This is a genomic window from Microbacterium sp. Cr-K20 (genome assembly GCF_000708325.1).
In the GTDB taxonomy this organism is placed as follows: domain Bacteria; phylum Actinomycetota; class Actinomycetes; order Actinomycetales; family Microbacteriaceae; genus Microbacterium.
This window is the reverse complement of sequence record NZ_JARE01000043.1, coordinates 1-111,002: the sequence shown is the minus strand read 5'-3', so window position 1 is coordinate 111,002 and position 111,002 is coordinate 1. Positions and strand designations below refer to the sequence as shown.

The window sequence follows — 111,002 nt, the reverse complement described above, 5'->3', positions numbered from 1 at the left end:
ATCGCCGCGTAGGTCGGCTCGCCCAGCGTCGCACCGTGATGCCCCGCCCAGTCGCGCAGCAGGTTGTCGTAGCGCCCGGCATCCGCATGCGGCACCTCGAGCGTCACCTGTCGGAGCGCCGCACGCCGCACCAGGGTCGCCAGGTCGAGCGTCTCGGACACCGCCGAGGAGTAAGCGCGCACGAGACCGCCCGCTCCGAGCTTCACACCGCCGAAGTACCGTGTCACCACCGCGACCACGTCGGTCAGCTCCCGGCGCCGCAGCACCTCCAGCATCGGGATGCCCGCGGTGCCCGAGGGCTCTCCGTCATCCGACGATCGCGCCTGATCACCGAGCAGACCGGTGATCATCGCGGTGCAGTTGTGGTTCGCGTCCCAGGCCCGCTTGCGGATGCCGGCGATCACCGCATCGGCCTGCTCGACCGACGAGACCGGCTCGATGCGGGTGAGGAAGCGCGACTTGCGGATGACCGTCTCGTGCTCGACCGTGGCCGCGATGGTCGCGGGGTAGCTGCGGGCGGAGGTCACCCGCCTCACGATACCGAGGCCGTCGGCGTCTCAACGGTCGACGAACGCCATCTGCTGCGGGTTGTAGCGGTCGCCGGCCACACCGATGCGGGCGGCCAGGGTCGACAGGTCGGCGACCTCGTCGGCGGACAGCGCGGTGGCGGTGCTGCCTGCGTTCTCGGCGATGCGCGCGGTGCGCCGGGTGCCGGGGATGGGCACGATCCACGGCTGCTGGGCGAGCAGCCAGGCGAGGGCGATCTGGCCCGGGGTGGCCTCCTTCGTCGCGGCCAGCTCGGCGACGTGCGCCACGAGCGCCTGGTTCGCCGCCCGGTTCTCGGCCGTGAAGCGGGGGATCGTGGCGCGGATGTCGCCGGCCGCGAAGTCCGCAGCGGTGTCGACCGTGCCGGTCAGGAACCCCTTGCCGAGCGGGCTGAAGGGCACGAACCCGATGCCGAGCTCGGCCAGCACCGGAAGGACCTCCGCCTCCGGCTCGCGCGTCCACAGCGAGTATTCGCTCTGCAGCGCGGTCACCGGATGCACGGCATGGGCGCGGCGGATGGTGTCGGCCGAGGCCTCCGAGAGTCCGAAGTGGCGCACCTTGCCCTCGGCGATCAGCTCGCCCACGGTGCCGGCCACGTCTTCGATCGGCACGTCGGGGTCGACACGATGCTGGTAGAAGAGGTCGATCACATCGGTCCGCAGACTCCGCAGCGATGCCTCGGCCACCCGGCGGATCTGCTCGGGGCGGCTGTTCAGCCCGACACTCTTTCCGTCTTCGATGGCCCACCCGAACTTGGTCGCGATGACGACCCTGTCGCGGATCGGCTCGAGCGCCTCACCGACGAGCTCCTCGTTCACGTACGGGCCGTACACCTCGGCCGTGTCGAAGAAGTCCACGCCGTGATCGAGGGCGGATCGCAGCACGGCGATCATGTCTTCGCGGCTGCCGGGGTTCGGGCCGTAGCTCTGCGACATCCCCATGCAGCCGAGTCCGACCGCCGAGACCTGGAGGCCCTGTCCGAGAGTGCGTGTGTGCATGAGTCGTCCTTTCGTCTTCGCCGCGGGTGCGATCCGCGACTGTGGAACCGACGCTACGCCCGGTGGTCGCGACGAGGGAGGGCCTGACGGAACCCCTCTGACCGCGACCCTCCGGCGGCGCGGGCATCCATCGAACGATGGAGACGCGTCTCACCCTCCCGCCCGATCCTCCTCGGCGCCGTCGCGGCTGGACTGGACCCATGCTCCGCACCCTCCGCTCTCTTCCGCTGTGGCTCACCTCTCGACGCGGCGGGTGGATCTCCCTGCTGATCGCGGTCGTGGCTTTCACCGCCCTCCTCGGTGCCCTTGGCCGCGCGTCTCTGCCCGCCGGCAGCGACGTCGCCCCTCCGGACTCGGACTCCGCTCGAGCGGCGGCCCTCGCCGAGCAGTTCCCCGACGCGGACGAGCACACCGTGCTGCTGGTCGCGGCTCGAGACGACGGCGGACAGCTCGGCGACGCAGACCTCGCGGCACTCGGCTCCCTCGCGGCCGACGTCGGAGCAGAGACCGGGCACGATCCGCACGGTCCGATCGTCAGTGACGACGGGGAGGCCGCGGTCGTCCAGGCGACGCTGACGCTGGACGAGAACGAGGACGATGCCGCCGCGGATGCCGTGCACGACCTGCGCGACGCGGTGGCGCAGCATCCGATCGACGGTGTGACGGTGCAGGTCACGGGTGGCCCCGCGTTCGGGGTGGACGTCGCGTCCGCGTTCGACGGCGCCGACTTCACGCTGCTGATGGTGACGCTGGGGATCGTCGCACTGCTGCTCATCGTCACCTACCGCTCGCCCGTGCTGTGGATCATCCCGCTCGTGGTGGTCGCGCTCGCCGACCAGCTGGCGAACAAGGCGACGGCGGCGATCGGAGCCGGACTCGGGTTGCAGTTCGACTCCGGGATCGTGAGCGTCCTCGTCTTCGGCGCCGGGACGAACTATGCCCTGCTCCTCATCTCGCGCTACCGCGAAGAGCTCGCGCTCGACACCGACCACCGGCGCGCACTGGTCGCCGCCTGGCGTGCGACCGTGCCCGCGATCGTCGCCTCGAACGTCACCGTGGTCCTCGCTCTCTCGACGCTCGCCCTCGCGGTGATTCCCGGCACCCGCGGACTCGGGATCGCTTCGGCGGTGGGCCTGCTGATCGCGCTCGCCGCGGTGCTGCTGGTGCTTCCGCCGGCTCTCGCCGTGTGCGGCCGCCGCCTCTTTTGGCCGTTCGCCCCGCGCGTGGGCGGTGGCGCCGCGACCGGTCGAGTGTGGGGCGCCGTCGCCGAACGCGTCTCCCGGCGCCCCTGGGTGCCGCTGGTCGGTGGGCTCGCGCTGCTCGGCGTCCTCGCCGGAGGCCTCGCCGGCGTGTCCGTCGGTCTCACGCAGGTCGAGAAGTTCCGCGTCGAGTCCGAATCGGCGGCAGGGCTCACCGTGCTCGGCGAGCACTTCCCCGCGGGCGAGGCGCAGCCGATGATCGTGATCGGTGACACGGCTGAGACCGAGGCGCTGACCGAGGCCGTCGAAGACGTGCCGGGTGTGCTCCGGGTGTTCGCGACGGGGGAGAGCGCCGACGGAGCCCTCACGCGGCTGCTCGTCGTCGGTGAACCGGCTCCGGGAACCACCGAGAGCCTCGATCTGGTGAGCGCCGTGCGCGAGGCCGCGGTCACGGTGCCGGATGCCGACGCCGTGGTGGGTGGACCGGTCGCGGCGGATCTCGACGCCCGCGAGGGCAATCAACGCGACCTGCTGTTGATCGTCCCGCTCGTGCTCGCGGTCAGTCTGCTCGTGCTCATCGTGCTGTTGCGCTCCCTGGTGGCGCCCGTGCTGCTGCTCGCGGTGAACATCCTCAGCGCGGTCGCGGCGATCGGCGCAGGCACCTGGCTGAGCCGGGTCGTGTTCGGATGGGACGCGCTCGACCTGCAGGTCCCGCTGCTGTCGTTCCTGTTCCTGGTGGCGCTCGGCATCGACTACACGATCTTCCTGGTCCATCGGGCGCGCGTCGAGGCGCAGACGGTCGGCACGCGGCAGGGGATGGTGCGTGCGCTCACGGCGACGGGCGGCGTGATCACCAGCGCCGGCGTCGTGCTCGCGGCGGTGTTCGCCGCGCTCGGGCTGCTGCCCCTGGTCACGCTCGGACAGATCGGACTCATCGTCGGGATCGGGGTGCTCGTCGACACCTTCGTCGTGCGCACCCTGGTGGTCCCCGCGCTGTTCGCGATCGTCGGGGAGCGGATGTGGTGGCCGGGGAAGGTCGGGAGGGGCGGATCCCGCGCCGATCGGGGTGCAGATCGGCCGCACGGGGGAGAATACGAGGATGCCGCAGTCGCCACCTCTCCCGACGCGAGCTGAGCGCACCGCCCGTAACGAGCGGGCGGACGGATTCCGCACCCCGCGCACGTGGGCGAGCCTGGTCGGATCCATCCGCATCGGCCAGGCCGTCATCACGGTCGTGCTGCTCGTGATCGGCGCCTGGCGCGCGGCAGTCGATGGGGTTCCGCTGCCGTGGGTGCTCGCCGTGTCGCTCGTGTTCCTCGGCTGGTACGGCGGCGGCCTGCTGCTCAGCGAGCGCACGTCCGACCGCCGTCTGGCGACCTGGTGGCTGCTCGGGCTGACGCTCATCTGGCTCGGAGCGGTCGTCGTCTCGCCCGAGTTCGTGTGGCTCGCCTTCCCGCTGTGGCTGCTGGCCGGATTCGTGATGCGACTGCGGTGGGCACTGCTGCTGAGCGCGGCGATCCTCGCGGTCGTGGTGACCGCCCCGCTGCTGCACACCGGCACCACGACCTATGCGAACGTGATCGGGCCCCTCGTGGGCGGCGTCTTCGCGCTGGGGATCTCGCGCGGGTACCTCGAGCTCGTCCGTGACGGGAGGGAGCGTCGTCGACTGATCGCCTCGCTCGTCGCGACCCAGGAGGAGATGTCGGCGCTCCAGGACGAGCTCGCCCGCACCCAACGCGAGTCCGGCGCGAGTGAGGAGCGCACCCGGGTGTCGCGCGACATCCACGACACCGTGGCCCAGAGCGTGTCGTCGATCGGGATGCTGGCGCGCTCGGCCCTGGAGGCGGACGATCCCGAGCAGCGCACCCGTGCCCTCGAGCAGATCGGGGCGCTGGCCGCGGAGGGGTTGGCGGATGCGCGACGCATCGTGAACGCGCTGATGCCGGCCGAACTCGAATCCACGGCCCTCGGCGACGCGCTCGCCCGGATGCTGGAGCGCCTGATCGACGAGACCGGGATCGAGGCGACCCTGCACGCCGACGACGACCTGCCGGCGCTCGGCATCGACGTCGAGGTCGCCCTGCTGCGGACGGCGCAGTCGGCCCTCGCGAACGTCCGCTCGCACGCATCCGCGTCGCGCGTCGTGGTGACCCTGGCCGATGCCGGCGACGCGGTGCGGCTCGACATCGTCGACGACGGCATCGGGTTCGACGCGAGGCACTGGGACGCGCAGGGCGGCGTCGGCGGCCAGGGTGGCGGCTACGGACTGCGCTCGATGCGGGCACGGCTGCGGGAACTCGGCGGAGGGCTCGATCTGGAGAGCGCCCCGGGCGACGGCACCGCGCTCTCTGCGCACGTCCCGCTCGGCGGCACGGTGCAGGCGCGACGGAACGGGGGCGAAGGATGACCGCGGTGCGCGTGCTGCTCGTCGACGATCACCCGATCGTCCGGGCCGGGGTGCGATCGCTGTTCGATCACCGCGACGACGTCGAGGTGGTCGGCGAGGCGGCTTCCGGAGAGGAAGCCGTGGTTCTCGCCCGGCACCTGCATCCCGATGTCGTGCTGTGCGACTTGCGGCTCGGCGAGGGCATGGACGGCGTGCAGACGACTGCCGCGCTTCGTGCCCAGCATCCGGCACCCGCCGTGCTGATCCTGACGACGTTCGACCGCGACGCCGAGATCCTCGGTGCGATCGAGGCGGGAGCGGCGGGGTACCTGCTCAAGGATGTCGCTCCGGACGACATCGTGCGGGCGATCCGCCAGGCCGCTTCCGGCGGACTCGTGCTCACCCCCGAGCTCAGCGAGCGGGTCGTGCAGGTCATGCGCGCGCCGCGGGTGCGGCTCACCGACCGCGAGCTCGACGTGCTCCGGCTGCTCGATACCGGCGCATCGAACCGCGAGATCGCGAAGACCCTGTTCGTGACCGAGGCCACCGTGAAGACCCACCTCGTGCACGTGTTCGAGAAGTTCGGCGCCGACAGTCGCGCCCGCGCCATCGCGATCGCCCGCGACACCGGGCTCCTCTGAGCGGGCCCACCCCGCGCCGATCCTGAGGGCGACCGAGGCGGCCGGAGCTCAGTCCGTGTCCGCCTCGACCGAGTCGTCGCGCAGGTGCGCGATGTGCGCGGCGTGCCGGGCGAGATGGTTCGGCGACCTCCGCACGAACAGCCACGCCACGAACAGCAGCACGAACCAGATCGGCGTGACCAACAGCGCGGTCAGCGTGTCGGGCTGCGTGGTCAGCGCCCACAGGACGAACACGAAGAACGCGAGCACCACGTAGACCATGAACACCCCGCCCGGCATCCGGAACGTCGACGCGGCGACCTTGTCCTTGCGGGTGCGCCGGTACACGAGGTAGCTGCACAGGAAGATCGTCCACACGAACATGAAGCACAGCGCCGAGACCGTGGTCACCATGTCGAAGGCCGTGCCGATGTCCTTGCCCGCGTAGAGCAGCACGACGCCGGAGAGCAGCAGGATGCACGAGAGGAACAGGGCGTTCTGCGGCACGCGGCGGCGCGAGAGTCGGCCGAAGATCCGCGGGGCATCCCCGTCCTGTGCGAGGCCGAACACCATGCGCGAGGTCGAGTAGATGCCGGAGTTGGCGCTCGACATCGCCGAGGTCAGCACGACCAGGTTCACGACCGTCGCCGCGATGCCGAGTCCGGCGAGGGCGAACATCGCGATGAACGGACTCTCGCCGGCGACGTACTCGGTCCACGGGGTCACCGCCATCAGCACGATGAGTGCGCCCACGTAGAACAGCAGGATGCGGATCGGGATCGCGTTGATCGCCTTCGGCAGATTGCGCTTCGGGTCCTTGGTCTCGGCGGCCGCGGTGCCGACGAGCTCGACGCCGACGAACGCGAACACGGCGATCTGGAATCCCGCGACGAAGCCCATGAAGCCGTGCGGGAACATGCCGCCGTGATCCCACAGGTTCGAGAAGCTGGCGGTCCCCGCCTCGTGCTGGAAGCCGGTGAAGATCATCACCAGACCGGTGACGATGAGGGCGACGATCGCGACGATCTTGATCAGCGCGAACCAGAACTCCATCTCGCCGAACGCGGCGACGGTCGGCAGGTTCAGGGCGAGCAGGATCACGATCACGAGGACGCCCGGGATCCACAACGGGACGCCGGGGATGAGCGCATCCGTGTAGCCCGCGATCGCGATCACGTCGGCGACGCCGGTGACCACCCAGCAGAACCAGTAGGTCCACCCGGTGAAGAATCCCGCCCACGGCCCGAGCAGATCGCTCGCGAAGTCACTGAACGACTTGTACTTGAGGTTCGACAGCAGCAGTTCGCCCATCGCCCGCATGACGAAGAACAGCATGAAGCCGATGATCATGTAGACGAAGATCACCGATGGTCCTGCCACCGAGATCGTCTTGCCGCTGCCCATGAACAGGCCGGTTCCGATCGCGCCGCCGATCGCGAGCAGCTGGATGTGGCGGTTGCTCAGCGCGCGCCGCAGGTGCTGCTCCTCCCCATCGGCATCGACATCGGGCGTGCTTCCGGTTCCCCCCGGGTGCTGCTTCGTCACTCTCGTCCTCCGGCCTACGTCGACGGTTTGGCTCCGACGGTACCTTTCGCCTCCCCGACCGACAGAATCGAGATCAGGGATACCGCTGCGCCGAATCGATTCGATAGGCTTGTTCGAGCCCCGATCCGTCCCCCAGTTCTGCGAGCCGCTCCTTCATGGCCACCTCCCTCACCACGGGCCGCCCGTGGCGCGTCATCCTCGCCTTCTCCATCCCGCTGCTCCTCGGCAACGTGGTGCAGCAGCTGTACCAGTTCGCCGACGCGATCGTCGTCGGACGGCACCTCGGCGTCACCTCCCTCGCGGCGGTGGGCGCGACCGGCAGCCTGCTGTTCCTGCTGCTCGGCTTCGCCTGGGGTCTGACGAGCGGATTCGCGATCCCCATCGCGCAGGCCTTCGGTGCGCGGGACGATGCGGCCGTACGCCGCTCGGTGGCCACGGGTGTGTTCCTCAGTGCCATCACGAGCGTGATCCTGACGGTCGCAGCCCCCCTCCTCGCCGGCCCGATCCTCACCCTGCTGCAGACGCCTCCGGAGCTGATGGCCGAAGCCACGATCTTCACGCAGATCAGCTTCCTCGGTGCCAGCGCGACGATGTTCTTCAACTACCTCTCCGCGATCATCCGCGCGATCGGCGACTCCAAGACGCCGCTGGTGTTCCTCACCGTCTCGTGCGCGCTGAACGTCGGGCTCGTCGTGCTGATGGTCGGTCCCCTCGAATGGGGCGTGGGCGGTGCCGCTCTCGCGACCGTGGTCGCACAGGCCGTCTCGGTGGCGCTCTGCCTCGAGTTCGTCCGCCGGCGCCTGCCGATGCTGCACCTGCGTCGTGCCGACTGGCGGATCACCGGGGACGACATCGCCGAGCACCTGCGCCTCGGCCTGCCCATGGGCTTCCAGGCGTCGATCATCGCGATCGGCACACTCACGGTGCAGGTCGCGCTGAACACCCTCGGGGCCGACGCCGTCGCCGCCTACACGACCGGTTCCCGGGTCGACAGCCTCGCGGTCGCGCTGCTGTCGTCGCTGGGCCTCGCGGTCTCGATGTACGCCGCGCAGAACCACGGTGGCCGCCGCCCCGACCGCATCCGTCGCGGAGTCGTCGAGGCGACCTGGATGGCGGTCGCCGCCGGTGTGGTGCTCGGTGGCCTGCTGATCGCGTTCGGCGCCCCGATGGTGCGACTGTTCATCGGTGCGGGATCGGACGACGTCGTCGACATGGCCCACCGGATGCTCATCATCAACGGCTGCGGCTACTGGGCGCTGGGCATGCTGTTCGTGCTGCGCGGCGCACTGCAGGGACTCGGCCACACTCTCGTGCCCACCGTGACCGGGGTGATCGAGCTGGTGATGCGCGTGGGGGCGGCCATCGTGCTGGGCGCGTGGATCGGGTTCGACGGCGTCGCGCTGAGCAACCCACTCGCCTGGGTGGGCGCGATCGTGCTGCTGGTCCCGGCCTACGTGCGGGCACACCGCGAGCTCGGACGGCTTCCGGTCGCGCCGGCCGAGGCCACCGAGACCTCGGCGATCGCGATCGTCGGACCGACCGACGGCTCGATGGTCGTGGATGCCGTCGTCACCCAGCCGGTGCGCGTCGTCCGCCCCCGTCGGCTGCGGTGGCCGAGCCGCCGCTGACCCCGCCCCGCTCCGTGTTCCGCGTCGGCAGATCTCCGTCTGCAGGATGATGCGGATGGGACTTGAGACGGATGGCCTTTCCGCGACACACTTCTAGTGTCGAGGTAGCGGAGTTTCCGCTGGACCGGGGGGTCGTCATGACGACAATGAGAGTGGCCAACGATTTGGCCGAAGTGATGGTGCCGATCGGCTACGTGGGTGCGGCCATCGCCGGTGCCTGTGCGATCGTCGCTGCGGTCGCGGTCATCCGGAGCTCTGGAGGGCTCGTCGGGGGTGCGGTCGGCGTATGGATCGTGGGCGCGCTGATGAGCTTCACCGCGTCGTTCGCGCAGCAGTGGCTGCCGTTGATATTGGCGTGCGCCTCGCTCGTGGGCATGCTCGTCATCGGCGGGGTCGTGCGGGCCATCATGAGTGCGGCCGGAGCCGGGCGGACGAACGAGGCGGCGGCCGATGCACTGCCCCGGGCGGTCTCCCCGACCGCGCCGGCAGTCGTGTCGAAGCGGACGCTCGCGACGAAGTCCGCCGCGACGGCGTCGATCCCGGTGGTGTCCTGAGCGCTCAGCGGTAGTCGCGGTCGCGGTGCTGTCCGGTCTCGTCGCCGGATCCGACCCGTGCCGCTTCCCGCGCACGCAGCTCGACGCGGCGGATCTTGCCGGAGATCGTCTTCGGCAGCTCGGGGACGAACTCGATGATCCGCACCCACAGGTGCGACGACAGGCGGTCGTGTGCGTAGGCGAAGATCGCGCGAGCCGCGTCTTCCGCGCCGTCGGTGGCATCCGGGGTCAGGCAGACGTACGCCTTCGGCACGGCCAGACGCGTCGGATCGGGGCTCGGAATCACGGCCGCCTCGATCACCAGGTCGTGCTCGAGCAGCACCGACTCGAGTTCGAACGGGGAGATCTTGTAGTCGGAGGCCTTGAACACGTCGTCCGAGCGACCGATGTACGTGAGGTAGCCGTCGTCGTCGCACACCGCGATGTCGCCGGTGTGGTGGAAGCCGCCCGCCCGGGACTCGGCCGTCTTCGCGGGGTCGTCGTAGTACCCGGCCATGAGTCCGAGCGGCGGTTGGGACAGGTCGAGCGCGATCTCCCCCTCGCTTTCGACGACGTCTCCGGTGACCGGGTCGAGCAGCACGACAGGGTAGCCGGGCAGCGGGCGTCCCATCGACCCGACCTTGACGGGCTGGCCGGGGGAGTTGCCGATGCAGGCCGTCATCTCGGTCTGTCCGAACCCGTCGCGGATCGTGCCGCCCCAGGCCTCGCGCACGCGGTCGATGACCTCGGGGTTCAACGGCTCGCCCGCTCCGACGAGTTCGCGCGGCGGGTGGGTGAGACGCGCGAGGTCGGCCTGGATCAACATCCGCCACACGGTCGGCGGCGCGCAGAACGTCGACACGTGATGGGTGTCCATGACCTGCATGAGGGTGTTCGCGTCGAAGCGGTCGTAGTTGTAGACGAACACGGTCGCCTCGGCCAGGAACGGCGAGTAGAAGCTCGACCAGGCGTGCTTCGCCCAGCCGGGGGACGAGATGTTGAGGTGCACGTCGTCGGGGCGCACGCCGAGCCACCACATGGTCGAAAGGTGCCCGACCGGGTAGGAGACGTGGGTGTGCTGCACGAGCTTCGGCCGGTTCGTGGTGCCCGAGGTGAAGTAGAGCAGTGCGGTGTCGGTCGCGGCGGTCGGCCCATCGGGTTCGAAGGCGTTCGGCGCGTCGGTCGAGTCGGTGAAGCGCGCCCACTCCGCCGGGATGCCGTCGCCGACGCCGATGCGGAGGATGCCGGGGGCGATGTCCGCGAGCCGATCGGCGAGCGGGCCGAGGGTGACGACCGCGCCGGCTCGACCGTGTTCGACGCGGTATGCGAGATCGGAGGCGGAGAGCAGGGTCGAGGTCGGGATCGACACGGCGCCGATCTTCGTGATCGCCAGCATCACCTCCCACAGCTCGATCGTGTTGTTGAGCATCACGATCACGTGGTCGCCGCGTCGGATGCCGAGACCGGTGAGCCAGGCCGCGACCTGATCGGAGCGCGTCGAAAGCTCGCCGTAGGTCCAGGTGCGCAGGCTCAGGTCGGCCTCGACGATCTGCACGGCCGGCCGGTCGGGGTTCTCGCCGGCGATCACGTCGAACCACTCGAGTGCGAAGTTGAACTCGTCGACCTCAGGCCAGGCGAACCCCGCACGGGCCGCGGCGTAGTCGGTGGCGTTCGCGAAGAGGAAGTCCCGCATCTCGCGAATGGTGTGCGTGGCGGCGGTGGCGCTGCGGCTCATGGTGCTCCCTTGCTCCGGTGCGGACGTGCATTCCATCTTCGCGCAGGTCACCCGGATCCCGGGGTCACCGCGGCAGGACGCCCGGACCGTCGCGCAGCTCGAACACGAGCTGGGTCTCGGTGCCGCGCACGACCGGGTGCACCGTGATGTGCTCCAGCACGATGTCGCGGAGGGCGGTCGCGTCCTGCACCGCCACGTGCACCAAGAAGTCGTCGACTCCTGCCACATGGAAGACCTGCAGCACCCGCGGGACGCTCGCGAGTGCGTCGAACAGCGCCGTCACCTTGGCGCCGGTGTGATTGGCGAGGCGCACCTTGATGATCGCCTGCAGGGGGAAGCCGAGGGCCGCCCCGTCGATGCGGATGCGGGTGTCGCGGATCACGCCCCGCTCGCGCAGCGCCCGCACGCGGTGCGCACACGTCGACTCGGCGAGGCCGAGCCGATGCGCCAGGGCCTTGTTGGTCGTCTCGGCATCACGGGTGAGGACCGCCAGCAGTTCGAGGTCGATCTCGTCGAGTTGCGCTTTCGCCAAGGTGCTCGCCTTTCGGATGCCGGATGCTGCACAGAATAGCGTTCAGAGGCAATTTTCTGGCGGCCTCTGTCGAGTTCCTGCGGATTCCTCGTGATTCCGGCAACGTGGAGGCATGACTGCACCGCTGCATCCCGACACCGTCGCCGTCCACAGCGGGCGCTCCGATCTCGAGGGTCTCGGGGTCCACGCGCTGCCGATCGACCTGTCGACCACGAACCCGCTGCCCGACATCGAGCGCGGTGGCGACTCCTACGAGGCGATGGCCACCGGAGGCCGCCCGCCCGCCGACGGCAGCATGGTCTACGCGCGGCTGTGGAACCCGACGGTCGCCCGGTTCGAAGAGGCGCTCGCCGAGCTCGAGCATGCCGAGGCAGCGGTGGCCTTCGCCTCGGGCATGGCCGCGATGACGGCCGTGATCCTCGCGCACACCGGCGCGACAGGTGCGCGCCACGTCGTCGCGGTGCGTCCGCTCTACGGTGGCACCGACCACCTGCTCGGGTCCGGTCTGCTCGGCGTCGAGACGACGTACTGCCACCCCGACGAGGTGGCCGCGTCCATGCGGTCCGACACCGGGCTCGTGGTCGTCGAGACCCCCGCGAACCCCACGCTCGACATCGCCGACATCGCCGACGTGGTGCGCCAGGCGGGTTCCGTGCCGGTGGTGGTCGACAACACGTTCGCGACCCCGATCCTGCAGAACCCGATCGACCTGGGCGCCGCGATGTCACTGCACAGCGCGACCAAATACCTCGGCGGCCACGGCGATGTCATCGCCGGAGTCGTCGCCTGCAGCGAAGAGACCGCGGAGGCGCTGCGCCGCGTGCGGGCGGTGACCGGGGGGCTCCTGCATCCACTCGGGGCGTACCTGCTGCACCGCGGTCTCACGACCCTGCCGGTGCGGGTGCGGCACCAACAGGAGAGCGCGCGGCGGGTGGTGCAGTGGTTGATCGACCGTCCCGAGGTCGCCGAGGTCTTCTATCCGGGGCTCGACGGAGACCCGCGCGGCATCCTCGAGCGACAGATGCGAGGGACGGGCGCGATGATCGCGATGCGGATGCGGGGCGGGTTCGCCGCGGCATCCGCGGTCACGACGGCGACGACGCTGTTCACGCACGCGGTCTCGCTCGGCGGGGTGGACTCGCTGATCCAGCATCCGGCCGCGCTCACGCACCGCCCGGTGCCGCCCGAGGCGCGCCCTGCCGCCGACGTGCTGCGTCTGTCGATCGGCCTCGAAGACGTCGACGACCTGATCGCCGATCTGTCTCAGGCGTTCGCGGCCGTGGCCGCTCAGGACGAGGGAAGTCGGATCGTCCCGGTCGCGATGCGCTCGGTGGGCATCCGGTCGCGGTCGTAGGTGATCTCGCGGTAGCCGTGCGGCGTCGGCACTCCGTCGTCATCGAGGCTGACGAACACGATCTTCTCGATCGTGAGGATGCGCCTGCGCGTGATCATGTTGCGGGCGACCGCGCGCATCGTCAATGACGTCGTGCCGAAATGCGTGGCCTGCAGGCCGATCTCGATCAGGTCGCCCAGCACCGCCGATGCCTCGAAGTTGATCTCCGAGATGTGCTTGGTGACCGCGCGGTAGTTGCCCAGCTGGACGATCGCGTAGATCGCCGCCTCCTCGTCGATCCACTTCAGCAGGCTCCCGCCGAACAGCGAGCCGTTCGCGTTGAGATCTTCGGGGCGCACCCACTTGCGCGTGCGGAAGTTGAGTCCGTCTTCCGACCACGCCGGTGTCTTCTGCTTCGCCATGGGCATGAGAGTAGGCGGGCAGTGAGTCCGCGATGTTACGGCTGGTTTTCCGGGGAGCGACAAGGGCTACCGGGCCACGTTTGTGGACTCACGACAAGAAACTGAGTCCCAGCGACTCTGAGACTTGGTTTCGAACGGCAAATCCGTGGGTCGCGTACCGGCGCGCCCATACAGTCGCCCGTGGCAACGACGCCACTGACCCCCGGGAGTCCTCGATGACGAGTACGAAACCCCACGCGCACGGCAACGGCATGCGCATCGCCGTGATCGTGCTCAGCCTGCTGTTGGCCACGATGGTGATCCTGTTCTTCGTGGTGACGAACAAGATCGCCGCCGGCGCCTCCGAACTCGCCGACGGGACCACGTCGGCGAAGAGCGGTTCGTCCGAGCTCGCGGCGGGTGCCGCCGACCTCTCGGACGGCGCCGATCAGCTCGCGGAAGGCAGCGACGACCTCGCGTCCGGCGCGGCCAGCGCGCAGGACGGCTCGCAGAAGGTGAGCGACGGGGCCACGAAGGCGGCGACCGGCGCGACGACTCTCGCGGAGGGCGCCGGAAGTCTCGCCACAGGCGCGGCCTCGGCCGTGGACGGCGCGGGCAGGGTCAGCGGGGGAGCGCAGACCGCGTTCACCGGAGCCCAGGAGCTCGCGTCGAAGATGGCGAAGGCGGATGCCGGAGCGCAGACCGTCGCGACGGGAGCAGCGAAGCTCGCGGCTGGGGTCGACGGTGCGCATCGATACACGAACGCCGTGCTCGCCGGTGCGGCCACCCTGAGCGACACGTTGACCGCCGGCGTGACCCCCTCGGTGCGCACCCTCGCCCACCCCGACACGAAGACTGCCCTCCAGGGCCTGGCCGCTACCGCCCCCGGCAACTCCCAGCAGCTCCGTGATGCCCTCGCCGCGATGTCGGCGGCGGACCCGGACAACGCGCAGCTGAAGGGGCTCGCTGCTCTCGCCGACGGTGTCGACAGGCAGGTGGATGCGATGGCGGCACCGACGGCGGCGGCCCCCGCGCTCGCGCAGGGACTCGTCGGCGCCGCAGACGGTGCGACGCGCGTCACGGCCGGTGTCGGGGCGATCGTGAACGGTGATCCCACGCAGGGGTGGCCCGGGACCGTCGCCCTCGTCGCCCCCCAGGCGGCCCCCGCCCTCGCCGCCGGGGCGCAGACCCTGAAGTCCGGCACCGCACAGCTCTCGGCGGGTGCCGCCAAGCTGGCATCGGGACTGCAGACGCTCTCTTCCGGAGCCTCCTCGCTGTACGCCGGAACCTCGAACCTCAGCGCCGGTGCGACCCGGCTGAACGACGGCGCGACCACGCTGGCCACCGGTATCGGCACGCTGCAGTCCGGAGCCGGTGATCTCGACGCGGGCATCGGAAAGCTGGCCGTCGGAGCCGATGCCGTGGCGCAGGGGTCGGGAGACCTCGCCGCGGGTGGCGACAAGCTCGAAGCCGGAGCCGCCGACCTCGCCGAGGGCAACGGCCTGATCGCGGAAGGATCCGGGACGCTCGCCACCGCGACGGCCGGAGCCGCGCCGTCGATCCTGCCCTGGATCCTCGGTATCGCGTTGGCCGGACTCGTGGCGATCGGCTTCTGGGTCGGCCACCGCGTCAGCCACCGTCGATCCCTGGCGCTGGCCGCCTGACCCCCACCCCACCCATCCCCTGCCCTGAGCGGGTGCTGCCCCACGGCATCCGCTCAGGGCGCACCCGCACCCGCTGCGATCCACCGCGATTGGCGGGTCGTATCCGGAACGGGCACGATGGAATGCGGGGGAGTTTCCCGACGAGGATGCGATGCGGTCGTGTCCCGGGAAGAGGCCCCTCGCCGTCCGCAATCGGGGAAGGATCTGCTCGTGGCTGGTCATGCTCCGTCGCCCGCAGGATCGGCTCGGCCACGTCGCCGCGTATGGGGGATCATCGGGATCGCGGCGGCTGCCCTCGTCGCCCTCGTCATCGTCACGATGGCCATCCTGGATTCGAAGCTCGGTTTCACCACGAACGTGACGATCTCCCTGAGCTATGTCGCCGATGACGGGCAGAAATACTCCTGCACGTACGACTACAGCACTCCGGACCGGCTGCCGATGCCCGCCGACATCGCCGAGAGCATGAACTCCCGTGACTGGTCGCAGACCGGCCGGGAGATCTACGAATGGGCGAAGAGCCATCCGGCCGAGCACTGGACGACCGAGGATGAGCTGCCCGCAGACGACCCCGGGTCGACACGGGCTGATGCGACCTGGGGCCTCGCGATGGAGAAGTACGTCACGTTCCCCCCGTGGCTGATCGATGCGGGCGACGGGGAAGAATACGCCCTGTGGTGGGAGGCGCGCGCGGGCAGCAACTGCGCGGACGGCTTGCGCTGAGACAGCGTCAGGACGCATCCGCTCAGGGCAGAGCCGCTCACGGCAGAATCCGGCCCGTAGCGCGAAACGGCGACCGATGCTGGGGGCATGAGCGAAGACAACCCCTCCATCCCGCAGTTCGGCCCTGAGGCCCGGCGCGCACTGTTCCACGAGCGCGTGCTCGTGCTCGACGGTGCGCTCGACGATGACAACGGCACACTGCTGATGACGCAGCTGCTCGCCCTGTCGGCCGAGGATCCCGCCGCCGACATCGCCCTCTGGATCCACTCGCCCGGCGGCTCGGTGCCGTCGATGCTCGCGATCCGTGACATCATGCGGCTCATCCCCAACGACGTGGCGACCCTCGCCCTCGGGCTCGCCTGCAGCGCGGGGCAGTTCCTGCTCTCCGCGGGCACCCCGGGCAAGCGGCGGGCCCTGCCGCACGCGCGCATCCTCATGCATCAGGGATCGGCGGGCATCGGCGGCTCCGCGGGCGAGATCGAGACGCAGGCCGACGACCTGCGGCACACGCGCGACACGGTCCTGGGCCTCATCTCGGCCGACACGGGCCAGCCCCTCGAGCGCATCTTCGAGGACTCGCTGCACGACCGCTGGTACACCGCGACCCAGGCGCAGGACTACGGCTTCATCGACGGGATCGTGGCCTCGATCGCCGAGGTGATGCCGCGGCAACGCGCGCGCGTCGGACTGGGGGTGACCGCATGAGCACCTACTCGATCCCCAACGTCATCGCGCAGCATCCGCGGGGGGAGCGCATCATGGACGTCTACTCCCACCTGCTCGCCGAGCGCGTCATCTATCTCGGAACGGGCATCGATGCCGGTGTCGCGAACGCCCTCATCGCGCAGCTGCTGCACCTCGACGCGGACAGTCCGGAGAGCGGCATCCAGTTCTACATCAACAGCGAGGGCGGCGACCCCGGCGCGGCCCTGGCGATCTACGACACCATGCAGCACATCCGTCCGGCGATCGCGACGACCTGCGTCGGACAGGCGATCGGTCCCGCTGCGCTGCTCGTCGCCGCGGGTGCGGAGGGCCAGCGCGCCGCGCTCGCGCACGCCCGCATCGTCCTGCATCAGCCGGCCGGCCAGTCGCGCGGTGCGATCCCCGATCTGATCCTCGCGGCCGACGAGGTGGTGCGGGTGCGGTCCGACATGGAGGAGATCCTCGCGAGGCACAGCGGGCGCACGGTTGCGGAGCTCCGCGCCGACACCGACCGCGACCGGGTGTTCACGGCATCCGCGGCCCTGGACTACGGGCTCATCGACACGGTGCTCGGACCGCGGTCCTGACCCCGCCACCGTCGCGGGACGGATGTCGGGAGGATGCACGGATGTCGGGAGACACGCCGTGGTTCCTCCCGACATTCGCGCATTCTCCCGACAGGTGGCACCTGGCGGACGGACCGACGAGTCAGGCGGCGAGGGCGAACGCGCCGCGCGACACCGAGACGGCAGCGGATGCCGGCACCGCGGCCGAGCGCAGGTCATCGGCCACGGCGCTCGTGAGGTCGATCAGGCTCGTGTCGAGGGCGCCGGCGATGGCGGCGATCATCTCGCTCGACGGCTCCTTCAGCCCCCGTTCGACCTCGGAGAGGTACTGGGGCGATACGCCCGCCTTCTCCGCAGTCTCGGTGAGGGTCTCCTCGCGGTCGTGGCGGCGGCGACGCAGCTGGTCGCCCAGCATCTGACGCCACAGCGGCTCGGGCCCGCTCGACTTCGGGCGGTCGGGGCGAGGGGTGCGCGGGAACGAGATCAGGTCGGCCATGCCTCACGATAAACCGCGGCATCCGGCGGGTTCGAGCGGTTCTGCTCAGAGCAGAACCGTGCGCTCAGGCGTCGGCGCGGCCGGTGGCGCGTTCGGGTGCCGTGTCGACGACGTGCGCGGTTCCGGAGGCCACCGCTTCGGGTGCCGGCGCCTCGGATGCTGCCGCCTCGGTCGCCGCCCAACTGGCGAGCATCCGCAGCTTGTCGGCCGATGCCGTTCCCGGCTCGGCCGTGTAGGTCGACAGGTGCAGCCCGGGGTCTGCCGGCAGCGCGAACGCCTCGTACGTCAACTCGATCTCGCCGACGACGGGATGCGCGATGCGCTTCACGCCCGTCCGGTGGAAACGCACATCATGCGCGGCCCACAGTGTGCGGAACCGCTCGCTTCTCGTGGAGAGCTCGCCGACGAGGTCGGTCAGCTTCCGGTCGAACGGGTTGCGCCCCGCCTCGCCTCGCATCGCTGCGACGAGCTCCCGGGTGTTGCGATCCCACTCCGGATAGAAGTCCTGCGCCGCCGGGTCGAGGAAGGCGAAGCGCGCACTGTTCGGCTGCGGCTGCGCGAACACCGGCGCATAGAGTGCGCGGCCCAGCGCGTTCGCGGCCAGGTAGTCGAAGTAGTTGTTGCGCACGACCGCCGGGGCTTCGGTCATCGCATCGAGAAGACGGAGGATGCTGGGTCGCAGCTCGCCCGGTTTCTTCCGCGGCGTCCGGACGACCGGGGAGGCGTTCGCCGCACGGGCGAGGTCGAACAGGTGCGCGGTCTCGGCCTCGTCCAGTTGCAGTGCCCTGGCGAGGGCGTCGAGCACGCTGTCGGATGCCCCGGACAGGTCGCCGCGTTCGAGCCGCGTGTAGTAGTCGACGCTGACGCCGGCCAGCAGCGAGACCTCTTCGCGGCGCAGGCCGGGCACGCGACGGTTGCCACCGAATGCGGGCAGACCTGCCTGGTCGGGGGTGATGCGTGCGCGTCTCGTCGAGAGGAACTCGCGCACCTCGCTGCGGGTGTCCATGACTTCGACGGTACGCCTTCCGTGTCGGACGAGGGAGGTACTGGCGGTACCGGGAAGAGAGGGGGCATGCCAGGCCCTCCCTCCGATCTCGACGGCGGCGCACACTGGAGGCATGACCATGAATCTCACCCTCAACAACGGCGTCACCATGCCGGCTCTCGGCTTCGGAGTGTTCCAGGCCGCCCCGGACGAGACCGTCGATGCCGTCAGCACAGCCCTCGAGACGGGCTACCGCCTGATCGACACCGCCGCCGCCTATGGCAACGAGCGCGAGGTCGGCGAGGCGATCCGACGCACCGGCATCGCTCGTGACGAGATCTTCATCGAGACGAAGGTCTGGATCAGCGACTACGGATACGACGAGACTCTGCACGCGTTCGAGAAGTCGACGGGCAAGCTCGGCGTCGACCAGCTAGACCTGCTGATCCTGCACCAGGCGCTGCCCACCCGCTTCGACCTCACGCTCGGTGCCTACAAGGCACTCGAGAGCCTGCTCGCCGACGGCCGGGTGCGCGCCATCGGCGTCAGCAACTTCATGGTCGACCACCTCGAGAGGCTGGCAGCCGAGACGAGCGTCGTCCCGGCGATCAACCAGATCGAGGTGCACCCCTACTTCCAGCAGCGCGAGGTGCAGCAGGCAGATGCCGCGGCGGGCACCGTCACCCAGGCGTGGTCGCCGATCGGCGGGATAACGGCGTACCGCCCCAACGGCGCCTCGGTCTTCGACGACGCGACAGTCCAGGCGATCGCCGCCGCGCATGGCAAGTCGCCCGCCCAGGTGATGCTCCGCTGGCACCTGCAGCAGGGGCGATCCGCGCTGCCGAAGTCGGTGCGCCCCGCTCGAATCGCCGAGAACTTCGACGTGTTCGACTTCGAGCTGACGGCCGATCAGCTCGGCGCGATCGATGCGCTCGACACCGGAGTGCGCCGCGGCCCCGAGCCCGAAGCGGTCACCCTCGAGACCTTCGGTCGGGAGATCCCCGAAGCATGACCCGGCTCGTCAGGTCGGTCGCGTGGGCCGCTGGTGCTCTTGTCGCGGGGTTCTCCCTCGCGGCGTGTGGCGCCGAATCCGCTCCGCGCCCGACCGGCGACAGCTCGACGACACCTGAGCCGGCTGAGGTCGACTACCGAGACGGTGAGTACGACGCCACCGGATGGTACGGTTCGCTGCCCTCTCATCAGGACGTCGCACTGACCATCGAGGACGACGTGGTGACCGAGGTCGCGATCACCACGCCCGCCGAGGACCCGACCTCGCTGCAGTACCAGCAGGCGTTCGCGGACGCACTTCCCGGCGAGATCGTCGGGAAGCAGATCGACGACATCACGCTCGATCGCCTGGCAGGTGCCAGCGGATGCTCGGAGGGGTTCATGAACGCTCTGGCCGAGATCAAAACCCAGGCCCGGGCCTGACCCGCGTTCCGAACCGAGGAGAACAGGCTGATCGCCCTAGAGTGCCGCAGTGACGCCCGGGAGCAGCTTGGTGAGGATCGTGCCGAGCTGCTCCCGCTCGTCGTCGGTCAGCGGATCGAAGACCAGCTCGCGGATCTGCGCCACGTGCACGGGGGCTGCTCCTCGGAGCAGTTCGCGACCGGCATCCGTGAGTGCCGCCGTCAGGGTGCGCTTGTCGCTGCTGCACGAGGTGCGGGTCACCCAGCCGCGCTCCTCGAGGGAGTCGATCGCATGGCTGAGGCGCGAGCGGCTGAGGCCGGCGATCTGGGCGAGCTCGGTCATCGGCACCGCTCGGTCGTCCTGGCCCGCGAGCGTGACGAGGATCGCATAGTGCGCGTGCTTGAGGCCCGTCTCGGCCTTCAGCGCGCGGTCCAGCACCTGTGGCAGAAGCTGCACGAAGCGGATGGTGGGCAGCCACGTGTGCATCTCGGCGTCGTCGAGCCGGCGGTCGCTCAACACCTGCGCAGTCATCAGGCGGCCGACAGGTCGAGCGTGTGGGCGGTGTGGTCCCGCTTGGCCTGCAGGTAGCGGGTGTTCGCCTCCGACAGGTGCACCTCGGTGGGCACGCGCTCGGAGACGCGGATGCCGAGGGCTTCGAGCTGCACGGCCTTGTCGGGGTTGTTGCTCAGGAGGCGGATGCCGTCGACGCCGACCGCGTTCAGCATCTGCGCGGCGACGGTGTAGTCGCGCTCGTCTTCGCCGTGGCCCAGGGCGACGTTGGCCTCATACGTGTCGAGTCCGGCGTCTTGCAGCGCGTAGGCGTCGAGCTTGGCGTACAGGCCGATACCTCGACCCTCCTGGCGCAGGTAGAGCAGGAATCCGCCCTCGTCGGCGATGCGGTCCACGGCCTCGCGCAGCTGGGGGCCGCAGTCGCAGCGCTCCGAGCCGAAGACGTCACCGGTCAGGCACTCGCTGTGCGGGCGCACGAGGGGTGCGGCGCCCCCGTCGGCCGCGTGCTCGAGTGCCGCACGCCAGTCGCCGAGGCCGAGCAGCAGGTGCTCGCGGCCGTCGATCAGGCCGTCGAAGGTGACGACATCGGCGGTGGTGGAGAAGCCGTCGCCGAAGCGCAGCGGCACGCGGACGCGGGTGCGCTCCGTGGCGACCGGAGCGACGGTTGAAGTTTCAATCATGTCGGGTGCAACGCGCGGCCCGTCGAACTATTCCCGTCCGCCGTGATCCGAGGGGTGCCATGAGAGAGCCTCCCACCCGTGCCGGAATCGGCGTTGACTGGATTCACACGACAGAAGGAGCAGTAAGAATGCGTGGAGTAGTCATGTACGCCCCCGGCGACGTCCGGGTCGAGGAGCGCGAGAAGCCGACGATCACCCGGCCGACGGATGCCGTCATCCGGCTCGCCGCGACCTGCATCTGCGGGTCCGACCTGTGGCCGTACCGCGGCGACGACGACGTCGATCACACCCCGATGGGGCACGAGTACGTCGGCGTCGTCGAGGAGATCGGCGACGCGGTGCAGACCCTGAAGGTCGGCGACTTCGTGGTCGGCTCGTTCATGGCCTCGGACAACACCTGCGAGATCTGCCAGGCGGGCTACCAGTCCCGCTGCGTGCACGTGGTCCCGATGGGGAAGTACGGCACGCAGGCCGAGTACTCGCTCATCCCGCACGCCGACGGCACGCTCGTCGCCACCCCCGGGCAGCCCGACGCCGACCTGATCCCCTCTTTGCTCGCGGCATCCGACGTCCTCGGCACGGGCTGGTTCGCGGCGGTCGCCGCCGAGGCCGGACCCGGCAAGACCGTCGCCGTCGTCGGTGACGGAGCGGTGGGGTTGCTGGGCATCCTCGCCGCCCGCGAACTCGGGGCCGAACGCATCATCGCGATGAGCCGGCACGCCGACCGGCAGGCACTGGCGCGCGAGTTCGGCGCCACCGACATCGTCGAAGAGCGCGGAGACGAGGGTGTGGCGCGCATCAAGGAGCTCACGAACGGGCTCGGCGCGCACTCGGTGATCGAGGCGGTCGGCACGCAGGAGTCGATGATGCAGGCGATCCGTTCGACCCGCCCCGGCGGCCACGTCGGCTACGTCGGCGTCTCGCACGACGTGGCACTGCCCGGTGAAGAGCTGTTCTTCTCCGGCGTGCACCTGCACGGTGGGCCCGCGCCGGTGCGGCGCTTCCTGCCCCAGCTGATCCAGCTCATCTGGGACCGCAAGATCGACCCCGGCAAGGTGTTCGACCTCACCCTCCCACTCGAGGATGCCGCCGAGGGCTATCGCGCCATGGACGAGCGTCGCGCCACCAAGGTGCTGCTCACGGTCTGACGTCGTCGAGCGGTGGCGGCGAGCCGCCGCTCTCGGCTCGCCGCCGCACGAGCTTCAGCTCGCTCGCGAGGATCCCGAGCACGACGAGCGCTCCGCCGATGAGCGCGGTCGCGGGCAGGCGCTCGCCGGCGATACGCCCGATGACCCCCGCCCACACCGGCTCGCCGGCGTAGATGATGGTCGCGCGGGTGGGGGAGACCGACTTCTGCGCCCAGTTCATGGTCAGCTGGATCAGGCAGCTCGCCGCACCCAGCCCCACCGCGCAGCCGACCCAGATCCATGAGAACTCCGGCACGCCCTCACCCACCACCGGCATCGTGAGCAGCCCCAGCACTCCGGCGGTCAGCAGCTGGATGACGGTGATGCGGCCGAGGTCGATCTTCCCGGCGAACAGGCTGATCAGGATGATCTCGGCCGCGATGGGCAGAGTGCTGATCATGGTCGCGATCTCGCCCATGCCGAGGGTGAGCGCGAAGGCGTCGGGCCCGGCGATCAGCAGCAGCCCCACGAACGCCAGCCCGGCACCCGCGAAGGCCATGGCCGGCGGTCGCTTTCGGAACACGGCCCACTGCGCGAACGGAACCAGCGGCACATACATCGCGGTGATGAAAGCCGAGGTGCTGCTGTCGATGGTCTGCAGCCCGAGCGTCTGCAGTCCGTAGCCGAGGTAGATCATGACGCCGATCGCGACGCCGGCGCCGACATCACGCCAGCGGATGCCGCGCAGCACGCGGCGGAAGATGACGACGCTGATCAGTCCCGCGATCAGGAACCGGATGCCGACGAAGAACCAGGGCCCCGAGTACTCCATCGCCCAGTGCACGAGCAGGAACGTGCCGCCCCACACCGCGGTGATCGCGATGAGCGCGGCCTCCTGCGGGCGGAGCCGCATCCACCGAAGACGAGAGGGCATCGCTGGCCCTTTCTCGACGTTGCCGGATCGAGCATAGTCGCGCGGATCGTGACGGGAGAAGACGGCCCCGACCCGGATGCTGCCGCAGACTCGGTAGCCTCGCAGGATGAGCGACTTCGTGAGTGCATCCGAGCTGAACGACCTGCTGAACGCCGATGCGCCCGTGCGTGTGATCGACGTGCGGTGGCGGCTGGATCGACCCGAGGCCGGGCATGACGATTACCTGACGGGCCACATCCCCGGTGCCGTGTTCGCCGCGCTGGACACGGAGCTCGCCGCTCACGGCGATCCCTCGGAGGGCCGGCATCCGCTGCCGTCGACCGCCACCCTCCAGGACGCGGCCCGTCGCTGGGGCGTCCGGGCGGGCGACACGGTCGTGGCCTACGACGACTTCAAGGGCATCTCGGCGGCACGCGCCTGGTGGCTGCTGCGCCAAGGCGGCGTCGATGTGCGTGTGCTCGACGGCGGCATCCGGGGCTGGCAGGCCGAAGGCTTCGAGGTCGCGACCGATGATGTGGTGCCCGAGCCCGGCGATGTCGTGCTCGATGAGATCGGCGGCGACGCGCTGTCGATCGACGAGACGGCCGCATTCCCGCAGTCGGGCGTGCTGATCGACGCGCGAGCGGCCGACCGGTACCGCGGCGAGTCGGAGCCGTACGACCCGGTCGCCGGACACATCCCCGGCGCGCGCAACCTCCCCGAACCCGTGCACTTCGATTCGGAGGGCCGGATCCTCGACCGCGACACGATCCTCGCGTCCTTCGCCGAGATCGGGGTGACACCCGGCACGCCGGTCGCCACCTACTGCGGGTCCGGCGTCACGGCCGCCCACACCGCACTCGTCCTGCACGAGGTCGGCATCGACGCCCGGGTCTTCCCCGGCTCGTGGAGCCAGTGGTCCAACACTCCGGGCCGGCCGGTCGCCACGGGAGATCAGCCCGGCTGATCCGCCCGTGTGCCGTACCCCCAGTGCAGCCCGAGCGCGCCGGGGCCGAATGCGCGGCGCACCAGGTGCACCGACGTCCCGCGGGTGAGCGGTATGTCCGTCACGGTGACGCCCTCCGGGGTCTCGACCCGCTCCTCGCACCAGTCTGGCACGGCATCCGGGTGGAACCGAGTCCACACCAGCAGCTCTCTGGCCTTCTGCGCCAGGGCGTGACCGGTGTCCCGCATCGGCGGATACTCGGGCGGATACGTCACCGACCACTCGACCATCGCCGTGTCCGGTGCGGTCAGGGGCACGTCGAGTTCGAAGAGCACTCCGTGCACCTCGCCGTCGGGATGCGAGTACCGCGCGGTGATGCGTCCGCCCGAGACGGCGCTCAGGACCGGTGCCGGTGTGCTCACGCCCGGCGTGATCTCGAGGAACGGGATGGCCGTGATCGTCCCGATCGTGGACTGCACGATGCTGCGGGTGATGCTGTACGCGACGTTGCCGTCGGCGTCGACGTCGGTCACGGAGTGCGTCGTCAGCTCGCGCGAGGTGTCGGGGTACGACGCGCCCAGCGCCTCGAAGGCGACCATGACGGCACGTTCCAGTTCCTCCTCGTCGAGGGGGAACTGGTTGGGTCCGAGGGGACCGGTCCGGTTCGTGGGCCCGAGGTGTCGGCGCAGCGCTCCGGCGTCGAGGCAGAGGAGGTCTTCGATGTCGACCAGCGCGGCGAGCGACTGCGCACCTTCCGGGCGTCGCGCGCCCGAGCGCCAATAGCTCAGCGTGGCCATCGACACGCGGTTCCCGCGCATGTTGAGCTGCTGATGCAGCCAGGACAGGGTCACGTGCCGCGCGTTGATCGCGTCGCGCAGGGCCGCCGCGAAGGCATCGGATACGGACCTGCGTTCGTCATACTCGTAACTCATCACAGCCCCCGTCCGGTATGTGAAGACCACCGCCCTAAAGTGAGCATACGACCGCACGCGTGCACCTCAGGGGACCGGGTGGGCATGTGGGGTCACTTGGCCGTCATCGCAGGCAGGGTGCCCGACCCTGCGAAGACCGGCCTGACGCAGTGATGCCCCCCTTGCTGCGTACGTCGTGAAGCCCGGCAATCGATCTGGGGAGATCAGCCGGGCTTCACGAATCCTCCTCCGCACGCCCGCGGGCGCTGCGACTCCGCGCCCCCGCGTAGACTGGGAGGAACACCCCGGAGGACTCTGGACCGTCATGTCTGCCCCTGTTCGCGCATTCACCATGCGCCACGTGCAATTGCTGCGCGCGCTGTTCGCCGCCGTCGCCGCATTGATGATCACGTTCTCATCGGACCACTCCGCTCCTGTCGGCCTCTCGGTCTTCAGCGGCTTCGTCTTCACCACCGCGCTCGTGCAGCTGCTCGCGGCCTGGCTGGTGCTCCCGGCGGGCTCGCGCTGGTCGTACATCCTGCTCGCCGCGCTCGGCGTCGTCGCCGGTGGCGTGAGCGGCATCCCGGCCTGGCGATCCGACGACCTGTTCTTCATCGTCGTGTCCTCCTGGGCGATCGTGAGCGGCGGCATCGAGATCCTCGCCGGCATCCGCTCGCGTCGTACCGCTGATCCGCTCTCGCGCGACGCGATCACCGTCGGCGCGCTGGGCGTGCTGCTGGGCATCCTCCTGCTGCTGATCCCGGCCGGATTCCTGCAGGAGTACACGATCGAGAAGGCCGGAACGTTCGTCCTGTCCGGCATCATCCTCGGTGTCGGCATGTTCGGCGGCTACGCGGCGATCGTCGCGGTCTTCCTCGGCATCGCCGGGCTCACCCCGAAGCGGGTGGATGCCGCCGCCGCGGCCACCGAATCGAACGACAGCACCGCCCCTGCGGAGCACGGAGGAGAGCGATGAGCGACGAGAAGCCCACCCGTCGGGACATCCTGCGCCCGCTGCACCTGCTGCTGATCGCGCTGGGCTGCGGCGTGTTCGCCATGGTTGTCACGCTCGTCTCCACCGGCGCTTTCACCACGCGTGTGAACACGGCGATCGCGAACGGCACCTACGACGGGCTCACGCCGATCGCGCTCGGGCTCGTCGTCGGTGGAGGGGCGTTCATCGTCACTCTGCTGATCCTGGCGATGCTGATCCTCGCGGTCGACCCGGCCGACGTCACCAAGACCATCGACCGTCCGGTGCTGTACGACCCGGAGCCCGAGGGCGAGGCGGAGGGCGACGAGCCCGGCCGCACGTCGTCCTCGTGACGGGCGAGGGGGCCGCGCCTTTCGCGGCACTCGTCGGAATAGTCCCGGCGCCACGGGGCTTGTCCCTGAAGTGACTGCCTCCGTCGACCGCGCCTCCATCGGACTCCGGTCGCCGAGAGGCCCCATCCTCGGCGCGTTGATGCTCGCGACCGGGCTCATCGCGATCGACGCCACGATCCTCGCCACCGCGGTGCCCAGCATCGTCCGCGATCTCGGTAGCTATCAGCAGTTCCCATGGTTGTTCTCGGTGTATCTGCTGGCGCAGGCCGTGAGCGTCCCCATCTACTCCCGGTTCGCCGACACGGTCGGCCGCAAGCCGATCATCCTGCTCGGCATCGCCCTGTTCCTCCTCGGCTCGATCCTCTGCGGCTTCGCGTGGAGCATGCCCGCGCTGATCGTCTTCCGCATCGTCCAGGGGCTCGGCGCGGGGGCGGTCGCGCCGATGGCCATGACGATCGTCGGAGACATCTACACCGTCGCCGAGCGCGCCAAGGTGCAGGGGTACATCGCGAGTGTGTGGGCGATCTCCTCCGTCGTCGGCCCGGCGCTCGGCGGCATCTTCGCTCAGCTCGACGCGTGGCGCTGGATCTTCTGGGTCAACATCCCGCTGTGTCTGATCGCGGCCTGGATGCTGCAGCTCAAGTACAAGGAGCAGAAGCAGACCGAGCGGCACCGGATCGACTACGCGGGAGCCGTGCTGCTCACAGTCGGGTTGACGGGCTTGATCCTCGGGATGCTCGAGGGGGGCAACGCCTGGGCGTGGATCTCCGTCCAGAGCGCGCTGTGTTTCGGGATCGGCATCGTGGCTCTCGCCCTCTTCGCGATGGTCGAACGCCGGGTCGCGGAGCCCATCGTCGACCTCCGCCTTGCGGCCCGACCGCTGATCCTGACCACCACCCTCGTCTCGCTCGGGGTGGGTGCGCTCATGATCGGCGTCACCAGCTTTGCGCCCGCCTACCTCGAGGGCTCGCTGGGCATCGCGCCGCTGCTGTCGGGTCTGGCGGTCGCCGCGTTGACGCTCGGGTGGCCGATCGCCGCGGCGAACGTGGGGCGCCTGTATCTGCGCATCGGATTCCGTCGCACCACGCTGATCGGTATGAGCATCGCCTCGGTCGCGGCGATCGTCCTCGCGTCGGTGTCTTCGTGGCCGAACCCCTGGGTGCTGTCGCTGATCGCGTTCGTCCTCGGGTTCGGGCTCGGGTGGAGCGCCGCGCCGACCCTGATCGCCGCGCAGTCCTCCGTGGGGTGGGGCGAGCGCGGAGCCGTGACGGGCATGAATGCGTTCGCGCGCTCAGCGGGCAGCGCCGTGGGAGTTGCGGTGTTCGGGGCGATCTCGAACGCGGCCATCGCGCAGGGTGCTGGTCCCGACGACCCCGACACGATCATCCACGCATCGGTCTGGGTGTTCGTCGCGGTCGCCGTGACCGCCCTGCTCACGCTGCTCGCCGCCGCTTTCATGCCGAAGGACAAGGTCGAGGACCACTCCGGCGAGCCGGCGTCCTAGCCCGCTGCGCGTCCGTTCCCGCTCCCCCGCGCCCGCTCCCGCCATCCGTCGCCGAGTGCACGGGATCGTGTCGACTGCACGGGAACCCTGCGTGAATCGGCGGTGCACTCGGCAACAAGCCGTGCACTCGGCGATCCTGCGTGGCGGGACCGGGACCGGGACCGGGACCGGGACCGGGTGCGCGTGCTAGCGGGCGAGGCGCTCGGCGATGCCGGTGTACGTGGCCGGAGTCAGCGCGAGGAGGCGCTGCTTCGCGGCATCGCCGATCTCGAGCCCCTGCACGAACTCGGCGAGGTCGGCGGCGCCCACCCGGTGGCCGCGCGTCAGCTCCTTGAGCAGCGCGTACGGGTCGGTGATCGTGGACCGACCGGCGACGACCTCGGCACGGATGACGGTCTGGATGGCCTCGGCGAGCACCTCCCAGTTCACGTCGAGGTCGGCAAGCAGCACGTCGCGCGAGAGCGAGATCGCATTGAGGCCACGGCGCAGGTTGTCGAGGGCGAGCAGCGAGTGCCCGAACGCGACGCCGATGTTGCGCTGCGTGGTGGAGTCGGTGAGGTCGCGCTGCAGGCGGCTGGTGACCAGGGTCTGGCCGAGCGAGGCGAGCAGCGCACCCGAGATCTCGAGGTTCGCCTCGGCGTTCTCGAAGCGGATCGGGTTGATCTTGTGCGGCATCGTCGACGAACCGGTGGCCCCGGCGACCGGGATCTGCGCGAAGTAGCCGAGCGAGATGTAGGTCCAGATGTCGGTGGCGAGGTTGTGCAGGATGCCGCCGGCGTGACGCACGCGGTCGTAGAGCTCGACCTGCCAGTCGTGCGACTCGATCTGGGTGGTGAGGATGTTGAAGCCGAGTCCGAGGCCCTCGATGTACTCGCGGGCGATGGTCGGCCAGTCGGCGTCGGGGTCGGCCGCCAGGTGCGCTGACCAGGTGCCGGTCGCGCCCGAGAACTTGGCAAGGTACTCGGATGCCGCGATCTGGCCGCGCACGCGCTCGAGGCGCCACGCGAAGACCGCGATCTCCTTGCCCATGGTCGATGGGGTCGCGGGCTGGCCGTGCGTGCGGGAGAGCATCGCGGCATCCGCGTGCTCGACCGCGAGCTCGCGGAGCTTCGCGATCACGGTGTCGAGGGCCGGCAGCCAGACCTCCTCCACGGCGCGCTTCACGGTGAGCGCGTAGGAGGCGGAGTTGATGTCCTCGCTGGTGGCGGCGAAGTGCGTGAGCTCGGCGATGGCGTCGAGTCCGAGCGTCGAGAGGCGGTCGCGCACGAGGTACTCGATGGCCTTCACGTCGTGCTGGGTGACGGCTTCCTTCTCGGCGAGCCAGTCGATCTCGGCCTGCCCGAAGTCGCGGTACAGCGCACGCAGGCGTTCCTTGTCGGCATCCGACAGCGGGGTCGTCTCGAACAGCGAGCGGTCGGTGAGGGCGATCAGCCACTCCACCTCGACCTCGACCCGTGCGCGGTTGAGTCCCGCCTCGGAGAGGAAGTCGGCGAGACCGGTGACGGCGCCGCGGTAGCGACCGTCGAGAGGGCTCAGGGGCTGCGGCGGGAGCGAAGGCTGGAAAGTCAGGGGAGTCCTCCTGATGAGGCCCCGAAGGTTCGGGGCGAGCGGGGGAGACGGAGAGCGGGTTCGAGCTGGCGGAACAGGCCCCGAGTCGCCGCCTCAATCATACCGAGCACCGAATCGAACATCGCCGCCCCCGCGTAGTACGGGTCGGGGACGTCATGGGTGGAGGCGTCCGGGTCGAACGCGAGGAGCAGCGTGACCTTGCCCTCCTCGTCCTCGTCGTGCGCCCACTCCCGCAGGATGCGCTCGTGGGTGCGGTCGAGCGCGACCACGAGGTCGTTGTCGGCGAAGGCCGCGGCGGTGAACTGGCGCGCGCGGTGCCGAGAGCCGTCGTAGCCGCGCCGGGCGAGGGAGTCGATCGTGCGGTCGTCGGCGCGCTCGCCCAGATGCCAGTCGCCGGTGCCGGCGCTGCGCGAGACGATACGCGAGCCGAGTCCCTGCCGCTCGGCGAGGTCGCGGAAGACGACCTCGGCCATGGGAGAGCGGCAGATGTTCCCCGTGCAGACGAAGATCACGCGGAAGGGATCCGGGGATGTCACAGATACATTCTGCCCGCCTCCGACGATCCTGCACAGCGCGGGGTGCTCAGGCGGGCCCTCTCTGCACACCGAGATCCGGCTTTCCTCTCTCCACCGACCGCGAGAATCCGGTCGGGCCCGGACCCGTCGAACCCAGAGGCTGAGGGGCATGTACTCCCTCGCGCAGAATCATGCCATCGCCTCCGAGGCCAGCTGGGTCTGGATGCTGACCAGTCGCGAGATCGGTTCGGCGATCTCGCTGATCGAAGACGCGGGAGCCGTGCTGGTGTCGCTCGTCGATGCGTCGGATTGGCAGTCCGAGGGGTTCCGCGCCCTACATGAGCGGCTGGCGCGACTGCGTGAAGACTGCGGCGCCGAGATCGGGCATCTCCACGTGCGTCAGTGGGAGCTGAACGCCGGAGGAGCGGAATGAGCGGCCTGGAGATCGGGCACGGCGGGGTGATCGCCGTCGACACCCAGCAGCTGCGCGATGTCGGTTCCCGGATGCAGACGGTGGCGACGCAGTGCGAGGAGGCTCGGGCCGCGATCGCCCGCGCCGGTGCGCTCCTGGCCTCTGCGCCGGAGGCCGCCCCGCAGGTCGATATCGGTGCGCTGCATCGCAGCGGGGAGCGTGTCGGAGAGCTGCGTGCCGAACTCGAGGATGCCTGCGCGGGCACCCTCCTGATGGCGGACGCGTTCGAGGTGGTGGAGCTTCGGGCGGAGGCCGAAGCTCTCGCCCTGGGGGATCGCGCGGGCGCGAGTGCCCTTCGGGCGCGTATCCATCGACTCCTCGACGGCGACGCGCGCGTCGGAGTGATGGCCGACTGGCTCGTTGCCGACTGGGCGGGGCGACGTCACGGAGGCGTGCCCGAACCGATGGGCGTCTTCGGACTGCTGCCGTCGCTGCTCCTGGCCGGGGCGTTCGCCGGCCTCACGTCCACGCTCGGGAAGGTGCCGTCGGGAGCCCGGCTCACGGGGGCCGCAGATCCCGTGCGGGTGACTCCGACCGCCACGTCGACCCCGGCCGGTGCGCCGAAGGGCGTGGCCGGTGCACTGAAGCGCCTGCCGTCGTCGAGTGCGCAGGTGGCGGTCGAGAAGTACACCATGGCCGACGGCGCGACCCGCTACGTGACCTACGTCAAAGGGACGCAGAACTCCGTGCCCTGGGAGGGTGGCGAAGAGGATCCGTGGGACATGAAGTCGAACCTGGAGCTCTATCAGGGGCAGCGGTCGGCGTCGTATCAGGCGACCGTCGACGCGCTGGCCGCCGCGGGCGCAGAGCCCGGAGACCGGGTGGACATCGTGGGCTACTCGCAGGGCGGGATGATCGCGGCGCACCTCGCGATGGAGAGCGACTACGACGTCGCGATGCAGCTGACGGCGGGAAGCCCGCAGGAGTCGTCGCTCGGTGACGGCCAGACTCTCATCCAGCTCTCGCACTCCGACGACGTCGTCGCGAAGCTCGCTGCGGGGGGATCGGCCACGGGCACCGGTTCTCCCGACAGTTTCACCGCGACACGCGAAGTCGACCCGCAGGACGGCCTGTACGACCTGTCGCTGCAGCCGCACGCGCTCGAGGCCTACATCGAGACTGCACAGATGGTGGACGACTCGTCCGATCCGCGTGCCGAGGCGCTCGACGCGTACTGGCGGGAGCTCGGCGATGCCGTCGAGATCGAACGCACCGATTTCCATGCCGAGCGGGTGAAGCAGTGACCGCGATGAGCCTCGGCGGCCAACGGCCACCCGATCCGCAGCATGATCGACTGCCTGATCGCCGCCGTCGCGATTCGCCGTGACACCCCGCTCCTGCACGGCGACCGCGACTTCGGATTCCTCGCCGAGATCAGTCCGCTTCGCCTCGACGTTCCGGCTTAGTTGCCGGGCTCAGTCGCCGGGCTCAGTCGCGGCGGGCGGCCTTCTTCTGCGGGCGCAGGATGAAGCCGAAGATGCCGTTGATCACCGAGATGATGAGCGCGGCGAGCACGCCCCACCAGAAGTCGCCGACCGTCAGACCCCAGCCGAAGCCGCTCGTGATCCACGCGGTCAGCCACAGCAGGAATCCGTTGATCAGGAAGCCGATCAGGCCGAACGTGATGATGTAGAGCGGGAACGCGACGATCTTCACGACCGTGCCGATGATCGTGTTGACGATGGCGAAGATCGCGGCCACCGCCAGCAACGTCAGCACCACCTGCAGGGTCTCGCCGGGCGGGAACGCCCTGATCGTGACCTGGAGGGCGGGGATCAGCGTGACGACCCAGATGGCGAAGGCGTTGACGACGACGCGGATGATGAAGCGCATAGTCCGACCAGTGTCGCACGGACGCCGGCGAGAGTCAGCCTGCGGTGTCTTCCCGGACGTGCGCCGCGATGACCTGTGCGATCTGCTTCAGGTCCAGACGGCTCTGAGCGACATCGAGGACGAAGTCGAACGCCTCGTCGTTCGTGAAGGTCACGTCGTACCCGTTGAGCCGGATGAAGATGAAGGTCAAGTACAGCGAGATCCGCTTGTTGCCATCGAACAAGGCGTGGTTCTGCGCCACCGAGCTGATCAGCGCCGCGGCCTTCTCCTCGAAGGACGGATACGCGTCGGTGCCGAACATTCCGGCGGAAGGGCGGGCCAGTGCCGAGAACAACAGCCCCTCATCGCGCACATGCAGACCGAGCTTCGCGATCAGTGCGAGGGCCTGCTCGGGCTCGATGTACTCCGTCGCCACGGCGTCAGGCGTCTTCGAGACGCTGGAGAGTGTCGGCGTAGCGCTCCGTCACGTCTGCAGCGATGGAGAGCACGCGATCCGTCTTCGACTCGGTGTTCGCAAATCGCGTCGCCGCCTCGATGATCACCGCGTGCTTCGAGGTATGCCGCGCACGCGCGATCGCCTCGAGCTGTGCATCGAGTTCTTCCGGGAGCCGCACCGTCATCGCCATACCAAAATGGTACCACTGCGCTTCTCCGCCCGACAGGGTGCCTGCCGCGCCATCCTGACCTGTGCCGCTCCCTCGTAGACTCGACGCGTGACCGAGCCGATCCTGCCCCGTATCCGACCCGCCATCGCCGCTCTCGCGCCGTACCGGCAGGGCAAGCAGGCGGGGCCCGACGCGTTCAAGCTCTCCAGCAACGAGAATCCGTTCGACCCGCTCCCGTCGGTGCTCGAGGCGCTGCAGCGCACCACCCCGATCAACCGTTACCCCGACGCGACCGCCGGTCGTCTGCGCGAGCGCCTGGGTGCGCGCTACGGCGTCGACCCCGAGCAGGTGCACGTCGCCTCCGGCAGCGTCTCGATCCTGCACCAGCTGATCCTCGCGACCGCCTCCGTCGGCGACGAGGTCATCTACGCCTGGCGCTCCTTCGAGGCGTACCCGAGCCTGCCGCTCGTCGCCGGTGCGACCGGGGTCCAGGTGCCGCTCACCGCCGACTCCCGTCACGACCTCGAGGCGATGGCGGATGCCGTCACCGAGCGGACCCGCGCGATCATCCTGTGCACCCCGAACAACCCGACCGGACCGATCATCACCTCGGCCGAGTTCGCGGCCTTCGTCGAGCGCGTGCCGAGCGACATCCTGATCATCCTCGACGAGGCGTACGCCGAGTTCGTGACCGCGCCGGATGCCGTCGACGGTCTCGCCGAGCGCGTGTTCGACCAGCACCCGAATGTCGTGGTGCTGCGCACCTTCTCGAAGGCCTACGGTCTCGCCGGCCTCCGCATCGGGTACGCGATCGGCCATGAGAAGGTGCTGGACGCTGCACGCACCACCGGCATCCCGCTCTCGGTCACCTCCGCTGCCGAGAACGCCGCCATCGCGAGCCTCGACGCCGAGGGCGAGCTGCTCGAGCGCGTCGCCGTCATCGTCGAGCGGCGCACCCGTCTCGTGGCAGGACTCCGCGCGCAGGGCTGGGACGTCCCCGACTCCCAGTCCAACTTCGTGTGGCTGCCGGCCGGCGAGCGCACCGACGAGGTGGCTGCCGCGTTCGTCGAGAACGACCTCATCGTGCGTCCCTTCTCGGGCGACGGCATCCGCATCTCCGTCGGCGAGGAAGCCTCCCTCGACCGCGTGCTCGAGGTCGCCGCCGCAGTTCGCTGATCCGCGCTCGCCGCGGCTTTCCGCGGTTTTCTCCGGCTTCCGGGCAGTTACGAGGGCGTCCTAGGTATGCGTGACCGGGCATGCCGACGCGGGTAGCGTGAGAGCGTGACCACCCCCGAGACCCCCCTTGTGAGCGTTCTGGACGAGACCGGACGGTTCGCGCCGTCCGCCGCCGCCGAGCGGTATCTCCCCCTGATCGAGGCGATCAGCGATGCGGAGCTCGAGCAGTTCTACCGTGACATGGTCGTCATCCGCGCGATCGACACCCAGGCGACGAACCTGCAGCGACAGGGCCAGCTCGCCCTGTGGCCGCCGAGCCGCGGACAGGAGGCGGCGCAGGTCGGTTCCGGTCGTGCGGCCCGCGCGCAGGACACGATCTTCCCCTCGTACCGCGAGCACGCCGTCACCCGCATCCGCGGCGTCGACCCCGTCGACATCATCAAGCTGATGCGCGGCGTCTCGCACGGCGGGTGGGACCCGACCGACCCGAAGAACGGCAACACGCGGCTCTACACGCTCGTGCTCGGCTCCCAGGTGCTGCACGCCGCCGGCTACGGGATGGGCCTCGTCTTCGACGGCCGCACGGGCACCGGTGACCTCGACCGCGACGAGGCCGTCATCGTCTACTACGGCGACGGCGCCTCCAGCCAGGGCGACGTGCACGAGGCGATGGTCTTCGCCGCGAGCTACCAGGCGCCGACCGTCTTCTTCCTGCAGAACAACCACTGGGCGATCTCGGTGCCGGTGTCGACGCAGTCGCGTGTGCCGCTCGTGCAGCGCAGCGCCGGCTACGGCATCCCGAGCGTCCGCGTCGACGGCAACGACGTGCTCGCCAGCTACGCCGTCTCGCGGGTGGCACTCGACGAGGCCCGCAGCGGCAAGGGCCCGCAGGCGATCGAGGCCGTCACCTACCGCCTCGGCGCGCACACCACGAGCGACGACCCGACGAAATACCGCGGCAGCGACGAGGAGCAGTACTGGGCCGGTCGTGACCCGATCGTCCGGATGCGCGCGTTCCTCGAGAACCGCGGTGCATCCGCGCAGCTGTTCGCCGATGTCGAGGCCGAGGCGGCGGATGCCGCGGAAGACCTTCGCGCCCGCAGCGTCGAGCTCGGATCCCCCAGCGTCGGCAAGATGTTCGACCACGTGTACAGCGAACCGCATCCGCTGATCGATCAGCAGAAGGCCTGGCACGCGCAGTACGAGGCGTCGTTCGAAGGAGAAGCCCGATGACCCTCGAGACGATGCCGCTCAGCAAGGCCCTGAACGCGGGGATGTGCAAGGCGATGGAGAACGACCCGAAGGTCCTGCTCATGGGCGAGGACATCGGCAAGCTCGGCGGAGTCTTCCGTGTGACCGAGCACCTGCAGCGCGACTTCGGCGACCGTCGGGTGCTCGACACCCCGCTCGCCGAGTCCGGGATCGTCGGCACCGCGATCGGCATGGCGATGGTCGGCTACCGCCCGGTCATCGAGATCCAGTTCGACGGTTTCGTGTTCCCGGCGTTCGACCAGATCACCACGCAGCTCGCGAAGCTCACCAACCGGCACGAGGGCGCGCTCAGCATGCCGATCGTGATCCGCATCCCCTACGGCGGGCACATCGGCGCGGTCGAGCACCACCAGGAGAGTCCGGAGGCGTACTTCGCCCACACTCCCGGCCTGCGCGTGGTGTCGCCGTCGACGCCCAACGACGCGTATTGGATGATCCAGGAGGCGATCGCCTCGAACGACCCCGTGATCTTCATGGAGCCGAAGAGCCGGTACTGGCAGAAGGGCGAGGTCGACCTCGACGCCTCCGCCGTGCCGCTGCACTCCTCGCGCGTCGTCCGCACGGGCAGCGACGTGACCCTCGTCGGCCACGGCGCCATGGTCACCACGCTGTTGCAGGCCGCTGCGCTCGCCGAAGCCGAGGGCACGAGCTGCGAGGTCGTCGACGTGCGCTCGCTGTCGCCGGTCGACTACGAGCCGATCCTGGACTCGATCCGCAAGACCGGGCGCATGGTCTACGCGCAGGAGGCCCAGGGCTTCGCCAGCATCGGCGGCGAGATCGCGGCCACCGTCATGGAGCGCGCCTTCTACGCGCTCGAGGCGCCGGTGCTTCGCGTCTCCGGCTACGACACCCCGTTCCCGCCGGCGAAGCTCGAGGGCGTGTACCTCCCGGATGCCGACCGCATCCTCGAAGCCGTCGACCGCTCCCTGGCCTACTGATATCCCGCTCGGCCGAAAGGACTCGTCATGAGCACGCAGAACTTCAACCTCCCCGACGTCGGGGAGGGCCTGACCGAGGCGGAGATCGTCGCCTGGAAGGTCGCCCCGGGCGACACGGTCGCGATCAACGACGTCATCTGCGAGATCGAGACGGCCAAGTCGCTCGTCGAGCTGCCGTCTCCGCACGCGGGCGTCGTCGGCGAGCTGCTCGTCGCCGAGGGAGCGACGGTCGAGGTCGGTTCACCGATCATCACCTTCATGACGGATGCCCGTGACGACGCCGGCCCCGGGGTCGTCGCGACGGCCGAGGCCCCCGCGCCGGAAGAGGGCGGCGGCTCGGTGCTCGTCGGCTACGGCACGGGCGGCGGTGCGACCTCGCGCCGCAAGCGCCCGGCCGAGCGTCCGGTGCGCTCCTCGGTGGGCGTGATCGCCAAGCCGCCGATCCGCAAGCTCGCGCGCGATCTCGGCGTCGACCTCACCGCGGTCGCCGCGACCGGTGCGGATGGCGAGGTCACTCGCGACGACGTGGTCAAGCACGCCTCGCAGGCGAGTGTCTTCCGCAACATCGAGACGCCCGAGTGGGGCGACGTCCGTGAAGAGACCGTGCCCGCGCCGCAGGCCGCTCCGGCCGGGCTCGCGCGGGGCCTCACCGCGACCCGTCCTTCCGCCGCCGGCGACGACCGCACCGAGTCGATCCCGGTCAAGGGCGTGCGCAAGGCCACCTCGTCGGCCATGGTCCAGAGCGCGTACTCGGCTCCGCACGTGACGGTGTGGAAGGAGGTCGACGCGAGCCGCACGATGGAGCTCGTGAAGCGCCTCAAGGCCTCGCCCGACTACGCCGACATCAAGGTCTCGCCACTGCTCATCGTGGCCAGGGCCGTGATCTGGGCGGCTCGTCGCACGCCGATGGTGAACGCCGCCTGGATCGAGACGGATGCCGGCGCCGAGATCGCCGTGCGCCACTACGTGAACCTCGGCATCGCCGCCGCCACCCCGCGCGGCCTGCTCGTGCCGAACATCAAGGACGCGCAGGACCTGAGCATGAAGGACCTCGCGCGGGCGCTGAACCGCCTGACGCTCACGGCCCGCGAGGGCAAGACGCCGCCGGCCGATCAGCAGGGCGGCACGATCACGATCACCAACATCGGTGTGTTCGGGATGGATGCCGGCACCCCGATCATCAACCCCGGCGAGGCCGGCATCGTGGCGATGGGCACCATCAGCCAGAAGCCGTGGGTCGTCGACGGCGAGGTGCGCCCGCGCTGGGTGACCACGGTCGCCGGATCGTTCGACCACCGCGTGATCGACGGCGACGGCATGAGCCGCTTCATCGCCGACGTCGCCTCCGTGCTCGAGGAGCCCGCGCTGCTGGTCGAGTGAGCCCGCGGCGTCGAGGCCTGGACGCGGCATCCCGCTCAACTTGATAATGGTTCTCATTAGCGTTTAGAGTGAAGGCATGAAGAAGCCCGTCGTCGCCCTCGCCCTCGCATCCGTCGCCGCTCTCGCGCTGGCCGGATGCTCCACCACCCCGGCAGCGGGAGAGGGCGACGGCGGCACCATCACGGTCGTCGCGAGCACCAACGTCTACGGCGACATCGCCGCGCAGATCGGCGGCGACCGCGTCGAGGTCGAGTCGCTCATCACCTCGGCCTCGCAGGACCCGCACTCCTACGAGGCGACCGCGCGCGATCGCCTCACGGTGCAGAAGGCCGACCTGGTGATCGAGAACGGCGGCGGCTACGACGCCTTCGTCGACACCCTGCTGCAGGACGCGAAGGACCCGCACGTCGTCACGGCGGTCGAGTTCTCGCACGACTTCCCCGGCAACGAGGGGCACGACGAGGCCGAGCACGACCACGCCGACGAAGAGTCCCACGACCACGATCACGCCGAGGGCGAAGAGGGTCACGAGGGGCACAACCACATCGAGGGCTTCAACGAGCACGTCTGGTTCGACCCGCACACGATGATCCATGTCGTCGAGGCGATCTCCGACGAGCTGGCCGAGCTCGATCCCGACGGCGCGAAGGAGTTCGCCGCCAACGCCGACGAGATCGTCGCCGACCTGGAGGGCTTCGAGGCCGACCTCGAGACCATCAAGACGGATGCCGCAGGCGCCACGGTCTTCATGACCGAGCCGCTGCCCGGTTACCTCGCTGCCGCGGCCGGCCTCACCGACGTCACGCCCGAAGGGTTCGCCGAGTCGGTCGAGGAGGGCACCGATGTGGCTCCCGCCGTGCTGCTCGAGGCGCTGAAGGTGATCGAAGACGGACAGGCCACGGCGCTGCTGACCAACGCGCAGACCGGTGGCGCGGAGACCGAGCGCGTCGAGGCGGCCGCGAAGGACGCCGGCATCCCCGTCGTCGCCTTCACGGAGCTGCTCGAGGACGGATCGTCGTACTCTGAGTGGATGAGTGACGCGATCAAGAGCCTCGCCGCCGCTGTCCAGCCGTGAGCGGCGGCGCTCCGGTCCTCGAGATCACCGACGCCGCACTCCAGCGTGGCGACCGCGAACTCTGGTCAGGGCTCGACCTGACGGTGCAGCCCGGGGAGTTCATCGCGGTGCTCGGCCCGTCCGGGTCGGGCAAGACCACGCTGCTGCGCAGCATCCTCGGTCTGCAGCCCCTTTCCTCGGGGTCCATCCGTGTCGCGGGGGAGCCCGTGCACCGCGGGAACTCCCGCATCGGCTACATCCCGCAGCAGCGCGACCTCGCCCCCGACACCAGCATGCGAGCCCGCGACCTGGTGGGCCTCGGCGTCAGCGGAAGCCGGTTCGGGTTCCCGATCCCGCATCGCGGCGACCGCGCCAAGGTCGACCGGCTGCTCGACGCGGTCGGTGCCTCGCACTTCGCCGATCGTCGCGTCGGCCTGCTCTCGGGTGGCGAGCAGCAGCGGCTGCGGGTCGGTCAGGCCCTCGCCGACGAGCCGGCGCTGCTGCTGTGCGACGAGCCACTGTCGAACCTCGACCTGGCCAACCAGCTGGCCGTGACCGACATCATCGACCGCCAGCGCCGTGAGCGCGAGGCCGCAGTGCTTTTCGTCACGCACGACATCAACCCGATTCTCGGCCGTGTCGACCGCATCCTCTACATCGCGGGCGGCCGGTTCCTCCTGGGCACTCCCGACGAGGTGCTGCAGACCCGCGTGCTCAGCGACCTCTACGGCACCCCGGTGTTCGTGCTCCGCGCGGGCGACCGGCTGGTCGTCGTCGGTGTTCCGGATGCCGAGCCGCACCACGACCACGGCGACCACGAGCACGGAGGAGCGGCATGAGGCCCCTGGTCGACTGGAGCGACGTCTTCTCGTTCCAGGACTACGGCGAACTCGTCGCCCTGCTCTCGAACTCGATCATCGCGGGCGCCGTCCTCGGCATCGTCGGCGGACTGATCGGCGTCTTCGTCATGCAGCGCGATCTCGCCTTCGCGGTGCACGGTGTGAGTGAGCTGTCGTTCGCGGGTGCCGCCGCCGCTCTGCTGTTCGGCGGCAGCGTGGTGTTCGGGTCGCTCGCGGGCGCCCTGATCGCGGCGATCCTGATCGGCATACTCGGCGCCAAGGCCAGGGACCGCAACTCGATCGTCGGGGTGCTGATGCCGTTCGGCCTGGGCCTCGGCATCCTGTTCCTCTCCCTCTACGACGGCCGCAGCGCCAACCGGTTCAGCCTGCTCACCGGCCAGATCGTGTCGGTGTCGAGCCCCGACCTCGGCTGGCTCATCGGCATCAGCATGGTCGTGCTGCTGGGGCTGCTCGTGATGTGGAACCCGCTGCGCTTCGACTCGCTCGACCCGGAATCGGCTGCTGCGCGCGGAGTGCCGACCCGTGCCGTGAGCCTGCTGTTCATGGTGCTGCTCGGCCTCATCGTCGCGGTGAGCGTGCACATCATCGGTGCGCTGCTGGTGATGGCGCTGCTGGTGACACCCGCCGCTGCGGCGATGCGGGTCACGGCCGGCCCCATCGCGGTGCCGCTGCTGTCCGCCCTGTTCGGATTCGTCTCGGCCGTCGGCGGCATCCTGCTCGCCCTCGCCGGCACGCTGCCCGTGAGCCCGTACATCACGACCCTGTCGTTCACCATCTACGTCGTGTGCTGGATCGTGCAGAAGACACGGGCTCGGGTGAAGCGCGTCCGGGCCTGAGTCATGCGCGGGCGCGTCCACTCCCAGCCCTCGCCAACCCCTGCGGCCTAGACTCGTCTCATGGCTCAGCGGAACACCTGGCAGCGCGAACGCGTGCGCGAAGCACTCGCCGACGCGCGCGGTTTCGTGAGCGCGCAGAATCTCCACGCCTCGCTGCGTGACGACAACACCGGCATCGGCCTCGCCACCGTGTACCGCGCGCTCGCCGGCCTCGCCGCTTCCGGTGACGCCGATTCGCTGCAGAGCCCCGAGGGTGAGGCGCTGTACCGCGCCTGCACGACGCAGGGTCACCACCACCACCTCATCTGCCGGTCCTGCGGCCTGACCGTCGAGATCGAGGCCAAGGACGTCGAGCAGTGGGCGCACCGCACCGCGGCGCTGCACGGATTCACGGATGCCGCGCACGTGGTCGACATCTTCGGGCTGTGCACACCGTGCACGAACAAGCGAGACGCCGAAAGGGCTGCGAACGCGTGAGCCCCTCGGCAGGTACGGCGACCCGTCACGGTCACACGCATCGCCCGGCGCCGTCCGCGCGCTCGGCCTGGATCGGAGTCGGTCTCGGCGTCGTCATCATCGCGGCGCTGTTCCTGATCGACGCCTTCGTGCCCACGCTCTTCCCCGCCGCTCTCCCGACCCGCGCGCAAGACGGCCTCACCTTCGCGCTGAGCGTGCTGATCGAGGCGCTGCCGTTCGTGATCCTCGGCGTGCTGCTGTCGATCGTGGTGCAGGTGTGGCTGCCACCCGATGTCATCCATCGCTGGCTGCCTCGGCGCGCATGGGCCCGTCGTGCCGTGCTGTCGCTGCTCGGCATGCTGATCCCGGTGTGCGAGTGCGGCAACGTGCCCTTCGCCCGCGGGTTGATGATGCGCGGGCTCGCTCCGGCCGAGGCGATGACCTTCCTCATCGCGGCGCCGATCGTGAACCCGATCGTGATCCTCACCACGCACGCGGCGTTCGGCTGGGACGGCGGCATCCTGGTCGCCCGCCTCGTCGGCGGCTACCTGATCGCGAACCTGATCGGCTGGATCTACAGCCGCCACCCCGACCCCGACGGCATGCTCACGCAGCGTTTCGTCGACACCTGCGACCGCGTGACGCACGAACCGGGCACGCCGGTGCGCCGCAGCCTGACGCAGTTCCTCGTCGAGCTGCGCGCCGTGATGCCCGCGCTGGTGATCGGCTCGGCGCTCGCCGGAGCCGTGCAGGTGCTCATCCCGCGGGAATGGCTGCTGGCGATCGGGTCGAACCCGGTGCTGTCGATCGTCGCGATGATGATCCTCGCGATGACCGTCGCCATCTGCTCGAACGTCGACGCCTTCTTCGCGCTGTCGTTCGCCTCGACGTTCTCGTCCGGTGCGATCGTCGCCTTCCTGCTGGTCGGTCCGCTCGTCGACGTCAAGATGCTCGCGCTCATGCGCACCACGTTCACGACGCGCACCCTCGTGGGCATCGTGGGCATCGTGCTCGCCTCGGCCTTCGCCATCGGGATCGGGGTGAACGTCCTTGTCTGAGCAGACCGCCATCCGCGCCCGCGCGCTCGGCACCCGCTGGCTGGGTGTGGGGCTCGCCGCCGTGATCTCGGTCGTCACGCTCGGCCTCGGCCTCACGGGGCGTCTCAACCTCTACATCAGCCCCGAGTCGGTGTGGTTCGCGTGCACCGCCGCGGTCGTGACACTGGCCGGCGCGATCTGGTCGTGCACGCTCCCGCTCGGCGAGGAGGGCGATCACGGGCACGATCACGGGCCCGCTCCGGTGGTCGCGGAGGGCTCGGATGATGCCGATCACGGCTCGCACCCCGCGTCGCCTCGACGTTCGCTCGCGGGTGTCGGTGCCGTCGCGGGCGGAGTGATCGCCACGGGCGTCGTCGCGGCTGCCCTCGTGCTGCCGCCGGCTTCGCTGTCGGTCGAGCTGGCGATGTCGCGCGCGGGGGAGCAGAGCGCGCTGTTCGCGGGGTCGGACACTGTCGCGCTCGGTGTCGCCGACACCTCCACGTTCGGCGTGGGGGACTGGGCGAGCGTCTTCGCCGCGGCCACGAACACCGCCGCCTATGACGGCGCACCGGTGACCCTCACGGGCTTCGTGACACCCGATTCCTCGGGCGATGACGGCGTGAACCTCACCCGACTGGTCATCACGCACTGCGTGATCGACGCGCAGACCGCGGCACTCCCGGTCGACGTCGATCCGGATGACTACGCGACCGGACAGTGGGTCGAGATCACCGGGACCGTGCGCGCGGATGCCGACGGAAAGCTCCGTATCGAGCCGACCGATGTCGTCGCGATCGACGAGCCGGGGGATCCGTATGAGTACTGACGACGATCGCCCCGAGGTGCCCGCCGTTCCGCAGACTCGTGCGGAGATGCGCGCGGCCAGAGAGGCAGCCGAGGCGGCCGAGGCCGAGCGGATCGAGCGCGCGCTCGCGACGCACCATGAGCCCGAACCGCACGACGATCAGCCGCGTGCCGATGCGGGCGGGACTGCTGCTCGTGAGGCCGCCGCCCGCGAGGCCGCTGCCCGCGAAGCCGCCGTCCGTGAGGCGGGCGATCGCGAGGTCGCGGAGCAGGAAGCCGCCGCCCGCAAGATGGCCGCCTTCGAGGCCGCTGCGCGGGAAGATGCCGAGGCGACGGCGCTTCCGTCCGTTCCTCTCCCCACGGAGCCCGTCGTCGTGGGTGCGGCCCCTTTCGTCGCGTCCCCTGACGCTCCCGATGCCGCCGACACCGAGGCCGAAGCCGAAGCCGAGGCCGAGGCTGAGCCGCGCGATGCGGCGTTCGATCCGGCCGATTCCCGCGAGCCGTCCGCACGCGAACCTGCCCGCACCCCCGCGACGTCGCGCCGCTTCCTCCTCACGATCGGCGCGGTCCTCGGCGTCCTGGTGCTCGTCGGCACCGCTTTCGGGATCGTGAGCCTCCTGCAGGGGCCACGGATCAGCGAGGTGCAGGTCGACACCGCGCAGGCGATCGAATCGTCCGGGAGCCGGGTCATCCTCACGGCGAACCAGGCGCTCTCGGACATCGATCCCGAGCAGGTCACCGTCGAGCCGGCCGTGCCGTTCACGGTCGATGCATCGGGTCGTGGCGTCGGTGTGCGCTTCACGGTCCCGCTCGACGATTCCACGAAGTACACGGTGCGTGTCGCCGATGTCACCGGTGCCGGCGGGGGTCCCTCGACGACCCTGACGACGAGCTTCGAGACCCCGGCATCCCACATCTTCATCCTGCGCCGCGATGTCGACGGCAAGGACAAGATCTTCCTCACCGACCTCAAGGGCGACGGCGTCGCAGTCTACGAGCACGACAAGATCAACGACTTCCGCGCGACCTCGAACCAGCTCGTCGTCGCGGTGGAGGAGGACGACGGATCCCGGCTGCTCGTGATGGACCGCGACGGGGCGAATCAGCGCGAGCTGAAACTGCCCGGTGACGGCTACGTGGGCGCGATCCAGGTCTCCGAGCGCGGCGGCCTCGTCGGCTACAGCTACTCCGACCGCGAGCTGAGCGACGACGAAGGGCGAGCGAGCGTGCTGGTCACGCAGTCGCTGAACGGCAAGGACGACCCGCAGGTCATCGAGGTCGCGGGCGAGGAGGCGAGCGTCTTCGTCTGGCAGTTCGTGCCCGACAGCGCCGCCGTGCTGTTCATCGACTTCGACGGAGCGCTTTCGCTCGTCGACCGCTCGAGCGATGCGGGCGTGCAGTCCCTGGGGCTCGCCGCGACCATCCAGGGCATCTCCCGAGGTACCTACACCGCGATCGTCGAGCGGCTCGACGCCACCGTGGTCGAGCTCAACCTCGCCGACGGGTCCGAGAAGCCGCTCGCGGCATCCGATCCCGACTACGGCACGGCCTCCTCGATCACACCGTACCCCGGTGGCACGCTGCGGCACGTGGTCTCGCGCGACGATGCCGGACTGCCGGTGGGGCAGGCGGTGATCCGCGTCGACGACGACGGCACGGCGACCCCGCTGGTCGAGGTCAGCTCGGCGGATTCGATCCTGCAGGCGTGCGCATCCCCGAGCGGCCAATATGCGGCAGTCGTCGTCGCGCCGGAACTGGCGAGCAACCCCTACGACGGGATGCTGCTCCCGCTGCCCGAGAACGTCGAGACGCATCTGATCGGCATGGAGTCGGGCAAGGAGATGGTCGCCCTCACCGGCTTCGACGTCTCCTGGTGCCAGACGGCACCGCGGTTCTGACATGTCGCCGCGCGATGCCCTGCGCCGTGCCGCGCGTGCCGATCTGGGCGGCCCCGCGGTCGACGTCGCGCCGCGACTGCTCGGGGCGGAACTGCGCACGTTCGTCGTCGGGCCCGAGGCCACAGACCCGGTCGAGGTGCGGCTGCGCATCACCGAGGTCGAGGCGTACCACGGTCGGGGCACCGGCGAGATCGCGGATCCCGGATCGCACGCGCGGATGGGGCCGACCGCCCGCAACGCCACGATGTGGGGCGAGCCGGGGCACCTCTACGTCTACCTGAGCCACGGCATCCACTCGTGCGTCAACGTCGTGTGCGGGCCGGAGGGACAGGGCGACGGCGTGCTGCTGCGTGCGGGCGAGATCGTGGCCGGAGCGGATGCCGCGGCTCGGCGGCGCGGCGCCGCACTCCCTCTCGGTCGCATCGCCCTTCGCGACCTCGCCCGCGGGCCGGGGCGTCTCGGTCAGGCCGTCGGGTTGCGGCATCCGCTGCACGACGGGATCGACGCCGTCACGGGGGAGGAGCGGCACGGTGCCCGCGCCGAGCTGTGGCTGGGCGTGCCGCGGGACGACGTGGTGCGCGGCCCGCGGGTCGGCGTCGCCGGAGTCGCCGGCACGCACGCGTTCCCCTGGCGCTTCTGGATCGATGGCGACCCCACCGTGTCGCCCTTCCGCTGGGGGCGGGGCGCGGCCGAGGCCGCGGCGCTCGACGGCACTCCGCCCGTGCTAAACTGACTCTTTGTCTGCGCACACTCCTGTGCGCAGTTCGCGTGCTTCCCCTTCTGCGGCCGAGAGATCGGCGGGTCGAGGTTGCGTGCAGACAAGGGATCTTGGGTGAGGCCGTCCGGTCTCACGGTATAGAAGGAGTCACATCATGGCAGCAGTGTGCCAGGTGACCGGAGCTGTTCCCGGCTTCGGACACAATGTCTCGCACTCGCACCGCCGGACGAAGCGCCGCTTCGACCCGAACGTGCAGAAGAAGACGTATTTCGTTCCGTCGCTCGGTCGTAAGATCACGCTCAACGTGTCCGCCAAGGGCATCAAGGTGATCGACGTCCGCGGCATCGAGAACGTGGTCAAGGACCTCCAGGCGAAGGGTGTGAAGCTCTAATGGCCAAGAAGGCTCAGGACGTTCGTCCGATCATCAAGCTGCGTTCGACGGCAGGTACGGGTTACACGTACGTGACGAAGAAGAACCGCCGCAACACCCCCGACCGCCTCGTGCTCAAGAAGTACGACCCGGTCATCCGTCAGCACGTCGAATTCCGAGAGGAGCGTTGATCAATGGCTAAGAAGAGCAAGATCGCTCGCAACGAGCAGCGCAAGGTCATCGTCGAGCGTTACGCCGAGCGTCGCGCCGAGCTGAAGAAGACCCTGGTCGACCCGAACGCCACCGACGAGGCCCGCGAGGCCGCACGCGTCGGCCTGCAGAAGCTGCCGCGCAACGCGTCGCCGGCTCGCGTGCGTTCGCGCGACGTCATCGACGGCCGCCCCCGCGGTGTCCTCACGAAGTTCGGCATCTCGCGTGTCCGCTTCCGTGACATGGCACACCGTGGCGAGCTGCCCGGTGTCACCAAGTCGAGCTGGTAAGTCTCAGCTGACAAGGGGCGAGGATCTTCGGATCCTCGCCCCTTCTGCGTCCCCTGCGCTTCGTCTTGCGTTGTGGTGCCCCTGCGTTGTGGTGCCCTCTGCGTTGTGGTGCCCCCTGCGTTGTGGTGCCCCCTGCGTTGTGGTGCCCTCTCGTGGGGCGCCCTCGCGTTGTGAAGGACTTCTCGCGCTTTGAAGGACGCGAGGCAGCATCCACTCCTTCATTCCGCGTCTTCTCCTTTATTCGGTGCGCGGGCGCGGGCCGCGCAGGTGCTCTGAAGGAGTTCTCACGCTCTGAAGGCCTGCTGACGGCATCCACTCCTTCGCTCCGTGTTTTCTCCTTCAGATCGTGAGATCAGACGTGCCCGGCGGGAGAGCGGACGCGTTCGCGGGAGCGGATGCTCCGCACGGAGCTGTCCTGCACAGTAACCGCTCGCTGAAGAACAGTGCCCGCTTGCCGGGATGGTGGTCACCCCTGCGCCAGGCGGGCGGGCACGATCGTTCGATGGATCCCGTGGATGAGCTGAGCCGTCGTGGAGGAGTCGCACGAGTGCGCACGCTTCGAGAAGCCGGTGTGAGCGAGTACGCGCTGCGGCGGTCGAAGGAGCAGTGCGAGATCACGACCGTGCGCCAGGGGTGGGTGGCGCTGCCCGACGCCGATCCGCAGACGGTCGGAGCGGTGTCCCGCGGAGTCGTGCTGAGCTGCGTGACGGCGGCGGAGCGGTACGGGCTCTGGGTTCCCGCGAAGTCGGCGCTCCACGTCGCCGCCCGCCCGAACTCTGCGCGCATTCGGGTGCCGTCGCAGGTCGTCGTGCACTGGTCGAAGCCTGTGGTCCTGCGTCCTCCGGACGCCGCGGTCGACGAACTCGTGAACGCCCTCGCTCTGATCGCGCAGTGCCAGCCGTTCGAGACCGCCCTCGTCATCTGGGAGTCGGCGATGAACAAGGGGCTCATAGACGACGCGAGGCTCCGAGGCCTCGAGCTTCCGCCGCCCGCCCGAACGCTTCTCGCGAGGGCGCGCCCCTTCGCGGACTCCGGGCTGGAGACCATCGTCATCCATCGGCTCCGGTGGATGGGGCTCCGGATGCTGCCGCAGGCGTGGGTCGTGGATCGCCGGGTCGATCTCCTCATCGGTGACCGGCTGGTGATCCAGCTCGACGGCGCGACCCACACAGGGGCGCAACGGACCAGGGACATCGCGCATGACGCGCAGCTGCTGATCCGTGGTTACCGGGTGCTGCGTTTCAGCTACGAGCAGGTGATGGAGCGCTGGCCCGAGGTGCAGTCGGTGATCATGGAGGCCGTTGCGCAAGGAGCGCACGTTGCATGACGGCGTACCACCCGCGCAACGCGAAGGAGATCTCGCGGAATGAAGGAGCGGATGCCGTATCCACTCCTTCATGCCGCGAGATCTCCTCCATTCCGTGTCTTCGAGTCTGCCCGGCGCAAGCCGGCGTCACGCGACGGCGGCGGTGGTGTGCGCGACGGCCCAGGTGAGGGCCTCATCGGCGATCTCTTCCCAGCCGTCCTGGCTGACCAGGCGGTGGGTGCGCCCGGGGTACTCCTTGTACTCGACGACGGCGGGGCTGCCGGTGGAGCGGTACTTCTGCACGATCGCACGACCGATCGCCGGCGGCACGACGTGGTCGATCTCACCCGTGATCACATACAGCGGGGCCCGGTCGGTGCGCGCGTAGTCGACGTGCGTGACGCCGCCCTTCTCGTTGAACGCGGATGCGACGCCCTCGAAGAAGACCCGGTTGTAGGAGTTCACGGCCGATTCCTCCCAGAGGCGGTCGGACTCGGCGCGGCTCAGGTCGTTGCCGAACGTGAAGTGGAAGTGGCGCTTCGACAGCGGCTTGGCGCCGTTGCGGCCGAAGGGGTTCGCGAGGATCGGGGTGCCGGTCCAGAGCGTCGACAACGGCAGGGTGGTGATGCCGGCGGTCTGTCCCGGGGCGACGCCCACGTATGCCGCGCCGACGCCGCGGTCGGCCAGCATCTGCGTGATGACCCCGCCGAAGGAGTGGCCCATGACGATCGGCTTCACGGGCAGCGAGCGGATGATGCGCTCGTAGTGGTCGACGATCTGCTTCAGTCCGATGCCCTTCAGGGCGGACGGGTCGCGGCGGATGTCCTCGACCGAGCGGTCGTCGATGCCGGGCCATCCCGGGACGATGACCTCGTGGCCCTGCGCGCGGAAGCGCTCGGCCCAGGTGGTCCAGCTGGTCGGGGTCATCCACAGCCCGTGGATCAGGACGATGGGGGTCTTGTCGGTGGTGTTCATGATCTCTTCTCTCTGTTCGGCTCCCGCTGATCGGAAGTGCGTTACGCTGATAGTAGACCGAACGTTCTATCTACCACAACCTATTCCCAAAACCGGGAAAACGGATTCGGATGCCGGGGTTTGGATGACACGATGAGAGGAAGATCATGGACACCACGACGAAGCGCCCCAGCCCCGCCCGCGCACGGCTGATCGATGCCGCCACCCGCCTCTTCTACGAACAGGGCATCCACGCGGTCGGCGTCGACCGTGTGATCGAGGAGGCCGGGGTCACTCGCGCGACCCTCTACAAGCAGTTCGGCGGCAAGGAGAACCTCGTGCTCGCCTATCTCGGCCACGAGGACGAGATGCTCCGCGCGATGTTCACGGAGGCGGGAGCGACCGTCTCCGATCCTGACGCGCTGCTGGATGCGGTCGTCCAGGGCATCGCCGCCGACATCCGCGAACACCATACGCGGGGCTGCCCCTTCATCAACGCGGCCGCGGAGTATCCGGATGCCGGTGGGGCCGTGCGGCAGCTCATCGACGAGCACCGGGAGTGGTTCCGCTCGACGCTGCAGCAGGTCGCCGAGGCGGCCGATCTCGAGCGTCCCGAGGAGGTCGCAGCCTCCCTCGTGCTGCTGCGCGATGCCGCGCTCGTCGGCGGATATCTCGACGGCGAAGGCCGCGTCAGCCCGGCGTTCGAGCGCACCGCCCGGGCCGTGATCGACGCGCACCGCGCGCGCTGACGACCCTCGAATCTGTGACTGGAGTGGCCAAAGTGGTGCGACACGCCCAGTAATTGCCCAAAACCCGCGAAATGACGCGGAAATGCGGGTGGTGGTTGATACATTCGAGGCGGTCACTAGACCAGGAGCATCCGCTCCGATACCCACAACGATGCGACGGGATCTCGTCGCTGGAGGATGACATGGCTGACAAGTCCATCACCAAGACCGAGCTCGTCGCGAGCATCGCAAGCGCCACGGGCCAGAGCCAGGCCACCGTCTCCGGTGTCCTCGACTCGCTGTTCGCCACGGTCTCCGACGCTGTTGCCAAGGGCAGCAAGGTCTCCATCCCGGGCTGGATCTCCTTCGAGCAGGTCGACACCGCTGCTCGCACGGGCCGCAACCCGCAGACCGGCGCCGAGATCAAGATCCCGGCCGGCAAGCGCGTCAAGGTGACCGCTGGCTCCAAGCTCAAGGCTGCCGTCAAGTAATCGACCGCACCTCATCGAAGGCCGCTCCCGTTCCGACGGGGGCGGCCTTCGTGCTTTCCTCCCTCCGGGCGCGCCTAGGCTGGAGGGGTGAGTTCCCGCAGTGAGTCGACGAGTCGGATCTCGGCGTATCGCATCGCCGGGATCGTCATCCTCCTCGTCGCGGCGCTGGTCGCCCTGACGCTCGCGCTCCTCGTTGGCGGCGGCGCGAAGCCTCCGCTCCTGCAGGACCCTGGTCCCTTCGTGCTCTGGGGCACGCCGATCGCCAAGCTCGTGATGAACATGTCCGGCGCCGTGATGCTCGGCTCGCTCGTGCTGGCCCTGTTCGGGTTGCGCGCGGGGGATCGCTCGTTCGACGCCGCGCTGAACATCGCCTCGGTCGGCGCCGCCGTGTTCACGATCTCGGCGGGCCTCGCCGGGTTCCTCGCCTTCATGGCCGCCTTCAACCCGAAGCTCAGCATCGAGCGCGAGTTCGGTACGCAGCTGGGCCGCTTCCTGCTGGAACTGCCGCTCGGCCAGTCCTGGCTCATCACGACGCTCTTCGGTGCGATCATCACGGTGCTCGCGTTCGCCTGGCGCTCGTGGACGCCCACGCTCATCACGGCGCTGCTGGCCGCGGCATCCTTCCTCCCGCTCGCCACGCAGGGCCACGCGGGCGATCTCGCCGGGCACAACATGGCGGTCAACTCGATCCTGCTGCACACGATCGGCGCCGCCGTCTGGCTCGGCGGACTTCTGCTGCTGATCCTGCTGCGCGGACGTGCCGACGTCGACACCGCGAGGCTCGTCGGGCGCTACTCGTCGCTCGCGATCGCCGCGTTCGCCGTGGTCGCCGTGTCGGGGGTCACGCGCTCGATCGTCGCCGTCGGCGACTGGAACGCGCTGTGGACCACGCCCTACGGCTGGATCGTGCTCGCCAAGGTCGCACTGCTGGGTGGCATGGGCCTGCTCGGCGCCTGGTACCGCGCCCGCCTCATCCCGAAGCTCGCCGGAGCCCGTGCCGCCGGCTGGTTCTGGCTGCTCGTGCTGTGCGAGGTCGCGCTGATGGGCCTCGCCTCCGGCGCCGCGGCCGCGCTGGCCCGCACACCCCCTCCCACCGGCGAGACCGCCGCCTTCCTGCAGACGCCCGCCCAGATCCTGACCGGAGCGACGCTGCCGCCGGAGCTCACCCTCGAGCGCTGGTTCACGGCATGGGACATCGACGTGCTCTGGCTCATCGCCGCGGGCCTCGGACTGTTCTTCTACCTGGCCGGCGTGTGGCGCCTGCACCGGCGTGGTGACCGCTGGCCGATCCATCGCACCGTCTTCTGGGTGCTGGGGGCGCTGCTGCTCGTCTGGGTCACCGGCGGGCCGATCAACGCGTACCAGGAGTACCTGTTCAGCATCCACATGATGGGCCACATGATGCTGTCGATGGCGATCCCGCTGTTGCTCGTCTCCGGGGCCCCGATCACCCTCGCGCTGCGCGCCATCCACAAGCGCGACGACGGCACCCGCGGCGGCCGCGAGTGGATCATGTGGGCCGTGCACTCGCCGTTCGCCCGCGTGGTCACGCATCCGTTCGTCGCGGCGGCCATCTTCATCCTGTCGCTGTGGGCCTTCTACTTCACCGACCTCGTGCGCTGGTCGATGTTCGAGCACCTCGGTCACGAGTGGATGGTCATCCACTTCCTGATCTCGGGCTACCTGTTCGTCATGAGCCTCATCGGCGCGGACCCGGTTCCCTACCGGCTGCCGTATCCCGGACGCCTGATCACGCTGATCGCCGTCATGGCGATGCACGCCTTCTTCGGCATCGCGATCATGATGCAGGAGGGGCTGATGGTCGCCGACTGGTTCGGGGCGATGGGCCGCGACTGGGGTGTGGACCCGCTGCAGGACCAGTACGTCGGTGGCGGCATCGCGTGGTCGATCGGGGAGATCCCGACGCTGATCCTCGCGATCACGGTCGCCATCCAGTGGAGCCGCAGCGACACCAAGCTGCAGCGTCGGGCGGACCGGCACGCGGATCGCACGGGTGACGCGGAGCTCGAGGAGTACAACGCAAGGCTCGCCGCGCTCGCCGAGCGTGATCAGCGCCGCGAGGAGCGCGAAGGCCGCTGAGACCCGTCGCGCGCGTACTCAGTAGACAGGGACTCAGTCGAGAGGGACTCGGCTGGCCGGGACCTCAGTCGACCGGGACGTCGCCCGGTGCGCCGACCCGGATCGACGCCGAGCCGTTCGGCAGGATCACGATCGTGCCGTTGAGCTGGAACGGCACGTCTTCGGAGAGCGGTGCGATCGACCCGTCGAACAGCGACTGGATCTCGACGTCGATGTGCGCCACGGCCTCGGTGGTCGGGATCTGCCAGTGGCCCTCGTCGGGGATCACCGTGACCTGAGGCTGGCTCGCGATGGACCACTTCGGCGGGGCGGTGATCCGGTTCGTGACCCGCAGTCCGAACGGGCAGGCGGTCGGCTGCAGCACCTCCTGCGTCGTGCACTCGGTGAGGAACTGCTCGACCTGCTGCTGCACGACCTTGACGAACTCCTCGGTCGGTTCGGTCTGCACGTCGAGCGGCGTGACGGCCAGGGGCGTGTCGGCCAGCACGCCGTGCCCGGATGCGGTCGCGATCGGGGTGTCGACCGTGACCGAGTAGAGCCCGGGGGTGAACACCAGAAGCGGCAGGGGATCGAGCGCGCCCGCCTCGGGCCCGAGGACCGACACCTGTCGACGGTCGACCTCGAAGCCGTTCACCGCGAACTGGTCGGCGCCCCGCACGGTGAGGTCGATCACGGCGAGTGGGCTGGTGGTGAAGCGCCAGTTGGGGGTCACGCCCGCCCAGCCGTCCTGCTCGATCAGGAACGTGCTCGTGCCGGAGTGGCCGCTCGCCTGGTAGCTCACGGTGACCGCGGTACCGCCGTCTGCGGGCTTCTCCGACTCGACCTTCACATCGGTCAGCGGTGCGAGTGCCGACCGGCGGAGCATCGCCTCCGAGGCTGTCGGGTCGATGCCCGCCTTCTCGAGGGTCTCGCGGTCGATCGCGACGCCGGGAATGCGGAGCGCATCGGCGGCCCGACCGGCGGAGAGCAGGTCGAGATAGCGGACCACGAAGGCGGACGGACCGTAGAACTGCTGGTACAGCGTCGCGCCGCCGGCACCGAGTGCGGCGACCAGCATGAGCCCGACGACGGCCAGCATCGCCAGATCGACGCCCAGGCGCGATCGCCGGGGCGCGCGCGTGCCGGCCCGTCCCATGGCGTCAGTCTAGGAGGGCGTCCTGGGGGGACGCCGAGCGTCGGCGGCCCCGGGCGGATGCCGGGACGTAGCATGGGTGGCGCCCCGTTTCCGTCTGCTTCCCCTGTGAGTGCCGTGTCCCTTCCCGCCCTGTCCGAGGAGCAGCAAGAGCTGTTCCGGCTCATCGAGGACACCGGCGAGCACGTCTTCATCACCGGGCGTGCCGGCACCGGCAAGTCGACGCTGTTGCAGCACTTCGCCTGGCACACCAAGAAGCAGATCGCCATCTGCGCGCCGACGGGTGTCGCGGCGCTCAACGTCGAGGGCCAGACCATCCATTCGCTCTTCCGGCTGCCGATCGGCCTGATCGGCGACGCCGACATCGACCAGAACGATGCGACGCGACGCATCCTCAACGCCATCGAGACACTCGTGATCGACGAGATCTCGATGGTCAACGCCGACCTGATGGATGCGATCGACCGCTCCCTGCGCCAGGCCCGAGGGCGCAGGGGCGAACCGTTCGGCGGCGTGCAGGTGGTCATGTTCGGCGACCCGTACCAGCTGGCGCCGGTTCCCCCTCGTGGCGACGAGGCGCGCTACGTGCAGGACCACTACCGCTCGTTCTGGTTCTTCGACGCCAAGGTGTGGGCCGGCGGGTCCGGGATCTCCGATCAGGGCGGCCTGTTCGAGGTCGACACCCGCGCCGAGCTGCACGTGCGCGAGCTGGTGCAGATCCACCGGCAGTCCGACGACGGGTTCAAGGCGATGCTCAACGCCGTGCGCTACGGGCGGGTGACCGCCGAGATCGCCGGCGTTCTGAATACGCAGGGGGCGCGGACGCCGCCGGAGCCGGAGCCCGGCGAGGTGCCGATGATCACCCTCGCCACGCGCAACGACATCGTGAACAGCATCAACAGCAGGCACCTTGCTGCGCTGCCCGGCAAGGAGCAGACCGCGCGCGCCGAGGTCAGCGGCGACTTCGGACGCGGCGAGGCGTCGCTGCCGGCCGAGAGCGAGCTGAAGCTCAAGGTCGGCGCGCAGGTGATGTTCCTGCGCAACGACACGGCGATGTCCGGAGAGCCGCCCCGCTGGGTCAACGGCACCATCGGAACAGTGGTGCGCATCATCGGCAGCGCGGTGCGCGTCGACATCGACGGCGAGGAGGTCGACGTCGAGCCCGCCGTGTGGGAACGGTTCCGCTACGCGTACGACCAGAACACCAAGAAGCTGTCGCGCGACGTGGTGGCCGAGTTCACCCAGTTCCCGCTGCGGCTGGCCTGGGCGGTCACGATCCACAAGTCGCAGGGCAAGACCTACGAGCGCGCGATCATCGACCTCGGCTCCGGGGCGTTCGCGCCGGGGCAGACGTACGTGGCGCTGAGCCGGCTGACTTCGCTCGAGGGGCTCTACCTCTCGCGCCCGCTGCGACCCCGCGACATCCGGGTGGACGAGGATGTGCGCCGGTTCATGCGCGACGCCTGGCTCGCGGCGTCGACACCGGAGCTGCCGAAGAGCTGACGCCGGCACCTCAGGCCGCGGCGCGCGCCCGGTCGAGGTCTTCGAAGAGCTCGGTGTTGAAGCGGTAGGCGAGGAGCACCTCGTCGATCACCCGCTCGCGTTCGGCGTCGTCCCACGGTGCCGCATCCAGCTGCTCGCGGTACACGTCCTTGAAGGCCGACGGGTCGGCGATGTCGTCGAACAGGTAGAAGCCGATGCCGTTGGTCTCGAAGCCGAAGCGACGGGCCATCACGCGGCCGATGAAGATCCCGCCGGAGAGGTCGCCGAGGTACCGCGTGTAGTGATGTGCTACGAAGCCGCCGGCCCAGGTCGCCCCGACCTGACGGATGCGGTCGACGTAGCGCTGCGTGGTCGGCAGCGGAACGATCTGCTCGCGCCAGTCGGCGCCGAGGAGGAACTCCAGGTCGGCCTCGAGCGCGGGAAGGCGGGTGAGCTTGTCGCTGATGAAGACCGAGGCGATCGGGTCCTGGCGCATGCGGTCGCCGGCGCTCTCGAGTGCTTCGTAGATGAAGTAGTGCTGAGCGACGAGCGAGATGTAGTCCTCGCGGGAGCCCTCGCCCTTCAGGAGGTCGGACATGAAGCCGGCGGTCTCGCTGCGGGAGTGGGATCCGGACGAGCGCTCGCGCAGGGCGGCGGAGAAGGAGAGGATCTCGGGCATGACCTCAGTGTAAGGGGAGCCTTACCTCAGAGGAAAGCCCGGAGTTGTGGGAAGTCGTCCGGAGACCCGCCTCCGCGGCGATCAGGCGTGCGGGCGAGGCTCGATACCGAGGCGGGCGCAGGCCTCGTCGTAGAGCGCCACGACCTCGCGACGCACCGACGGGCGGTCGGCGATCGGTCCGCCGGGCCACGGCACGCGCAGCTCGGACGCGGCGCCGCCGGCGGTGATCTCCCACACTCCACCATCGCCGTCGAAGCCCGTCATGACGGACTCGCTGATCTCGGCGTGGGTCTCGGCGAAGGCGCGGGCGATGAGCAGATTGTCGTCGGTGTGGTCGCCGTTCATGTGGCGGAGAACGGCGGTGATCACGTCGGCATCGAAGAGATGGGGCACGATTCTCACCTTACGGGCGCGGGGGGATCGCCCGGCGCGGGGCCGACTTTCAGGATCCGCGTTCTAGACTCGGGAGACACATCTTCGGGGGTTCTACATGCAGCTTCTCTCGTCGCGCCGTTGGCGCGCCGCAGCGGCCAGTGCGGCCGTGCTCGCTCTCGTCCTCACCGGATGCTCCTCCGAAGGCTCCTTCACGTACACACCACCGGCTCAGGTCGACGGCCCTCTGCCCGATGCGACGGTCGACGCGATGCAGGCGGCGGTCGACAACGCGCTGACCGCGTCCGGCGCCTCCGGGGCGATCGTGGGCGTCTGGGTCCCCTGGAGCGGCAGCTGGGTCACCGCATCGGGCACACAGGACCGCGACGGCGGTGAACTGTCCACCGACATGACGTTCCGCGTCGCGGACGTGACCCGCCTCATGACGTGCGATGTGCTCTACGCCCTCGCCGACGAGGGGACCGTCAAACTCGACGCCAAGGTGCCCAAGTACGTCTCGGGCGTCGCCGACATGAAGGACGTCACGCTCCTCGACCTGTGCAACGGCACGAGCGGGGCCGGATCGTCCGAGCCGACGATCAAGGGTGCGCTGCTGAACACCCCGGAGCGGATATGGGCTCCGTTGGAGCTCGCCGGTTACGGGCTGGGCCGCGAGAGGGTGGCACCGGCGACGACCTTCCGCGACTCCGACGCGGGATACCTCCTCCTCGGCCTCGCTCTGGAGCGGGCCACGGGCATGTCGGCATCCGAGCTGATCGCGGAGTACGTCACGGAGCCGCTCGAGCTCGCCGCCACCTCGCTTCCCGGCTCGACGCCGGCCGCCCCGGGCGACACCCCGATGAACGGGCACTACATGTCGGCCGTCGAGGGTGGCTACAACTGCGCCGCCCCGGTCGACATCACCACGCTGTCGGCCAGCTCCGGCTACACCGACTCCGGCGTGGTCTCGAACATCACCGACCTCGGCCGCTACGTCCAGGCGGAGGCGAAGCAGGTGCTGCGCACCAAGGACACTCCGGCCCGCTTCGGCAGCCCGCTCCCGGCCGGAGCACATGACCCCTCCTGGTTCCAGACCGCCGGTGGGGCGTTCCTCGTGGGCTCGATGGTCGGTCAGCACGGCTCGGTTCCCGGTTACGCCACGGCCGCATACTCCGATCCGACGACCGGGTTCACGGTCGCCGTGGTGCTGAACGACTCGACGGCCGGCGTGGCGATCGCGCAGCAGCTGTCGTGGGAGCTCGCGGCGATCGCGTCGAAGGCCCCCGCGGCGGCCGGTCAGACCGCGCCGGAGTTCGGGCTCCCCTTCACGGCGGAGCAGTACCACGAGGCGATCACGAAGTCCGCGCTCGCCTGCGTGCCGCCTGCGGAGTGATCACCGGCCCGACCTCGGCGCGGAAGGGAAGGGCGACGATGGCGATCATCGACAACGCGATATACGTGGACGGTGTGCGCACCGAGAATCCGCAGAGCCTGAGCGAGACGTTCGAGCGCATGCGGGAACGCGGCGGGATGAGCTGGATCGGGCTGTACCGGCCCAGCGAGGAAGAGATCCGCGAAGTCGCCGACGAATTCGGCATCCACGCCCTCGTCGTCGAGGACGCGCTGTCGGGACACCAGCGCGCCAAGCTGGAGCGGTACGGCGATGTGCTGTTCATGGTGCTGCGCCCGGCTCGCTACCTCGACGAGGCCGAGGAGGTCGAGTTCGGCGAGGTGCACGTGCTGGTCGGCCCTGATTTCGTCGTGACGATCCGGCATGCCGAATCGCCGGACCTCGGACGCGTGCGGCACCGGCTGGAGAACGACGCGGCGCTGCTCGCCCATGGTCCCGAAGCCGTGCTGTACGCCATCCTCGACGAGGTGGTCGACGAGTACGCGCCGGTCCTCGCAGGACTCGAGAACGACATCGACGAGATCGAGAGCCAGCTCTTCGAGGCAGACGTGGATGCCACGCAGCGCATCTACGAGCTCGGCAGGGAGGTCATCGATTTCCAGCGCGCGACGCAGCCGCTCTCCGGGATGCTCGAGGCGCTGCTGCGCGGCTCGGACAAGTACCTCGTGGGGGAGGAGCTGCGCAGGTACCTGCGCGACGTGCTCGATCACACGCTCCGGGTGAGCGACCGCGCGACGACCTTCCGCACCGTGCTCGACAACGCCCTCACCGTCGAGTCGACGATCGTGGCCCGTCGGCAGAACGAGGAGATGCGGCGGATGACGGAGCTCAGCATCCGTCAGAACGACGAGGTCAAGAAGATCTCGGGCTGGGCGGCGATCCTCTTCGCGCCGACGCTGGTCGGCACGATCTACGGCATGAACTTCGACCACATGCCCGAGCTGCACTGGCTGCTCGGCTATCCGATGGCCATCGGCATGATGGTCGTGCTGGGCTTCGCCCTGTACGCGGTGTTCAAGCGCAAGGGCTGGCTCTGACGCTGTCCGGAACCGTGCGGTCGTTGGCCGGATCGGATCTTGCCCGGCGCCTCGGCGGCGATCACGATGAGTCCATGACGACTTCTCCCGACACCGCCCTGCTGGTCATCGACGCGCAGGAGTCGTTCCGCCAGCGCGCCGACGACTGGGCGGCGACCGCGAACCCGGCAGTGCTCGACAACATCGCACTCCTCGTCGCGCACGCCCGCGAAGTCGGCGACCCGGTCGTGTGGGTCACCCACTCCGAACCGGGCACCGGGGGCGTGTTCGATCCCGCCAACGGGTTCGTGCGGGTGATCGAGGAGCTCGAGCCTCGGGAGTCCGAGGACGCCGTCACCAAGACGACCGTCAACGCGTTCGGGTCCACCGATCTCGAGGAGCGACTGCGGCGCGCCGGCATCGGCCGCGTCGTCGTCTGCGGCATCCGCACGGAGCAGTGCTGCGAGACGACCACCCGTATCGCCGCCGACCTCGGCTTCGAGGTCGAGTTCGTGACGGATGCGACGACCACCTCCGCCATCCCGGCTCACGGTGCGCTCGCCGCGGTGTCGGGGGAGGATCTCATGCGCCGCACCGAGAGCATCCTCTCGGCACGCGGGTTCGCGACCGTCACGAGCACACAGGAGCGGATCGGCGCGACCGCCGGGGTCTGAACCGCGGCTCAGTCGTCGGTCTCGACTCCGGGGCCGGGCCCCGGACGCACCGGAGCGTCGGGGGCGATGTCGATCCGGGTGTTGCCGTCGTGCTCGCTGACCTCGATGCGCGGGGCGGCGTCGGCCTCGGTCGCATCCGGCGCAGCGGTGAGCTGATCGTGGCGCTTCTCGGCGCTCGTCATGTCTTCGGCGCTGTTCTCAGGCGTGCTCATGATTCTCCTTCGGGTCGGTTTCGGTGTCAGGTTTCGGGCCGGTCCCGAGCGGTGCGCCGCCGGTGCGCTTCCGGTTCCAGCGGGCCAGCAGGTACAGCACGCCGCCGACGGCGAGCAGGATCGCACCGAAGAGCCAGACGACCGGGCGCTGCTGGGTGAGCAGCAGGATGCACGAGGCGATGCCGAGCACGGGGACGAACGTCCACACCCGGAAGTGATCGTGCTCGACGTGATCCCGCCGGAGGACCAGCACCGAGATGTTCACGCTGAGGAAGACGACCAGGAGCAGCAGGACCACGGTCTCGGCGAGCGTCGCCAGATCGCCGACGAGGGTCAGCCCCATCGCGACGAGCGTGGTGGTGAGGATCGCGACCCACGGTGTCTTCCGTTTCGGGAGCACGCGGCCGAGCACCGGCGGCAGCAGGCCCTGCTCGGCCATGCCGTAGGTCAGGCGGCTGACCATGATCATGGTCAGCAGGGCGCCGTTCGCGACGGCGACGAGGGCGATGAGGCTGAACAGCCAGGAGGGGATGCTGACGCCGGTGGCTTCGACCACGGCGAGCAGCGGGCCGCTGGACTCCTGCAGCTCGGCGGGCGGGAGGGCGATCGAGCTCGCGAGGCCGACGAGGACGTAGACGGCGCCGGCGGTGATGAGTGCTCCGAACAGGGCACGCGGGTAGGTGCGCCGCGGATCCTTCACCTCCTCGATCATGTTGGCGGAGGTCTCGAAGCCGACGAACGAGTAGTACGCGATGACGGCTCCCGAGAGCACGGCCATGGCGACGCTCGTGCCCTCGGGCGCCTGGGTCACGCGTGACACGTCACCGCCTCCGCCGCCGAGGAAGATCGCGACCACGGCGATGACGATCACGAGTCCGCTGAGCTCGATCGCGGTCATCACGAGGTTGGCCCCCAGGGACTCGCGGATGCCGCGGGCGTTCAGCAGTCCGACCAGGGCGAGGAAGGCGATGGCGACCGGGATGGTCGGCAGGTCGAGGAAGGTGCCCAGGTAGTCGCCCGCGAACGCGATGGCGAGCCCCGCCGCGCTGGTCACACCCGCCGCGAGCATGCTGAAGCCCACGAGGAACGAGACGAGCGGGCTGTGGAACGCGCGCTCGGCGAAGACCGCGGCCCCGCCCGCGCGTGGGTACTTGGTGACCAGTTCGGCGTAGGAGCCGGCGGTGAGCATGGCGAGCAGCAGCGCCAGGAGCAGCGGCGCCCACAGCATGCCGCCCACCTTCTCGGAGAGCACGCCCATCAGCGCGTAGATGCCCGCACCGAGCACATCTCCGAGGATGAAGGCGAACAGCAGCGGGCCGGTGATCGCTCGTCTCAGCCGCGTGGGGGCCTCGGCGCCGGAGGCAGTCTCGCTGGTCATCCTCGCACGCTACGGGGAAGGGGGGAGCGCGGGCCACGGGGTTGACATCACCGGCGTGATTCCGGCATCCGGACGCTGTGGATGTCGCCGCGATCGGGGCACGCACCTGAGTTCAGGGAATTCACAGCAATACCGCGCGGCTTCCCGATATTCCGGTGCGCGCAGCGATAGCGTCGGTGCCGCACGAGGGGTGCGTCGGCCAGGGTGCGCGGGCAAACGGGTGACTTCCCCTCTCCGGAATTCCCAAGCAAAGGGCTCTCTCATGACTGGTACGGCACGCAAGGCGCTCGCAGAAGCGGTCGCCACCTTCCTCTTCGTTCTCGCGATCATCGCGGCGGTGAACAGCGACAGTCCGCTGACGCCCCTCGCGATCGGTTTCACCCTGATGGTGCTCGTGTTCTCCACGGGTCACATCTCGGGCGCCCACCTCAACCCGGCCGTCTCGGTCGGTGTGTTCCTGCGCGGCGGCCTCAGCGTCGCCGACTTCATCGCCTACCTCGTCGCACAGTTCGTCGGTGGCGCGGTGGCCGCACTCGTCAGCATGTCGGTCTGGCCGGCCGGCGCAGAGGCCATGGTCATCGAGGTCGGCCCGGCCTTCCTCGTCGAGGCGCTGTTCACGCTGATCCTCGTGTGGGTCGTGCTCAACACGGCCACCTCGAAGGACACCGCGGGCAACTCCTTCTACGGCCTCGCGATCGGTGCGACCGTGTTCGTGGGCGCGGCCACGGTCGGATCGATCTCGGGCGGCGGTTTCAACCCGGCCGTCGCGCTCGGCCTCTCGGTCAGCGGTCACTTCGCGTGGAGCTCGCTCTGGCTCTACATCGCCGCCCCGGTCGTGGGCGCCGTGATCGCCGCGATCCTGTTCCGCGTGCTCAACACGGACGACGCCAAGAAGATCGCCGCAGCGGAGTAACGCGCGCTGCACGGCCGAAGCGCCGCATCCTCTTCGGAGGGTGCGGCGCTTCTGCGTGTGTGGGACCTGTGGGAGCCTGGAACCGATGGACACCACTCCGGCGCCGCGGCGCACACTCCTGGTCGGATTCGGCAAGCTCGGCGCGCGCCTGGCGCCACGGCTTCTCAACGACGGCGGTGAGGTCTTCGCTCTGCGGCGGAGTGACGGGGAGCTGCCCGCCGGCGTGGTCGGCATCCGCGCTGATCTCTCCCAGCCGCTCACGACGCCGCTGCCCGCCGTCGACGCGATCGTGATCACGTTGCCGCCGGGCGCCGCGGAACACTCCTATCGCACGGCGCTCGGCCACCTCCGGGATGCCCTGCCGGCAATGCCCGCTCGCACCGTGTTCGTGTCGTCGACCGGTGTCTTCGAAGGGAGTGCCTTCACGGCCGACCGTCCTCTCACCGAGCAGGACGAGCCCGCGGCCGAGACCGAGCGCTCGCGGGGGCTCCGTGACGGCGAGCGGGCGGCGGCCGAACTGTTCGACGCCGTGGTCGTGCGACCGGCGGGGATCTACGGTCCCGGTCGCGAGTTCCTGCTGCGTAAGGTCCGCGAGGGCGCGGCGGTCGACCACTCCCGGCTCACGAACCGCATCCACGAGACCGACCTCGTGCGCACGCTCGACCTGCTGCTGCGCACCGACGACCCGCCGCGGCTGGTACACGCGGTCGACGAACGACCGGCACCTCTCGGTGACGTCGTCCGCTTCCTCGCCGGGGAGCTGGGCGTCGCTGTTCCACCCGACGAGGCATCCGACGGCCCGCGCGGGTTCGTGTACGACGGGTCGCTGCTCCACTCGCTGCTCGGGCGTCTCGACTACCCCACCTACGAAGAGGGGTACGCCGAGATGATCGCCGGATCCGCCTCGCACCCGCTGCCCGGCCCGTAGCCTGGACGCATGACGAGCACCCGCACGAGCGCCCGCACCGCCCTCGAAGTCGCCGACTGGCGCCGACGGGTCTTCGCCCTGTACGACGCCGTGCGTCTCGCCGACTCGCCTGAAGACGCTCACGAGCTGTGGCGGATGGAGCGCGACGAGCTGATGCTCCACCACCCCGCGACGCCGCTGCTGCCCGAGGACCGGCCGCTGTTCGAGGGTCTGCCCCTCGCGTCCTACGATCCGGACTGGCGCTTCGAGCTGCCGATCCTGCCCGCCGATCCCGGCGGCTTCGACTTCGCGACGGGGACCGACGGTGTCGTACCGTTCGAGCGCATCGGCCGGGTCGAGATCCCCGATGCCGGATCGCTCGACGTCTGGCGACTCACCACCTACGGCGGGGGCCTGTTCATCCCGGTGCGTGACGCGCTCGCCGGACGCGAGGGCGGAACGTACGGCGGCGGTCGCTACCTGATCGACACCATCAAGGGCGCCGACCTGGGATCGGATGCCGCAGGCGGCACGATCGTGCTCGACTTCAACTTCGCCTACAACCCGTCCTGCGCCTACGACCCGGCGTGGGCGTGCCCGCTCGCGCAGCCGGGCAACGTGCTCGACGTTCCGGTCCCCGTCGGGGAGATGTACTGAGAGCTCTCAGCCGACGATCTCGATCGCGGTCGAAGTCTCCTCGTCGTCACAGGCGCCCCCGACCCACAGCCGGATCCGCCCCGGTTCCACCCTCCGGATTCCGTCGACGCCCGTGAACGCGAGGCGCTCCGTGGGAACCGTGAATTCCACGCGCTGCTCCGCGCCCGCTTCCAGCGAGACCCGCTGGAACCCGATCAGCTGCGCGACCGGGCGGGCCACGCTCGCGACCTCGTCGTGCGCATACAACTGCACGACGTCGGTGCCCGCGCGGGTGCCGGAGTTGCGGACGAGCACCGAGGCCCGGAACTCCGCGCCCGCACCGACCGTCGCGTCGGACGTCAGCTGCTCGTGCGCGAAGGTCGTGTAGCCGAGTCCGAACCCGAACGGCCGCGCCGGCGACGGATCGACGCTCGACACGTCCGTGCGTCCACCGAGCGCGGGATGCAGGTACGAATAGGGCTGCACGCCCGCCGACCGCGGCAGCGACACCGGGAGCCGTCCCGACGGGGCGACGGCCCCGCTCAACACGGCCGCGACGGCCGGGCCTCCTTCTTCGCCGGGGAAGAACGCCTGCAGCACGGCCGCCGGGAGCGAGCGCTTCTCGGTGGCGGCAGTGCCGGACGGAGTAGGCGAGTTCACCGACCCCAGGCCGGCGGTCAGTCCGGCGCCCGACTCCCGATGCGGCAGTGCCCAGTCCAGCGCGTACGGGCGACCGGTGAGCGCGACGACGACCACCGGGGTGCCGGTCGCGACGACGGCCTCGACCAGGGCGCGCTGCACCCCGGGGAGTTCCAGCGAGTCGACGTCGTTGCCTTCGCCGACCGTGCCGCGTCCGAAGAGTCCGGCCCGGTCGCCGACCACGACGATCGCCACGTCGGCCTCGCCAGCGGCGGTGACCGCGGCCGGGAATCCACTGCGGTCCTCGCCCTCGACCTCGCCGCCGACGACATGGGTGATGGTGGCTGCGGGGAGCTCGGCACGGAGTCCGTCGAGCACGCTCGGCAGGGCGATGCCGGCGGGCACCTCGGGGTGGTGCGCGAGCACGTGGTTCACGAACGAATAGCAGCCCATGAGAGCCTCCGCGCTGTCGGCGTTCGGTCCGATGACCGCGATCCGTGGCGCACCGGAGGCATCCAGCGGCAGTACGCCGTCGTTGCTCAGCAGCACGATCGACTCCTCCGCGAGTCGGCGGGCGAGTGCGCGGTGCTCGGGGGAATCCAGGTCGATCGCGGCGGGCGCGACCGTGAAGTCGGCATCCAGCAGTCCCAGCTCCTCCTTCTGCGTCAGGACGCGTCCGACCGCCCGGTCCAGGATGCTCTGCTCCAGCGACCCGTCGCGCACCTGCGTGGCGAGGGTCGTGTACGCGTCCGGCGAGGGGAGCTCCACGTCGATCCCGGCGGTGATCGCCAGAGCGGCGGCCTGCGCGGAGTCGGCCGCGACGTGGTGCATGCTCTGCAGGAAGTCCACGGCGAAGTAGTCCGACACGACCACCCCGTCGAACCCCCAGCGTCCGCGCAGCACCTCGTCGAGGTAGTACGGATCAGCGGCCACCGGCACCCCGTCGATGTCGGTGTACGAGTTCATGACGCTGCGCACCCCGCCCTCGCGCACGGCCATCTCGAACGGCGGGAGCAGCACATCCTCGATCTCCCGCCGCCCGGCGTGCACCGGCGCGTGATTGCGGCCCGCGGTCGACGCCGAGTATCCGACGAAATGCTTGAGGGTGGCGTGCACGCCCTCCGACTGCAGGCCGCGGACGTAGGCGGTGCCGACGGTTCCCACGAGCAGCGGGTCCTCGGCGATGCACTCGTCGACGCGCCCCCACCGCGGATCGCGGACGACGTCGAGCACGGGAGCGAGTCCCTGATGGATGCCGAGTGTCCGCATCGACGATCCGATCGCCCGCCCCACCTCCTCGACCAGCTCGGGATCGAAGGATGCGCCCCACGCGAGCGGGGTCGGGAAGGTCGCCGCCTGCCAGGCGGCCAGGCCGGTCAGGCACTCCTCGTGCACGAGGGCAGGGATGCCCAGCCGGGTCTCGCGCTGCAGCCGTGCCTGCTCACCCCACAGCCACTGCGCGCGCTCGATCGGGTCGACCGGGCGCGTGCCGTACACGCGCGTCAGGTGGCCGATGCCGTGCGCCGTCGCATCCTCGTAGCGGGTCGAGGTCTTCTTCTCGCCGGCCATCGGGGCGACGAGCTCGTCTCCCTGATCCACCCAGAAGCCGACGAGCTGCGCTTGCTTCTCCTCGAGCGTCATCTGCTCGAGGAGACCCTCGACGCGCGCGGAGAATCGGGGGCGGGGTGTGGGAGCGAGCACGTGCGTCTCTTTCTGTGGGGTCTGCGTCGACATCGTCAGCCCTTGACCGCGCCAGTCAGTCCGCCGACGATGCGGCGCTCGAAGAGGCTGAAGAAGATCAGGGCGGGGATCATCGACAGCGAGGTGAAGGCGAGGACCTTCGCGGTGTCGACCGAGTACTGCGACGCGAACGACTGCACGCCCAGCGGGAGGGTGAACGCCGCCGCATCGTTGAGCACGAACAGCGGGAGGAGGTATCCGTTCCAGCTGCCGATGAACGCGAGGATGCCGGTGGTGATCACACCGGGGATCGAGAGGGGCAGCACCATGCGCCAGAAGAAGCCGATCCGGCTGCATCCGTCGATGAACGCCGCCTCCTGGATCTCGTCGGGGATGGCGCGCAGGAACGGGACCAGGATGATGATCGTCGTCGGGAGGGCGAAGGCGATCTGCGGCAGGATGACCCCGCCGAGCGAGTTCATCAGCCCGAGGCTGCGCACCACGATGTACAGCGGGGTGATCGCGACCGTCAGCGGGAACATGAGCCCCGCGGCGAAGAACGCGTAGAGCACTCCGCGGCCGGCGAACCGGTAGCGGGCGAGCACGTACGCGGCCATCAGCCCCAGCGCGACGACACCGATCGTGGTGGCGAGGGCGACGATGGTGGAATTGAGCACCTGCCGCCAGAACACGCCACCGGTGATGACGTCGAAGTAGTTGGAGAACACCCACGGCTGCGGCATTCCCGACGGGTCGGTCGTGATCTGCGCGTTCGTGCGGAATCCGCCGATGATGATGTACGCGATCGGGGCGAGCATGAGCCCGACGACGATCAGCGCGACGAAGTAGACGGTCGGGTTGGCCCAGGGTGGCCGCGGGCGCGGAGCGCGTCCGGGGCGCCCGGCGCGTCCGGGTCGCTGGGTGACGAGTACCGAGGTGGCGGTCATCGCGTCGTCCTCTTCTTCCGTGCAGGGGCGCCGGTGAGGGCGCCGTCCGTGTCGCGACGCAGCACCGCGCGCTGGTAGATCAGTGCCACGACGAGCGAGATCAGGAACAGGACGACCGCGACCGCGTTGCCGTACCCGAAGTTGCCGGCGTTGCGCCCCTCGGAGACCATGTAGGTCGCCATGGTCGAGGTGCCGGCGGTGGAGGCGATGTACTGCCCCCAGATGATGTAGACCAGGTCGAACAGCTGCAGCGAGCCGATGATCGAAAGGAACGCCCAGATGCGCAGGGTCGGCGCGAGCAGCGGCAGCGTGATGCGCCACTGGATCTGCCAGTACGAGGCGCCGTCGATCGAGGCCGCCTCGTGCAGCTCCTCCGGAATGCCCTGGAGCCCCGCGAGGAACAGGATCACCGCGAACCCGACGTACTTCCAGGTGATGATCACCATCAGCGTCCAGATCGCGATGTCCGGGTTCGAGAGCCAGTCGTTTGCGAGGAACCCGAGGCCCATCTTCTCCAGCAGGTCGTTGAACGCGCCGCTGGTCTGCAGCATCAGGCTCCAGCCCGTGCCCACCACGACCTCGGAGATCACGTAGGGGATGAAGATCAGCACGCGGATCAGCGACTGGCCGCGCATCCGCCGGTTGAGCAGGAGCGCGAGGAGGATCGCCGCCGGTCCCTGCAGGATGAGCGAGAACACGAGGATGAACCCGTTGTGGGCCAGCGCATCGTGGAACAGCGGATCCTGCAGGATCGTCAGATAGTTCTTCAACCCGACGAAGTCGGTGGGCGGGCCGTAACCCTGCCAGCTGAAGAAGCCGTAGTAGCCCGCCATCAGCACCGGGAAGATGACGAAGGCGAGGAAGACCAGGAGGGCGGGCCCGGCCAGAAGGATCACTTCCAGCCGGGCGGCCGCCTTATGCCTTGGCTGCGGCATCCTGGACGGCCTTGACGATGTCCTCCGGGGTTCCTTGACCGGCGAGCATGTTGACCACGGCGACGTTGAGCGCGTTGCCCACGTTCTGTCCGTAGACCGTGTCGAGCCACTGCGTCGCGTACGGCGCCGCGTTGTAGGCCGCGAGGATGTCCTTGAGATACTGCTCGGTCACTGCCTCCTGCGCCACCGTGTTCACCGGCGGGGCGTTGAACGCCTTGTAGTAGGCGGTCTGCACGTCGGACGTGCCGAGGTAGTTGAGGAAGTCGACGCAGGCGTCGGGCGCATCCACCGAGCACGAGTATCCGTCGACGCCGCCCATCATGGACCCTGCCTCACCGTCGCCGCCCTCGACCTCGGGGAACGGGAACCACGACAGGTCGGGCAGCGGCTTCTGGTCGGGCGTGAGCGATCCGATGACGCCGGGGTTCCACGCGCCCATGAGCTCCATGCCGGCCTGGTGGTTGGCGATGAGCCCGGCCGAGCTGCCCGCGCCCTGCTGGGCGGTGGTGGTGAGGAAGCCGGAGTTGAACGGCTCGGTGGCCGCGAACACCTGCAGGTCTTCGCCCGCGCGCACCCAGCAGTCGTCGTCGAAGTTCATCTCGTCGGCGGCCTTGGCGAGCGTCTCGGCACTGCACTCGCGCAGCGCCAGCCAGTAGTACCAGTGGGCTGCGGGCCAGGCATCCTTCGCGCCGAGGGCGACCGGGTCGATGCCGGCGGCCTTGAGCTTCTCGGTGGCGGCCTCGAGCTCGTCCATCGTGGTGGGGTTCTCGGTGATGCCGGCCTCGTCGAACAGGTCCTGGCTGTAGAAGAGTCCGCCGGGGAGCACGGCCACCGGCATCGCATAGATCTTGTCGTCCAGGCTGCTGGCCGAGTAGGCGGCGTCGGAGATCTCCTCGGCAGCGCCACCGCTGATCGAGTCGGTCAGGTCCTTGAGCTGGCCGGCCTTGACCATCGCGGCCATCTTTCCGCCACCGCGCTGCAGGAAGATGTCGGGAGCATCGCCGGAGTTGAGCGCGGTCTGGAGCTTGCCGTCGAGGTCTTCGTTCTGGATCGACTGGATCTCGATCGTGACCCCGGGGTTCTCCTTCTCGAAGTCGGCGACGGTCTGCTCCCAGAACTCCACGCCGGGTCCGGTGGTGGAGTTGTGCCAGAGCGTCATGGCGGCGTCGCCACCACCTCCGCCGTCGGGGGTGCTGGCCGTGCACCCGCTGAGTGCGAGAGTTCCGACGGCGGCTATCGCGGCCGCGGAGATCAAGGAACGCCGTGTGCTGTTCATGTGATGGTTCTCCTCATCGAGAGTTGCGCCGCGTCTCTGCAGGCGCCGCGGCATCAGGGGGTGTGACCGCGTCGCGTTGCAGTCTGCTGTCGTTCGTGAGGACCGTCAAACGTTTTCGAAAACAGTTTCCATGCGGGCGGCATCCCCGGATACGCTGGGCGACCATGAGCGGGAGAACCACGATCCACGACGTCGCGAAGGCCGCCGGCGTCTCGGTGTCGACCGTGTCGAAGGCGGTGAACGGACGCTACGGGATAGCGGATGCGACGGTCCGGCGCGTGCTCGATGTGGTGCAGGAACTGGGCTACGAATCGAGCCTGGTGGCGAGCAGCATGCGGGCTAGACGCACGGGCGTGATCGGGGTGCTCCTGGCCGACTTCGAGCCGTTCAGCGCCGAGATCCTCAAGGGCGTCGGCGCGGCCGTGCACGACACCGCCTTCGACCTGCTGGCGTACAGCGGTTCGCGGCATGGACAGGGCGAAGGGTGGGAGCGGCGGTCACTCAGTCGGCTCTCCGGCACCCTCATCGACGCCGCGATCATGGTCACCCCCACGGTCGTCGGCGCGTCGACCGAGATCCCCGTCGTCGCGATCGACCCGCACACCGGCCGCGCCGACCTGCCGACCGTCGAGTCGGACAGCTTCGGCGGCGCGCTGACGGCGACCCGGCACCTGCTCGACCTCGGGCACCGCCGGATCAGCTTCCTGGGCGGGCGCCCCGATCTGCGATCCGCGGGCCTGCGCGATGCCGGATATCGACGCGCGCTGAGCGACGCCGGCATCCCGGTCGATCCCGATCTGATCCGCTCCGGTCGCTACGAGCTCGAGACCACGAGGGACTCGGCGCGGATCCTGCTGGCCGGACCCTCCCGGCCCACGGCCGTGTTCGCCGCGAACGACCTCTCGGCCATCGCCGTGATCGAGGTCGCGCACGAGCTCGGGCTCCGGGTGCCGGAAGACCTCTCGGTGGTCGGTTTCGACGACGTGCCGGAGGCCTCCCGCCGCGCCCTGCCGCTCACCACGATCCAGCAGCCGATGCGACGCCTGGGGTCGGTGGCGGCCGAGATGGTCTTCGCCCTCCTCGCCGGGCAGCCCGTGGAGGAGATGCACGTCACGCTACCCACCAGACTGGTCGTGCGGGCGACCACCGCCGCGATCGGAAACGAGTAAGAGAAGACCCGTCAGCGAAGACGAGTACGAGAAGGGGTACGGACACATGACCACTGCGAGAACAGCTGTCGCACTGGCCCTGCACGAGGCCGCCGAAGCCAATGGATTCAGCGGGGTGATCCGCGTCGACCGTCCCGGCGAAGAACCGTTCGCCCGCGGGTACGGGCTCGCGGACCGCGCCCACGGCCTGCCGATGGCGGCGGAGAGCCGGTGCGGCGTCGCCAGCATCGCGAAGGGTTTCACCGCGGTCACGATCGGAGCGCTCGTCGATGACGGGACGCTCGCGCTCGACGGCCTGGTGAGGCCCTTCCTCGGCGACGATCTCCCGCTCGTCGACGACACCGTCACGGTCGAGCACCTGCTGTCCCACACGTCGGGCATCGGCGACTACATCGACGAGTCGAGCGGTTCGATCACCGACTACGTGATCGACCGCCCCCTGCATGAGCTCGACAACACCGAGGCGTTCGTGCCGGTGCTCGACGGCCGGCCGCAGGTGAGCGCGCCGGGCTCGCGATTCGCCTACTGCAACAGCGGTTTCGTGCTGCTGGCGCTGGTGGCGGAGCGCGCGTCGAAGACGCCGTTCCACGAGCTCGTCCAGGAGCGCGTCTTCGCTCCCGCCGGGATGGCGTCGAGCGGATATCCCCGCACCGACGACATGCCGGGGGATCTCGCTCTCGGGTACCTGGGCGACACCGACGACCGCACGAACGTGCTCCACCTGCCGGTGCGCGGGAGCGGAGACGGCGGCGCGGCCACGACGGCCGCCGATCTGCACGCGTTCTGGACGGCGCTGTTCGATCACCGGATCGTGAGCGCGCAGATGCTGGCCGTGCTCACCGAACCGCTGAACGAGGTCGAGGACGAGAACATGCGCTACGCGCGGGGCTTCTGGCGCGGATGGGAATCGGGCACCGTGATCCTCGAGGGGTACGACGCCGGAGTCTCGGCGCGCACCTGGCACGACCCCGAATCGAGCGTGACGGGGACCGTCATCGCGAACGCCTCGGACGGCGCCTGGCCGGTCCTGGAGGCCGTCGACTGGCCCTGAGAGTGGTTGCCCTGAGCGCCGTGATCGCGTGCGTCCCGCGGGCTCGGCGACCGCGAGGTCGCCGAGCCCGCCGGACGTCTCAGGCCCGAGCGACGTCGAGCTCGATCACCGACCACGACAGTGGCGGCAGCGTCGCACGCACGGCGCCGTCGACGACCTCGGCCGCCCCGAGCGGCACCATGTGCACGCTGTCGGGCGTGGTCTCGAGGTTCGACGTGTGGCGGTCGCCACCCTCGGGGATGGTCAGGGTCTCGGCGGTGACCACGCGCAGGTCGCCGAGTCCGTGCAGGTCGATCGTCAGATCGCTCGACTCGTCGAGCGAGCGGTTCGCGACGAACACGACCACGCGTCCGGTCGCCTCGTCCCAGGTGGCGGCGGCGTCGACCGCGTCGACCCCGCCGTAGCGCTTCGTCTCGATCTGCGGAGCCGACACCGCGAGGCGCAGGATGCGGCCCTTCGCGAGCCGAGCCATCCGCTCGAACGGCCAGAAGCTCGTCTGCCGCCAGGCCGGACCGTTCTCCTCCGAGCGGATCGGGGCGATAACGTTCACGAGCTGCGCCTGGTTGGCGATTTTCACGCGGTCGCCGTGGCGCAGCAGGCTGTTCAGCAGGGTGCCGACCACGACGGCATCCGTCACCGAGTAGGTGTCTTCGATGAGTCGCGGATGCTGGCGCCACCCGGCGTTCTCGATCTCCTTGGCCTCGACGTCGTTGTACTTCACCTGGTCCCACACGTTCCACTCGTCGAACGAGATGTCGACCTGCTTCGTGTGCTTGCCGGACGCCTTGACCGCGTCGATCGTGGCGATGACACCCTCGATGAACGCGTCCATGTCGACGGACTCGGCGAGGAACGACTCGGCGTCGCCGTCGTGCTCCTGGTAGTACGCGTGCATCGAGATGAAGTCGACCTCGTCGTAGGCGTGGGTGAGAACCGTGTGCTCCCAGGTGCCGAACGTCGGCATCGTCCGCCCCGACGAGCCGACGGCGACGAGCTCGATCGACGGGTCGACCAGACGCATCGCCTTGGCGGACTCCTGGGCGAGCCGCCCGTACTCGGTCGCGGTCTTGCCGCCGATCTGCCAGGGGCCGTCCAGCTCGTTGCCCAGGCACCACAGCTTGATGTCGAAGGGCCGCTCGGCGCCGTTCTTGCGGCGCAGGTCCGACCAGTACGTGCCGCCGGGGTGGTTGGCGTACTCGACGAGCGCGCGCGCCTCCTCGACGCCGCGGGTGCCGAGGTTGACGGCCTCCATCACCTCGACATCCGCCTCCTTCGCCCAGTCCATGAACTCGTGCAGGCCGAAGGCGTTCGTCTCGATCGTGTGCCAGGCGCCGTCGATGCGCACCGGCCGGTCCTCGACCGGGCCGACGCCGTCTTCCCAGCGGTAGCCCGAGACGAAGTTGCCGCCGGGGTAGCGGACCACGGTCGGTCCCATGTCCTTCACGAGCGCCAGCACGTCCTGCCGGAAACCGCGCTCGTCGGCCTGCGGGTGCCCCGGCTCGTAGATGCCGGTGTAGACGCAGCGCCCCATGTGCTCGACGAACGAGCCGAAGAGCCTCCGGGGGACGTCGGCGATCGTGAAGTCGCGGTCGATGGTGATGCGGGCCTGAGACATTGCTCTCCTAGATTTCTGGCTCTCGAGCCGGGTGGGGGACTACTGACCGCCGAAGCCGCTCGTCGCGACTCCCTTGACGATCTGCTTCTGGAAGATCATGAACACGATGATGAGCGGCAGCGCCGCGAGCACCGCCTGCGCCATGACCTGGGCGTACTGCACGCCGTAGGCGCTGATCACGGTCTGGAGTCCGACCGGCAGCGTCATCAGCGTGGTGTCGTTGATCACGAGGAACGGCCAGAGGAAGTTGTTCCACGCGCTGATGAACACGAAGATCGCGACCGAGGCCATGATCGGACGGGAGAGCGGCAGCACGATCGACCAGAAGATCCGGAACCGGCCGGCGCCGTCGACGCGCGCCGCGTCTTCCAGCTCGATCGGGATGGCGTCGAAGAACCGCTTGAGGATGAACACCATCGCGGGTGCCACGACCTGCGGCAGGATCAGACCCCAGTAGGTGTCGACCATGTTGAACGCGAGCATCTCGTAGAACAGGGGGATGATCAGCACCTGCGGCGGCACGACGATCGAGGCGATGATCACCACGAACAGCCACTTGCGTCCAGTGAAGTCCAGGCGCGAGAAGGCGTAGGCCGCGAGTGCCGAGATCGCCAGGGTGATCACGGTGATCGCCACGGAGGTGAGCAGGCTGTTCAGCGCCCAGGTGTAGACGTTGCCCTGCGAGAGGATCGCGGTGAACGCCTCGATGGTGGGTCCGCTCGCGCCGATCCAGCCGGGGTCGCCGGATGCGGCATCCGTCTCGGTCTTGAACGCGGTCGCGACCGCCCAGAGGAACGGCAGCAGCCAGCCGATGGCGAGCAGCAGCAGCACGACGAAGGCGGTGATGCGGAGCGGTCCGAACGGCTTCTGCCCGGGCAGGTGCGAGCGCCGGGGGCGACGCGACGACGCCGTCGTGATCGTCTCGGTGGCGGTGGATGCGAGGGGGGATGCGGTGGCGGTGGACATCAGAACTGCTCCTTCCGGCGGCGCGTGATCAGGGCCTGCGCGACGCCGAGGATGACGATGAGGGCGAAGAAGACGTAGGAGATGGCGGCCGAGTAGCCGAACCGGTAGCTGACGAAACCGGCCTCGTAGATGTACTGCACGATCGAGCGGGTGGTGTCGCTCGCGACCCCGCCGAGCATCTGGTACGCCTGATCGAACAGCTTGAGTGAGGCGAGGATCTGCAGGATCAGGATGAGCACCGTCGCCGGTCCCAGCTGCGGGAGCGTGATGGACCAGAACTGGCGCCAGGCGCCGGCGCCGTCGAGGGAGGCGGCCTCGTACTGCTGCGGTGGGATGTTCTGCATGGCCGCGAGGTAGAGCAGGAAGTTGAAGCCGACCGTCCACCACACGGTCGCGATCACGATCGACAGCATGTTGGTCTCGGGGTTCTGCAGCCACGCGAGCGGCTCGAGACCGAAGAACTCGAGGATGTTGTTGGCGGCACCCACCTGGGGGTTGAAGATCCAGACCCAGATCTGCGAGATCACGGTGGAGGCGAGCAGGAACGGCATGAAGAACGACAGGCGCCACAGCCACTGGCCGGGGATGCCGCGGTCGACGAGGGCCGCCATCGCGAGGGCGATCACGACGAGGGGCACCGTGGAGAGCAGCGTGAACCAGACGGTGTTGCCCATCGACTGCCACATCTTCGGATCGACGAACGCCTCGGCGTAGTTGGCGAATCCGATGAACGAGCCGCCGGCCCCGGTGAGGGACTGGTCGGTGAAGCTGAGGATGAATCCGTGGATGATCGGCCAGACGAGGAACAGGGCGAAGGCCACGAGGAACGGTGCGAGGAAGACCCAGCTGATGAGCTGCTCGCGGTTGCGGGAGCCGGCGCGGCGTCCGCGCGGGGTGGTGCGGGACCCGGTGACGATCGTGCGGGTGGAGTCGGTGGCGGAGGTCATGATCCGAACGTCCCTTCGGGGTCTGCCGGGTTCGGCTGTCGGAGCAGGGTGTTCACCCGTGCCTCGAAGCGGTCGATCGCGGCCGCCGGGTCGTCGCCCGAGAGCAGCACGTTCTGCACGGCGGCACCGAACTCGGCCTGGAAGTTGGAGCCCGAGCCGGTGAACCACGCGGTCGGGTCGTACACGACGTGCTGCGCTGCCTCGGCGTAGTTCGCCTGGGGGATGAGGTCGGCGTACTCGGGGGATTCGGTCACGGGGAGGAACGCGGGGATGTGGCCGGCCTCGGCCCAGCCGAAGGAGTTCTTCAGCATGTCGGCGACGAACTCGTAGGTGAGATCGCGACGCACGGGGTCGGCACTGGACTGGTGCGGGAGGACGAAGGAGTGCGAGTCGGCGTAGACAGCCGGGGTGCCGTAGAGCGTCGGGATCATGGTCGCGTCGAACGGGATGCCGGCGGCCTGCATGGTGCGCAGCTCCCAGACTCCGGTGAAGAGCATGCCGCTCTTGCCGGTGGCGAACTCGGCGATGGCGCTGCCGTAGTCGTTCTGGGCGGCCGCGATCTCGCCGTCGAGCAAGGTCTGCATGAGCGTGAGCGATTCGACCGCGACGTCTTTGTCGATCACGGCGGGGCCGCCGGCGGGCAGCTCCATGGCGCCGCCGTGCTGCGAGTAGAAGGTGTAGAACAGGCGCCACATCTGCGCGCCGTCGCCGAGGTAGCCGTACGAGAGGGCGTGTCCGGATGCGGTGCCGCTCACGGTGCGCAGCTGCTCGAGGAACTCCTCGGGCGAGGTCGTCTCCTGCAGCTTTCCGTCCGAGTCGAGGACCCCGGCGGCATCGCACACGTCGGTGTTGAACATCATCACGAAGGGGTGGGCGTCGAGCGCGACGCTGTACATGTCGTCGCCCACGAAGCCCTTCTCCCAGATCGGCTTCGGGAACTTCGTGCTGTCGACGCCGAGCTCGGCGAGACGGTCCAGGTCCCAGGTGTCGAGCAGGCCGCCGGGCGCCCAGCCGACCGTGCGCGTCGCGTGCATGATGGCGACGTCGGGGGCGCGGCCGCCGGCGCCCGCCATCGCGAGCTTCGTGTAATACGGGGTGCCCCAGGCGAGCACGGTCGGGCGGATGCGGAACGCGGACTGCGCGCCGTTGACCTGATCGAGCAGCGACGACATCGTCACGCCGTCACCGCCCGAGAGAAGGTGCCAGAACTGCAGGGTCTGCGGGCCGGAGCCGGGGGTCGTGCCGGGCGCGCAACCGGCGAGCAGCGCCGTGCCGGCGGCGAGCGAGGCGGCGGTGAGGAACTGCCGGCGGGACAGATCGAGTGGGGGTGTCATCGTCACTCCTTCGTGACTGTGCGGGGGTCGCCTCATCATTACATCGATGTAATCGACCGCGCAAGCATCAGATCGGGGCCGAGGAGTGGGCGGGTGTCAGGGACGGTAGCCGCGCGGGCGGCCCTGCGTGCTCGCGCGCTCCAGCAGGTGATGCGGGAGGGTGAGGGCGCGCGGGGGAGCGGCCCGGTCGTCCATGCGCGACTCGAGCAGACCGAGCGCCGCGATCGCGAACGCCTGCCGATCGAACGCCACCGAGGTGAGCGCCGGCGAGGTGTACCGCGAGAACTCGACGTCGTCGAAACCGGTCACGATCACGTCGTCCGGCACGCGGATGCCGTTGTCGTGCAGTGTGTGCAGCGCCCCGAGCGCGAGTGAATCCGTGAACGCGACGATCGCGTCGAAGGGCACGCGACGCTCGAGCAGCATGCGCACGGCATCCGCACCACCGCCCATCGACCACGGCAGCCGGTTGATCTCGAGGGCCGGATCCCGGGGGATGCCCGCTTCTCGGAGCGCATCGTGCACGCCCTCGAGGCGCAGGCGGCTGGTGGCAGTGGCGATCGACGGATCGTCGTCGGCGCCGACCACCGCGACACGGGTCGCGCCGCGGGAGAGCACGTGACGCGTGGCATCGGCCGCGGCCTGCCGACTGTCGATGCGCACGTGGTCGGCGCGGTTCTGCTCCACCTCGCCGATCACCACGAGCGGCGGGAGGCGGTCGGCGTACTTCAGCACGCTGTCCTCGAGGCGGATCGGGTTGAGGATCAGGCCGTCCACCAGGTGCGCCCGCGCGCGGGACACCAGCTCCTTCTCGCGCTCGGGCTCGGACGCCGTCTCCTCGATCTGCACGGCGAGACCCCGCTCGTGCGCGGCCTCGACGATGCGGTGCACGAGCTCGGCCGAGAATGCCGTGGCGAGGTCGGGGAGGGCGACGGCGATGATCCCGGAGCGTCCCTTGCGCAGCCCCCTGGCGCTGAGGTTGGGCACGAAGTCGAGCTGCGCCATCGCCGACTCGACCTTGGCACGCGTGCTGTCGTTGACGGGAACCGTGCCGGTGACCACGTTCGAGACGGTCTTCGTCGACACCCCGGCGAGGGCCGCGACATCCTTCATCGTGGCGCGGGGCGGCGGCTGCGCTGTCATCCGGTCAGCCTAGCGTCGAGGCCGGGAGCGGATGGAGTACATCGATGTAGTCGCCGCTGCCCTGGCTATCATGGCGCCATGACCACCGAACGCAACTGGGCAGGCAACCTCACGTACCGGGCCTCGACGATCGCGCACCCGGAGACGGTCGACGAGCTCGGTGCCCTGCTCGGCCAGGGAGGGCCGGTGCGCTTCCTCGGGTCGCGGCATTGCTTCAACGACATCGCCGACACCGACGGTGTGCTCATCGCGCTCGACCGTCTGCCCGCGGTGTTCGAGGTGAACACGAACCGCACGGCCGTGAAGGTCGCAGGCGCCGCCCGCTACGGCGACATCGCGCCGCTGCTCGAGGCCGAGGGCCTCGCGCTCGCCAACCTCGCCTCGCTGCCGCACATCTCGATCGCGGGGGCGGTCGCCACCGGGACGCACGGCTCGGGCGACGCGATCGGCTCGCTCGCGAGTGCGGTCCGCGGCCTCACGATCCTCACGCCCGCGGGCGAGACGCGCACGCTCGAGCGCGGCGACGCCGACTTCGACGGTGCGGTCGTGAGCCTCGGCGCGCTCGGGGCCGTGCTCGACGTGACGCTCGACGTCGAGCCGACGTACGAGGTCGCCCAGCACGTGTTCGAGCGGCCGGACTGGGATGCCGTGCTCGCCGACTTCGACGATGTGACCTCGATCGGCACCAGCGTGAGCCTGTTCTCGACCTGGGAGCGCACCGACTTCGTCGACCAGATCTGGGTCAAGCAGCGGCAGCCCGAGGCGCGCGAAGCTGCGCGGGAGTCGCTGTTCGAGAAGCTCGGCGCGGTGCCCGCGGTGAGCAAGCGGCATCCGATCCTCGGAGTCGACCCGGTCGCGTGCACCGAGCAGCTCGGGGTCGCCGGTCCGTGGTTCGAGCGGCTTGCGCACTTCAAGCTCGAGTTCACGCCGTCGGCCGGCGCCGAGATCCAGAGCGAGTACCTCGTGCCCCGCGCGGATGCGGTCACCGCGATCCAGGCCGTGCGCACCCTCGCCGGGCAGATCGCGCCGCTGCTGCTCGTGAACGAGATCCGCACCGTGCGCGCGGACGACCTGTGGCTCAGCTCGTCGAACGGGACGGATGCCGTCGGCCTCCACTTCACCTGGAAGCCCGACGAGGCCGCGGTCCGCGCCCTGCTCCCGACGATCGAGGCCGCGCTGCCCGAGACCGCTCGTCCGCACTGGGGCAAGGTGTTCACGCTCGACGGTGCCGAGACGCGCTCGCGGTACTCGCGATGGGACGACTTCGCCGCGCTCGCCGCCCGCTACGACCCGGAGCGCCGCCTGGTGAACCCGTACCTGGAGCGCCTCGGACTGTAGCGGAGGTCGTTGCACCCCCTGGGTTGTTCTCGGTAACATTCACCGGAGCAGCCGACGGAGGTGCGCATGGTGAACGTCGGCTCGGACAAGCCCAACATCCGGCAGGTCGCGACGATCGCCGGGGTCTCGCACATGACCGTCTCGCGTGTGCTGAACGACCACCCGAACATCAAGCCCGACACGCGGCGCCGTGTGCTCGAGGCCATCGAAGAGCTCGACTACCGCCCGAACCTCGTCGCCAGGGCGCTGGCCACCCAGCGCACGCAGCGCATCGGCGTGATCGTCGAGAGCGCGGTGGCGTACGGCCCCACGAGCATCCTGCGCGCGGTGGAGATGTCGTCGCGCGCGGCCGGCTACTCGGTCACGCCGATCGCGCTCCATGAAGGTGACACGCTCACCCCGCAGGAGGCGGTGGACCACCTCGTCACGCAGGGCGTCGATGCTCTCTGCGTGATCGCTCCGCGCTCGTCGTCCGTGGCCGCGCTGCGAAGGATCGCGATCAACGTGCCGATGCTCGTCGTCAAGGCCGACGCGGACCCGACGTTCCTCACGGTGTCGATCGACCAGCACGCCGGGACGACGCTCGTGGTCGATCACCTCGTCGCGCTCGGACACCGCGACATCCTGCACATCTCCGGACCGCTGGACTGGCTGGACGCGCGCGCCAGGGAGCGGGCCTTCCACTCCCGGGCCAAGTCGTGGGGCATCCGCGAGCGGCCGATCGTGGTGGGGGACTGGTCCGCCGACTTCGCCTATGACTTCGCGAGGGGGCTGCAGCGGCTCCCCGACTACACGGCGGTCTTCGCGGCCAACGACGACATGGCCATCGGACTCATCCACGGCCTGCACGACAGGGGCTTCGACGTGCCGAACGACATCAGCGTCGTCGGCTTCGACGACGTGCCGCTCGCCCGTCACTTCATCCCGCCCCTCACCACCGTCCGCCAGGACTTCGGGGCACTGGGCATCGCCGTCGTGGAGATGCTCCGTGCCGCGATCGAGGGGCGCGAGATCCCGGCGCTGACCCGCATCCCGACCGAGCTGGTGCCGCGTGCCTCGTCGGCCGCCCCGCGGGAGGGGCGGTGAGCGCCGAGCCCACCCCGCAGCCGCTCGTCCGGCTGCAGGGGATCACGGTCGACTTCCCCGGGGCGCGCGCGCTCGACGATGTCGACTTCCGGCTCTTCCCCGGTGAGGTGCATGCCGTGATGGGAGAGAACGCGGCGGGCAAGTCGACCCTCGTCTCGGTGCTCACGGGAACCCGCGCCCCCGACGCCGGCGTGGTCTTCGTCGAGGGTGAACCGCGCCGGTTCGGCGGTGTCGCCGACAGTCGCGCCGCCGGCATCGCCACCGTGTTCCAGGAGACGCAGCTGGCCCCGAACCTCAGCGTCGCCGAGAACGTCATGCTGGGCCGTGAGCGTCGCGGGTACTTCGGCATCGACTGGAAGCGCACGCGAGCGGATGCCGCGGGTGCCCTGTCGCGGTTGGGGCTCGACGACCTCGACCCGAAGACGCCGCTGTCGATGCTCACGCCGGCGCAGAAGCAGCTCGTCGCCCTCGCCCGCGCCGTCGTGGACGACCCGCGGGTCCTCGTCCTCGACGAGCCGACCTCGAGCCTCGACCAGGAGGAGGTCGCCACGCTCATGCGGGTGATCCGCGGCCTGCGCGAGCGCGGGGTGGCCATCCTCTTCATCACGCACTTCCTCGAGCAGGCCTTCGCGATCAGCGACCGGATGACCGTGCTGCGTGGCGGTCGACGGATCGGCGAATACGCCACGCGGGATCTCGAGCGGGCTGACCTCATCTCGAAGATGCTCGGGAAGGACCTCGACGGCCTGCGCGCCCTCGGCTCGGAACGCAAGGCGCATCACTACGCCTCGGACGGAGAGCCGGCGATGCGGGCGACGGACGTCGGGCGGCGGGGAGAGTTCGAACGAACCGACTTCGAGGTGCAGCGGGGCGAGATCGTGGGTCTGGCCGGTCTCCGCGGATCCGGGCGCTCCGAGCTCGCGTCGTTGCTCAGCGGCACGACGCGCGCCGACAGCGGCGAGCTGTGGGTGGACGGCGAACGGGTGGAACTGCGCAGCCCGTCGGCCGCGCTGCGCCACCGCATCGCGCTGTCGGCCGAGAGTAGACGCACGCAGGGCATCATCGGCGACCTCACCGCCCGGGAGAACATGATCCTGTCGCTGCAGGCGCTGCGCGGTTGGGCGCGCCCGCTGTCGGCGGCCGAGGAAGCGGCGATCGTCGACACCTATGTCGAGGCGCTGCATCTGTCTCCGGCCGACCTCGATCGACCGGTCAAACTGCTCTCCGGGGGGACGCAGCAGAAGGTGCTGCTGGCGCGCGCGCTCGCCGTGCGCCCGCACGTGCTCATCCTCGACGAGCCGACGCGGGGGATCGACATCGCGGCCAAGCTCGACGTGCAGCGCCGGATCAGTCAGCTCGCCGGCGACGGGGTGGCGGTGGTCTTCATCTCCTCGGAGCTGGAGGAGGTCGTGCGCCTGAGCGACCGCATCATCGTGCTGAAAGACCGCGAGAAGATCGGCGAACTCAGCAATGGGCCGGGTGTCACGGTCGACACTGTGGTGGAGATGATCGCCGCGGATCCCGGTCCTGACGCGGAATTGTGATCGGTAACAGAACCTCGCCGCTGGAACATTCCTGATTTTTGGAACAATCCTTGTGTTCCAGAAATTGTTCCCGGTAACATCGCCGCAGGATAGGCAGTGCCGCTGTCCTGCACTCACGCAAGGGACCACGTCAGGTCCACCATTGCCGGGCTGACTACCGGCATCTCAAGGAGGAGAACATGTCCGCGAAGAAGCGCATCCGCATCGCGCTCGGTCTGGTCGCAGCCGGCGCACTCACCATCGGCCTTGCCGCCTGCTCGTCCGGAGGAACCGACGGAGAAGCCGGCGGCGATGGCGGCTCCGACGAGCTGACCACGGTCGGTTTCGTCGCCGTCGGCCCCGAAGGCGCGTGGCGCGAGGCCAACGAGCAGAACATCCAGGACACCTTCACGGAGGACGCCGGATACGAGCTCAAGTACGCCCCCGCCACCAACCTCGACCAGAAGTCGCAGATCGACGCGTTCACGTCGTTCGTCGACGAGGGTGTCGACGTGATCCTGCTGTCGGCGACCGAGGCCTCGGGCTGGGAGGACTCCCTCAAGCGAGCGCAGGAGGCCGAGATCCCGGTGATCCTGCTCGACCGTGGCATCGAGCCCGACGACGACAGCCTCTACGTCACCCGCATCGCCCCCGACAACGTCGAGGTCGCGAAGGAGGTCGGCACGTGGGCGGCCTCCACCTTCCCCGATGGCGGCAACTACGTCGTGCTCGAGGGTCCGGCCGGCGTCGGCGTCGTGAACGAGCGCAACGAGGGCTTCGACGAGGGCCTCGGTGACGCCGCGCTGACGAAGCTCGACGCGCAGACCGCGAACTGGTCGGCCGAAGAGGGCAAGAGCGTCTTCGAGACGATGCTCAAGTCGGCGAACAACGACATCCAGCTCGTGTTCGCGCAGAACGACGAGATGGGCCTCGGCGCCGCGCAGGCGGCCGAAGAAGCCGGCCTCGTCGTCGGCGAAGACGTGAAGATCGCCACGATCGACGGCACCAAGAACGCCATGCAGGCGCTCGCCGACGGTCAGCTCAGCTACGTGCACGAGTACAACCCGCTGTTCGGCGAGACCGCGATGGAGGTCGTCGAGAAGGCGCTCGCCGGTGACGAGGTCGAGTCGTACATCGTCGTCCCGAGCGAGGCGTTCGACTCCGCCGAAGCCGCGCAGGCCGTGCTGGCCGACCGCAAGTACTGAACCCGACGCCGGAGTGATCCGGCACCCCGCCCGGGTGGCGCCCGCAGCGCGCCACCCGGGCACCCGGACGGAGAGACAGTGATGAACGAAGAACTCCCCATCGTCGAGATGCGCGGGATATCGATCGGATTCCCCGGTGTGAAAGCGCTCGACGGGGTCGACTTCCGCCTGTTCCCCGGTGAGGTGCACGCCCTCATGGGGGAGAACGGCGCCGGCAAGTCGACGTTGATCAAGGCCCTCACCGGCGTCTACCGCATCGACTCCGGGTCGATCGTCGTGACCGGCCAGGAGCGCAGCTTCACCGGAGCCGGAGACGCCCAGGACGCCGGCATCTCGACCGTGTACCAAGAGGTCAATCTGGCGCCGAACCTCTCCATCGGCGAGAACGTCATGCTCGGGCACGAGCGCCGCGGTCCGTTCGGCATCAACTGGTCGGCCACTCATCGCGCGGCCACCGAGGCCCTCAGCCGGCTCGGACTCGGACACCTCGACACCCACCGACCTCTCTCCACCCTCTCGATCGCCCTGCAGCAGCTCGTCGCGATCAGCCGGGCCATGGCGATCAAGGCCAAGGTCCTCATCCTCGACGAGCCCACATCGAGCCTGGATGCCGCCGAGGTCGACGGCCTCTTCGCCGTGATCCGCTCGCTGCGCGACCAGGGGGTCGGGATCCTCTTCGTCTCGCACTTCCTCGATCAGGTCTATGCGATCAGCGACCGCCTCACGGTGCTGCGCAACGGCCGTTACGAAGGCGAGTACCTCACCCGTGACCTCGACCGGCACGCGCTCATCTCGACCATGATCGGCAAGGACCTCGACGCGCTGAAGTCGCTCGGCGGCAACCGTCGACGCGCACCCCGTGACGCCGAGGAGAAGCCGCTGCTGTCCGCATCCGGCATCACGCGTCGCGGCGCGGTCGAGCCCACCGACCTCGACATCCGCCCCGGCGAGGTGATCGGCGTCGCGGGCCTGCTCGGCTCCGGACGCACCGAACTCGCCCGGCTGCTCTACGGAGCAGACCGTACCGACGGCGGGACGATCGAACTGCACGGTCGCCGCGTCGAGCTGAAGTCGCCCGCCGAAGCGCTCGCGTTGCGCATCGCGTTCTCGACCGAGAACCGCCGCGACGAGGGCATCGTCGGAGACCTGACCGTGCGCGAGAACATCATCCTCGCCGTGCAGGCCGAGCGCGGCTGGGCGCGGCCCATGCCCCGCAAGGAGCAGGACGCGATCGTCGAGAAGTACATCGCGCAGCTGAACGTGCGCCCCGCCGATCCCGACCGGATGATCAAGAACCTCTCGGGCGGCAACCAGCAGAAGGTGCTGCTCGGCCGCTGGCTGGCGACGCGGCCCGAACTCCTCATCCTCGACGAGCCCACCCGCGGCATCGACGTGGGCGCCAAGGCCGAGATCCAGGAGGCGGTCGCCGAACTCGCGGAAGAGGGCGTCGCCGTGGTCTTCATCTCGTCCGAGCTCGAAGAGGTGGTCCGGCTGTCCGAGCGGATCGTCGTGCTGAAGGACCACCGCAAGATCGGCGAGATCCAGAACGGACCCGACGTCACGGCCCAGGTCGTCGTCGATGTGATCGCCGCGCACGGCGTGGAAGCGGCGGCCGAGACCCTCGACGAAGCCGACGGCGCGCTGCCGGATAGCATCGCTCACACCACTGACAAGGAGGCAGCGCGATGACCGCCGCAACCGGCTCCACCATCTGGCGCGACCTGATCCACAAACCCTTCTTCTGGGGGATCGTCGCCATCGCCGCACTGCTCGCCCTGAACGTGCTCAAGGACCCGACCTACCTCGCCGTGACCATCAACCCGAACAACGGCAACCTGGTCGGCAACGTCATCGACATCCTGCGTCAGGCGGCGCCCATCATGATGATCGCGATCGGGATGTCGCTCGTGATCGCCACCGGTGGCATCGACCTCTCGGTCGGGTCGCTCATGGCTGTCGCGGGCGCCGTGTCGATGGAGTTCCTCAGTGCTGCCGACCCGTCGGCCGGGGTGGGCGGAGCGCTCGGCGCCGTCGGGCTCGCGCTGCTGATCACCGGAATCCTCGGGGCGGTCAACGGGGTGCTCGTCGCCTACGTCGGGCTGCAGCCGTTCATCGCCACGCTCGTGCTGATGCTCGCCGGGCGCGGCATCGCCAAGGTGATCACCGGCGGTCAGAACACCACGGCGTCCAACGATGCGTTCCGCTGGATCTCGAACGGCTTCGTGCTCGGCATCCCGGTCGTGTTCATCCTGGCGGTGCTGCTGGTGCTCGCCGTCGGCTGGGTCGTGCGCCGCAGCGCCCTCGGCCTCATGATCGAGGCCATCGGCATCAACCCGCGGGCGAGCCGCATGGCCGGCATCAAGCCGAAGGGACTGCTGCTGACGACGTACATCCTCAGCGGTGTGCTGGCCGGTGTCGCCGGCATCATGTCGGTCGGCAGCGTCATGACCGTCGACATCTCCCGCACCGGATACCAGCTGGAGCTCGACGCCATCCTCGCCGTCGTCATCGGCGGGGCTTCTCTCGCCGGAGGCAAGTTCTCGCTGAGCGGGGCCTTCGTCGGGGCGCTGCTCATCGCGACCCTCGACAAGACCGTCCTCTACCTCGGCATCTCGTCGTCGGCGACGCCCGCGTTCAAGGCCATAGTGATCGTCGCGCTGTGCCTGCTGCAGTCCGAGCGCGTGCGCAGCTGGTTCCGCAGAAGACGCCGTTCCGCGCCGGTCGAACCCGTCGCGCAGAAAGAGGAGGTGGCCGCATGAGCGTGGCGACGGCGGCTCCCGCCCTGAACGAGACCGAGACGCTCCTCGACCGGATGCGACGCGTGGTCACGGCGAACCCGTCGGTGCTGCCGACCATCGCCTCGGTGGTCATCTTCGTCGGCATGGTCGTGTTCGGCGAGATCGCCTACGGGCGCATCGTGCAGGCGAACACGCTCTCGAACCTGCTCATCAACAACGCGCACCTGATCGTGTTGGCGGTCGCACTGACCTTCGTCATCCTCACCGGGGGCATCGACCTGTCGGTCGGGTCGATCATCGCGCTGTCCTCGGTGGCCGGGGTGATGCTCTCGAACGCGGGCTGGAACGCGCTCGCCGTGATCGTCGCCATGATCGGGATCGGCGCGGCCTTCGGCGTGGTGTCCGGCGTCCTGATCCGATACTTCAATGTGCAGCCGTTCATCGCGACGCTGGCGATGATGTTCCTCGGTCGCGGGCTCGCCTCGCTGCTGAGCACCAAGCCGGAGCGGCTCGGCGAGGAGTCGCCCATCCGCTGGATCGGCGTGCAGCTCAAGATCGTCGACGGACCCAAGGTGAACGACCTCGTCATCACGCCGGCCGTGGTGATCGCGGTGATCGTCGTCGCAGTGGCCTTCTTCGTCCTGCACCGCACGCGGACCGGACGGACGGTCTACGCGATCGGCGGGTCGGAGAGCTCCGCGCTGCTGATGGGTCTCCCCGTGCACCGCACCAAGGTGCTCGTCTACGTGATCAGCGGTTCGCTCGCCGGACTCGCCGCCGTGCTCTACACAGCACGACTCGGCACGGCGCAGAACATCACCGGCATCGGGTGGGAGCTCGACGCGATCGCTGCGGCCGTGATCGGCGGCACGGTGCTCACCGGCGCCTACGGCTACGTGCTGGGCTCGGTCATCGGTGCGCTGGTTCTCGGCCTGATGAACGTGCTGATCACCCGTGATGGCGGCATCCCGCCGGAGATGACGACCATCATCACCGGCGGCATCCTGTTGGTCTTCGTGCTGCTGCAGCGGGCGGTCACCCGGAAACGGGAGTAGCCCCGAGCTCCTTTCGAGTGGATCGATCGTGGAGTGCAGCCAAACAAGAAACCCCCGCCTATGGCGAGGGCTTCCGGGATATAGCGCGCCGACCCTTGTCCGACGCTCGTGTGTTAAGGATATCGTGTGATCGATGGTCGGTCAACGATCCCTAGTCTCCCTGCTCGGTTCGGCGCGCTCCGGTGTGTATCTGACCGCGGCAGCGGGAGACGCGGCCCGCGCCGGCGAACTCTACATGTGGTCGACCCAGGTTTCGGGTGCCCTGCATGCGCAACTGTCCTATGTGGAGATCGCAGTGAGAAATGCGATCGATCCCGTGCTGCCTCATGGAACGCTGCACAGCCAGGGCTGGGGCGCGATTGGACGGACGAGCATGGCGCTGCCGCTCCGCTATACGGACTCCTGAAGGATGCCCTTTCCGTAGCACGTAAGAATGCGGTCAAAGAGTCCCAGCGCCGCCCGCGCAACCACGGGCGGCACAACGCTCCAGTAACCCATGACGACATGATCGCTCAACTCATGTTCGGTTCCTGGGTGAAACTCGTACACAGCACCGATGGCTCGCCCCGGCAAGCCCAGCTCTGGTCGCACGCCATCCACCGAGCATTCCCTAACGTGCAGGGTTCCGACGCTGAGCGCATCCGTCTCGGTCGCCAGCTTGAAACCATGAGACGCCTTCGCAACCGGGTCGCGCATCACGATAATCTCCTCCAAGTCAACATCCGCGCCCGCCTCAACGAGAGCCTCTCGCTGCTGGCAAAGATCGATCAAGATTTCCCGACGATTGCGGCCGGACGGAGCACCCTCCGTCGACTCTCCAAGAGCGATCCGCGCCTCGACTGGTGACTTGAGTTCATTCACCGTGCCACTCGCTCCGAGTTGTGGTTGCGAGCCCTCAGGTCAGGCCGTCGGGATCCAGACCCGCATCGTGGACGGACCGCGCTGCGCCCAGTCGTGATACGGGACGAGCAGGGCCTCCGCGACCTCGCCGGAGGCGCGGTTCCGAAGCGGCATCCGCACGTGACCGCCGGACTCGACGGGCTCGCCGGCGACCACCGCGTCGACCACATCGGCGCCGAAGTCGAGAGACTCCAGAGCCAGCACCTCGGGGCCGCGCTCGACCGCGACCGAGCCGCGCACGGCGTCGACGCGAGGATCGGGGCTCGTCGTGCGCGCCATGAGAGGCAGCGTCAGCTCGACGAAATCACCGGCGCGGAAGGCGCGGCGCACTTCGACCGTGCCGGGAGCGGCCGGATGCTGCGCGCTCTCGCCGTCGGCGTCGACCCGCACCGTCGCGCCCTCTGCCCACGCCGGCACCCGCAGGGTGAGCGTGAACTCGGCGTCTTCCGCGATCGTCACCCGGATGCCGCCGTCGACCGGGTATCCGGTCGCGATGTCGAGCGCGATCACGCGTCCGTCGGGCAGCGTGGTGCGCACGGATGCCGGCGCGTACTGATGCAGCTGCACGCCCTCGTCGTCGGCCGTCGCGACATAGGCCGCGAGGCTCGCGAAGGTGCGCGCCACGTTGGGCGGGCAGCACGAGACCTCGAACCACGGCGCGCGCAACGACGAAGAAGCACGCTTGGACGTTCCCTCCGGATCGGCCGGTACCCCCGGAACACGCTGGTGCAGGGTGTTCGCGTAGTAGAACGCCCGACCGTCCGGCGCGGGAGACGTCGCGACGACGTTGAAGAGGGTGCGCTCGATGAGGTCGGCGTGCCGGGTGTCGCCGGTCGCGAGCAGCAGCCGCCACGAGAACATGATCGACCCGACTCCGGCACACGTCTCGGAGTACGCGCGATCCGAAGGCAGCTCCCAGTCGGCGCCGAACGCCTCGTCCTGGTGGTGCGACCCCTGGCCGCCGGTCACATAGGTGCGGCGCTCGACCGTGCGGTCCCACTGCCCGCGCAACGCGTCGAGCAGTGCATCGTCGGAGAGTTCGATCGCCACGTCGGTGGCGCCGGAGGCCAGGTAGTTCGCGCGCACGGCGTGCCCGCGCAGCGCCTCGGCCGCGCGCACCGGCACGTCGTCCTGGAAGTACTCCTGGCCCCATTCGATCTCGGCGAGCGACCCGCGGCCGTGCCGTTCGACGAACAGGGCCGCTTGGTCGATGAAGCGCTGTTCCCCGAGCGCCCGTCCCAGCTCGGCGAGTCCGACCTCGACCTCGGCGTGACCGCAGATCGCGTCGCGGCCGTCGGTGCCGAACTCGCCGCAGACGAGCTCGGCCGCGCGTCGGGCGACCGCGACGAGTCCGTCGTCGGCATCCGGCCGGGTGCGGTGCCGAGCGACCGCCGCCTGGAAGAGGTGTCCGAGGCAGTACAGCTCGTGGCCCCACTCCAGATCCGACCAGCGCTCGCCCTGCCCCGGGCGCCCGAACTGCGTGTTCAGATAGCCGTCGGTCTCCTGCGCGGCAGCCACCCGCGAGACCACGGCGCGGAAACGCTGCTCGAGCGGGGCATCGGTCGCGGCATCCGTCCGTCCGATCTCCCAGGCGAGGGCCTCGAGGTACTTGTAGATCTCGGAATCCGCGAACTCCCGCCCGCGGCGCCCCTCGGGCAGTGTGCCCGCGGCGGCGAGATCGAAGTTGGGCAGCCAGCCCTCCGACTCCAGGCGCGATTCGATGTGGTCGAGGGTCGCCGTGCCGTTGACGGCCTGGCGTTCGCCCCAGAATCCGCCCGTGATGCGCACGTCGTCGAGGCCGAGGGGGCGCAGGCGCCCGCGCGTGGGAACCACCGGAGCAGCCGGTGCAGTGGTGTCGAACATCGTCATCCCTTGAAGGCGCCGGACATGAAGCCGCGCACGTAGTGTCGTTGGAGGATCAGGAACAGCACGATGCAGGGGAGCGCCAGCACGACGACTCCCGCCTCGGTGGCGCCGTAGTCGACGACACCCTGCACCTGCCCGCGGAGGTTCGCGACCGCGAGCGGCAGTGTCATGCGGTTCGAGTCGTTGATGAGGATCAGCGGCGCCATGAAGTCGTTCCATGCCGTGAGGAACGCGAACAGCCCGACGGTGACGAGTCCGGGCTTGACCGCCGGGAGCAGCACCCGCCACAGGGCGCCCCAGCTGGAGCATCCGTCGACCATCGCCGCCTCGTCCATCTCGCGCGGGATCGATTCGAAAGAGATGCGCATCATGAACATCGAGAACGGCAGCTGGAACATGGTGATCACGAGTGCGACGCCCACCAGCGAGTTCTGCAGGCCGACCGCGTTGAGGATCACGTACAGCGGGATGAGCAGGGTCGCGTACGGCACCATCAGGATCGCGAGGGTCAGCAGGAACAGCGCGTTCTTACCCGGGAACGAGAACCGGGCGAAGGCGTAGCCGCCGAGCAGCGAGATGAACAGGGTCAGGGTGACCGTGAGCACGGAGACGAACAGCGAGTTGCCGAGGTAGACCCAGATGCCCGCCTGGTACTCGCCGAGGGCGGCATAGTTGCCGAACCCCCAGCCGTCGGTCTGGCTCGTGCCCGCCATCGGGCTGACCGACGAGACGCCGGTCCAGATGAGCGGGTAGAGGAAGATCACCGCGAGGGCGGTCGTGAACACCCAGTACGGGATGCCGAAGACGATGCGGGCCGCTGTGGAGCGGTATCGGGGCGCTGTCGGCTGGTGGTCCGGCGCGACGATGGTGCGGGTCAGTGTCTGAGACATGCGGGTCAGCTCTCATCCGGACGCCGGAAGGCGCGCAACTGGAAGACGTTGATGACGATGAGCGCGAGGAGCACGATCACCGAGAGGGCGCCGGCGATGCCGAGGCTGTTCTGCCCCTGGAAGGCCACGTTGTAGATCAGCTGCACGACCGTCATCGTGCTGTTGTCGGGGCCGCCCTTGGTGAGGATGTAGAACTGCTCGAACGCGAGCAGCGACCCGGTCACGCACATCACGGTCGTGAGGGCGAACGTCGGCTTCAGCAGGGGGACCGTGATGTAGCGGAAGGTCTGCCAGCGGCTCGAGCCGTCGATGCGCGCGGCTTCGTAGATGTCGTCGGGGATGCCCTGCAGTCCCACGAGCATCAGCAGCATGTAGAAGCCGGCGAAGCGCCACACGATGAGGAAGATCGTCGACCACAGTGCGCCGTCGGGGGTGCCGAGGAAGGTGATGCCCCACGACTTCATGAGTCCGGCGAAGGGCCCGGCGATGGGGGAGTACAGCACGTAGAAGAGCAGCGAGGCGGATGCCAGGCCCAGGGCGCTCGGAATCAGGAACGCCGTGCGCAGGAGGCCCTTCCAGCGGGTCGACTCCTGCACGAGCAGCGCGAGCCCGAGACCCAGGCCGATCAGGAGCACGGTGGTGATGACCGTGTACAGCAGGGTGAAGCGGATGCTGTCCCAGAAGAGGCGGTGATTGACGGCATCCACGTAGTTCTCGGGGAAGTTCAACCCCTGGTTCCCGCTGAGCAGCGGCCAGTCGGATGCCGACATCTGCAGCACGAGGATCAGCGGGACCACGAAGAGCAGCGCCACGAAGATCGCGGTGGGGGCGGCGTACAACCACCCCTGCACGGGGCCGCCGAATCCGGTGCGCGCGCGTCGGCGGCGCAGCGGGGGTGCGGTCGAGGTCATCGGGTTCTCTTTCGTCGGAGGCTGTCGCTTTGTCGGATGCTGTCGCTGCAGTCGAGGGGAGCGGCGGGCGGCGCGTCATGGCACCGCCCGCCGGGAGGATCACTGCCCGAGGATGGCGGTGATCTCGTCGTTGTCGGCGTCGACGGAGTCCTCGCCGTTCAGCACCCGGTTGCGCACGAGCGTGAGCCACGGGCTGCCCGGCGCGTTGAACGCCTGCTGGAAGTTCAGAGCCACGGGTGTGCTGCCCTGCGCCGCGACCTCGTTGATCGTGACCAGACGGGGGTCGGCCGCCGCGTACTCGTTGTCGGCGAGGTCGCCGCGTGAGACCGCGTTGCCGTCCTTGGCCAGTACCTCGACCTGTGCCTCCTCGGACATCATCCAGTCGAGGAAGTTCCAGGCCTGCGCGGACTGCTTCGAGTCCTTCGAGATGCCGATGCCGTCGCCGCCGACGAACGTCGAGACGCCGCCGTCGACACCCGGGATGCCGGCCACGCCCGCGTCGAACTCCAGCGAGGGGAGGAGCGTCGCCGGGAACGGCATCACGCCGACCTTGCCCTCGCTGAAGGCCGCGGTCCAGGTCGGGCCGGTCTCGTCGGTGGAGCTCGGAAGCACCGCGCCCGCCTCTTCCAACTCGGCCCAGGTGTCGTACACAGCCTGAGCCGAGTCGCCGTTCAGCAGCGATTCGGTGCCGTCGTCGCTCATGACCTCTTCGCCGGAGGCCCAGACCGAGGGGAACCAGGTGAAGACCAGGCAGCCGCCGCAGTTCAGACCCGTGGCGGTGCCGTAGGTGTCGGGCTTGTTCAGAGCCTGCACCGCCTGCACGGCCTCGGAGAACTCTTCGAGCGTCGCCGGCGCCTTCTCGGGGTCGAGGCCGGCCTCGGCGAACAGCTCCTTGTTCCAGAACAGCATCGAGAGGTCGAGCGCGAACGGCAGCACGTACTCCTTGTCGTCGACGGTGCCGGCGTCGAGGTGGCCCTGGTTGATCTCGTCCTTGAAGTCGAGGCCGTCGATCTGGGTCGAGAGGTCGGCGAAGAGGCCCTGTTGCGCCCAGTTGGGCACGTAGACGATGTCGGCCGCGAAGAGGTCGGGGAGTCCGCCGGACCCGGCGGCGGCGCCGACCTTGGCGACGTAGTCGTCGTTGGGGACGACCGTGAGCTCGACCTGGTTCTCGTGCGAGTCGTTGTACGCATCGACGAGCAGTTTGGCCTGGCGTTCGATGGGAGCGCGGGTCCAGAGCGTCAGCGTCGACCCGTCGTCGACGCCTCCCGCGGGGATCTCCTCGGTCGGGCCGGCGGTGTCGTCTCCGGCTGCGCAGCCCGCCAGTGGGACGGCGAGCAGGCCGGTGACGGCGAGGATGGTGGCGGTGCGGCGGAGCGCCCGTCGTCGGGGGGTGTGCATGGGATTGCCTCCAGGACTCTTCGGTGAGTGGATGCGGTCGGCGAGCGACGGCAGTGTCGAGCTGAGGTGCAATTTCGAAAACTCCGAAACCGCTTTCGAAAGGTATATCGTGAATGAAGCGCGGCGGTCAAGCATCGCTCCGATAACCTTTCAGAAACGTTCAGGGGGCGAGATGGTCAGCAGCGGCGACATGGCGGGCAAGGCGGCGACGCTCAGCGACGTGGCACGGCATGCCGGCGTCTCGATCGCCACGGCGTCGAAGGCGCTCAACGACCGTGGTGATGTCGCAGTGGCCACCAAGGCCCGGGTCGTGGCCGCCGCCGCAGAGCTCGCGTTCACCCCGAATGCGATGGCCCGAGGGCTCCTCGCCGGACGCACCGGCACGGTGGGACTGCTCACCAGCGACCTCGAAGGCCGCTTCATGATCCCGATCCTCATGGGGGCGGAAGACGCCTTCGGTGCGGGGCGCATCAACGTGTTCCTCTGCGACGCCCGCGGCGACGCGATCCGCGAGCAGCATCACCTGAAAGAGCTGTTGAGCCGCCGCGTCGACGGCATCATCGTCGTCGGACGGCAGACCGACCCGCGTCCCTCGCTGGGGCAGGACATCCCGGTTCCGGTCGTGTACGCGTATGCGCCGTCGGACGATCCGCGCGACCTGTCTCTCACCCCCGACAACTACGCGGGAGGGCGCCTCGCGATCGAGCATCTGCTCTCGTGCGGGCGCCGACGCATCGCGCACATCTCGGGCGAACCCTCCTACGCCGCGGCGCAGGATCGCCTCGCCGGTGCCAGGGCCGCGCTCGCCGAAGCCGGGCTCGAGTTCGTCGGCGCCCCCATGCTCTCGGAATGGACCGAGCACTGGGGTCGGGATGCCGGAGCGCTGCTGCTGCAGCGGCATCCGGATATCGATGCGGTGTTCTGCGGGTCCGACCAGATCGCGCGCGGTGTGCTCGACTCGGCGCGGGATCTCGGGCGCTCGGTGCCCGACGACCTCGCCGTCATCGGCTACGACAACTGGGAGGTGCTGGCGACCAACGCCCGCCCGGAGCTGACCAGCATCGACGCGAACCTGCAGCAGCTCGGGCGTCAGGCGGCGCAGCGCGTGTTCGACGCGATCGACGGCGTCGACATCGGTGAGGGGTCGCACCATCTGCCCGTGCGCCTGGTCATCCGAGGCTCGACCATCGCTCGGCGCTGACCCGTTCCAGGCGCTTCGACGGGCTCGGTGACCCCGGCGCTGCCGGCGTCACACGTGCTCGCGCCAGGAGTGCTGCGGGTCGTAGCCGAGCACGCGGCGCGCCCGGTCGATCGACAGCAGCGTCTCGTTCGGGCCGAACTCGCGGCGCTTCGGCACGTCGGGGAACACTTCGGCGAGCAGTTCGTCGTTGGGCCGCGACATCACGGTGTCGGCCGCCGCGATGATGAACCGGTCGAATCCGGGGGCTGCGACCTCCAGCGCCCGCTGCACCGCCTGGGCGCCGTCGCGGGCGTCGATGTAACCCCACAGGTTCCACTTGCGCCCGAGGGCGTCGGCGTCGAACGAGGGGAACTCCGCGTAGTCCTCGGGGACCATAACGTTCGAGAACCGCAGGGCCGTGATCGACAGGTCGGGGTGCCAGCGCACGAGCTCGGTCGCGAGCTGCTCCTCGAGCGTCTTCACGAGCGAGTAGACGGATTCGGGGCGCGCGGGGTAGTCCTCGTCGACCGGCACGTAGGGCGGCGGCACGTCGAACGGCAACCCGAGCACCGTCTCGCTCGACGCGTACACGATGCGTCGGATGCCGAGGCGCACGGCCGCCCAGAACACGTTGAACGTGGCCGGCATGTTGTTGTGGAAGGTCGCCACGTCGGTGCGGATGCCGGGGGCCGGGATCGCCCCGAGGTGCACGACCGCGTCGATGCCGTCGTGCCTGTCGCCGACCGCCGTGAACGCGTCGACGACCTGGCCGTAGTCGGTCAGGTCGACCTGCACGAAGTCGGGGCCGCGGGTGCCGGTGAGGTCCATGCCGATGACGTCGTAGCCGTTCGCACGGAGTTCGCGGGCGACGACGCGGCCGAGCTTGCCGGAGGAGCCGGTGAGAGCGATGCGCATGTCACCAGAGTGCCACGGCGGCGGGCCGAGTGGACCGGTCGTCGTACACTCGTCGGCGTGAGTGACACGAGCAGCGGCCGCAGCCGATCCATCGGCGTCCGCGACGTCGCCGCCCGCGCAGGCGTGTCCCGGCAGACCGTGTCGCGGGTGCTGAACGACCACCCCGATGTCGCCACCGACACCAAGGAGCGCGTGGTCGCCGCGATGGCGGAGCTCGGCTACCGCATGAACAACGCCGCCCGGGCGCTGGGCACCCGGCGCTCGCGGACCCTGGGGGTTCTGGCCTCGGATGCGCTGCAGTACGGGCCCTCGCGCAGCCTCGCAGCGCTGGAGGCCTCGGCGCGCGAAGCCGGGTACTGGGTGAGCGCGGCCTTCGCGGATGCGGCGGATGTCGGAGCCGTCGTCGCGGCGGTCGACCACCTCGTCGTGCAGGGGGTGGAGGGGATAGTCGTCGTCGCCCCCCACGCCCAGACGCTGGAGGCGCTCGCCGCGCTGCGCATCGACGTGCCGGTCGTGACACTGCACTCCGCCGGCCTCGGTACGACGGGACTCTCGGTGGATCAGGCGGCGGGTGCGCGGTTGGCGGTCGCCGCGCTCGCCGATGCCGGACACACCCGCATCGCGCATCTCGCGGGACCTGCGGACTGGCTCGAGGCGGAGTCGCGCGCCGAGGGTTTCGCCGCGGAGCTCGCCGCTCGCGGGTTGACGCCGGGGCCGGTGATCGCGGGGGACTGGTCGGCCGGATCGGGGTACGCGGCGGTCGAGGCGGTTCGCGACTCCGGGGTCACGGCGGTGTTCGCGGCGAACGATCAGATGGCGCTCGGGCTGCTGAGCGCCCTGCACGAGGCGGGGCTCACGGTTCCGGGCGACGTCAGCGTGGTCGGGTTCGACGATGCGCCGGATGCCGCGTACTACTGGCCGCCGCTCACCACCGTGCGGCAGGACTTCGAGGAGCTCGCGCGTCGGGCCGTAGCCGCCGCGATCGGCGGAACCGCTGCCGCCGCATCCGCTCTCGCCCCCGTGGCCCCGGTGCTGGTCTCCCGCGCCTCCGTCGCTCCGCCCCGCTGACCCCCGCCCGCTCCCCGCCCGCTCCCCGCCCGCTCCCCGTCGCCGAGTGCACGGCCTGTTGTCGAGTGCACGGCTTGCTGGCGTGAACTTCCGGCGCGCTCGGCAGCTTCCCGTGCACCCGGCGAGAGGAAGGGGCGGGGCAGGGGGCGAGCCTTGACGGGCCGCGAGCTCCCGTGTCAGACTTCCGTGACCGGTCACAGTGGCCGGATGCGAACCCAGAGGCAGCTGTGAGCGACGACGCCCCCACCTTCGAACCCGACATCGAGCACGCGATCGCGACCGTCCGCGCGGATGTGGCCCGTCTGCACGGCGAACTGGTCCGCTACGGACTGGTCGTCTGGACCGGCGGCAACATCTCGGGCCGCGTGCCCGGCGCCGACCTCTTCGTGATCAAGCCCAGCGGTGTGAGCTACGACGACCTCACCGCCTCGAACATGATCCTGTGCGACCTCGACGGGAACGTGATCCCCGGCACGCCCGGCAGCGACCGCTCCCCGTCGAGCGACACCGCGGCGCACGCCTATGTCTACCGGCACATGCCGACCGTCGGCGGGGTCGTGCACACACACTCGACGTACGCCGTCGCCTGGGCGGCGCGGGGCGAGGAGATCCCCTGCGTCATCACCGCGATGGCCGACGAGTTCGGCGGACCCGTCCCGATCGGCCCCTTCGCGATCATCGGCGACGACTCGATCGGACGCGGCATCGTCGAGACGCTCCGCGGTCACCGCTCCCGCGCGGTGCTCATGCAGAACCACGGTCCGTTCACGATCGGCGCGGATGCGGAGGATGCCGTGAAGGCGGCGGTCATGGTCGAGGACGTCGCCCGCACCGTGCACCTCGCCCGCGAGGCGGGACCGCTCATCCCCATTCCGCAGGCCGCGATCGACAGCCTGTTCGACCGATATCAGAACGTCTACGGCCAGTCCGAGGACACCCGCCGATGAGTGCGGTCGACGACATCCGCGAGGGGCGCACGAGCCTCGGCATCGAGCTGGGCTCGACCCGCATCAAGGCCTGCCTGATCGGGTCCGATGCGACCGAGGTCCTCGCCACAGGCTCGTTCTCGTGGGAGAACCGCCTCGAAGACGGCCGCTGGACCTACGCGATCGACGAGGTGTGGAGCGGCCTCCAGGCGGCGTATGCGGCTCTGGTCGACGATGCGCAGGAGCGCCACGGCATCCGTCCCGACACGTTCGGCGCCATCGGGGTCTCGGCCATGATGCACGGCTACCTGGCGTTCGACGCGTCCGGCGAGCTGCTCGTGCCGTTCCGCACCTGGCGCAACACCAGCACGGGCGCGGCCTCCGCCGAGCTGGGCGAGCTGTTCGGCGTGAACATCCCGCTGCGCTGGTCGATCGCGCACCTGCACCAGGCCGTGCTCGACGCCGAGCCGCATCTCGCCCGGATCGCGAGCGTGAACACCCTCGCCGGCTACGTGCACCACCGCCTCACCGGCGAGCGGGTGCTCGGGGTCGGCGACGCCTCGGGCATGTTCCCGATCGACGCCGCGACCGGTGACTACGACGCGCGGATGCTGCACGCCTACGACACCCTCGTCGGCGGGCGACTGCCCACCCCTGTCGCCCAGCTCCTGCCGAGCGTGCTCCCCGCCGGGGCCGTAGCCGGCACCCTCACCACCGACGGTGCCGCCCTCCTCGACCCGAGCGGCGCACTGCGCGCCGGCGTCCCGCTCTGTCCGCCGGAGGGTGACGCGGGCACGGGCATGGTCGCGACGAACTCGGTTGCGCCGCGGACCGGCAACGTGAGCGCGGGCACGAGCATCTTCGCGATGGTCGTGCTGGAGCATCCGCTGGCCGAGGTGCACCATGAGCTCGACCTCGTGACCACTCCGGCGGGCGACGCCGTGGCCATGGTGCACTGCAACAACGGCGCCAGCGAGCTCGCGGCCTGGGCGGGTCTGTTCACGCGCTTCGCCGCCGCGGCCGGTCAGCCGATCGACGACGATGCCGCGTTCGACGTCCTGTTCCGCGAGGCGCTCGAGGGTGAGCCGGATGCCGGTGGCCTCCTCGCCTACAACCACCTCGCCGGCGAGCCGATCGCCGGTCTGATCGAGGGGCGTCCGCTGTTCGTGCGCACTCCGGACAGCGCGCTCACGCTCGCGAACTTCATGCGTTCCCAGGTCTACGGCGTGTTCGGCACGCTCGCGCTCGGTATGCAGGTGCTCGGGGCGGAGGGCGTGCAGCTCGATCGGATGTTCGCGCACGGAGGCATGTTCCGCACCGCCGGGGTCGCCCAGCGCTTCCTCGCCGGGGCGCTCGATGCTCCGGTCGCGGTCGGCGAGCTCGCCGCGGAGGGTGGCGCGTGGGGCATCGCCGTGCTCGCCTCGTACCTCGCCCATGCCGACGACCTCTCGCTGGCGGACTACCTCGCTCAGCACGTCTTCGCCACGGCGTCCCTCAGCACCGCCGACCCCGACCCGGCCGATGTCGCCGGGTTCTCCGCCTATCTCGACCGCTACCGAGCGGGCCTGGCCATCGAGGCCGCCGCCGTCGAATCCCTGTAAGGACCGTTCATGACCCGCACTCCGCTCACCACCTCCCTCGACGGCTACGAGGTCTGGTTCCTCACCGGCAGCCAGCACCTCTACGGTCCTGAGACGCTCGCGCAGGTCGCGGCGCAGTCGCAGGAGATCGCGCGACTGCTCGACGAGTCGCCCGAGGTTCCGGTCCGGATCGTCTGGAAGCCGGTGCTGACGGATGCCGCGGCCATCAAGCGCACCGCACTGGAGGCCAACGCCGACGACCGCGTGATCGGTCTCGTGGCGTGGATGCACACGTTCAGCCCGGCGAAGATGTGGATCGCCGGACTCGACGCGCTGCAGAAGCCGCTCGCGCATCTGCACACGCAGGCCAACGTCGAGCTGCCCTGGGCCGACATCGACTTCGACTTCATGAACCTGAACCAGGCGGCGCACGGCGACCGCGAGTTCGGATACATCCAGACGCGCCTGGGTGTACCGCGCAAGACCATCGTCGGGCATGCGTCCGACCCGCGCCTGCTCAGCGAGCTCGGCACCTGGCAGCGCGCGGCGGCGGGGCTCGCGGCCTCCCGCGACCTGAAGCTCGCGCGCTTCGGTGACAACATGCGCTTCGTCGCGGTGACCGAGGGCGACAAGACCGAGGCCGAGCTGCGGTTCGGCGTGCAGGTGAACACGTGGGGCGTGAACGAGCTGGCAGAAGCCGTGGCCGCGGCATCCGCCTCCGACATCGACGCGCTCGTCGCCGAGTACGAGGAGCTGTACGAGGTCGTTCCCGAGCTGCGGCGCGGTGGCGAGCGGCACGGGTCGCTGCGTGACGGTGCGGCGATCGAGATCGGGCTGCGGTCGTTCCTCGAAGAGGGCGGCTTCGGTGCGTTCACGACGTCGTTCGAAGACCTCGGTGCACTGAAGCAGCTGCCCGGTCTCGCGGTGCAGCGGCTGATGGCCGAGGGCTACGGCTTCGGTGCCGAGGGCGACTGGAAGACCGCCGTGCTCGTGCGCATCGCGAACGTGATGGGTGCGGGTCTGCCCGGCGGCGCGAGCCTGATGGAGGACTACACCTACGACATGACCCCGGGCGACGAGCTGATCCTCGGTGCGCACATGCTCGAGGTCTCCCCGTCGCTGACCTCCGCGAAGCCGACGCTCGAGATCCACCCGCTCGGCATCGGCGGCAAGGACGACCCGGTGCGCCTGGTCTTCACGGCCGACCCCGGCCCCGCCGTCGTGGTGGCGCTGAGCGACATGCGCGATCGTTTCCGCCTCACCGCGAACGTGGTCGAGAACGTGCCGCCGCGGGCCGCGCTGCCCAAGCTCCCGGTCGGACGCGCGGTCTGGAAGCCGCAGCCCGACTTCACCACGAGCGCCGCCGCCTGGCTCACCGCCGGTGCCGCCCACCACACGGTCATGTCGACCGCGGTCGGGATCGAGGCGTTCCGCGACTTCGCCGAGATGGCCGAGGTCGAGCTGCTCGTGATCGACGACAGCACCACGCTGCCCGAGTTTCAGAAGCAGGTCCGCTGGAACCAGGCCTACTACCGGCTGGCTCAGGGCCTGTGACGACGATGCCGCGCTCCGGCCGCCAGCTGCGGATCGCCTCGTACGGGTACGAGGCCGCGATCGCCAGCATCGGCGCGACGCTGCGGACGCTCACGTTCGAAGAGCGCGACCTCGTCGTGCCGTTCGACGCGGATGCCGTGCGCCCCGGCTACCGCGGCGTGACGCTGGCCCCGTGGCCGAACCGCATCGTCGATGGACGCTACTCGTTCGGCGGAGAGCGGCACCAGTTGGCGCTCACCGAGCCGGAACGCGCGCATGCGCTGCACGGGCTGCTCGCCTGGGTCGAGTTCGAAGACCGTCTGGTGCTCGACGACCGGGTCGTGCTGGCCGCCGTGATCCTGCCGCAGACCGGGTACCCGTTCCGTGTCGAGGTCGAGGTCGAGTACCGGCTCGACGCCGAGGGGCTGCAGCAGACGGTGACCGCGCACAACGTCGGGGCGGATGCCGCGCCCTGGGGCACCGGTCCGCACCCGTATCTCGTGGCCGGCCAGGGCGGCGTCGACGACTGGACCCTGCTGCTCCCGGCATCCGAGGTGCTCACGGTCACCCCCGATCGGCTGAGCCCGGTCGGGGTGGAGCCGGTGTCGCAACATCCGGAGTGGGACTTCCGCTCGGCGCGCCCCATCGGCGACGTCTTCATCGATCACGCCTTCACCGGCCTGGCCCGCGACGGCGGTCTGGCCGAGGTGCGGCTGACGGCTGCCGACGGTCGCGGCGTGGGGATGGCGTGGGACGAGCGCTGCCCGTGGGTGCAGGTGCACACCGCCGACACTCCCGCCGTCGCGGACACTCACCGCATCGGCCTCGCGGTCGAGCCGATGACGTGCCCGCCCGACGCGTTCAACTCCGGCGTGGATCTCGTGACACTGGACGCCGGGGTGACGCACGCGGCGTCGTGGCGGATCTTCGCGGTGTAGTGGGACCATTCGCACCGCCGCCGCAGGGCGCGGGGGCAGTACGGGAACCAGTTACTTAAGCGCTTAGGTTACAGTGGACTCCTCACGAATCAGCGAGGAGGACTCCGCATGCGTACGACGTCGGATCTGGCAGGACAGTGGAGTTGGACGGTCGACGCCGAGGGGGACACCCCTGTCCCGGAAGAGGCCGCGCCGCTCGTCGGGAGGGCCGTCGCCGCGCAGGTGCCCGGGGCGATCCATCTCGATCTGCGGAACGCAGACCTCATTCCCGACCCCTTCGTCGACCGGAATGAGGAGGCCGTGTCCTGGGTCGCTCGATGCGACTGGCGCCTGAATCGCACCTTTTCCCTGGACGGCAACACGGAGCGGGTGGACCTCGTCTTCGACGGCGTGGACACCATCGCGTCGATCGCCGTCAACGGGCGAACCGTCGGACAGACGCGGAACATGCATCGTGCGTACCGGTTCGACGTGACGGCGGCGATCGAGGCGGAGAACAGCGTCGATGTCTGCTTCACCTCCGCATACACGTATGCCGAGCAGCAGGAACGTGCGCTCGGCGCGCGCCCCAGCGCCTACCCGCAGCCGTTCGCATTCATCCGGAAGATGGCCAGCAGCTTCGGCTGGGACTGGGGGCCGACCCTTCCCGGATGCGGGCTGTGGCGTGACGTCAGGATCGAGAGCTGGAGCACGGCGCGGATCGCCGCGGTCCGTCCGTTGGTCGACGTCTTCGAGCAGACCGGCATCCTCACCGCTCACATCGACCTCGAGCGAACGGCCTCCGGCGCGAGCCTCCCGCTGCATCTCGAGATAGAGATCGCGGGGCAGGCCGTTCATGCCGAGGTGCCGCCGGGTGAAGAGTCGGCGACCATCGTGGTCGCCGTTCCCGATGTGCAGCGGTGGCACCCGCGCGGACTCGGCGAACCCCACCTGTACTCGGTCGAGGTCTCACTCTGGTCGGAGCGCGAGCGGCTCGACGAACACCGCACGCGGGTCGGCTTCCGGACCGTCGTCGTCGATCGGACCCCCGATGCGCACGGCACGCCGTTCGTCGTCACGGTCAACGACCGCCCGATGTTCATCAAGGGCGTGAACTGGATTCCCGAGAGCGTCTTCCCCGGGGAGGATGTCGACGACCGCGTCCGCACGCGCCTGGAGCAGGCGGCGGAGGCCAATGTGAACCTCGTCCGGGTGTGGGGCGGAGGCGTCTACGAGAGCGAGGCGTTCTACTCCGGGTGCGATGAGCTCGGCCTGCTCGTGTGGCAGGACTTCCTCTTCGCCTGCGCCGCCTATCCCGAGGAGGAGCCGATCAGGGCAGAGGTGCTGGCCGAAGCCCGCGAGAACATCGTGCGGCTCAGCTCTCACCCGAGCCTCGCCCTCTGGAACGGGAACAACGAGAACCTCTGGATGCGCCTGGATAAGGATTGGGCATCGCAGCCGGGCGGAGAGCTCACCTGGGGTGAGCGGTACTACCTGGAGTGGCTGCCGGACCTCGTCCGCGAGCTCGACCCGACCCGTCCCTACACGGAGGGGAGTCCCTGGTCGGGCAGCGGGGTTCACGATCCGAACGACCCGGATCACCAGACCTTCCATTCCTGGGATGCCTGGAACGAAGACGACTACTCGGTCTACCGCCACAGCTCTCCGCGTTTCGTCTCCGAGTTCGGTTGGCAGGGTGCAGCCGCCTGGCGGACGTTGCGCGATGCGGTCTCGGACCCCGATCTTCGTCTCGACTCCGAGAACGTCCGGCACCATCAGAAGGCCATCGACGGGCACGCGAAGCTCGCCCGCAATCTCGCCCGCCACCTCCCGCCGACGGACGACTTCGACCGGTGGCATCTGCAGACGCAGTGGATGCAGGTCGAGGCCGTCCGCACCGGCGTGCTGCACTGGCGCGCGAGTTGGCCGCGCACCTCGGGCACGATCGTGTGGCAGCTCAACGACCTGTGGCCGGTGACGTCCTGGTCGGCGATCGACAGCGCGGGCCGATGCAAGCCGCTCTACTTCGCCCTGCGCGACATGTACGCACCGCGCGTGCTGACGATCGAGCCGCGGGACGGCGGGCTCGAACTGTGCGTCATCAACGACGACGACGAGGCGTGGCACTCCACGGTGGGACTCACGCGGCGGCGGGCCGATGGGATGGCTACAGCGGAGCAGTCGCTCCCGCTCTCCGTGCCTCCGCGCTCGGTGGCCCGCATCGAGCTGCCGCCGATCATCGCCGAGCCGCGGGATCCGGCGGAGGAGTTCGTGGTCGCCACCGTCGACGACCAGCGAGCCCTCTGGCATTTCGCTCCGCCGAGTGGCGCGCACGCTCACGCACCGCTGGAAGTCGCCGTCGCCGTCGTCGCCGGTGGTGTGGACATCAGCGTCCGCTCGCGTCTCCTCGCGCGCGACGTCCTCGTCCAGCCGGATCGCCTCCATCCTGACGCGACGGTCGATCGGGGCTTCACCACCGTGCTCCCGGGGGAGACCGCGATCTTCCGCGTCCGCGCGCCGGAGCCGCTCGATCCCGACTCGGTGCGGGAGGCGTTCGTCGTCTCCTCGCTGCGGGATATCATCGATCCCGACTGACGGGAGCTGCATCGGTGATGACGAGCGCTGCGCGGGCCCGGCGGGTCACGATCGCCGATGTCGCGCGCGAGGCGCAGACGTCGACCGCGAGCGTCTCCTATGCCCTCAACGGTCGTCCGGGGATCTCCGAGGCCACGCGGGAACGGGTGCTCGAAGTGGCGGCCCGGCTCGGCTGGTCGCCGGCGAGCGCCGCGCGTGCCCTGGCGGGTGCCGGTGCGGACACGATCGGTCTGGTGCTCACGAAGGATCCTCGTGATCTCTCCGTCGAGCCGTTCTACATGCAGTTCATCGCGGGAGTGGAGTCGGCGCTCACCGTGCGCTCCCGTGGTCTTCTGCTCGAGGTCGCCGCTGATGCGGACGCCGAGGTCGAGGCGATCCGGCGTTGGCGCGGTTCGCGGCGTGTGGACGGCGTCCTCCTCACCGACCTGAGGCCACACGATCAGCGGATCGCCGTCGTCAGGGAAGCCGGTGTCCCCGCGGTCGCGGTGGGCGATCCGAGCGCTGCGGTCGGCCTGACGACCGTGTGGACGGACGACGCCGCCGCGACGAGACAGGCCGTCGAGCATCTCGCTGCTCTCGGGCATCGTCGCATCACCCGGGTCGCGGCGCCCCGACGGTATGCGTACACGGCCATCCGCGATGACGCGTTCGACCAGGCCGCCCGTGCGTGCGGCCTCGACCATGACATCGTCCGCAGTGATCTCTCGGAGGATGCCGGTGCGGTCGCCACGCGCGCCGTGCTCTCGTCGCCGCGCCCGCCGACGGGGTTGATCTTCGACAACGACATCATGGCCGTAGCCGCCCTGACCACGGCGCATCAGCGGGGACTGTCCGTTCCCGGCGATGTGTCGATCATCGCGTGGGACGACTCGCTGCTCTGCCGACTCGTGACGCCGGGGTTGACGGCGCTCAGCCACGATGTGGTCGCCCTCGGCGCAGAGGCCGCCCGACGCCTGCTCGACGTCATCGACGGTGCGGAGCCGGCCGTCTACCAGGAGGCGACACCGATGCTGCAGATCAGGGCCTCGACCGGTCCTGCGCCGACCGAGGCCTGATCCGTCGACGGCGGTCTACCAGCGAAGAGCGGGGTCCCACCGCAGCTGCACGCCTCCGCGCTCGAGGTCGCGCTGGAAGTCGTCGAGGTGCCGCGCATCCGCGCGCACCGTCGACGGCTCGACGCCGTGGTCGAGGCAGTACGAGGCGAGGGCCCCCACTGCCTCGCCCACTGACCATTCGACGGGCTGCAGCCGGTAGCTGCCGTTCGAGATGTGCGTCGTGCCGATGTTCTTCGCCGAGGGGAGGAGGTTGCGCACGCGCTGCGGCAGAAGGGCGCCGAGCGGGATCTCGAACGGCTCCGGGAGCCCGCCGCCACCGGCGCTGCCGCCGGTCGTGGCGTGCCGGTCGATCCAGTAGTAGTGGCCGACCCCCACGGTGTCGGGATAGCGCTCGGCGCCCCTTCCGTCGCGGAGATCGCGGTCGAAGTCCTGCTCGAGGATCGTCCGCTCGGCCCGGATGCGACGGGATTCGCGGAAGTAGGGCATCATCGCGAACCCGTCGGGCGTCCCCGTGACCTGTGGCGCGAGGCGGAGCCCCGGCCAGCCGACACCGCCATCGGGTCGAGGAGCCTCCGTCTGCAGCCAGTAGAGCAGCGATCGACTCAGCGCCTTCGAACGATCCCAGTGGACGGCGGCGTCGTCGACGCCGAAGAGCGGGCCCCCGACGTAGTCGTTCATCGGCCAGTTCACGATGACGATGTCGCTCTCGTAGGCGCCGTCCTCGAACTGGCGCCGTGCGGCGATGCGGCGGTAGTTCCACAGTTCCGGGGCGCCGTCCATGTTGCGGTGGTCGACGTCGATGGCGAAGGGGTCATCGTCGTCGTTCACCCGCAGCGTGTACTCGCGGGCGATGGAGCCGTCGTGCGCGGCCCGTCGGAATCCGAGCATCTTCTCGCCGTCGAGCTGCGGCGGCCGCCACTCGCGGAAGGTGTCGTAGTCGTCGGGGCGATCGATCGTGTGATCCTGACCGGCGAGGTGTTCGACCGCGAAGCACCAGGTGACGCTCTGCATGTCGAGCGGGTCACCGGCCTCCGGCGCACTGGGCTCCCCGGTCTCGCCTCGAGCCTCGCGGCCGGTGACGTACTCCACTCCGCCGAGCTCCAGGAGATCACCGAGCTCGGTCGCATCCAGCACGAACGGCGCGGACAGCTCGCGCGGGACGCCCTCGCGATCGCGCACGGTCACCGCGGCGATGCGGTCACCGTCGGTGTGGACGGCGACAGGCGTGGTCTCGAGCATCAGAGCGAGTCGGCCGGAGGCCTCGTACGGCCGGAGGAGGTCGTGGATCACCGCGAGGATGACCTTCGGCTCGACGCTGAGCGGGCTCACCCAGGCCGCGCCCGGGTTGAGATGCCGGTCGGCTCTCGCGGCGGCGGTGAGCGGGTAGTACGTCCGGTAGTGATCCCGGACGAGGTCGCGGAACTGGGCGTAGCTGCGGTTGCGACCCGTCGCCTCGATGCGTCGGTGCTCGTCGCTGGGTACGAGCTGACTCGTCAGCTGGCCCCCCAGCCAGGGGGTCTGCTCGGTCATGATGACCGATCTGCCGCGGCGCAGAGCGGCGAGGGCGGCGGAGACGCCGCCGACGCCACCGCCGATGATGAGAAGGTCGGCCTGCTGTCGTGTCACGGAAGAACACCTTTCTTTCCCGAGAACTCTAGGTAATTTTCTCGAACATGTCCAAGTAAAATCTCTAGAGGTGACGCGTTCGCCATAGAATTCCAGAACGCTGACTGAGTGAAGGGGTGCCCATGCGCGCGAAGGAGCGTCGACCATCGCTTGCCGAGGTGGCGGGTGAGGCGGGGGTCTCGATCTCCACCGTCTCGAAGGTCGTGAACGGGGCGCCCGACGTCGCTGCCGACACTCGCGTGCGGGTGGAGTCGGTGCTCCGCGACAAGCAGTACCTGTCGCCGAAGCAGCGCTCGCGCAGTGATCTGGCGACGGTGGTGGTCGTGCTCGCGAGTTCGAGCATGTCGTCCCCGCTGACGGTCGAGATCCTGCGCGGCACCATGCGTGCGGCGCACGAGGCCGGGCTCGAGCTCGTGCTGCTCGACCTTCCGGATGGGGCGCCCGCCGCCGGCTGGATCGAGCGGACCAAGCGCAACGGTCCGACCGCGGTCATCGCGCTGAAGTCGCGGCTGAGGACGCAGGAGCGGGCGAAGCTGGCGAAGAACGGCGTCCCCCTCGTCGAGGTCGACACCTACCAGCTGCCGGACAACGACTCGTATTCCGTGGGCGCCACGAACTTCGCAGGGGGGATGGCAGCGACGCAGCATCTGCTCTCGCTCGGGCATCGGCGCATAGGGTTCCTCGGCGGAGTCTCCGACACGCAGGCGTCGATCGCTCGCAAGCACGGACATCTCGCCGCTCTCGCCTCGGCCGGGATCGAACCCGGGGACGACATCATCGAAGAGGGCGACTTCACCTACGAATCCGGCCTGCAGGCGGCGGAGACCCTTCTGGGTCGACCGGGTCGCGTGACGGCGATCTTCGCGGCGAGCGACGCGCAGGCCGCCGGAGTCCTCGAGGCCGCGCGCCGCGCCGGCGTGTCCGTCCCGGATGAGCTCAGCGTCATCGGGTTCGACGACCAGCTCGTCGCGCGGATGACGGCCCCGCAGCTGACGACCATCCGGCAGCCCTCCGAGGCGATGGGCTCCTACGCGGTGGAGGTCGCCCACAAGCTGTTGCTCGGCACGACACCGCCGGCCTTCCATACCGACCTGGCGACGGAACTCGTCGTGCGGGGATCGACGGCGCCTCTGCAAGCTATCGAAAATACTGCTTGATATTCTCGATAGTTCTGGTACTTTTTCTTTCAGCGCGCTACGAGGCGCGTCAATGAGTCCGAAGGAGTACTTCATGCGAGCTACCCGATCCCGAGGGGCTGCCATCGCGCTCACCGGAGTTCTGGCGGTGTCCCTCAGCGCCTGCGCCGGTACCGACAGCGGCGCCTCAGGCCCCGTCGACCTGACTATGGCGCTCTGGTCCTCCAACGAAGGTCACCTGGCGCTGCTGCAGGAGATCGGCGATGCCTACGTCGAAGAGCACGGCGACGAAGTCTCGTCGATCACTTTCGAACCCGTCACGAACCCGGACTACGTCGCCGGGCTGACGACGCAGATCGCCGGCGGCGACGTTCCCGATCTCGCCTGGATCCCGGAGGCGAGCGGTCCCGAGTTCGTCGACTCCGGGATCCTGCACGACGTGCGCGAAACCCTGGAGGGCACCGACGGCTACGACCTCGACGACATCCTCCCGGCCGCGCTCGCGCCGTGGCAGGACGACGACGGCGGCGTCTACGCGTATCCGTTCTCGAACTCCCCCTTCGCGCTCTACGTCAACGATGACCTCGTCGCGGCCGCGGGCCAGCCGGATGTCGAGTCGCTCGTCGGCACTCCCGATTACACGTGGGACACGGTCGCGGACATCGCTGCGGCGGTGAACGGCGAGACGGGAGCGACAGGGCTGAACGTGCCCACGTTCAACCCCACGAACTGGAGTGCCGTGACCATGCTCGGGAACGCATGGGGCGCCGCGCCGTGGTCCGAAGACGGCACGACCTGCGAGTTCGCCTCTCCCGAGATGATCGAGTACCTCACGTGGTATCAGGACCAGATCGACAGGGGAGCGATCCCTGCCGTCTCCGGCAACGCGGCGCCCGCTGCATTCGCGAGCGGTGACGTCGCCTTCAGCGTCGCTCAGCTCAGCCAGTCGGGGAGCCTCGACGACAGCTTCGAGTGGTCGTTCCTCCCGCTGCCCGCGGGGCCGGAGGGGTACCACCCGATCGTCGGCCAGGCGGGCGTGAGCGTCCTCGAGCGCAGTGAGAACCAGGATCAGGCGGCAGGCTTCCTCGCCTACCTGACCAACCCCACGAACGCCGAGCTCCTCGCGCAGTTCTTCCCGCCGCCCCGTGAGTCCCTGCTCAACGTGGAGACGCTCTCGCAGGCAGCGCCGAAGCTCTCGCCCGAAGAGATCCAGTCGGCGATCATCGACGTGGTCCCCGACGCCTCGGTCAAGCCGCAGCACCCGGTGCTCTCCCAGTTCTCCGACAAGGTCCGTGCGGGTCTCGACCCGGTGTGGTCGGGCGGCGACGTCGAGACCGCGGTCACCGGCATCTGCGAGCAGATCTCGCCGACGCTCAAGGGCTGACCGCGTGACCGCACGCACCGTCGCGGCGAACGATCGAAGAGCCCTGCCGAGCCGGCGTCCCCGTCCTGACGGGGATCGCTGGCTCGGCGTGGCCTTCGTCGCGCCCCAGGTCCTCGGCGTCATCGTCCTCGGTGTCGTCCCCTTCCTCTTCGTCATCTGGTACAGCTTCAACGAGTGGCGTCCGCTCACCGGCGGCATGGAGTTCATCGGGCTCGACAACTACTCGCGTCTCTTCGCGGACCCGACCTTCTCGGCCTCTGTCGTCGCGAGCCTGCTGTTCAGTGCCGGCGTCCTCATCCTGAACCTCGTGATCGCCATCAGCCTCGCCGTGCTCCTCAATCGGCGGATGAAGGGCATCACCGGGTTCCGCACGATCTTCTTCTCGCCCGTCGTGGTGTCGGTCGTCGCCTGGTCGGTGACCTGGGGGTTCCTCCTCGCCCCGGATGGCGGCATCAACGGAGCGCTCCGGATGCTCGGGATCGACGGGCCCAATTGGCTGGCTGATCCCTCCACCTCCCTGATCTCGCTCGTCGTGGTGCAGGTCTTCAAGGGAGTCGGTATGAACATGGTGCTCTTCCTCGCCGCGCTGCAGAGCGTGCCGGAGGAGATCCGCGAAGCGGCGCAGCTCGATGGTGCGACGCCGTGGCGGTCGTTCTGGGCCATCACCGTGCCGATGATCGCTCCGACGATCCTGCTCACCGGCATCCTCACCACGATCGGCTCACTCGAAGTCTTCGCACCCGTGCAGCTGCTCACCGGAGGTGGTCCGGGGGATTCGACCAACGTCCTGCCGTTCCTCCTCTACCGCACCGCTTTCGTCAGCCAGCAGTTCGGCTATGCCAGCGCGATCGGTGTCGTGCTGTTCGCCATCATCCTGGCCCTGACGATGCTGCAGTGGACCACGCGACGAAAGTGGGTGCACGATGAGGTCTGAGACATCGAAGGCGGCCCGCAGCCGCTCCAGGATCAACACCGTCGTGCTCTACGTCCTGCTCGTCGTGGTGTCGGTGCCGTTCCTGTATCCGACCCTGTGGATGTTCTTCTCGTCCTTCAAGCCCGCGAACGAGATCTTCCTCCAGCCGCCGACGCTGCTGCCCAGGGAGTGGACCCTCGACGGCTTCGTGCAGGTGTTCACCGCCCAGCCGTTCCTGCAGCAGTACGGGAACTCGATGTACATCGCGGCGATCGTCACCGTGTCGTCGATCCTGCTGTCGGCGATGGCCGGCTACGCCTTCGCGCGGATCCGGTTCCCGCTGCGCAACGCGGCCTTCACCCTGCTGCTCGCGGCGATGATGGTGCCGACCGAGGTGACGATCATCCCGATCTTCACGGCGGTGAACGCCATGGGGCTCAACGACACCCACTGGCCGCTCATCATCCTCCCGATCTTCGGGCCGACCGCGGTCGTCTCCGTGTTCATCTTCCGGCAGCACTTCCTCAGCTTCCCCAAGGACTACGAGGAAGCGGCCCGGCTGGACGGCGTCACACGGGCCGGGGTGTTCTTCCGCATCGCCCTCCCGTTGGCGACGCCGGCGATCGCCGCCGTCGGGATCATGGCGTTCCTGCGCTCGTTCAACATGTACTTCGAGGCGCTCATCTTCCTGCGCACACCGGAGAAGTTCACGCTCGGACTCGCGATCACCCGCTATCAGGACTTCTACGGCGAGCAGATGTGGAACACGCAGCTCGGCGCAGCGTCCCTCACGGTCGTCCCGATCCTCGTGGTGTTCCTCATCGCGCAGAAGCAGTTCGTTCAGGGCCTCGCCCAGACGGGGCTCAAGGGATGAGCTGACTTCCCCCACAGCGACGACGCGGACCGGGCGTCGTCGCCACTCACCATGCCCCGGTCAGAGACGAAGGAGTCGAGATGATGCATGAGGATGAGACCCGCCCGCAGATGCTGCCGGCGCTCAGCCGAAGGAACTTCCTGGTCGGTGCGAGCGCCGCCGCGGCGCTGCTCGCCATAGGGAACTCGGGGGCGTCGCCTGCGCTGGCGACATCGGCCGGCACGGTGTTGCCGCTCGTCGCGCCGCTCCCCGCCGGGCAGCCGGTGCGCTCCCAGTTCGCCCCGAACGAGCAGGTGCTGGCCGCCTACCTGATGATCGTCGCCCCGCTCGCCAACAGCGTCCGGGACGTCGCGCCGAACTACGGATGGATGGAGGACGGCTGGTGGCGCACTCCGAACCAGCCCTACAACACCCGCATCATGGAGCATGTCGCGACGCTCTCGTGGTTCTACGCCAACGACCGCCCGTGGAACCCGTACTACCGTGACCCCGCTCTTCTCGGACGGCTCGACGCGGCGCTCAGCCACTACCTCTCGCTGCAGCACGCCGACGGCTCGTACCCGGAGTACTCGCCGACCGAGCATCACCTGTCGCCGACCGGATTCGGAACCGTGGCGCTCGCCGCGGTCCTCCGGGACCTTCGCGCCGCGGGCGAGCTCCACGACCGCCGTCTGCAGATCCGCGACGCCATCCGCAAGAGCTCGGCCTGGCTCGTGGACACCTCGCGTCCGCATTGGAATCGACCGGTGCAGTTCGCCAATCAGGTGGTCGCCGGCCTCTCCGGAGTGGTCGAGGCGGCGCACATCCTCGGCGAGCCCGCGGTGAGCGCCTCCGTTCCGAACCGGCTGCAGATCATCCTCAAGGACGGCCAGGCTCCGGCCGGGTTCTTCCACGAACCCGTCGCGCCGGATGCCGGATACAACTTCGACGTGATGCTGCCCGATCTCGGCGCCCTCTACAAGAGGCTGCCTGACCCGTCGATCATCCAACTGGCGGAGCGGTTCGCCGCGTGGTGGGGGTACGTCGTCGTCATGGAACCCGGGCGGAACGAAGGCTTCATCCTCTCCGGGACGAGTGCGCGCAACATCGTCGCGACGTTCGTCACCACCCCCGTGGACGATCTGGATCGCAGCGCCCTCGCGCGGACGCTGCTGCCGCACGTGCCCGCGCTGCGTGCCTTCTACGCGAGCGCGGAGGAGAAGACGCAGGCGCGAAACGCGTGGGGCTCGTCCTCGGCACCCGTGGCCCCGAGACAGAAGCAGGATTCGTCGCCACGGCTGCACATGCATGTCCCGCAGGCGCCGATCGGGGTGCCCGCGGCGCAGCGCGACGCCCAGGTCGCTGCACTGCGGTATCGGGCGGAGAGCACGTTCACCGAGCTGCGCAAGGGCACCCTCGATCAGCAGTATGTGTTCGTCCGCCGCCCCGGCTACTACACCGCCGGCCTTTACTGCGTGCGGCAGAACTCGCTCCAGCGGATGGGGACGAACGCGTTCTGGCACCCCGTCGCGGGGATGCTCGCCCTCACCGTGAACAGCACGGGTCCGGATGACTGGACGACCGTCGCGGACACGGTCGGGACGGCTTCATCGCGGGGTCCGGTGACGGCGACGCATCATGCCGGCTCCAGCGCATCGGGCACTGTGATCCCGGCGGATGCCCTGACCGGATACACGGGTACCTTCACCACCAGGTACGTGACCGCGGACGGCGCCGTCACCACGGATGTGACCCATCGCCCGGATGGGATCAGGCGTGCGCTGACGACGCCGGGAGCGTCACGCGAGCGCATCCCGCTCATCATCGGCACCGACGACCAGGTGGTCTTCGCCAACGGCACGCCGGCGCCGTACGGACAGGAGACCATCACGGTCACCCGAGGGATCACGGTCACTCGAGGCGGCATGAGGTTCATCATCGACTGGGGTGTGGACCGCGAAGCGAAGTACGCGCCCATGGATCGGTCGTACCTCGGGAACCGAACGCACCGGATCCTCACGATCAGCTTCGCGAACTCGCTCGCCGTCGACTTGAAGGTCGTGCCGGCGGTCTGATCCCCGGGTCCCCGTCGGCGCCGGC

At 69.3% G+C, this 111,002-nt stretch carries 108 protein-coding genes (1 of these 108 running past the window's edge); 69 read left to right on the top strand and 39 right to left on the bottom strand.

What is annotated here, in order from left to right:
• Together GZ67_RS0107420 and GZ67_RS0107415 are read right to left on the bottom strand one after the other, a co-directional pair.
• Nucleotides 1–527, bottom strand: the 5' portion of a protein-coding gene (locus tag GZ67_RS0107420; RefSeq protein ID WP_029264337.1) for an IMPACT family protein. It extends 127 nt beyond the left edge of the window; 527 of the gene's 654 nt are visible here — the first part of the coding sequence; the start codon lies at nt 525–527; its stop codon lies off the left edge, out of view.
• 30 nt (nt 528–557) lie between these two features.
• Nucleotides 558–1,544, bottom strand: coding sequence for an aldo/keto reductase (locus tag GZ67_RS0107415; RefSeq protein WP_029264338.1), 987 nt, complete (start codon nt 1,542–1,544; stop codon nt 558–560).
• A 200-nt stretch (nt 1,545–1,744) separates the two neighbouring features.
• On the opposite strand from GZ67_RS0107415, the gene GZ67_RS0107410 reads away from it, so the two are divergent.
• The 3 genes from GZ67_RS0107410 to GZ67_RS0107400 are packed head-to-tail and all read left to right on the top strand — an operon-like array spanning nt 1,745 to nt 5,770.
• On the top strand, nt 1,745–3,877 hold the full coding sequence (locus GZ67_RS0107410) for an MMPL family transporter (protein ID WP_029264339.1): 2,133 nt from the start codon (nt 1,745–1,747) through the stop codon (nt 3,875–3,877).
• Entirely contained in the window at nt 3,843–5,150 is a 1,308-nt protein-coding gene (locus GZ67_RS0107405; protein WP_029264340.1) for a sensor histidine kinase, read from the top strand. Before GZ67_RS0107410 ends, GZ67_RS0107405 begins: the two co-directional genes overlap by 35 nt.
• Entirely contained in the window at nt 5,147–5,770 is a 624-nt protein-coding gene (locus tag GZ67_RS0107400; RefSeq protein ID WP_029264341.1) for a response regulator, read from the top strand. Before GZ67_RS0107405 ends, GZ67_RS0107400 begins: the two co-directional genes overlap by 4 nt.
• A gap of 48 nt (nt 5,771–5,818) precedes the next feature.
• Here GZ67_RS0107400 and cycA read toward each other — a convergent pair whose 3' ends face one another.
• On the bottom strand, nt 5,819–7,294 hold the full coding sequence (gene cycA / locus GZ67_RS0107395) for a D-serine/D-alanine/glycine transporter (protein WP_029273840.1): 1,476 nt from the start codon (nt 7,292–7,294) through the stop codon (nt 5,819–5,821).
• Between the two features lie 155 nt (nt 7,295–7,449).
• Here cycA and GZ67_RS0107390 point away from each other — a divergent pair, with 155 nt between their 5' ends.
• Nucleotides 7,450–8,922 carry an MATE family efflux transporter gene (locus GZ67_RS0107390; RefSeq protein ID WP_029264343.1) on the top strand — a complete coding sequence of 491 codons (1,473 nt, stop codon included), beginning with the start codon at nt 7,450–7,452 and terminating at the stop codon, nt 8,920–8,922.
• A gap of 137 nt (nt 8,923–9,059) precedes the next feature.
• The gene (locus GZ67_RS0107385) at nt 9,060–9,476 is read left to right on the top strand and encodes a hypothetical protein (RefSeq protein WP_136025786.1); all 417 of its coding nucleotides are present in this window, start codon (nt 9,060–9,062) and stop codon (nt 9,474–9,476) included.
• Nucleotides 9,477–9,480: 4 nt separating this feature from the next.
• Here GZ67_RS0107385 and GZ67_RS0107380 read toward each other — a convergent pair whose 3' ends face one another.
• The gene (locus tag GZ67_RS0107380) at nt 9,481–11,190 is read right to left on the bottom strand and encodes an AMP-binding protein (RefSeq protein WP_029264345.1); all 1,710 of its coding nucleotides are present in this window, start codon (nt 11,188–11,190) and stop codon (nt 9,481–9,483) included.
• A gap of 64 nt (nt 11,191–11,254) precedes the next feature.
• Nucleotides 11,255–11,722 carry an Lrp/AsnC family transcriptional regulator gene (locus tag GZ67_RS0107375; RefSeq protein WP_029264346.1) on the bottom strand — a complete coding sequence of 156 codons (468 nt, stop codon included), beginning with the start codon at nt 11,720–11,722 and terminating at the stop codon, nt 11,255–11,257.
• A gap of 112 nt (nt 11,723–11,834) precedes the next feature.
• Here GZ67_RS0107375 and GZ67_RS0107370 point away from each other — a divergent pair, with 112 nt between their 5' ends.
• Nucleotides 11,835–13,076 carry a trans-sulfuration enzyme family protein gene (locus GZ67_RS0107370; RefSeq protein WP_081859926.1) on the top strand — a complete coding sequence of 414 codons (1,242 nt, stop codon included), beginning with the start codon at nt 11,835–11,837 and terminating at the stop codon, nt 13,074–13,076.
• Here the strand turns inward: GZ67_RS0107370 and GZ67_RS0107365 are convergent.
• Nucleotides 13,010–13,477, bottom strand: a complete 468-nt coding sequence (locus GZ67_RS0107365) for an acyl-CoA thioesterase (RefSeq protein ID WP_051662413.1) — start codon at nt 13,475–13,477, stop codon at nt 13,010–13,012. The two genes, GZ67_RS0107370 and GZ67_RS0107365, sit on opposite strands and share 67 nt — an antisense overlap.
• Nucleotides 13,478–13,692: 215 nt before the next feature.
• Here GZ67_RS0107365 and GZ67_RS0107360 point away from each other — a divergent pair, with 215 nt between their 5' ends.
• The 4 genes from GZ67_RS0107360 (at nt 13,693) to GZ67_RS0107345 (ending at nt 17,135) form a co-directional block, all read left to right on the top strand.
• Entirely contained in the window at nt 13,693–15,120 is a 1,428-nt protein-coding gene (locus tag GZ67_RS0107360; protein ID WP_168380821.1) for a hypothetical protein, read from the top strand.
• A 210-nt stretch (nt 15,121–15,330) separates the two neighbouring features.
• On the top strand, nt 15,331–15,843 hold the full coding sequence (locus GZ67_RS0107355) for a hypothetical protein (protein WP_081859924.1): 513 nt from the start codon (nt 15,331–15,333) through the stop codon (nt 15,841–15,843).
• A gap of 87 nt (nt 15,844–15,930) precedes the next feature.
• Nucleotides 15,931–16,548 (top strand): ClpP family protease, encoded by a 618-nt coding sequence (locus GZ67_RS0107350; RefSeq protein ID WP_029264351.1) that lies wholly within the window; start codon nt 15,931–15,933, stop codon nt 16,546–16,548.
• A complete protein-coding gene (locus GZ67_RS0107345; protein WP_029264352.1) occupies nt 16,545–17,135 on the top strand; it encodes a ClpP family protease in 591 nt (196 codons plus the stop codon). The genes GZ67_RS0107350 and GZ67_RS0107345 overlap by 4 nt, the downstream gene beginning before the upstream one ends.
• 121 nt (nt 17,136–17,256) lie before the next feature.
• Here GZ67_RS0107345 and GZ67_RS0107340 read toward each other — a convergent pair whose 3' ends face one another.
• Together GZ67_RS0107340 and GZ67_RS0107335 are read right to left on the bottom strand one after the other, a co-directional pair.
• Nucleotides 17,257–17,610 (bottom strand): helix-turn-helix domain-containing protein, encoded by a 354-nt coding sequence (locus GZ67_RS0107340; protein ID WP_029264353.1) that lies wholly within the window; start codon nt 17,608–17,610, stop codon nt 17,257–17,259.
• A gap of 64 nt (nt 17,611–17,674) precedes the next feature.
• Complete coding sequence (locus tag GZ67_RS0107335) at nt 17,675–18,616, bottom strand: helix-turn-helix domain-containing protein (RefSeq protein ID WP_051662412.1); 942 nt, start codon at nt 18,614–18,616, stop codon at nt 17,675–17,677.
• 118 nt (nt 18,617–18,734) lie between these two features.
• Between GZ67_RS0107335 and GZ67_RS0107330 the strand changes: the two genes are divergently transcribed.
• Both GZ67_RS0107330 and GZ67_RS0107325 read left to right on the top strand, forming a co-directional pair.
• The gene (locus GZ67_RS0107330) at nt 18,735–19,607 is read left to right on the top strand and encodes an aldo/keto reductase (protein WP_197021096.1); all 873 of its coding nucleotides are present in this window, start codon (nt 18,735–18,737) and stop codon (nt 19,605–19,607) included.
• The gene (locus tag GZ67_RS0107325; protein WP_051662411.1) at nt 19,604–20,029 is read left to right on the top strand and encodes a hypothetical protein; all 426 of its coding nucleotides are present in this window, start codon (nt 19,604–19,606) and stop codon (nt 20,027–20,029) included. Before GZ67_RS0107330 ends, GZ67_RS0107325 begins: the two co-directional genes overlap by 4 nt.
• A gap of 36 nt (nt 20,030–20,065) precedes the next feature.
• Here GZ67_RS0107325 and GZ67_RS0107320 read toward each other — a convergent pair whose 3' ends face one another.
• Both GZ67_RS0107320 and GZ67_RS0107315 read right to left on the bottom strand, forming a co-directional pair.
• Complete coding sequence (locus GZ67_RS0107320) at nt 20,066–20,539, bottom strand: MarR family winged helix-turn-helix transcriptional regulator (RefSeq protein ID WP_029264357.1); 474 nt, start codon at nt 20,537–20,539, stop codon at nt 20,066–20,068.
• Nucleotides 20,539–21,198 carry a GTP cyclohydrolase II gene (locus GZ67_RS0107315; RefSeq protein ID WP_029264358.1) on the bottom strand — a complete coding sequence of 220 codons (660 nt, stop codon included), beginning with the start codon at nt 21,196–21,198 and terminating at the stop codon, nt 20,539–20,541. Before GZ67_RS0107315 ends, GZ67_RS0107320 begins: the two co-directional genes overlap by 1 nt.
• Nucleotides 21,199–21,326: 128 nt before the next feature.
• Between GZ67_RS0107315 and GZ67_RS0107310 the strand changes: the two genes are divergently transcribed.
• Nucleotides 21,327–22,346, top strand: coding sequence for a zinc-dependent alcohol dehydrogenase family protein (locus tag GZ67_RS0107310; RefSeq protein ID WP_029264359.1), 1,020 nt, complete (start codon nt 21,327–21,329; stop codon nt 22,344–22,346).
• Here GZ67_RS0107310 and GZ67_RS0107305 read toward each other — a convergent pair.
• The gene (locus GZ67_RS0107305) at nt 22,336–23,259 is read right to left on the bottom strand and encodes a DMT family transporter (protein WP_051662410.1); all 924 of its coding nucleotides are present in this window, start codon (nt 23,257–23,259) and stop codon (nt 22,336–22,338) included. The two genes, GZ67_RS0107310 and GZ67_RS0107305, sit on opposite strands and share 11 nt — an antisense overlap.
• A 106-nt stretch (nt 23,260–23,365) precedes the next feature.
• Between GZ67_RS0107305 and GZ67_RS0107300 the strand changes: the two genes are divergently transcribed.
• Nucleotides 23,366–24,205, top strand: coding sequence for a sulfurtransferase (locus GZ67_RS0107300; RefSeq protein WP_029264361.1), 840 nt, complete (start codon nt 23,366–23,368; stop codon nt 24,203–24,205).
• Here the strand turns inward: GZ67_RS0107300 and GZ67_RS0107295 are convergent.
• Nucleotides 24,193–25,116: a hypothetical protein gene (locus GZ67_RS0107295; protein ID WP_029264362.1), complete on the bottom strand. Its 924-nt coding sequence runs from the start codon at nt 25,114–25,116 to the stop codon at nt 24,193–24,195. The genes GZ67_RS0107300 and GZ67_RS0107295 overlap by 13 nt on opposite strands.
• Nucleotides 25,117–25,420: 304 nt before the next feature.
• Here GZ67_RS0107295 and GZ67_RS0107290 point away from each other — a divergent pair, with 304 nt between their 5' ends.
• From GZ67_RS0107290 to GZ67_RS0107280, 3 genes are all read left to right on the top strand, one after another.
• Entirely contained in the window at nt 25,421–26,071 is a 651-nt protein-coding gene (locus GZ67_RS0107290) for a hypothetical protein (RefSeq protein WP_029264363.1), read from the top strand.
• Entirely contained in the window at nt 26,068–26,421 is a 354-nt protein-coding gene (locus GZ67_RS0107285; RefSeq protein ID WP_029264364.1) for a hypothetical protein, read from the top strand. Before GZ67_RS0107290 ends, GZ67_RS0107285 begins: the two co-directional genes overlap by 4 nt.
• Nucleotides 26,422–26,491: 70 nt before the next feature.
• Nucleotides 26,492–27,925, top strand: coding sequence for an MDR family MFS transporter (locus GZ67_RS0107280; protein ID WP_029264365.1), 1,434 nt, complete (start codon nt 26,492–26,494; stop codon nt 27,923–27,925).
• A gap of 186 nt (nt 27,926–28,111) precedes the next feature.
• Here the strand turns inward: GZ67_RS0107280 and purB are convergent, their stop codons facing one another.
• On the bottom strand, nt 28,112–29,494 hold the full coding sequence (purB, locus tag GZ67_RS0107275) for an adenylosuccinate lyase (protein ID WP_051662409.1): 1,383 nt from the start codon (nt 29,492–29,494) through the stop codon (nt 28,112–28,114).
• Complete coding sequence (locus GZ67_RS0107270) at nt 29,491–30,030, bottom strand: low molecular weight protein-tyrosine-phosphatase (protein ID WP_029264367.1); 540 nt, start codon at nt 30,028–30,030, stop codon at nt 29,491–29,493. The genes purB and GZ67_RS0107270 overlap by 4 nt, the downstream gene beginning before the upstream one ends.
• 148 nt (nt 30,031–30,178) lie before the next feature.
• Between GZ67_RS0107270 and GZ67_RS0107265 the strand changes: the two genes are divergently transcribed.
• The 3 genes from GZ67_RS0107265 to GZ67_RS21145 are packed head-to-tail and all read left to right on the top strand — an operon-like array spanning nt 30,179 to nt 31,887.
• A complete protein-coding gene (locus GZ67_RS0107265; RefSeq protein ID WP_029264368.1) occupies nt 30,179–30,442 on the top strand; it encodes a hypothetical protein in 264 nt (87 codons plus the stop codon).
• Nucleotides 30,439–31,725 (top strand): hypothetical protein, encoded by a 1,287-nt coding sequence (locus GZ67_RS20110; protein ID WP_051662408.1) that lies wholly within the window; start codon nt 30,439–30,441, stop codon nt 31,723–31,725. The genes GZ67_RS0107265 and GZ67_RS20110 overlap by 4 nt, the downstream gene beginning before the upstream one ends.
• A gap of 42 nt (nt 31,726–31,767) precedes the next feature.
• On the top strand, nt 31,768–31,887 hold the full coding sequence (locus GZ67_RS21145) for a PIN domain nuclease (RefSeq protein ID WP_136025784.1): 120 nt from the start codon (nt 31,768–31,770) through the stop codon (nt 31,885–31,887).
• Nucleotides 31,888–31,909: 22 nt separating this feature from the next.
• Here GZ67_RS21145 and GZ67_RS0107250 read toward each other — a convergent pair whose 3' ends face one another.
• From GZ67_RS0107250 to GZ67_RS0107240, 3 genes are read right to left on the bottom strand one after another with little or no spacing between them, the layout of a single operon-like run.
• Entirely contained in the window at nt 31,910–32,314 is a 405-nt protein-coding gene (locus GZ67_RS0107250) for a phage holin family protein (protein WP_029264370.1), read from the bottom strand.
• Nucleotides 32,315–32,348: 34 nt separating this feature from the next.
• Nucleotides 32,349–32,729 carry a type II toxin-antitoxin system death-on-curing family toxin gene (locus GZ67_RS0107245; protein WP_029264371.1) on the bottom strand — a complete coding sequence of 127 codons (381 nt, stop codon included), beginning with the start codon at nt 32,727–32,729 and terminating at the stop codon, nt 32,349–32,351.
• A 4-nt stretch (nt 32,730–32,733) separates the two neighbouring features.
• On the bottom strand, nt 32,734–32,940 hold the full coding sequence (locus GZ67_RS0107240) for a ribbon-helix-helix protein, CopG family (RefSeq protein WP_029264372.1): 207 nt from the start codon (nt 32,938–32,940) through the stop codon (nt 32,734–32,736).
• Nucleotides 32,941–33,027: 87 nt separating this feature from the next.
• Between GZ67_RS0107240 and GZ67_RS0107235 the strand changes: the two genes are divergently transcribed.
• The 16 genes from GZ67_RS0107235 (at nt 33,028) to GZ67_RS20775 (ending at nt 47,545) form a co-directional block, all read left to right on the top strand.
• Nucleotides 33,028–34,095, top strand: a complete 1,068-nt coding sequence (locus GZ67_RS0107235; protein WP_029264373.1) for a histidinol-phosphate transaminase — start codon at nt 33,028–33,030, stop codon at nt 34,093–34,095.
• A gap of 105 nt (nt 34,096–34,200) precedes the next feature.
• Nucleotides 34,201–35,328 (top strand): thiamine pyrophosphate-dependent dehydrogenase E1 component subunit alpha, encoded by a 1,128-nt coding sequence (locus tag GZ67_RS0107230; RefSeq protein ID WP_029264374.1) that lies wholly within the window; start codon nt 34,201–34,203, stop codon nt 35,326–35,328.
• Nucleotides 35,325–36,305 carry an alpha-ketoacid dehydrogenase subunit beta gene (locus GZ67_RS0107225; RefSeq protein WP_029264375.1) on the top strand — a complete coding sequence of 327 codons (981 nt, stop codon included), beginning with the start codon at nt 35,325–35,327 and terminating at the stop codon, nt 36,303–36,305. Before GZ67_RS0107230 ends, GZ67_RS0107225 begins: the two co-directional genes overlap by 4 nt.
• Nucleotides 36,306–36,332: 27 nt before the next feature.
• Nucleotides 36,333–37,685: a dihydrolipoamide acetyltransferase family protein gene (locus GZ67_RS0107220; protein WP_029264376.1), complete on the top strand. Its 1,353-nt coding sequence runs from the start codon at nt 36,333–36,335 to the stop codon at nt 37,683–37,685.
• Nucleotides 37,686–37,761: 76 nt separating this feature from the next.
• Nucleotides 37,762–38,760 carry a metal ABC transporter solute-binding protein, Zn/Mn family gene (locus GZ67_RS0107215; RefSeq protein WP_029264377.1) on the top strand — a complete coding sequence of 333 codons (999 nt, stop codon included), beginning with the start codon at nt 37,762–37,764 and terminating at the stop codon, nt 38,758–38,760.
• Entirely contained in the window at nt 38,757–39,578 is an 822-nt protein-coding gene (locus GZ67_RS0107210; protein ID WP_029264378.1) for a metal ABC transporter ATP-binding protein, read from the top strand. Before GZ67_RS0107215 ends, GZ67_RS0107210 begins: the two co-directional genes overlap by 4 nt.
• Nucleotides 39,575–40,435, top strand: coding sequence for a metal ABC transporter permease (locus GZ67_RS0107205; protein ID WP_029264379.1), 861 nt, complete (start codon nt 39,575–39,577; stop codon nt 40,433–40,435). Before GZ67_RS0107210 ends, GZ67_RS0107205 begins: the two co-directional genes overlap by 4 nt.
• A 60-nt stretch (nt 40,436–40,495) precedes the next feature.
• On the top strand, nt 40,496–40,912 hold the full coding sequence (locus GZ67_RS0107200) for a Fur family transcriptional regulator (protein ID WP_029264380.1): 417 nt from the start codon (nt 40,496–40,498) through the stop codon (nt 40,910–40,912).
• Nucleotides 40,909–41,949 carry a permease gene (locus tag GZ67_RS0107195; RefSeq protein ID WP_029264381.1) on the top strand — a complete coding sequence of 347 codons (1,041 nt, stop codon included), beginning with the start codon at nt 40,909–40,911 and terminating at the stop codon, nt 41,947–41,949. Before GZ67_RS0107200 ends, GZ67_RS0107195 begins: the two co-directional genes overlap by 4 nt.
• Entirely contained in the window at nt 41,942–42,754 is an 813-nt protein-coding gene (locus GZ67_RS0107190) for a TIGR03943 family putative permease subunit (RefSeq protein WP_081859923.1), read from the top strand. The genes GZ67_RS0107195 and GZ67_RS0107190 overlap by 8 nt, the downstream gene beginning before the upstream one ends.
• Nucleotides 42,744–44,630 (top strand): hypothetical protein, encoded by a 1,887-nt coding sequence (locus tag GZ67_RS19705; protein WP_231481723.1) that lies wholly within the window; start codon nt 42,744–42,746, stop codon nt 44,628–44,630. Before GZ67_RS0107190 ends, GZ67_RS19705 begins: the two co-directional genes overlap by 11 nt.
• A gap of 1 nt (nt 44,631) precedes the next feature.
• Nucleotides 44,632–45,363, top strand: coding sequence for a DNA-3-methyladenine glycosylase (locus GZ67_RS0107180; protein ID WP_029273835.1), 732 nt, complete (start codon nt 44,632–44,634; stop codon nt 45,361–45,363).
• A gap of 139 nt (nt 45,364–45,502) precedes the next feature.
• The gene (gene rpmB / locus GZ67_RS0107175; protein ID WP_017203559.1) at nt 45,503–45,739 is read left to right on the top strand and encodes a 50S ribosomal protein L28; all 237 of its coding nucleotides are present in this window, start codon (nt 45,503–45,505) and stop codon (nt 45,737–45,739) included.
• Complete coding sequence (gene rpmG / locus GZ67_RS0107170; protein WP_017203558.1) at nt 45,739–45,909, top strand: 50S ribosomal protein L33; 171 nt, start codon at nt 45,739–45,741, stop codon at nt 45,907–45,909. The genes rpmB and rpmG overlap by 1 nt, the downstream gene beginning before the upstream one ends.
• A 3-nt stretch (nt 45,910–45,912) precedes the next feature.
• Nucleotides 45,913–46,218, top strand: a complete 306-nt coding sequence (gene rpsN / locus GZ67_RS0107165) for a 30S ribosomal protein S14 (protein WP_017829734.1) — start codon at nt 45,913–45,915, stop codon at nt 46,216–46,218.
• Between the two features lie 502 nt (nt 46,219–46,720).
• Nucleotides 46,721–47,545 (top strand): endonuclease domain-containing protein, encoded by an 825-nt coding sequence (locus tag GZ67_RS20775; RefSeq protein ID WP_029264385.1) that lies wholly within the window; start codon nt 46,721–46,723, stop codon nt 47,543–47,545.
• Nucleotides 47,546–47,671: 126 nt separating this feature from the next.
• Here GZ67_RS20775 and GZ67_RS0107155 read toward each other — a convergent pair whose 3' ends face one another.
• Entirely contained in the window at nt 47,672–48,499 is an 828-nt protein-coding gene (locus tag GZ67_RS0107155; protein WP_029264386.1) for an alpha/beta hydrolase, read from the bottom strand.
• Between the two features lie 146 nt (nt 48,500–48,645).
• Between GZ67_RS0107155 and GZ67_RS0107150 the strand changes: the two genes are divergently transcribed.
• The 3 genes from GZ67_RS0107150 to GZ67_RS0107140 all read left to right on the top strand — a co-directional run bounded on the left by GZ67_RS0107150 (nt 48,646) and on the right by GZ67_RS0107140 (nt 51,797).
• On the top strand, nt 48,646–49,227 hold the full coding sequence (locus GZ67_RS0107150) for a TetR/AcrR family transcriptional regulator (RefSeq protein WP_029264387.1): 582 nt from the start codon (nt 48,646–48,648) through the stop codon (nt 49,225–49,227).
• Nucleotides 49,228–49,409: 182 nt separating this feature from the next.
• Nucleotides 49,410–49,697: an HU family DNA-binding protein gene (locus tag GZ67_RS0107145; RefSeq protein WP_017203554.1), complete on the top strand. Its 288-nt coding sequence runs from the start codon at nt 49,410–49,412 to the stop codon at nt 49,695–49,697.
• Between the two features lie 87 nt (nt 49,698–49,784).
• Nucleotides 49,785–51,797, top strand: a complete 2,013-nt coding sequence (locus GZ67_RS0107140; RefSeq protein WP_205818581.1) for a cytochrome c oxidase assembly protein — start codon at nt 49,785–49,787, stop codon at nt 51,795–51,797.
• Nucleotides 51,798–51,861: 64 nt separating this feature from the next.
• On the opposite strand, the gene GZ67_RS0107135 is transcribed toward GZ67_RS0107140, so the two are convergent.
• Nucleotides 51,862–52,932 (bottom strand): hypothetical protein, encoded by a 1,071-nt coding sequence (locus GZ67_RS0107135; protein ID WP_029264389.1) that lies wholly within the window; start codon nt 52,930–52,932, stop codon nt 51,862–51,864.
• A gap of 114 nt (nt 52,933–53,046) precedes the next feature.
• Between GZ67_RS0107135 and GZ67_RS0107130 the strand changes: the two genes are divergently transcribed.
• Nucleotides 53,047–54,432, top strand: coding sequence for an ATP-dependent DNA helicase (locus GZ67_RS0107130; protein WP_029273834.1), 1,386 nt, complete (start codon nt 53,047–53,049; stop codon nt 54,430–54,432).
• A gap of 10 nt (nt 54,433–54,442) precedes the next feature.
• Here GZ67_RS0107130 and GZ67_RS0107125 read toward each other — a convergent pair whose 3' ends face one another.
• Complete coding sequence (locus tag GZ67_RS0107125; RefSeq protein WP_029264391.1) at nt 54,443–55,090, bottom strand: biliverdin-producing heme oxygenase; 648 nt, start codon at nt 55,088–55,090, stop codon at nt 54,443–54,445.
• Between the two features lie 81 nt (nt 55,091–55,171).
• Entirely contained in the window at nt 55,172–55,483 is a 312-nt protein-coding gene (locus GZ67_RS0107120; RefSeq protein WP_029264392.1) for a DUF2470 domain-containing protein, read from the bottom strand.
• A gap of 97 nt (nt 55,484–55,580) precedes the next feature.
• Here GZ67_RS0107120 and GZ67_RS0107115 point away from each other — a divergent pair, with 97 nt between their 5' ends.
• From GZ67_RS0107115 to GZ67_RS0107105, 3 genes are all read left to right on the top strand, one after another.
• Nucleotides 55,581–56,855, top strand: coding sequence for a serine hydrolase domain-containing protein (locus GZ67_RS0107115; protein WP_029264393.1), 1,275 nt, complete (start codon nt 55,581–55,583; stop codon nt 56,853–56,855).
• 38 nt (nt 56,856–56,893) lie between these two features.
• Nucleotides 56,894–57,910, top strand: a complete 1,017-nt coding sequence (gene corA, locus GZ67_RS0107110) for a magnesium/cobalt transporter CorA (RefSeq protein ID WP_029264394.1) — start codon at nt 56,894–56,896, stop codon at nt 57,908–57,910.
• A 74-nt stretch (nt 57,911–57,984) separates the two neighbouring features.
• On the top strand, nt 57,985–58,563 hold the full coding sequence (locus GZ67_RS0107105) for an isochorismatase family protein (protein ID WP_029273833.1): 579 nt from the start codon (nt 57,985–57,987) through the stop codon (nt 58,561–58,563).
• An 8-nt stretch (nt 58,564–58,571) separates the two neighbouring features.
• On the opposite strand, the gene GZ67_RS0107100 is transcribed toward GZ67_RS0107105, so the two are convergent.
• Together GZ67_RS0107100 and GZ67_RS0107095 are read right to left on the bottom strand one after the other, a co-directional pair.
• Nucleotides 58,572–58,775: a hypothetical protein gene (locus GZ67_RS0107100; RefSeq protein ID WP_029264396.1), complete on the bottom strand. Its 204-nt coding sequence runs from the start codon at nt 58,773–58,775 to the stop codon at nt 58,572–58,574.
• Nucleotides 58,762–60,153 carry an APC family permease gene (locus GZ67_RS0107095; RefSeq protein ID WP_029264397.1) on the bottom strand — a complete coding sequence of 464 codons (1,392 nt, stop codon included), beginning with the start codon at nt 60,151–60,153 and terminating at the stop codon, nt 58,762–58,764. Before GZ67_RS0107095 ends, GZ67_RS0107100 begins: the two co-directional genes overlap by 14 nt.
• Nucleotides 60,154–60,415: 262 nt before the next feature.
• Between GZ67_RS0107095 and GZ67_RS0107090 the strand changes: the two genes are divergently transcribed.
• From GZ67_RS0107090 to GZ67_RS0107080, 3 genes are all read left to right on the top strand, one after another.
• Nucleotides 60,416–61,066: an MIP/aquaporin family protein gene (locus GZ67_RS0107090; protein ID WP_029264398.1), complete on the top strand. Its 651-nt coding sequence runs from the start codon at nt 60,416–60,418 to the stop codon at nt 61,064–61,066.
• 85 nt (nt 61,067–61,151) lie between these two features.
• The gene (locus GZ67_RS0107085) at nt 61,152–61,994 is read left to right on the top strand and encodes a sugar nucleotide-binding protein (RefSeq protein WP_029264399.1); all 843 of its coding nucleotides are present in this window, start codon (nt 61,152–61,154) and stop codon (nt 61,992–61,994) included.
• Nucleotides 61,995–62,003: 9 nt separating this feature from the next.
• Nucleotides 62,004–62,630 carry a DUF1684 domain-containing protein gene (locus GZ67_RS0107080; RefSeq protein ID WP_029264400.1) on the top strand — a complete coding sequence of 209 codons (627 nt, stop codon included), beginning with the start codon at nt 62,004–62,006 and terminating at the stop codon, nt 62,628–62,630.
• A 6-nt stretch (nt 62,631–62,636) separates the two neighbouring features.
• Here the strand turns inward: GZ67_RS0107080 and GZ67_RS0107075 are convergent, their stop codons facing one another.
• Genes GZ67_RS0107075 through GZ67_RS0107060 form a run of 4 tightly spaced genes read right to left on the bottom strand, consistent with a single transcriptional unit; the run spans nt 62,637 to nt 68,086 of the window.
• Nucleotides 62,637–64,982, bottom strand: coding sequence for a glycoside hydrolase family 3 N-terminal domain-containing protein (locus tag GZ67_RS0107075; protein WP_081859922.1), 2,346 nt, complete (start codon nt 64,980–64,982; stop codon nt 62,637–62,639).
• 2 nt (nt 64,983–64,984) lie between these two features.
• Complete coding sequence (locus tag GZ67_RS0107070; protein WP_029264402.1) at nt 64,985–65,875, bottom strand: carbohydrate ABC transporter permease; 891 nt, start codon at nt 65,873–65,875, stop codon at nt 64,985–64,987.
• Complete coding sequence (locus tag GZ67_RS0107065; RefSeq protein WP_051662406.1) at nt 65,872–66,810, bottom strand: carbohydrate ABC transporter permease; 939 nt, start codon at nt 66,808–66,810, stop codon at nt 65,872–65,874. The genes GZ67_RS0107070 and GZ67_RS0107065 overlap by 4 nt, the downstream gene beginning before the upstream one ends.
• The gene (locus GZ67_RS0107060) at nt 66,791–68,086 is read right to left on the bottom strand and encodes an extracellular solute-binding protein (protein WP_029264404.1); all 1,296 of its coding nucleotides are present in this window, start codon (nt 68,084–68,086) and stop codon (nt 66,791–66,793) included. The genes GZ67_RS0107065 and GZ67_RS0107060 overlap by 20 nt, the downstream gene beginning before the upstream one ends.
• A 164-nt stretch (nt 68,087–68,250) precedes the next feature.
• Here GZ67_RS0107060 and GZ67_RS0107055 point away from each other — a divergent pair, with 164 nt between their 5' ends.
• Both GZ67_RS0107055 and GZ67_RS0107050 read left to right on the top strand, forming a co-directional pair.
• Complete coding sequence (locus tag GZ67_RS0107055; RefSeq protein ID WP_029264405.1) at nt 68,251–69,255, top strand: LacI family DNA-binding transcriptional regulator; 1,005 nt, start codon at nt 68,251–68,253, stop codon at nt 69,253–69,255.
• A gap of 46 nt (nt 69,256–69,301) precedes the next feature.
• Nucleotides 69,302–70,306 carry a serine hydrolase domain-containing protein gene (locus GZ67_RS0107050; RefSeq protein WP_051662405.1) on the top strand — a complete coding sequence of 335 codons (1,005 nt, stop codon included), beginning with the start codon at nt 69,302–69,304 and terminating at the stop codon, nt 70,304–70,306.
• Between the two features lie 79 nt (nt 70,307–70,385).
• On the opposite strand, the gene arfA is transcribed toward GZ67_RS0107050, so the two are convergent.
• The 5 genes from arfA to GZ67_RS0107025 all read right to left on the bottom strand — a co-directional run bounded on the left by arfA (nt 70,386) and on the right by GZ67_RS0107025 (nt 76,311).
• The gene (arfA, locus tag GZ67_RS0107045) at nt 70,386–71,921 is read right to left on the bottom strand and encodes an arabinosylfuranosidase ArfA (RefSeq protein WP_029264407.1); all 1,536 of its coding nucleotides are present in this window, start codon (nt 71,919–71,921) and stop codon (nt 70,386–70,388) included.
• 39 nt (nt 71,922–71,960) lie between these two features.
• Nucleotides 71,961–72,887 (bottom strand): carbohydrate ABC transporter permease, encoded by a 927-nt coding sequence (locus GZ67_RS0107040; protein WP_029264408.1) that lies wholly within the window; start codon nt 72,885–72,887, stop codon nt 71,961–71,963.
• Nucleotides 72,887–73,834 carry a carbohydrate ABC transporter permease gene (locus GZ67_RS0107035; RefSeq protein ID WP_029264409.1) on the bottom strand — a complete coding sequence of 316 codons (948 nt, stop codon included), beginning with the start codon at nt 73,832–73,834 and terminating at the stop codon, nt 72,887–72,889. Before GZ67_RS0107035 ends, GZ67_RS0107040 begins: the two co-directional genes overlap by 1 nt.
• Complete coding sequence (locus GZ67_RS0107030; protein ID WP_029264410.1) at nt 73,831–75,168, bottom strand: substrate-binding domain-containing protein; 1,338 nt, start codon at nt 75,166–75,168, stop codon at nt 73,831–73,833. Before GZ67_RS0107030 ends, GZ67_RS0107035 begins: the two co-directional genes overlap by 4 nt.
• A 96-nt stretch (nt 75,169–75,264) precedes the next feature.
• Complete coding sequence (locus GZ67_RS0107025) at nt 75,265–76,311, bottom strand: LacI family DNA-binding transcriptional regulator (RefSeq protein ID WP_029264411.1); 1,047 nt, start codon at nt 76,309–76,311, stop codon at nt 75,265–75,267.
• Between the two features lie 78 nt (nt 76,312–76,389).
• Here GZ67_RS0107025 and GZ67_RS0107020 point away from each other — a divergent pair, with 78 nt between their 5' ends.
• The 8 genes from GZ67_RS0107020 to GZ67_RS19700 all read left to right on the top strand — a co-directional run bounded on the left by GZ67_RS0107020 (nt 76,390) and on the right by GZ67_RS19700 (nt 85,662).
• Nucleotides 76,390–77,649, top strand: a complete 1,260-nt coding sequence (locus tag GZ67_RS0107020; protein WP_029264412.1) for a D-arabinono-1,4-lactone oxidase — start codon at nt 76,390–76,392, stop codon at nt 77,647–77,649.
• A gap of 66 nt (nt 77,650–77,715) precedes the next feature.
• A complete protein-coding gene (locus GZ67_RS0107015) occupies nt 77,716–78,735 on the top strand; it encodes a LacI family DNA-binding transcriptional regulator (protein ID WP_029264413.1) in 1,020 nt (339 codons plus the stop codon).
• Complete coding sequence (locus GZ67_RS0107010) at nt 78,732–80,279, top strand: sugar ABC transporter ATP-binding protein (protein ID WP_029264414.1); 1,548 nt, start codon at nt 78,732–78,734, stop codon at nt 80,277–80,279. Before GZ67_RS0107015 ends, GZ67_RS0107010 begins: the two co-directional genes overlap by 4 nt.
• A gap of 179 nt (nt 80,280–80,458) precedes the next feature.
• Nucleotides 80,459–81,463, top strand: a complete 1,005-nt coding sequence (locus GZ67_RS0107005; protein ID WP_029264415.1) for a substrate-binding domain-containing protein — start codon at nt 80,459–80,461, stop codon at nt 81,461–81,463.
• Between the two features lie 81 nt (nt 81,464–81,544).
• Nucleotides 81,545–83,152, top strand: coding sequence for a sugar ABC transporter ATP-binding protein (locus GZ67_RS0107000; protein ID WP_029273831.1), 1,608 nt, complete (start codon nt 81,545–81,547; stop codon nt 83,150–83,152).
• Nucleotides 83,149–84,222 carry an ABC transporter permease gene (locus tag GZ67_RS0106995; protein WP_036304416.1) on the top strand — a complete coding sequence of 358 codons (1,074 nt, stop codon included), beginning with the start codon at nt 83,149–83,151 and terminating at the stop codon, nt 84,220–84,222. Before GZ67_RS0107000 ends, GZ67_RS0106995 begins: the two co-directional genes overlap by 4 nt.
• Nucleotides 84,219–85,256 carry an ABC transporter permease gene (locus tag GZ67_RS0106990; RefSeq protein ID WP_029264418.1) on the top strand — a complete coding sequence of 346 codons (1,038 nt, stop codon included), beginning with the start codon at nt 84,219–84,221 and terminating at the stop codon, nt 85,254–85,256. Before GZ67_RS0106995 ends, GZ67_RS0106990 begins: the two co-directional genes overlap by 4 nt.
• 133 nt (nt 85,257–85,389) lie before the next feature.
• Nucleotides 85,390–85,662 (top strand): hypothetical protein, encoded by a 273-nt coding sequence (locus tag GZ67_RS19700; protein ID WP_051662404.1) that lies wholly within the window; start codon nt 85,390–85,392, stop codon nt 85,660–85,662.
• Here GZ67_RS19700 and GZ67_RS19695 read toward each other — a convergent pair.
• The 5 genes from GZ67_RS19695 to GZ67_RS0106965 form a co-directional block, all read right to left on the bottom strand.
• Entirely contained in the window at nt 85,647–86,117 is a 471-nt protein-coding gene (locus tag GZ67_RS19695; RefSeq protein ID WP_136025782.1) for a hypothetical protein, read from the bottom strand. The two genes, GZ67_RS19700 and GZ67_RS19695, sit on opposite strands and share 16 nt — an antisense overlap.
• 39 nt (nt 86,118–86,156) lie before the next feature.
• On the bottom strand, nt 86,157–88,025 hold the full coding sequence (locus GZ67_RS0106980) for a beta-L-arabinofuranosidase domain-containing protein (RefSeq protein ID WP_029264420.1): 1,869 nt from the start codon (nt 88,023–88,025) through the stop codon (nt 86,157–86,159).
• Nucleotides 88,022–88,912, bottom strand: coding sequence for a carbohydrate ABC transporter permease (locus tag GZ67_RS0106975; protein WP_081859920.1), 891 nt, complete (start codon nt 88,910–88,912; stop codon nt 88,022–88,024). The genes GZ67_RS0106980 and GZ67_RS0106975 overlap by 4 nt, the downstream gene beginning before the upstream one ends.
• A 5-nt stretch (nt 88,913–88,917) precedes the next feature.
• Nucleotides 88,918–89,823 (bottom strand): carbohydrate ABC transporter permease, encoded by a 906-nt coding sequence (locus GZ67_RS0106970; RefSeq protein ID WP_029264422.1) that lies wholly within the window; start codon nt 89,821–89,823, stop codon nt 88,918–88,920.
• A gap of 99 nt (nt 89,824–89,922) precedes the next feature.
• The gene (locus GZ67_RS0106965) at nt 89,923–91,221 is read right to left on the bottom strand and encodes an ABC transporter substrate-binding protein (protein WP_029264423.1); all 1,299 of its coding nucleotides are present in this window, start codon (nt 91,219–91,221) and stop codon (nt 89,923–89,925) included.
• Nucleotides 91,222–91,393: 172 nt separating this feature from the next.
• Between GZ67_RS0106965 and GZ67_RS0106960 the strand changes: the two genes are divergently transcribed.
• Nucleotides 91,394–92,422 carry a LacI family DNA-binding transcriptional regulator gene (locus GZ67_RS0106960; RefSeq protein ID WP_029264424.1) on the top strand — a complete coding sequence of 343 codons (1,029 nt, stop codon included), beginning with the start codon at nt 91,394–91,396 and terminating at the stop codon, nt 92,420–92,422.
• A 48-nt stretch (nt 92,423–92,470) separates the two neighbouring features.
• On the opposite strand, the gene GZ67_RS0106955 is transcribed toward GZ67_RS0106960, so the two are convergent.
• Nucleotides 92,471–93,316: an NAD-dependent epimerase/dehydratase family protein gene (locus GZ67_RS0106955; protein WP_029264425.1), complete on the bottom strand. Its 846-nt coding sequence runs from the start codon at nt 93,314–93,316 to the stop codon at nt 92,471–92,473.
• Between the two features lie 57 nt (nt 93,317–93,373).
• Here GZ67_RS0106955 and GZ67_RS0106950 point away from each other — a divergent pair, with 57 nt between their 5' ends.
• The 7 genes from GZ67_RS0106950 (at nt 93,374) to GZ67_RS0106920 (ending at nt 102,990) form a co-directional block, all read left to right on the top strand.
• On the top strand, nt 93,374–94,384 hold the full coding sequence (locus tag GZ67_RS0106950; protein ID WP_029264426.1) for a LacI family DNA-binding transcriptional regulator: 1,011 nt from the start codon (nt 93,374–93,376) through the stop codon (nt 94,382–94,384).
• Nucleotides 94,385–94,611: 227 nt separating this feature from the next.
• Complete coding sequence (locus GZ67_RS0106945; RefSeq protein ID WP_029264427.1) at nt 94,612–95,331, top strand: L-ribulose-5-phosphate 4-epimerase; 720 nt, start codon at nt 94,612–94,614, stop codon at nt 95,329–95,331.
• On the top strand, nt 95,328–96,911 hold the full coding sequence (locus GZ67_RS0106940; protein WP_029264428.1) for a xylulokinase: 1,584 nt from the start codon (nt 95,328–95,330) through the stop codon (nt 96,909–96,911). Before GZ67_RS0106945 ends, GZ67_RS0106940 begins: the two co-directional genes overlap by 4 nt.
• 9 nt (nt 96,912–96,920) lie before the next feature.
• On the top strand, nt 96,921–98,444 hold the full coding sequence (araA, locus tag GZ67_RS0106935) for an L-arabinose isomerase (RefSeq protein ID WP_029264429.1): 1,524 nt from the start codon (nt 96,921–96,923) through the stop codon (nt 98,442–98,444).
• A 5-nt stretch (nt 98,445–98,449) separates the two neighbouring features.
• Nucleotides 98,450–99,361, top strand: a complete 912-nt coding sequence (locus GZ67_RS0106930) for an aldose 1-epimerase family protein (RefSeq protein WP_029264430.1) — start codon at nt 98,450–98,452, stop codon at nt 99,359–99,361.
• 108 nt (nt 99,362–99,469) lie between these two features.
• Nucleotides 99,470–101,935, top strand: coding sequence for a glycoside hydrolase family 2 protein (locus tag GZ67_RS0106925; RefSeq protein WP_029264431.1), 2,466 nt, complete (start codon nt 99,470–99,472; stop codon nt 101,933–101,935).
• Between the two features lie 17 nt (nt 101,936–101,952).
• On the top strand, nt 101,953–102,990 hold the full coding sequence (locus tag GZ67_RS0106920; protein ID WP_029264432.1) for a LacI family DNA-binding transcriptional regulator: 1,038 nt from the start codon (nt 101,953–101,955) through the stop codon (nt 102,988–102,990).
• Nucleotides 102,991–103,005: 15 nt separating this feature from the next.
• Here GZ67_RS0106920 and GZ67_RS0106915 read toward each other — a convergent pair whose 3' ends face one another.
• On the bottom strand, nt 103,006–104,616 hold the full coding sequence (locus tag GZ67_RS0106915; RefSeq protein ID WP_029264433.1) for an FAD-dependent oxidoreductase: 1,611 nt from the start codon (nt 104,614–104,616) through the stop codon (nt 103,006–103,008).
• A 122-nt stretch (nt 104,617–104,738) separates the two neighbouring features.
• On the opposite strand from GZ67_RS0106915, the gene GZ67_RS0106910 reads away from it, so the two are divergent.
• The 5 genes from GZ67_RS0106910 to GZ67_RS0106890 all read left to right on the top strand — a co-directional run bounded on the left by GZ67_RS0106910 (nt 104,739) and on the right by GZ67_RS0106890 (nt 110,977).
• Complete coding sequence (locus GZ67_RS0106910) at nt 104,739–105,773, top strand: LacI family DNA-binding transcriptional regulator (protein WP_029264434.1); 1,035 nt, start codon at nt 104,739–104,741, stop codon at nt 105,771–105,773.
• A 73-nt stretch (nt 105,774–105,846) separates the two neighbouring features.
• The gene (locus GZ67_RS0106905) at nt 105,847–107,136 is read left to right on the top strand and encodes an ABC transporter substrate-binding protein (protein ID WP_029264435.1); all 1,290 of its coding nucleotides are present in this window, start codon (nt 105,847–105,849) and stop codon (nt 107,134–107,136) included.
• Nucleotides 107,137–107,140: 4 nt separating this feature from the next.
• On the top strand, nt 107,141–108,070 hold the full coding sequence (locus GZ67_RS0106900) for a carbohydrate ABC transporter permease (protein WP_081859917.1): 930 nt from the start codon (nt 107,141–107,143) through the stop codon (nt 108,068–108,070).
• The gene (locus tag GZ67_RS0106895; RefSeq protein ID WP_081859916.1) at nt 108,060–108,923 is read left to right on the top strand and encodes a carbohydrate ABC transporter permease; all 864 of its coding nucleotides are present in this window, start codon (nt 108,060–108,062) and stop codon (nt 108,921–108,923) included. Before GZ67_RS0106900 ends, GZ67_RS0106895 begins: the two co-directional genes overlap by 11 nt.
• Before the next feature lie 80 nt (nt 108,924–109,003).
• Nucleotides 109,004–110,977: a twin-arginine translocation signal domain-containing protein gene (locus tag GZ67_RS0106890; RefSeq protein ID WP_029264438.1), complete on the top strand. Its 1,974-nt coding sequence runs from the start codon at nt 109,004–109,006 to the stop codon at nt 110,975–110,977.
• Nucleotides 110,978–111,002 lie beyond the last annotated feature (25 nt).

Excerpts from the sequence above, each read along its gene's own strand:
- GZ67_RS0107415 (WP_029264338.1), bottom strand. The coding sequence starts at position 1,544 with ATGCACACACGCACTCTCGGACAGGGCCTCCAGGTCTCGGCGGTCGGA.
- GZ67_RS0107410 (WP_029264339.1), top strand. The coding sequence starts at position 1,745 with ATGCTCCGCACCCTCCGCTCTCTTCCGCTGTGGCTCACCTCTCGACGC.
- GZ67_RS0107405 (WP_029264340.1), top strand. The coding sequence starts at position 3,843 with ATGCCGCAGTCGCCACCTCTCCCGACGCGAGCTGAGCGCACCGCCCGT.
- GZ67_RS0107400 (WP_029264341.1), top strand. The coding sequence starts at position 5,147 with ATGACCGCGGTGCGCGTGCTGCTCGTCGACGATCACCCGATCGTCCGG.
- GZ67_RS0107390 (WP_029264343.1), top strand. The coding sequence starts at position 7,450 with ATGGCCACCTCCCTCACCACGGGCCGCCCGTGGCGCGTCATCCTCGCC.
- GZ67_RS0107385 (WP_136025786.1), top strand. The coding sequence starts at position 9,060 with ATGACGACAATGAGAGTGGCCAACGATTTGGCCGAAGTGATGGTGCCG.
- GZ67_RS0107380 (WP_029264345.1), bottom strand. The coding sequence starts at position 11,190 with ATGAGCCGCAGCGCCACCGCCGCCACGCACACCATTCGCGAGATGCGG.
- GZ67_RS0107370 (WP_081859926.1), top strand. The coding sequence starts at position 11,835 with ATGACTGCACCGCTGCATCCCGACACCGTCGCCGTCCACAGCGGGCGC.
- GZ67_RS0107365 (WP_051662413.1), bottom strand. The coding sequence starts at position 13,477 with ATGGCGAAGCAGAAGACACCGGCGTGGTCGGAAGACGGACTCAACTTC.
- GZ67_RS0107360 (WP_168380821.1), top strand. The coding sequence starts at position 13,693 with ATGACGAGTACGAAACCCCACGCGCACGGCAACGGCATGCGCATCGCC.
- GZ67_RS0107350 (WP_029264351.1), top strand. The coding sequence starts at position 15,931 with ATGAGCGAAGACAACCCCTCCATCCCGCAGTTCGGCCCTGAGGCCCGG.
- GZ67_RS0107345 (WP_029264352.1), top strand. The coding sequence starts at position 16,545 with ATGAGCACCTACTCGATCCCCAACGTCATCGCGCAGCATCCGCGGGGG.
- GZ67_RS0107340 (WP_029264353.1), bottom strand. The coding sequence starts at position 17,610 with ATGGCCGACCTGATCTCGTTCCCGCGCACCCCTCGCCCCGACCGCCCG.
- GZ67_RS0107335 (WP_051662412.1), bottom strand. The coding sequence starts at position 18,616 with ATGGACACCCGCAGCGAGGTGCGCGAGTTCCTCTCGACGAGACGCGCA.
- GZ67_RS0107330 (WP_197021096.1), top strand. The coding sequence starts at position 18,735 with ATGAATCTCACCCTCAACAACGGCGTCACCATGCCGGCTCTCGGCTTC.
- GZ67_RS0107325 (WP_051662411.1), top strand. The coding sequence starts at position 19,604 with ATGACCCGGCTCGTCAGGTCGGTCGCGTGGGCCGCTGGTGCTCTTGTC.
- GZ67_RS0107320 (WP_029264357.1), bottom strand. The coding sequence starts at position 20,539 with ATGACTGCGCAGGTGTTGAGCGACCGCCGGCTCGACGACGCCGAGATG.
- GZ67_RS0107315 (WP_029264358.1), bottom strand. The coding sequence starts at position 21,198 with ATGATTGAAACTTCAACCGTCGCTCCGGTCGCCACGGAGCGCACCCGC.
- GZ67_RS0107310 (WP_029264359.1), top strand. The coding sequence starts at position 21,327 with ATGCGTGGAGTAGTCATGTACGCCCCCGGCGACGTCCGGGTCGAGGAG.
- GZ67_RS0107305 (WP_051662410.1), bottom strand. The coding sequence starts at position 23,259 with ATGCCCTCTCGTCTTCGGTGGATGCGGCTCCGCCCGCAGGAGGCCGCG.
- GZ67_RS0107300 (WP_029264361.1), top strand. The coding sequence starts at position 23,366 with ATGAGCGACTTCGTGAGTGCATCCGAGCTGAACGACCTGCTGAACGCC.
- GZ67_RS0107295 (WP_029264362.1), bottom strand. The coding sequence starts at position 25,116 with ATGAGTTACGAGTATGACGAACGCAGGTCCGTATCCGATGCCTTCGCG.
- GZ67_RS0107290 (WP_029264363.1), top strand. The coding sequence starts at position 25,421 with ATGTCTGCCCCTGTTCGCGCATTCACCATGCGCCACGTGCAATTGCTG.
- GZ67_RS0107285 (WP_029264364.1), top strand. The coding sequence starts at position 26,068 with ATGAGCGACGAGAAGCCCACCCGTCGGGACATCCTGCGCCCGCTGCAC.
- GZ67_RS0107265 (WP_029264368.1), top strand. The coding sequence starts at position 30,179 with ATGTACTCCCTCGCGCAGAATCATGCCATCGCCTCCGAGGCCAGCTGG.
- GZ67_RS20110 (WP_051662408.1), top strand. The coding sequence starts at position 30,439 with ATGAGCGGCCTGGAGATCGGGCACGGCGGGGTGATCGCCGTCGACACC.
- GZ67_RS21145 (WP_136025784.1), top strand. The coding sequence starts at position 31,768 with ATGATCGACTGCCTGATCGCCGCCGTCGCGATTCGCCGTGACACCCCG.
- GZ67_RS0107250 (WP_029264370.1), bottom strand. The coding sequence starts at position 32,314 with ATGCGCTTCATCATCCGCGTCGTCGTCAACGCCTTCGCCATCTGGGTC.
- GZ67_RS0107240 (WP_029264372.1), bottom strand. The coding sequence starts at position 32,940 with ATGGCGATGACGGTGCGGCTCCCGGAAGAACTCGATGCACAGCTCGAG.
- GZ67_RS0107225 (WP_029264375.1), top strand. The coding sequence starts at position 35,325 with ATGACCCTCGAGACGATGCCGCTCAGCAAGGCCCTGAACGCGGGGATG.
- GZ67_RS0107220 (WP_029264376.1), top strand. The coding sequence starts at position 36,333 with ATGAGCACGCAGAACTTCAACCTCCCCGACGTCGGGGAGGGCCTGACC.
- GZ67_RS0107215 (WP_029264377.1), top strand. The coding sequence starts at position 37,762 with ATGAAGAAGCCCGTCGTCGCCCTCGCCCTCGCATCCGTCGCCGCTCTC.
- GZ67_RS0107205 (WP_029264379.1), top strand. The coding sequence starts at position 39,575 with ATGAGGCCCCTGGTCGACTGGAGCGACGTCTTCTCGTTCCAGGACTAC.
- GZ67_RS0107200 (WP_029264380.1), top strand. The coding sequence starts at position 40,496 with ATGGCTCAGCGGAACACCTGGCAGCGCGAACGCGTGCGCGAAGCACTC.
- GZ67_RS19705 (WP_231481723.1), top strand. The coding sequence starts at position 42,744 with ATGAGTACTGACGACGATCGCCCCGAGGTGCCCGCCGTTCCGCAGACT.
- GZ67_RS0107180 (WP_029273835.1), top strand. The coding sequence starts at position 44,632 with ATGTCGCCGCGCGATGCCCTGCGCCGTGCCGCGCGTGCCGATCTGGGC.
- rpmB (WP_017203559.1), top strand. The coding sequence starts at position 45,503 with ATGGCAGCAGTGTGCCAGGTGACCGGAGCTGTTCCCGGCTTCGGACAC.
- rpmG (WP_017203558.1), top strand. The coding sequence starts at position 45,739 with ATGGCCAAGAAGGCTCAGGACGTTCGTCCGATCATCAAGCTGCGTTCG.
- rpsN (WP_017829734.1), top strand. The coding sequence starts at position 45,913 with ATGGCTAAGAAGAGCAAGATCGCTCGCAACGAGCAGCGCAAGGTCATC.
- GZ67_RS20775 (WP_029264385.1), top strand. The coding sequence starts at position 46,721 with ATGGATCCCGTGGATGAGCTGAGCCGTCGTGGAGGAGTCGCACGAGTG.
- GZ67_RS0107155 (WP_029264386.1), bottom strand. The coding sequence starts at position 48,499 with ATGAACACCACCGACAAGACCCCCATCGTCCTGATCCACGGGCTGTGG.
- GZ67_RS0107150 (WP_029264387.1), top strand. The coding sequence starts at position 48,646 with ATGGACACCACGACGAAGCGCCCCAGCCCCGCCCGCGCACGGCTGATC.
- GZ67_RS0107145 (WP_017203554.1), top strand. The coding sequence starts at position 49,410 with ATGGCTGACAAGTCCATCACCAAGACCGAGCTCGTCGCGAGCATCGCA.
- GZ67_RS0107135 (WP_029264389.1), bottom strand. The coding sequence starts at position 52,932 with ATGGGACGGGCCGGCACGCGCGCGCCCCGGCGATCGCGCCTGGGCGTC.
- GZ67_RS0107125 (WP_029264391.1), bottom strand. The coding sequence starts at position 55,090 with ATGCCCGAGATCCTCTCCTTCTCCGCCGCCCTGCGCGAGCGCTCGTCC.
- GZ67_RS0107115 (WP_029264393.1), top strand. The coding sequence starts at position 55,581 with ATGCAGCTTCTCTCGTCGCGCCGTTGGCGCGCCGCAGCGGCCAGTGCG.
- corA (WP_029264394.1), top strand. The coding sequence starts at position 56,894 with ATGGCGATCATCGACAACGCGATATACGTGGACGGTGTGCGCACCGAG.
- GZ67_RS0107105 (WP_029273833.1), top strand. The coding sequence starts at position 57,985 with ATGACGACTTCTCCCGACACCGCCCTGCTGGTCATCGACGCGCAGGAG.
- GZ67_RS0107100 (WP_029264396.1), bottom strand. The coding sequence starts at position 58,775 with ATGAGCACGCCTGAGAACAGCGCCGAAGACATGACGAGCGCCGAGAAG.
- GZ67_RS0107095 (WP_029264397.1), bottom strand. The coding sequence starts at position 60,153 with ATGACCAGCGAGACTGCCTCCGGCGCCGAGGCCCCCACGCGGCTGAGA.
- GZ67_RS0107090 (WP_029264398.1), top strand. The coding sequence starts at position 60,416 with ATGACTGGTACGGCACGCAAGGCGCTCGCAGAAGCGGTCGCCACCTTC.
- GZ67_RS0107085 (WP_029264399.1), top strand. The coding sequence starts at position 61,152 with ATGGACACCACTCCGGCGCCGCGGCGCACACTCCTGGTCGGATTCGGC.
- GZ67_RS0107080 (WP_029264400.1), top strand. The coding sequence starts at position 62,004 with ATGACGAGCACCCGCACGAGCGCCCGCACCGCCCTCGAAGTCGCCGAC.
- GZ67_RS0107075 (WP_081859922.1), bottom strand. The coding sequence starts at position 64,982 with ATGTCGACGCAGACCCCACAGAAAGAGACGCACGTGCTCGCTCCCACA.
- GZ67_RS0107070 (WP_029264402.1), bottom strand. The coding sequence starts at position 65,875 with ATGACCGCCACCTCGGTACTCGTCACCCAGCGACCCGGACGCGCCGGG.
- GZ67_RS0107065 (WP_051662406.1), bottom strand. The coding sequence starts at position 66,810 with ATGCCGCAGCCAAGGCATAAGGCGGCCGCCCGGCTGGAAGTGATCCTT.
- GZ67_RS0107060 (WP_029264404.1), bottom strand. The coding sequence starts at position 68,086 with ATGAACAGCACACGGCGTTCCTTGATCTCCGCGGCCGCGATAGCCGCC.
- GZ67_RS0107055 (WP_029264405.1), top strand. The coding sequence starts at position 68,251 with ATGAGCGGGAGAACCACGATCCACGACGTCGCGAAGGCCGCCGGCGTC.
- GZ67_RS0107050 (WP_051662405.1), top strand. The coding sequence starts at position 69,302 with ATGACCACTGCGAGAACAGCTGTCGCACTGGCCCTGCACGAGGCCGCC.
- arfA (WP_029264407.1), bottom strand. The coding sequence starts at position 71,921 with ATGTCTCAGGCCCGCATCACCATCGACCGCGACTTCACGATCGCCGAC.
- GZ67_RS0107040 (WP_029264408.1), bottom strand. The coding sequence starts at position 72,887 with ATGTCCACCGCCACCGCATCCCCCCTCGCATCCACCGCCACCGAGACG.
- GZ67_RS0107035 (WP_029264409.1), bottom strand. The coding sequence starts at position 73,834 with ATGACCTCCGCCACCGACTCCACCCGCACGATCGTCACCGGGTCCCGC.
- GZ67_RS0107030 (WP_029264410.1), bottom strand. The coding sequence starts at position 75,168 with ATGACACCCCCACTCGATCTGTCCCGCCGGCAGTTCCTCACCGCCGCC.
- GZ67_RS0107025 (WP_029264411.1), bottom strand. The coding sequence starts at position 76,311 with ATGACAGCGCAGCCGCCGCCCCGCGCCACGATGAAGGATGTCGCGGCC.
- GZ67_RS0107020 (WP_029264412.1), top strand. The coding sequence starts at position 76,390 with ATGACCACCGAACGCAACTGGGCAGGCAACCTCACGTACCGGGCCTCG.
- GZ67_RS0107015 (WP_029264413.1), top strand. The coding sequence starts at position 77,716 with ATGGTGAACGTCGGCTCGGACAAGCCCAACATCCGGCAGGTCGCGACG.
- GZ67_RS0107005 (WP_029264415.1), top strand. The coding sequence starts at position 80,459 with ATGTCCGCGAAGAAGCGCATCCGCATCGCGCTCGGTCTGGTCGCAGCC.
- GZ67_RS0107000 (WP_029273831.1), top strand. The coding sequence starts at position 81,545 with ATGAACGAAGAACTCCCCATCGTCGAGATGCGCGGGATATCGATCGGA.
- GZ67_RS0106995 (WP_036304416.1), top strand. The coding sequence starts at position 83,149 with ATGACCGCCGCAACCGGCTCCACCATCTGGCGCGACCTGATCCACAAA.
- GZ67_RS0106990 (WP_029264418.1), top strand. The coding sequence starts at position 84,219 with ATGAGCGTGGCGACGGCGGCTCCCGCCCTGAACGAGACCGAGACGCTC.
- GZ67_RS19700 (WP_051662404.1), top strand. The coding sequence starts at position 85,390 with ATGGTCGGTCAACGATCCCTAGTCTCCCTGCTCGGTTCGGCGCGCTCC.
- GZ67_RS0106980 (WP_029264420.1), bottom strand. The coding sequence starts at position 88,025 with ATGACGATGTTCGACACCACTGCACCGGCTGCTCCGGTGGTTCCCACG.
- GZ67_RS0106975 (WP_081859920.1), bottom strand. The coding sequence starts at position 88,912 with ATGTCTCAGACACTGACCCGCACCATCGTCGCGCCGGACCACCAGCCG.
- GZ67_RS0106970 (WP_029264422.1), bottom strand. The coding sequence starts at position 89,823 with ATGACCTCGACCGCACCCCCGCTGCGCCGCCGACGCGCGCGCACCGGA.
- GZ67_RS0106965 (WP_029264423.1), bottom strand. The coding sequence starts at position 91,221 with ATGCACACCCCCCGACGACGGGCGCTCCGCCGCACCGCCACCATCCTC.
- GZ67_RS0106960 (WP_029264424.1), top strand. The coding sequence starts at position 91,394 with ATGGTCAGCAGCGGCGACATGGCGGGCAAGGCGGCGACGCTCAGCGAC.
- GZ67_RS0106955 (WP_029264425.1), bottom strand. The coding sequence starts at position 93,316 with ATGCGCATCGCTCTCACCGGCTCCTCCGGCAAGCTCGGCCGCGTCGTC.
- GZ67_RS0106940 (WP_029264428.1), top strand. The coding sequence starts at position 95,328 with ATGAGTGCGGTCGACGACATCCGCGAGGGGCGCACGAGCCTCGGCATC.
- araA (WP_029264429.1), top strand. The coding sequence starts at position 96,921 with ATGACCCGCACTCCGCTCACCACCTCCCTCGACGGCTACGAGGTCTGG.
- GZ67_RS0106930 (WP_029264430.1), top strand. The coding sequence starts at position 98,450 with ATGCCGCGCTCCGGCCGCCAGCTGCGGATCGCCTCGTACGGGTACGAG.
- GZ67_RS0106925 (WP_029264431.1), top strand. The coding sequence starts at position 99,470 with ATGCGTACGACGTCGGATCTGGCAGGACAGTGGAGTTGGACGGTCGAC.
- GZ67_RS0106920 (WP_029264432.1), top strand. The coding sequence starts at position 101,953 with ATGACGAGCGCTGCGCGGGCCCGGCGGGTCACGATCGCCGATGTCGCG.
- GZ67_RS0106910 (WP_029264434.1), top strand. The coding sequence starts at position 104,739 with ATGCGCGCGAAGGAGCGTCGACCATCGCTTGCCGAGGTGGCGGGTGAG.
- GZ67_RS0106905 (WP_029264435.1), top strand. The coding sequence starts at position 105,847 with ATGCGAGCTACCCGATCCCGAGGGGCTGCCATCGCGCTCACCGGAGTT.
- GZ67_RS0106895 (WP_081859916.1), top strand. The coding sequence starts at position 108,060 with ATGAGGTCTGAGACATCGAAGGCGGCCCGCAGCCGCTCCAGGATCAAC.
- GZ67_RS0106890 (WP_029264438.1), top strand. The coding sequence starts at position 109,004 with ATGATGCATGAGGATGAGACCCGCCCGCAGATGCTGCCGGCGCTCAGC.